The sequence below is a fragment of the Micromonospora sp. NPDC047740 genome, from assembly GCF_043204735.1.
Lineage (GTDB): Bacteria > Actinomycetota > Actinomycetes > Mycobacteriales > Micromonosporaceae > Micromonospora.
The window spans coordinates 57,672-167,196 of sequence record NZ_JBIDCT010000010.1; the positions used below are offsets into that span (position 1 = coordinate 57,672).

Sequence of the window (109,525 nt, forward strand, 5' to 3'; positions counted from 1 at the left end):
CGCGCCGACGAGGTGCTCGACGCCCTCGCCCCCGGTCGGTGAGCCGGCCCGGAGACGTCCCGGCTCGGTTCACGCCGCCGGGTCCGCTGTTCCCTCGGCGGCCGACCACGCCGACCACCGGGTCACCGTGACCGCGACCACCGGCCCGTCCGGCGGCCGGGCCACGTACTGCGGATACTTGTCGCACAACGCCGCGCGGGCGGCGTCCTCCTCCGCCGGGTCCACCACCACCCGGCCGTGCCCGTCCAGGCGTACCCACCACAGCGTCGACCAGTCCTCGGCGTACTCGTCGACGAGCAGGCAGGCCCGCCCGGTCGCCTGGATGTTCTCCAGGCGCCGTAGCCGGCGGTGGCGCTTGGGTTTGCGGTCCACCGCGTGGTAGACCGCGTCGCCGAGCAGGACGAAGCACACCGGCACCAGGTGCGGGCGGCCGTCGGCGCCGACGGTGGCCAGCCGGGCGACCCGGGCCGAGGCGACCCGCTGCCGCAGGTCGTGGGCGGGCACAGCCCGACCATAGCCGAGCCCGGCCCGGGGGAGGGGCCCATCAGCCGTGACCCGGTCAGCTCCTGGTCACCGCGGCGGTCACCTCGACCTCCAGCACCGCGCCGTCCAGGAACAACCGGTTCACCTCCACCGTGGTGCTGGCCGGCTGGGCGCCCGCGAAGTACCGGCTGCGGACCGCCCCGTAGCCGGCCAGGTCGTCGAGGTCGGTCATGAACGTGCGGACATGCATGACGTCGGCGAACGTGGCGCCGTGCGCGGCCAGCAGACCGCCGATCAGCTCGAAGATCCGTTCGCTCTGGGCGCGTACGTCGCCGGGCGCCACCACGGCGCCGGCGTCGTCCACGCCGACCTGACCGGAGAGCACGAGCAGTGCACCACCCGGCAGGTCGAAGCGGGCGACGTGGGCGAAGCGGTCGCCGTACGGCGCGGGCACGGTCGCGGGGTTGTCCAGGATCACGGTCACGATTGCTCCTTGTCGGGGTGGGTGACGGCCACGCGGTGGACGTCGGTGAGGGTGGCGATGTCGGCGTCCGGCCGGGGCGCGGCCGCCAGCACCGATGCGGCGGCCCGCAGGACCGGCGCCGACGCGTCGCCGAGCGCGTCGAGGGCGAGCCGGGCGTCCTTGGCGGCCAGCGCGATGGCGAACGCGGCCTCGGTGGTGGTCACCCGGGCGACCGCGCCGCCGAGCGGTCCACCGGCGAGCGCTTCGCACGCCGTACGGCGGTCCACGCCGACAGCATCGGCGACGGCCAGGGCGTCGGCCACCGACGCGACCGCGGTGACCAGGGCGGTGTTGAGCACCAGCTTCATGGCCGCGCCCCGGCCGGGGCCACCGCACCGGCGGACCGTGCCGAGGGCCGCCAGCACCGGAGCGACGCGGTCGACGGCCGCCTCGGCGCCGCCGGCCAGGACCACGAGCCGGCCGGCCTCTGCGGCTGCGGCGCTGCCGGCGACCGGCGCGTCCACGAGGCGTACGCCGGGCGGCAGCTGTCCGGCCAGCTCACGAAGGGCGTACGGGCCGATCGTGGACATCTCCACGAGGTGGGTCCCGGGACGTAGGGCGCGGGTTGCCGCGTCGGCGCCGAACAGCGACTCCCGCACGGCGGTCGCGTCCGTGAGCATGGTGATCACCACGTCGGCGTCCCGGACGGCCTCGGCCGGGCTGGCGGCGGCCCGCGCGCCGGCCTCGACCAGTGGCCGCGTCCGGCCGGGGGTGCGGTTCCAGACGGTGAGCTGGTGCCCGGCGACGAGCAGCCGGCGACCGAGCGCGCTGCCCATCGTGCCCGCGCCCAGCAGTGCGATGGCTTCCATGATCCGGAACGTTAGGCGGCGGCCGGCCATGCCACCAGCGAATGTTGAACATGCCAGCCATGCTGAGAGAACATGGCGGAATGCAGCCGCATGCGCTTGAGGTCTTCCGTACCGTCGTCGAGCACGGGTCCATCACGGCTGCGGCCCGGACTCTGCGCTACACCCAGTCGGCGGTGTCCCGGCAGATCGCCGCCCTGGAAGCCGAGACCGGAGCCACCCTGTTCGACCGGCTGCCGCGCGGTGTCGCCCTGACCGAGCAGGGCCGCTGCCTGCTCGGTCACGCCGAGGCGGTGCTCGACCGGCTGGCCGCCGCCCGCCGTGACCTCGCCGCGCTGCGCGACCTGACCGCCGGCCGGCTGCGGGTCGGGGCGTTCCCCACGGCCGTCGCCGCGCTCGTGCCGCGCGCCCTGGCGTCGTTTCGGTCCGCCCATCCGGGGGTCGCGCTCTCCCTGGTCGAGGGGCTGACGCCGGGCCTGTTGGCGGGCCTGCTCGCCGGCGACGCCGACGTGGCCGTGCTGAGCGCCCCCGCCGATCAGCCCCTCGACGACGAGCGGTTCGACCTGCACCATCTGGTCGACGAGGTGCTGCTGGTGGCGGTGCCCCGCACGCACCGGCTCGCCCACCGGCGCACCGTGCGGCTGCGCGAGCTCGCCGACGACGCGTTCATCGCCGGTTCGGCGGACGCCGAGAAGACGCTGCTCCGCGCCACCCTGCCGGCCGACTTCCGGCCGCGGATCGACATCGTCGCCGCCGACTGGACCGGCAAGCTGGGCTGCGTCGCGGCCGGACTGGGCGTCGCGCTGATCCCTGCCCTGGCGGTCCGGGCCGCCCCGCCCGACCTGGCACTGCTCCGGCTGCATCCCGACGACGTCTCCGTCCGGCGGGTGTTCGCCGCCACCGTCGCCGGGCGTAGTCGTCCGCCGGCGGTGCGCCGGTTCCTCGACCACCTCGACACAGCGGCGGCCGGGCTGGAGCTGGCTGGCGGCCGGATGCCGGCGGGTCAACCCGATGATCACCAGCCCGCAGGGGGATAACTCAGGCAGAATGCAACCTTCCGGCTTATATTCGCAAAATGCCCGTAACTTCTTCAAGTGTCATATACTCGACCCAGCGGAACCTGCCCCGGAAGCCCGGTGCAGGCACGCGGGCAGAGCCGATCGGCGGCACCGGCACGGGGTGGTACCAGCCGGGCGGTTCTGCGGCGGCAGGTGTGCCGCCCGGCGCGGTACGACCACCGCCGCTGCGGGCCGGAACCCCTCCGGCCCGCAGCGGCGACAGACGGTGATTTTGGGTGATCACCGCGGCCGGCACGGGTCTCGCCCTCCTACGGGCCCGTGCCGGCCACCTCAGCAAGGGGCGGAGGCGGTGGCGACAGCGACGGGGCGCCGAGAATCTCCCTCACCTCGCCCTGCCGGTCCGGTATGTGAGAGGAGAGGGTGATGTGGAAGCCGCCAACCCCGGCGGAGCAGGAGCTGTGGAACGCCGTCGTGGCTGGCGTCCACGCGGTCAACCGGATGGATCGCGAGGCCTTCGCCGCGGCGGCCGACCGGCTGACCCGGCTGCCCGGAACCTGGGTGCGCCGGGCCCTCACGGGCACCGCCGAGCTGCTGGCCGAGGAGTTCGCCCCGGGTGCGGGTGACCTGTGGCCGCTGGTGGCGTTGCAGGCCGACCGCGTCGGCACCTGGTTCCCGGAGGTGGACGGGCAGCTGCTGGCCGCACTCCTGCCCGGTCGCCACCACCCGCTGGATCCGGCCGTGCCGGATGAGCCCCGGCACGTCATGCACCGGCTGCTGGTGGTCGCCTGCCTGTCGGACGCCGCGCAGGTCGGCGTGGGCGCCTTTGTCGACGTGGCGTTGCGCGGTACGGACGGACGGGCGGCGCGGCCACTCTCCCGGCTGGTGCCCCAGCATCGGACCGGACGGTGAGGGCACGGCGCGCGCCACGACCCGCGGTCGATCTCGCGAGTGCCCGCCGGTCCACCCGGCATCGCGCTCCGTCCTGCGTCGGCCGTTGACGGCACCACCTCGATCATGCCTGCAAGCTTACCCGACAAACACGCCTTAAACGGCGAAAACCGGACATAGTTCCGGCGGATGTCGGCCCGCGGCCGTTCCGGTCAGCTGGAGATGGACTCCGGCGGTGGCGCCGGCCTGCCCATGGCCGCGCCGAGCTCGGCGCGGCTGGAGATGCAGAGCTTCCGATACACCCGGGCGAGGTTGGCCTCGACGGTCTTCGGGCTGATGAACAGCGAGTCGGCGATGGCCCGGTTGGTGCGGCCCTGGGCGGCGAGCCGGGCCACCCGTTCCTCCGTGGCGGTGAGCACGGTCGGCGCCGGCGTACGCCGGCCGATCCTGGCCAGCTCCAGCTGGGCCCGCTCGGCGAAAGCGACGGCGCCCAGGGCGGTGAACTCGGCAGCCGCCGCGTCGAGCGCCTCGCGGGCCTCCCGGCGGCGGCGGGCCCGGCGGTGTGCCCGGCCGGCGACCAGCAGGCAGCGGGCCCGGTCCAGCGGCAGCACGTCCACCGGCACGCTCGCCCGCGCCGCGACGAGCGTGGCCAGCGCCTCGGCCGGGTCGGCTCCGGTGGCGCTGTCCACCAGCACCCGGCTGCGGGCAAGGCCGAGGGTGGTCCACGGGCGGCCCAGCCGGGCGTGCCGCTCGGCGAGGCGGACCAGCGCGGCGCGCGCGGTCTCCAGGTCACCGGCACCGACGCACGCCTCGATCCAGTCCGGCTCGAAGCGCTGCGCGAGCGGCTCGGCGATCCCCGAGCCGTCCAACTCGGCGACGAGTGCCCCGTACGCGGCGGCGGCCTCGGCCATCCGGCCGGCGGAGAGCGCCACGAACCCGGCCAGCTGCAGGTGGATCCGCCGGCACCAGGCGTCGTCGAACTCGTCGGCCCGGCGCAGCCCGCCCTCGGCCACCGCGCCGGCCTCGGCGAGCCGGCCCCGGTAGGCGTCCAGCATGCCGGCCAGCCAGGTCTCGCCGACCAGGCCGGTGCCGAGCTGCTCGCCCAGCTCGCGGGCCGCCGCGATGTGCTCCCCGGCCGCGTCGAACCGGCCGGCCAGCAGCTCGGCCTCGCCCAGGTGGGTGAGCATCTCGTGCTGCCACGGTTCGTCGCCGCGCGCCACGGCCCGACCCAGCATGTGGTGCAGCCGCGCCCTGGCCCGCTCATGATCGTCCGTGGCCTTCCACCAGATCGCCGGAATCGACCCGGCGAGCCAGGACGGTTCACCGGCCTCCAGGACCAGCGCCCGGTCGAGCAGTTCGGTCCGGGCCGGACGCCCGGCGCGTACCTCGTGGAAGAACAGCAGCAACAGCGCGGCGGTGAGCAGCGGACGGTGCTCGTCCCGGTCGGACAGGTGCGCGATGGCGGCCTCGGCGTGCCGGCGGGCGGGCTCCGGAGCGTCCTGGAACAGGGTCAGGTGCGTGTGGATGCGTCCGGCCAGGTCGTGATGCCCCTCGGCCGCGGCCAACGCACGCCGGGCGAGGGATACCGCGCCGGTGAGGTCGTCGACGCACCAGGCGACCATGGCGCGCAGCAGCAGGGCCTCCGCGTGCGCCGCGCCGGTCAGCTGTCCGGCGGCGGCGTCCGCCGCCGCACCGGCCGCCGCGTAGTCGCCGCTGTCGATCCGGCACTGCACCGCGTCCAGGCGCCGCCGGTCCCGATCCGCCGCGGCCGTCGGGGGCGTGAGGTCGGCGGCACGGTCGTACCACTCGGCGGCGACGGCGGGAGCGCCCCGGGAGTGTTGGCGTGCGGCCGCGGCGGCCAGTTCGGCGGCGAGCGCCTCGTCCGGCGCCACCGTGCACCGGGCGAGCTGCCGCGCCCGCTCGTCCGGGTCGGACACCGCCTCGGCCAGCACACCGTTGAGCCGGCGCCGGACGCCGGACGGGATGCTCTCGCGCACCGCGGCGGCGTACAGCGGGTGGGCGAAGCTGATCCGCCTCGGCGTCACGCTCAACAGGCCAGCCTCCTCCGCCGCGTCGAACGCGTCCACCGGCACGCCGGCCGCGTGCAGGTCCGGCAGGGTGGGCACGCTCAGCAGCGCGGCCAGGCGCACCGCGTCACGGCTGGGCCGGGGCAGTGCCCGCAGGGCGTCCGCGAGCAGTTGACGCATCGACGACGGCACCGGCAGGTCCTCGCCCGGCCGCGGTGGCCGGGGCAACCGCAGCACCGCCCGGGCCAGCTCGATGGCCAGCAGCGGGTTGCCCCCGGCGTCCCGGGTGATCCGGGCGAGCAAGGGGCGGCTGAGCGTGCCCCCGAGCCGCGCCTGCACGATGCGGTGCAGCGCCGCCGGGCCCAGCGGCGGCACGCCGATCCGGGTGAGCCGGCGGTCGCCGGCCCGGTCGTCGTCGAGCCCGAGCGGGAGGGCGGGCGCCCCGGCCGCGTCGGTACGGCGGGTGAGTAGGGTGGCCGGCCAGCGGGCAAGGCGGCGCAGCGCGAACCGCAGGGCCCGCTCGCTCGGCGGATCGAGCCAGGGCGCGTCGTCGATGGCGAGCAGCACCGGCACCTCGCCACCCGTCGCGGCCTCGAACAACGAACGGGTGGCCGCCCCCACCGCCCGCTCGTCGATCGCCTCGTCGTGGTCGGCGGACAGCAGCACCACCTCGGCGGCGATCCGCTGTGGCGGGGGCAGGGCCGCCACCCGGCCGGCCAGCGGCCGCAGCACGTCGGCCAGGGCCGCGTACGGCAACACGGCCTCGGCCTCGGTCGGCGCGCTGGCCAGCAGGACCCAGCCGGACCGCTCGGCCCGGGCGACGACGGCCCGCCACAGCGCGGTCTTGCCGATGCCACTGGGGCCTTCCAGGAGCGCCGACGCCCCGCCCACCAGCGCTCGCCAGGTCTGCTCGAGGGTCGCGTCACGGCCGACGAGGGAGGCGTCCATGGCGGGATGATGGCACAGCCGTGCCATCCCGCCGAGCGATGTGGTCGCTCACTTCGGCGCGTGTCCGCACACCGCCACGTTCGGGATGACCTCCTCGTTGCGGTAGACGTCGGCGCTCCAGCGCGGTCCGCTCGCCGCCACGACGGGTGGGATCGTCGGCGCTCTACTCGGTGTCAACAGGCTGAGGATCTTGTTGATCACCTTCACCACGGGTTCGAGGATCCGGTAACCGACGCCGAAGACGGCCTTCACTCCGATGCCCACCCCCCGGCACTGCGCGTACGGCGCGCCGAGGGCGGAGCCGAGCGTCGAGCCGTACGACGTGGTCAGCTCGAAGTAGACGCCGGCCGTGAACAGGAAGGCGCTGAGGCCGACGGTGAACCGGACGCCGTGGCGGATGACCAGGCCCATGACCCCGACCGGTACCCCGGTGAGCGAGTTGAGCAGACTCTTGCGGCGCTGGAACTGCTCGGTGACGCGCGGCCCGACGCTGCCGTTGACGTAGCCGAAGCCGAGCTTGCCGGCCAGGGAGTATTCACCCGAGCCCTTGACCGTGCCCGCCTTGGCGCCGAACGCGGTGGCGACCTCGAGGGTCTGGCTGACCGTGAACGAGAGCGGGATCCCGATCACCTGACCGATGGGGAAGGAGATGTCGACCGGGATCGGGAACACCTTCTTGTGGTTCTGCCCGTCCTGGATGCCACCCTCGAAGTCGACCTTGATCCCGAACCCACCGCTGATCTCCAGCTCCGCCCGCGTCACCTTCCCGGCGCCGATGGCGAGGTGGAAGGCGGCGTCCGGTCGCTTGAAGGTGAGCGTGACTGTGCCGACGAGCCGGACCCCTCCGTCGTCGTAGGCGAAATGGGCGCCCACGCCGTCGGAACAGCAGCTGGAGTACACCTGGTAGCCGTGGGTTCTCGTGCCGACCCGGCCACCCCGCTGCGGGGGTGGTTGCACCGGCGGGTCGGACGACCCGAGCAGCGGCGGCCGCCGCACCGGGCGGCTCCGGCCGAAGGTGCTCGGTGGCGTCGGCTGGTCCTCGGCCCACGACGGCTCGCCGGCGGGGTAGGTGACCGGATCGTCGAGGGTGACGCCCTGTTTCTCGAAGGTGCCGTCCCGGATGATCTCGGTGATGTCCACCGGGCCGATGGTCACCAGCAGGTCACCGCCGTCCTCGGCGATGTCCAGCACCCGGCCGACGCCGCGGCCGGTGATGAACATGACCTTGCCGGGTTCGAGCTGCCGGGCGTTCCTCGCGGCCGCGTCGATGCGCCAGGTGAGCCCGTCGGCGGTGACCGAACGCACCGAGCGGCCGCCCCCGCCCACCAGGACGACGTCAGGTTGCAGCGTGACCCCGGAAGCGGGTGCCGGCGCGGCACCGTAGCGCAGGTCCGCGTCGCCCATCGTCGCGTCGGTTCGCACCGCCGGCCGGAGACTGTCACAGCCGGTCAGCGCGATCAGGACCGCGACGGCGGCGGCGAGCAGGGCCCGCCCTCGACGGGGTCGCATCGACCACCTCACATCCGCCCGGCGACGACGCGGGCGAGGCCCTCCAGCGGCTTGCGGTTCTCCGCCGGGTCGTTGAGCCGTACCAGCCGGACCGCCACCCACACGTCGGCCTTCCTGATGAAGAACGCCTCCAGCGTGAGGTGGGCCTCGTCCGCCACCCCGGACAGCGGCCGCACCTCGTGGCCGAGGTCGCGCTCGATGTCGAGGTACTTCTTCGCGCCGTCACCGACGTACACCTCGACCTGTGCGGTCGGGCCGGTGACCGGTGCGGTGTAGGTGCAGCTCTCCCGGACCGCCACCGCGTCGTCCACCGGCGTGCCGGCCAGTTTCTCCGCGTCCGCCTTGGACACCAGGGTGCAGGCGTCGGGCAGCGCGGAGGCCGGGCTGCTCTCCTCGCCCGCCGGGCTGTTCTCCCCGGTTGCCGGCTCCGCCGCGGTCGTCGGGGCCGGCTTGCCGCCCGCGGCGGGCTTGTCGTCCGAGCCGCCACAAGCGGTGGGCAGCACGAGCGCGACCACGGCCACACCGAGCACCGCGAGGTGTCTGCCACGCATCTGGATCCCCCTCACTCCGGCAGCGCGTCGAGCAGTTGACGCAGCTTCTGCTCATAGGTCGCGACGTCCATGCTGAAGCTGCTCATGATCATGGTGTAGCTGCCCTTGGGGCTGACCACGACGGCCTCTCCCGCGATGTCCTTGGCGGCGAGGTACGACCGGTCACCGAGGTCCACCACCTTGTCGTACTGCTCGCCGGCCTGCTCGTGCTGGTAGTCGTAGGTCGTCGCACCGGCGAACTCGGACGCCATGGTGATGGTGAGGCTGGCGACGCCGTTGCCGTCGCCGAACGCGCAGTTGCCCTGGTCCTTCATCGGTTTGCCGAGCAGTTCGGACACCCGGTCGGCGGTGAAGGGGCACGTCGGCACGGAGTCGGCGAGCTTGCCGAGGTCGTCCGATCTCGCGTCGACCCCCGAGCCGGTGCCGTTCGACGCGGAGGAGTCGGCCGAGCTGTCGCAGGCAGCGGGTACGAGCAGGGCGAGCAGCAGCAGCGGCAGCAGCCGCCGCCCTCGGGGGGCACGGGCTCGGGCGCGTGGTGCGGCGGGACGCCCCGCGGGGCGGACCGACGCGAACAGGTGACGGGCCATGCGGTCGACGCTATGGCGCGGGGGCCGCCGGGTAATCGGGTGATTCCCTACGCCGTCACGAATCGGCCCTGGCGCCGGCTGCCCGCACCGGCGCCAGGACCAGCGCATGATCCCGCTGCGGCCGGCGGCCACCGCCGTCGCCCCAGGGAGGCCGGCGAGGCCACCCGACAACGAGCATCAGGTCAGCAGCTTCTTCATCGACACGGCGTGCAGACCCCGCTGGCGCAGCCCGTCGAGGATCGGCCCGATGGCGGCCAGCGTGTCCCGGTGGCCGAAGTGCAGGCTGACGATCGAACCCGGCCGGACCTGGCTCATCGTGGTCCGGACCACCAACGGTGCACCCGGGTCAGTGTGGTCGAGCGAGTCGACGTCGTACGACACGCACGTCGGATAGCCCACCCGGCTGGCCTGGGCGCGGACCATGGCGTTGGCGTGCTGGGTCTGCGACGGGCGGAACCAGACGCCGATCGAGCCGGTGAGCTGCTTGATCCGCTGGGCGCACCGGTTGATCTCAGCGAACGCCTCGCCCGGGGTCAGCCGGCTGATGTCGGCATGGTTCTCGGTATGGTTGCCCAGCTCATGGCCGCCGTCGAGGACTCGCCGCGCCATCGCGGGCTGGTCGGCCAACCACGTACCGACCGCGAAGACGGTGACCCGGGCGTCGGCCCGCTCCAGTTCGGCCAGCAACTGGCGGGCGAGGGCGGGCTCCCCCTGGCCATGGAAGGTCAGCGCCACGTTGGGCCGGTCCCGTGGTCCGCTGCTGATCTCCCCCGGTAGGGCGGGAGGAGCGGAGGCCCCGGCGGCCGACGGGGGCGGGGAGGCGGGCGGCGACGTGGCCGACCGGGCGACCGACGGTCGGCGCGCCGGGTTACAGCCAGCCAGTCCGACAAGTCCGGCGGCCGCAGTGGCGGCGGCGCGCAGCGCGCCGCGGCGATCCGGTGACACTCCGCGATGCTAAGCCGCCGCCGGAGTGATGGAGAGGAAATCGAGGAGGCGGCGTGCGGTCTCCGCGGGCGCTTCCTCGGCGAGGAAATGCCCCGCCGGCATCGGGCCACCGTGCACCTCGTCCGCCCACTGCCGCCAGACCATCAGCGGCTCGTACCGGCCGGCGAGGAACCCGGTGCCGCTCCACAGCGCGAGGACCGGGCAGCTGATCCGCCGCCGGCCGCGGTCGGCCTCGTCGTGCGCGACGTCGAGGGTGATCGACGCCCGGTACTCCTCGCAGACGGCGTGGACGGTGTCGGGATGCCGGAACGCGTCGACGTAGGCGGCGCGGATGTCGGCCGGGAAGGCCTCCGGCTGGTCGGACCACGCGTCGAGCATGTGGTTGACGATGACGTCGGGGGCCTGGGCGATCAGCCGTTCGGGGACCGGTTCCGGGGCGGACAGAAAGGACCAGATCCAGAAGCCGCGGGTGAACTCCCGGTCCACGTTGCGGTAGGTGTCCGCGGTCGGGATGACGTCGAGCACCGCGAGCCGGGTGACCGCCCGCGGACGGTCCAACGCCATCCGGTACGCGCACCGCGCGCCCCGGTCATGGCCGACCACGCTGAACCGGTCGTACCCCAACTGCGCCATGACCTCGACCTGGTCGCGGGCGATCTCCCGCATGCTGTACGGCGCGTGGTCCGGGCCGGTCGGCGGTTTGCCGCTGGCACCGTACCCGCGCAGATCGGTGGCGACCACGGTGAACCGCTCGGCGAGCGCCGGCGCCACGTGCCGCCACATCAGGTGGGTCTCGGGAATGCCGTGCAGGAGCAGGACCGCTTCCCCCTGGCCGCCGCGACGTCCGTGGATCGTCGTACCGCTGCTGGCGAGGTCGAATGCCTCAAAACCGTCGTACATCAGGACCTCCGCGTCGGGCGGCAGGAGCGGTGCGCCGCACGACGGCGGCGCCGGGCGCCTCTGCCCGGCACCGCCGCGAGCGAGCTGATGTCAACCCTTGGCCTGCCGCTTGGCTTCCTGCGGATTGGCGCCCTTGTTGACCTTGTTGAGCGCCTGCCGCAGCTGGCCCTCGGTCATCTTGGAGTTGCCCTCGATGCCGGCGTTGTGGGCCTGCTGGCGCAGGTCGTGAAGCTTCTCGCGATCGGCCATGTCAGCCTCCCGTGTGCTCAAGAGCCTGAAGCGACTCCGGTTGGAGAGATCTGCGTTCCCGCAGCCCCTGGGGTCAAACGGTCGGCCGCGCGGGATCAGACGCCCGAGGGGTACGTCTCGGGCTCGGCGAGGGCGGTGGGCCGCAGGCGCAGCGGCCGGACCGCCTGGGACTCGTCGATCCAGCAGAACGCGTCGTACCGGTCGCCGAGCACGGTGGGGACGTAGTTACCGAAGCTCTCCCGTTCCGGGTGGTAGACGACGCCGATCGCCCGGTGGTCGAGTTCGTCAGTGAGCAGATCCAGCGGCTCGTCGCCGGGGAACACGAACAGGGCCTGCGCCGGCGCGGCGCCGTGCAGGACCTCCTCCAGCGAGTGCCGGCGGCCCGGCGGCACCGGCATCACCTCCATCGGCGCACCCCAGGCGTCGCCCGCGACCACGGTGCCGTGGTGGGTGCCGAAACCGACCAGCACGACCTGGTCGGCCCCGTACCGTCCGCGGGCGAGCTGGCCGATGTTGACCTCGCCCGCGTCGGTCATGTCGGTCGCGCGGGCGTCCCCGACATGGGTGTTGTGCGCCCAGACGACCCCCTTCGCCGCCGGCCCGTAGTGCCGCAGGAGGCGGTCGAGGCTGTCGTCCATGTGCCGGTCGCGGACGTTCCACGACTCGCGGCCACCGCGCGCCATGGTCCGGTAGTAGCGCTCCGCCCCGGCCACGACCTCCGCGTTCTGCCAGGCACCGAAGCGGCCCGCGCCGTCGGCGGCGGCCCGCTCGCGCAGCCCGACGAGCAGGTCGACGACCTCGTTCTCGCAGTTCGTCGGCACCAGGCGGGTGGCCAGCGCGTACTGCTGCGCGTCCTCCTCGTACGGCTGGAAGCAGCCGTACGCCGCCAGCGCCGCCGGTACCTGCTCCGGGTCGTGCTCGCGCAGGTAGACGAGGATCTCGCGCAGCGACTCCCACAACGAGTACACGTCCAGGCCGTGGAATCCGGCGCGGTCGGGCTCGTCCACCCGCTCGTTGCGGGTGCGCAGCCAGCGGGTGAAGTCGACGATCTCCTCGTTGGCCCACATCCACGTCGGCCAGCGCTCGAAGGTGGCCAGCGCGTCCCGGGGGTCCGCCGGTGCGTCGGGCCCGCAGCGGACGCTGCGGTCCACCCGGTCGCAGTCCGGCCAGTCGCCCTCGACGGCGACGAACGAGAAATCCTTCTCCTCGATCAGCCGGCGGGTGATCCACGCGCGCCAGGTGTAGAAGTCGTGCGTGCCGTGGCTCGCCTCGCCCAGCATCACCACGCGGGCGTCGCCCACCCGGTCCAGCAGTGCGTCCAGGTCTCCGGGGTCGGCCAGCGGCGCCGCCAGGCCGACGACCTCGTCGTCGTAGCGTCCCATGGGCGGGCGGTACCCGTTGCGGTAGCAGCCATGCGAGGCCGCCCACCCCGAGTTCGGCGCGCCGCCCGCCGCAAATCCGGCGCGCCGGCCGTGGCTCATGTGGACCCAACAGGACGGAAAGTACAGGCGGTGACCTTCCGCCGAAGTGATTACCAAGACAAGCCGCGGTGCGCCGTCCTTAAGGGCGGTGGTGAGTCGGCTTTCCGATTCCGGGTGGTCGAAGGCCGCGAGGGCTCTTGGCGTCATCTCGGCTGGTCGGGGCGGTTCTGCTGTTCGATGTACTGGCGCAGCACTGACAGCGGCGCGCCGGCGACGGAGCCGGCGAAGTAGGAGCCGGCCCACAGCCGGACGCCGCGCCAGTAGTAGCGGCGGATCTCAGGGAAGTCGCGGCGCAGGTAACGTGAGGACACGCCCTTGAGGGAGTTGACCAGTTTGGACAGTGTCACCTTGGGTGGGAAGTTGACCAGCAGGTGGACGTGGTTGTCGTCGCCGTCGAACTCGACCAGCTCGCACTCGAACTGTTCGCACACGTCCCGCATCACCTGTTCGAGGTAGCGCAGGTGTTCGTCGGTGAAGACGGGCGCCTGATACTTCGTAACGAAAACCAAATGGGCGTGGAGCAGGAAGAGACAGTGTCTGCCGGTGCGAACCGGGTGATCGATGGCCATGAAACCAACTGTAGGATTGGCGGTGTGAAAGCGGACACTGGCCGGCGATACCGGCTATACCCCACCGATGAGCAGGCGCAGCGCCTGACTGCGTGGGGGCACACGTGCCGCTGGCTGTACAACAGCGCCTTGGAACAGCGCCAGTTCGCCTGGCAGCAGCGCAAGGTCACCCTCGGGGTCACCGCCCAGTGCGCCTTCTTGACGGAGGCGCGTAAGGACTTCGACTGGGTGGCGGACCTGCCGGCGCAGTCTGGTCAGCAGGTGTTGCGCCAACTGGATCAGGCGTACCGCAACTGGTGGAACCCGCAGCACTCCGCCGGGGCGCCGACGCATAGACGCCGGTCTGCCCGGCTGTCGATTCCGTTCCCCGGTCAGGCGATCCACGTCCGCCACCTCAACCGCCGCTGGGGCGCCGTCAGCCTCCCGAAGATTGGCGATGTCAAGTTCCGCTGGTCCCGCCCCTTGGGCGGCACGGTCCGCAACGCGGTAGCGTCCTTCGACGGTGTGGCCTGGCACGTCGGGTTCGGCGTCCACGCCGACGTCAAGGCGCCCGAGGCGCACGCCCGGCCCGCCACTGTTGTGGGTGTTGACCGTGGAGTGAAGGTCGCTTTGGCGATGTCTGACGGGCGTATGTGGAACCGCGCCTTCACCTCACCCGATCAGGAGCGCCAGCTGGCCAGGCTGAAGTCGAAGGCCGGCCGGCAGGAGACCATCCGCCGCAAGCGCGGCGCGACAACCTCGAACCGTGCGCGTAAGGTCCGTGCGGAGATCGCCCGGACCGAGGCGAAGATCCGCAACCGGCGCCGCGACTTCGTGATGTGGGCGGCGAACCGGCTCTGCACCCAGCACGCGACCGTCAAGCTGGAACGCCTCAACATCAGGGCCATGACCGCCACCGCGAAGGGCACCGCCACCGAGCCTGGCCTCAACGTGGCCGCGAAGGCCGGACTGAACCGGGCAATCCTCGACAAAGGCTGGGGGCTGTTCCACGTGCCCCTGGCCAACCAGGCACGTACCACCGGCACCCGCATCGTGCGGGTGCCAGCCGCGTTCACCTCCCAGCGGTGCAGCCGCTGCGGGAACACCGACCGGAACAACCGCGAAAGCCAAGCGATGTTCCGGTGCGGGTCCTGCGGACACCAGGCCAACGCTGACGTGAACGCGGCGATCAACATCAGGGACGCCGCCGAGGCGCCGTCCCCACTCACCGGGCGGGCAGTCCGGGACAGGAGCCGAAAGGCGTCCTGTCGACCACCCACCCAGCGTCACAGACAACCGACGCTGGAAACGGGAATCTCCCGCCAGGCGGGAGTGGATGTCAATGTCGCCATTGACCTGCGACGCCGACGGCCCGCGACCTCCCGACGAGCACGACAAGGAGAGACCCGGCATGGCTGACTTCGTCGGTGCGGTAGATCAGGGCACCACCAGCACCCGTTTCATGATCTTCGACCACGGTGGCAACGAGGTCGGCCGCCACCAGCTCGAACACCAGCAGATCCTGCCCCAGGCCGGCTGGGTCGAGCACAATCCGCTGGAGATCTGGGAGCGGGCCCAGACGGTGATCCGGACCGCCATGAACGCGCGCGGTCTGACCGCCGCCGACCTGGCCGCGCTGGGCATCACCAACCAGCGCGAGACCACGGTGGTGTGGAACCGCCGCACCGGCCGGCCCTACTACAACGCCATCGTCTGGCAGGACACCCGCACCGACCGCATCGCCGCGGCGCTGGAACGTGAGGGGAAGGGCGACGTCATCCGGCGCAAGGCGGGGCTGCCGCCGGCGACGTACTTCTCCGGCGGGAAGATCCAGTGGATCCTCGAGAACGTGGACGGGGTCCGTGCGGCCGCCGAGCGGGGCGAGGCCGTGTTCGGCAACACCGACACCTGGCTGCTGTGGAACCTCACCGGCGGGGTCGAGGGCGGCGTGCACGTCACCGATGCCACCAACGCCAGCCGCACGATGCTGATGAACCTGGAGACGCTGGACTGGGACGACGAGCTGCTGTCCTTCTTCGACATTCCCCGCGCCATGCTGCCGGAGATCCGGCCGTCGTCGGACCCGCGCTCGTACGGCAGCACCGGGCCGCACGGACCGTTCAGCGGCCCGGTCCCGCTGACCGGCGACCTCGGCGACCAGCAGGCCGCCACGGTCGGGCAGGTCTGCTTCGCCCCGGGCGAGGCGAAGAACACCTACGGCACCGGCAACTTCATGCTGCTCAACACCGGCCGGGAGATCGTGCGGTCGAAGGCCGGGCTGCTCACCACGGTGTGCTACCAGTTCGGCGACGAGGCACCGGTTTACGCGCTCGAAGGCTCCATCGCGGTCACCGGCTCCGCCGTGCAGTGGCTGCGCGACCAACTCAAGATCATCAGCAGCGCGGCGCAGAGTGAGATCCTGGCCAGCCAGGTGGCGGACAGCGGCGGCGTGTACTTCGTGCCCGCCTTCTCCGGGCTGTTCGCACCGTACTGGCGCTCCGACGCCCGCGGCGCCATCGTCGGCCTGTCCCGCTACAACACCGACGCCCACATCGCCCGGGCCACCCTCGAGTCCATCTGCTACCAGAGCCGGGACGTGGCCGAGGCCATGGCACAGGACTCCGGGGTGCATCTGGAATGCCTCAAGGTCGACGGCGGGGTCACCGTCAACGACCTGTGCATGCAGTTGCAGGCCGACATCCTCGGCGTGCCGGTCAGCCGGCCGGTGGTCGCCGAGACCACCGCGCTCGGCGCCGCGTACGCGGCCGGCCTCGCCGTGCGGTTCTGGAAGAACACCGACGAGCTGCGGGCGAACTGGAACGAGAGCAGGCGCTGGCAGCCGGCCTGGTCACCGGAGCAGCGGGAGAACGGCTACGCCCGGTGGAAGAAGGCCGTCCAGCGCACCCTCGACTGGGTCGAGGTGGACTGACCGCCGTACCTTTACCCTCCACGGGAGGGTCCGCCAGATGCCGGCGGCGCGGCGAGAAGCCGCTTGATCTCCGCGGCGGCCGGGTGGGCCGGCGCGACGGCCAGGAAACGCCGCAGGGTCGTCGCCGCCTCGGCGGCCTGAGTGGTCCGCTGCGCCAGTCCCAGCACGAGCAGGCCGTCGGGGGAGTCGGGCTCGCGGGCCAGGACCTCCCGGGCGGTGCGTTGGGCGCCAGTGCTGTCACCGGCCCGCAGCAGCGCGAACGCGAGCCGCAGCCGGACGCCGTCGTCGGGCCTCTCCCGCAGCGCCTCCTGGTACATCCGCGCCGCGGCGTCGTACCGGTTCTGCGTCTCCAGGTCGTGGGCGAGTTGGAGGGCGACCGCGACCGGGTCGGCGGGGGCCGGCCGCGCGGGCGGGTCGAGCCGGTCGGCGGCGACCGCGACGGACGCCACCAGCGCCACCACCCCCACCGACGCCACCCGCCAGGCTCGCCGCGCGCCCCGGGCGTCCGGCGTCGACGGCGCGGCCGGACGGGCCCGGCCGGTGCGGGGGCGTAGCGTCCGCACTGCCGCGTAGCCGCCGGTCAGCAGGGCCAGCGCGGGTACGCCCCACAGCAGCAGCTTGACCCCGCGGGCCGGCGGGTCGGTCAGCACGTCCGCGCCGTACCGCTGGACGAACCAGCGCCGGATCTCGTCGCGGTCCCGCCCCTGGGCGAGCTGGTCCGCCACCACCTGTCGCATCGCCACGGCGATTGGTGACCGGGAGTCCGCCACCGACTCGCCCTGGCAGGCCGGGCAGCGCAGCCCGGCAGCCACCGCGCGGACCGGATTCTGGCGGCCGTGGTCGCTCGTCGTCCGGGCCAGCCCGATGCCGGCCGCGGCGGCCAGCGCGACGAGCACGAGCGCCACGAGGGCGTCTCTGCGGGAGAGAAGCCCTGGGGCGGGTCGCCACCTCATCCGGCCAGCAGCGGCGCGATCCGCTGCTCCAGCCACTGCCGGGTCACCACGCCTTGCCGCCGGTCGACGAGCCGGCCGTCGCGGTCGACCACGAAGGTCTCCGGTACGCCCCGCACACCCCACTCGACAGCCCGGGTGCCGTCCGGGTCCGGCACCACGGTCAGCCCTTTCGCGCCGGTCTCGTCGAGCAGCGCCCGGACCGCCTCGGCACCGTCGCGGATGTTCAGCCCGACCAGCCGCACGCCGCGTGGCGACCACTCACGCTCGGCGTCGACCAGCAGCGGCAGCTCGTCCCGGCAGGGCCCGCACCAGGAGGCGAAGACGTTGACCAGCACCACCTGGCCCCGGACGTCGGAGAGCGCGAAGCGGCCACCGTCCAGGGTGGGGCCGGACAGCGCCGGGGCGGGTGTGCCCGCCACCGCCAACCCCTCGCCCGGGTTCGGGGCGGCGGGTGCGCGCAGGCCGAGGACGACCAGAGTGCCGACGACAGCGGTGAGTACGAGGACCACCGCCGGCCCGCCGCGCAGCCATCCGGGGCGGCGCAGCGCCGGGCGCCTCACCGTGCCGCTCCGGAACCGACGGCCACCGGGGCGGGCTCCGCCCGGCCGGCGCGGGCGGCCGGCCGCCGTGTGGAGCGGGCGGCGGCGAGCAGCCCGCCGGTGGCGGTCAGCGCCCCGCCGGCCCAGATCAGGCCGACGAGCGGGTTCACCGCGAGTCGTACGGTGGCGCTGCCGCTGTCCTCGCTGACCGCGATCAGCGTGACGTACGTGTCCCGCAGCAGGCCGGTGCCGATCGCCGGCACGGTCACCGCGGTGTCCCGGGCCGGGTGATAGCGCAGCGCCGGGGTGATCGCCGGGCCGGCGCGGCCCGACGCGGTGAGCGCCAGCCGGGCCCGCACCGCCATGCTCCCGCTGCCGCCGGTCCGGTCCACGCCGACCAGGCGGACCGCGACGTCACCCACCCGCAGGGTCTCGCCGACCCGCAGTGTCCGTTCGGCGTCCCGCCCGTACGCCGACGACCCGGCGACGCCCAGCGCGACCAGGGCGAGCCCGGCGTGCGCGACCAGCCCGGCGAGCCGGCCGGGGCGGGGGCCGGACCGGCGCAGCCGGTGGACCAGGTCACCGGCCAGTCCGGTGAGGACGAACGCCGCCGCGCCGAACGCGGTGAGCGCGGCCGGGCCGGGTCGGCTGAGCAGTCCGACCAGAGCCACCGTGCCGAGGCCGACGCCGGCGGGCACGGCGAGCCGCCGCAGCGCCGCCGACCGGTCACGTAGGGCGGGCGGCACGCCCAGCACCAGCAGCACCACCACCGCCAGCGGCACCGCGGTGCGCTGGTAGTAGGCGGGTCCCACGGACGCGCGGGTCCCGCCCAAGGGGGCGGACAGCAGCGGCAGGATCGTGCCGATCAGCACCACTGCGGCGATGGTCACCAGGAGTACCCCGTTGACCAGCACGAGGGTGGGGCGGGAGAGCGCCCGCGGCCGTCCGGTGCGGGCCGGTTCGGGGGCCCGCCGGCCGGTCAGGACGGTCGACACAACCACCGCCAGCAGCACGAAGCCGAGCAGCATCGGACCCAGCGGTGAATCGGTGAAGGCGTGCACGCTGGCCACCGCGCCGGACCGGGTGAGGAAGGTGCCCAGCAGCACCAGCAGGAAGCTCGCGCAGGCGAGTGCGCTGTGCCAGGCGGTCCGGCCGCGTACCAGCGTGGTGTGCAGGAACGCGGTGGCGGTGAGCCAGGGCAGCAGGGAGGCGTTCTCCACCGGGTCCCAGGCCCAGTAACCGCCCCAGCCCAGCACCGCGTACGACCACCAGGCGCCGAGGCCGATGCCGCCGGTGAGCGCGGCCCAGGCCACTAGCGCCCACGGGCGGGCCATCCGCACCCAGTCGCGTCCGTCCCGCCCGGCCAGCGGCGTCGCGAGCGCGAACGCGAAGGGTACGACCAGACCGAGATAACCGGCGTAGAGCAGCGGCGGGTGTACGCCCATGGCCGGGTGCTGCTGCAGCAGTGGGTTCGGTCCGGGGCCGTCGGTCGGCACCGGGCTCACCGGGCGGAACGGGTTCGCGGCGAAGCTGGACAGCGCGAAGAAGAACAGCATGACCACGCTGACGACCACCATCGCGTACCCGTGCAGCCGGGGCGGGTACGCGCGCCGGGCCAGCAGCGCCGCGTACCCGCCGAGGACCAGCAGCCACAGCAGCAGCGAGCCGTCCAGCGCGGACCACAGGCTGGTCAGCGTGTAGTAGAGCGGGACGTGCCGGCCGCCGTTCTCGGCCACGAACCGTACGCTGAAGTCGTGCCGGAGCAGCGCGGTCTCCAGCAGGGCGCAGGCCACGGCGGCGGCGGCCAGGGTGGCGGTGCTGCCGAGCCGGGCGGTGCGTACGGGCGCGTCGAACAGGGCCACCCGCAGCCAGAGCAGGGCGGTCAGGGTCGCGCAGGCCAGCCCGATGGCGAGGCTGGCGGTGCCGAGGTCACCGAGCATTGACCGGAGCCACGGGTGGGGACGACGGCCGGTACTCGTTGCCGTGCCGGACCACCACGTGGTCCGAGCGGAACACACCGTCGGACGACAGCGTGCCCTCGACGACCGCCCCGGTTCCCTCCCGGAACGTCTCGGGCGGCGCGCCGCGTTGCTCGACGGCGATCTCGCGACCCGCCGCCGCGAGCCGGAACGTCACCAGGTCGCCGTCGTGGCGCAGCGATCCGGGCACCACGTCACCGCCGAGGCGGACCCGGTGCCGGGCGAGGTCCGGGTCGTCGAGCAGCTCTGCCGGGGTCCGGTAGTAGGTGACGGTGTCGCGAAGCGCGCTGGTGACCAGCAGACCGCTGGCGGCGAGCAGCACGGCGAGGAGGGCCACCCGGCCCGTCCGGCGACGCATCATCCGACTCTCACCCGGGTGCGTTCGGCGGTGGGGGCGGGCTCGGGCGCCAGGCGGCGCTCCAGTCGGACCACCCGGTGCAGCAGCACGCAGCACGCGGCGAGGGTTGCGGCGGCCACGGCGAGCAGCAGCGCGGTGGCCATCCGGGCGTCGATCGGCGGCCGGTGCGGGGCCAGCATCGTCGCCTGCTGGTGCAGCGAGCGCCACCAGACGACCGAGAAGTGCACCACGGGCACGAGGAGGAACCCGGCCACCCCGGCGACGGCGGCGGGCTTCGCCACCCGGTGGTCGCCGCCGTCGCGTCCCCCGGTCCGCTCGGCCAGCGCCCGCCGTAGGGCGAGGTAGCCGGCGTAGGTGAGCAGCAGCAGGGCCGTGCTGACCAGGCGGGGATCCCAGGCCCACCAGGTGCCCCAGACCAGGTGCCCCCAGACGGATCCGGTGGCGATGGCGGCGGCGGTGAGCACCACGCCGAGCTCGGCCGCCGCCCGGGCGAACCGGTCCCAGCGCAGGTCACCGCCGATCAGGTACGCCCCGCTGGCCACGAGTACGACCGCGAACGCGGCGTACGCCACCCAGGCGGCGGGGACGTGCACGTACATCAGCCGTTGCGCGTCGCCCTGCAGTTCGTCGGGGGGCGCGAGCCACGCGCCGGCCGCCGTGGCCGCCGCGGCGAGCCCGCCGGCGACCCAGCCCATCGTCCGGCGCGCGGCGGCCGCTCTGGCCGTGTCCGCGACGAGGTCCACCGTGGAGGCTTGCATGATCTCCCTGTCCGCGTCCCAGGGGCGCTTGACCGAAGGTGGGGACTGGAGCCCACCATAAGGCGCTCGTAGCCCTATATCCCCCCGTTCGGAATAAAACGGGTGAAGGCGGTCAACCGGGACTAAGGTCCTTGCCGATGAGGACGACAGCGGAGACTGCCCCGCACCCGGCCCGGCGGCAGCGCCGACCCGGGCCGATGCTGCTGCTGGCCGGCCTGCTGCTGCTCGCCGGCTGCTCCGGCGGGTCACCGTCCGCGTTGAATCCGCAGGGGACCGGAGCGGCCCGGGTCAACGGCCTCTGGTGGCTGCTGTTCTGGATCTCCGTGGCGGTGTTCGCCGAGGTCATGGCGCTGCTCGCGTGGGCGCTGGTGTTCCGGCGGGGCGCCGCCCGGGTGCGCCACGGCCAGCCGCTGCGCTTCGTGACGATCGCCGGCGCCGGACTGCCGTTCATCATCCTCGTGGCCGTGTACGGCGTCGGCCTGCGGGACCTCGCCGCGCTCGGCGCCGGACCGGGCCGGGACGCGCTGACCGTGGAGGTCATCGGCCACCAGTGGTGGTGGGAGGTGCGCTACGCGGGCCGATCCGGCGCCACCGCCAACGAGATCCACATCCCGGTGGGGGAGCGGGTCAAGGTACGCCTGCGCACCGACGACGTGCTGCACAGCTTCTGGGTGCCGCAGCTGATGCCGAAGACCGACCTGATCTCCGGCGAGACCCGCGAGACCTGGCTGGAGGCGCGGCAGGCCGGCAGCTACCGCGGCCAGTGCGCCGAGTACTGCGGCACCCAGCACGCCCACATGGCGTTCCTCGTGGTGGCGCAACCCCGCGCCGACTTCGACGCCTTCCTGGACCGGCTCGACGCCCCGGCCCGGGCGCCCCAGACGGATGCCGAACGGCGCGGCCAGCAGACCTTCGTGCAGGGCACCTGCGCCGCCTGCCACTCGATCCGGGGCACCGGCGCGCAGGGGCGGGTCGGGCCCGACCTGTCGAACGTGGGATCGCGGTGGAGCATCGGCGCCGGCGCCGTACCCAACGACGCCGGCCACCTCGGCGGCTGGATCGCCAACTCGCAGACCGTCAAGCCCGGCAACGCCATGCCGCCGCAACCGGTCGACGCCGCCCGACTGCCCGACCTCATCGCCTACCTTCGGTCGCTGGAGTAGGGGCCACCATGTCCACAACCACCAGCACACCACCCGGCATCGGCCGCGACGACCTGACCCGGCTGGCCGAGCACTGGGACGAACCCCGCTCGCTGCGCGCCTGGCTCACCACTGTGGACCACAAGAAGATCGGCCGACGGTACCTGGTCACCGCCGCGTTCTTCTTCGTCCTCGCCGGGCTCAGCGCCCTGCTGATGCGCACCCAGCTCGCCCGGCCCGAGTCCGGCGTGCTGTCGCCGCAGGAGTACAACCAGCTCTTCACCATGCACGGCACGGCGATGATCTTCCTGTTCGCCACGCCGATGCTGTTCGGCTTCGGCAACTTCCTCGTCCCGCTGATGATCGGCTCCCGGGACATGGCGTTCCCCAGGTTGAACGCCTTCGGCTACTGGGCGTTCCTCTTCGCCGGGCTGTTCATGTGGGCGAGCCTGCCGTTCGGGGCGGCGCCGAACAACGGCTGGTTCGCCTACGCGCCGCTCAACCAGGAACAGCACAACCCCGGCCTGCACATGGACGTCTACGCGCTGGGCCTGCTCTTCCTCGGCATCTCCACCACCTCGGGCGCGATCAACTTCATCGTCACCGCGCTCAAGCTGCGCGCGCCGGGGATGTCGCTCAACCGGGTGCCGTTGTTCGTCTGGGCGATCGTGGCCACCGCCTTCATGGTGGTCTTCGCCCTGCCCGCGCTGAACACGGACAACGCGCTGCTCTTCCTCGACCGCCGGTTCGACACCCACTTCTTCGACCCGGGCGGCGGCGGGAACGTGCTGCTCTGGCAGCACCTGTTCTGGATCTTCGGGCACCCCGACGTCTACATCATCGTGATGCCCGGGCTGGGCATCGTCTCCGCCGTGCTCCCCGCGTTCACCCGCCGTGGCGTCGTCGGCTACCCGCTGATCGTGCTGGCGATCGTCGCGATCTCCATCGTCTCGTTCGGGGTCTGGGTGCACCACATGTTCGCCACCGGGCTGCCGCAGTTGTCGTACAGCTTCTTCAGCGCGGCCAGCACCATCATCACCATCCCGTCCGGGATCCAGATCTTCGCCTGGCTGGCCACCATGATGCTCGGCCGGCTGGTGCTGCGGGTCCCGCTGCTGTTCGTCATCGGGTTCATCGTGACCTTCGTGCTCGGCGGCTTCACCGGCGCGATGTTCGCGCTGACCGCCTTCGACCAACAGGTCACCGACTCGTACTTCGTGGTGGCCCACTTCCACTACGTGCTGCTCGGCGGGGCGCTCTTCCCGATACTCGCCGGCATCTACTTCTGGCTCCCCAAGATCACCGGTCGGATGTACCACGAGGGGCTCGGGCGGTGGGCGTTCTGGCTGGTCTTCACCGGCATGCACGTCACGTTCTTCCCCATGCACCTCTACGGCCTGTTCGGCATGCCCCGGCGCGTCTACACCTACCGCAGCGACCTGGGCTGGGATGTGGGGAACCTGATCAGCAGCATCGGGTCGTACGTGCTGGCACTCGGGCTGCTGCTGGTGCTCATCGGCGTGGTGCACGCGATCCGGCGGGGCCGGCCGGCCGGGCCGGACCCGTGGGAGGGCGACAGCCTGGAATGGTCGGCCGCCTCGCCACCCGAGGCGTACAACTTCCCGGTCATTCCCCGCGTGCACAGCCTGCATCCCACCTGGGACGAACGGACCGTGGAGTCGACCACCACGGGCGCGACCAAGGACCGCATCCTCAGCGAGGGCAAGCGCACCCTGTTCACCAGCGAGCTGGACGCGCGCCCCGAGCGCGCGGCGCAGATGCCGGAGCCGTCGTTCAAGCCGCTCGTGCTCGCCGGCGTACTGCTGATCTTCTTCACCGCCCTGCTGCTGGGCGCGTACCCGGTCGCGGTGGCCGCCGTACTGGCGGTGGCGGCGACGATCGCGGCGTGGCTCTGGCCGCCCCGGCGGCCCGACGAGGAAATCGGGATAGCGTCATGACGGACCGGGGCGGGGTGGTGGCCGCGGCCACCGGTGTCGAGGCGCTGACCACGGAGGAGCCGGTCGGCCGGCCGACCGGCTGGTGGGGCATGGTGATGTTCGTGGCCACCGAGGCCACCCTCTTCGCCTGCCTGCTCGGCAGCTACTTCTACCTCCGCTTCCAGCACGGCCCCGTCTGGCCGCCCGACGGCATCGACAAGCCGAAGCTGCTCATCCCGCTGGTGATGACCGGGGTGCTGGTGCCCAGCAGCCTGCCGGTGGTCTGGGCGGAACACGGCATCCGGCGGGGCCAGCGCTGGCGTCTGCGCGCCGGTCTCGCCGCGACCCTGGTGATGGGGCTGTCCTTCATGGCCCTACTGGTCATCGAGTACCAGGACGACCTCCGGCTCTTCACCATGACCACCAACGTCTACGGGTCGCTGTTCTACGTGATCACCGGGTTCCACGGGCTGCACGTGAGCGTCGGGTTGATGATGATCGGGTGGCTGCTCGTCGCCTCCCTGCGCGGCGGCAGCTTCGGGTCCCACCGCCACGAACGGGTCCGCAACGCCGCGATCTACTGGCACTTCGTCGACACGGTGTGGGTCGCCATCCTGTTCACCGTCTACCTTTCCCCGCGCCTGTGATGACCGCGCGACCCGGCCCACACGCCCGCCTGACCGGCGGGCTGCTGCTCTGGTACGGCGTGCTCGGCGGCGCGATCGCCTGGGCGGTGCATCTGATCGCCGCCTGGAGCCTGGACGAACTCGCCTGCGCCGCCAAGTCCGAGCGCATCGCCGGCGTACCGCTCTGGCAGGCCCTCAGCGTCGCCGTGTTCGTCCCGGGCGTGGCCACCCTGGGATCGTTGCTGGTCGCCACCCTGGTGCTGAGGCGTACCGGGCAGGCGCGGGCGGCCGGCGCCCACGACCGGGCCCTCGACCGGTCCCGGATGCTCGCCGTGGTGGGTGTCTGGGCGAACCTGCTGTTCCTGACGATCATCGCGCTCGGCGGCGTCGCCGTGCTGGTGTTCCCGCCATGTCAGGGCTGAGCGGCTACCGGGCCCACGGGCCCGGCCCCGGCGAGGTGACCGACGGCCTGCTGACCATGCTGGTCGTCGCGGGGCTCTGCCTGCTCGCCGCCGGCTACGGCCGGGGCGTGCAGGAGCTGTGGGCGCGCCGTGGCCCCGGCCGGGTCGTGCCGGGCTGGCGGGTGGCTGCGTTCGGCGGTGGGCTGCTGGTGGTGCTGGCGGCCGACCAGGGGCCGGTGCACCGGCTGGCGGAGTCCTCCTTCGCCGGCCACATGGCCCAGCACATGCTGCTCCTGCTGGTGGCCGGCCCGCTGCTCGCGGCGGGCGCGGCCGGGCTGCCGCTGACCGTGGCCGCACCCCGGCCGCTGCGCCGGCTGCTGGCCCGCTGGCGGGCCGCGGGCCCGGTGCGTCGGCTGCGTCGCCCGGCCGGGTACGCCCTGCTGGCCGCCGCGGCGCAGACCCTCGTCCTGTGGTTCTGGCACCTGCCGGGCCCGTACGTCGCCGCGGTGGACCGCCCGGTCCTGCACGCCGCCGAGCACGTGAGCCTGGTGGCGGCGGCCTGGCTGCTGTGGGCGCCGGTGCTCGGCCCGGCGCGCCACCGGGCGCCCGCTCCGGTGTCGCTGCTGCTGCTGGTCGGCACCATGCTGCCCGCGTCCGCCCTCGGCGCGGCCCTCACCTTCGCCCCCGAGCCGGTCTATCCCGCGCGCGTCCTCGGCCCCGACCCGGTCGCCGACCAGCAGCTCGCCGGGCTGTTGATGTGGGCGCCGATGGACGTGGCGGTGCTGGTGGCGACGTTGGCGGTCTTCCTCGCCTGGCTACTGCGGCTGGACCGGGACCGGCCCGACCACCTGGTTGCCGACCGGCCGGGCCGGCACCCGAAGCCGGCGGCGACCGGTGCCGCAACGGAAGGGATGGTGCGATGAGCCGTCGTCTCTGGATGCTGGGCGCCGTGCTGGCGGCGCTGCCGGTCGTCACCGTGGCCGGCTGCGCCTCGGCGCCGCCCCCACCGCCGCCCGAGTCCCGCGTCGGCCGGCCCGACCGGGGTGCGCAGCTCATCGCCCAGTACGGCTGCGGCTCGTGCCACACCATTCCCGGCATCGACCAGGCCGGTGGGCTGGTCGGCCCGCCGCTGACCCGCTTCGGTGCCCGGTCGTACATCGCCGGTGAGCTGCCCAACAACGCCGACAACCTGCAACGGTGGATCACCGACCCGCAGGCCGTCGAACCGGGCACCGCCATGCCGAAGCTGGGCGTCAGCGCGATCGACGCGCAGGACATCGCCGCGTACCTCAACACCCTGGACTGACCGATGCGGCGACCACGAGCGGTGACGCTGCCCACCCCGCACCCCCGCCGGGCCCTCGCGGTCGGGTCCGTCCTGGCGCTGGCCGCGGGACCGGTGGCGCTCGCGCCCGCACCCACCCCGAGCCCGACCGCCACCACCCCCGCCGCCGACCGGGGCACCCAGCTCTACCTGGAGCAGTGCGCGAGCTGCCACGGGCCGCAGGGACAGGGATCGCAGCGGGGCCCGTCCCTGATCGGCGTCGGACCGGCCTCGGTGGACTTCCAGCTCTCCACCGGGCGGATGCCGCTCTCGCAGGAGGTGCCGCAGGCCACCCGCCGCGCACCGGTCTTCTCCGCCGACGACATCTCCGCGCTGGTCGGCCACGTGGCCAGCTTCGGCGGCGGGGGCCCGCAGATTCCCCGGGTCGCGCCCGGCGACGTGGTCTCGGGCCGCGCACTCTTCGCCGCCAACTGCGCGCCCTGCCACGGGGCGGGCGGCTCCGGTGCGGTCCTCACCAACGGCTGGATCGCTCCGCCGCTGTACGAGTCCACGGCCACCCAGGTCGCCGAGGCGGTCCGGGTCGGGCCCGGGCTGATGCCGGCCTTCCCCAGCCAGGTGCTCACCGACCGGCAGGTGAACGACCTGACCAGCTACGTGCAGCGGCTGCGCTCCGAGCGACTGGACCGGGGCGGCAACCCGATCGGCCGGCTGGGACCGCTGGCCGAGGGGCTGGTCGGCTGGGTGGTGGTGCTCGCCCTGCTGGTGGGCGCCGTGCGATGGCTGGGCCGGAGGGCGGGGGAGTGAGCGGCCGGACTCCGTCGAAGAGCGAGCGGGCCGCGAGCCGCCGGATCACCGCCGCGTTCCTGGTGAGCGCCGCCGGGGCGGTCGGCTTCGCGGTCACGTACGGGTTGAACGGCGGTACCCAGTGGGAAGGGGTGTGCCTGGCGGTCGCCTTCGCCGGCCTGGCGGTGGGGCTCGCGGTCTGGTCCCGCCGGTTGGTGCCGGTCGGCGGCTACGTCGAGGAGCACGAGGGCTTCGTTCCGCCCCCCGCCGAGCAGGCAATGACCGCGGCGGTGTTCCGCGCGCCGGAGAGCCCGACGCGTCGGTGGGGGCTGCTCGCGGCGCTCGGCTTCGCGCTGACCGCCCTCGGCGTCGCCGCGCTGTTCCCGCTGCGCTCCCTGCTTCCGTTGGACCGGCAACGCCCGACGCGGTCGCTGAAGGACACCCCGTGGGGGCCGGGTGTCCGGCTGGTCGACGACCAGGGGCGACCGTTGCGGCCGGACGACGTGCCAGCCGACACAATGGTCGCGGTCTTTCCGGAGGGCAGCATCGACGTCGGGGACGCGCCCGCGTTCGCGGTCCGCCTCAACCCGGAGCGCTTCATCCGCCAGCCCGCTGGCGGGCACCTGGGCGGCCTGGTCGTCTGGTCGCTGCTCTGCACCCACGCCGGCTGCCCGGTGCGGCTCTACCTCAAGGGCGCCGGCCGGGTGCTCTGCCCCTGCCACCAGTCCTCGTTCGACCTGCTGGCCGGCGCCCGGCCGATCGCCGGCCCCGCGGCACGGCCCCTGCCGGGGCTGCCGATCGAGGTCGGCCCGGACGGCTTCCTGCGGGCCACCGGCGACTTCACCGCGCCGCCCGGCGCCGGATTCTGGAGCCGACCATGATCATGGGTCCGCTGGCCCGCGCGCTGGACGACCGGCTCCGGCTCTCCCCGATCACCCGCCGGGCGCTGGCGAAGATCTTCCCCGACCACTGGTCGTTCATGCTCGGGGAGATCGCGCTCTACTCGTTCATCGCGCTGATCCTCACCGGCGTCTATCTCACCTTCTTCTTCGACGCCAGCTCCGCCGACCGGGTCTACCAGGGCTCCTACGCCCCGCTGGACGGCGCCACCACCTCCGCCGCGTACGCCTCGACGGTGCGGCTGAGCTGGGACGTCCGGGCCGGACTGCTGATCCGGCAGACCCACCACTGGGCGGCGCTGGCCTTCGTCGCGGCGATCGTGCTGCACCTGTCCCGGATCTTCTTCACCGGGGCGTTCCGGAAGCCGCGCGAACTCAACTGGCTGATCGGCGTGACCATGCTGGCCCTCGCCCTGGCCAACGGCTTCACCGGCTACTCCATGCCCGACGACCTCCTGTCCGGGCTGGGTCTGCGGATCATCACCTCGGTGGTGGAGTCCATCCCCCTGGTGGGGACCTGGCTGGCCGCGCTGGCCCTCGGCGGCGAGTTCCCCTCCGACGAGATGATCCCGCGGATGTTCATCACCCACGTGCTGCTCGTACCGGCGATCCTCGTCGCCCTCGTCTCGCTGCATCTGGGCATCCTGGTGCGGCAGAAGCACAGCCAGTTCCCGGGCCCGGGACGGACCGAGCACAACGTGGTCGGCTCCCGGTTCTGGCCGGGTTACACCCTGCGCACGCTCGCCCTGTTCGCCTGGGTGCTGGCGGTGTTGTTCGCCCTCGGCGGGCTGGTCCAGATCAACCCGGTCTGGCTGTACGGTCCGTTCGCGCCGGCCGAGTCCAGCTCGCCGGCGCAGCCGGACTGGTATGTCGCCTGGGGCGACGGCGCGCTGCGCCTGTTCCCGCCGTGGGAGTTCCGCATCGGCGGGTACCTGGTGCCGGCCCCGTTCTTCCCCGGCGTCGTGCTCGGCGGGCTGAGCTTCGTCGCCCTCTACCTGTGGCCGTTCATCGAACGATGGTGCACCCGCGACCGCCGCCCGCATCAGCTGCTCGACCGGCCCCGGAACCACCCGGTCCGGGTCGGCATCGGCGTGGGCGCACTGACCTTCTACGTGGTCCTCGTGGTGGCCGCGGGCGACGACATCCTCGCCCGGCTGCTCCGGGTGCCGGTCTACGACCTGTTGGCGCTGTTCCGCGTCCTGGTGCTGGTCCTGCCGATCGTGACCGGCGTGCTCGCGTTCCTCATCGCGCGGGCGCTGCACCGGGGCGAGGCCGCCTCCCTCGGGGAACTCACCCGGGCCGACCTGCGCCGGGGGGCCCGCCCCGCGCCGCGGCGCCCGACCGGCGAGGACGAACCCGAGGTCCCCGTCCGCCACCGCCCGGGGGAGCGGATCGAGCTCTGGCCACAGGGTGAGGTGTGGCGGTGGCGCTACCGGAACGAGGCCGGACAGCTGACCCTCACCAACAACCGGGCCGTCACGTCGGAGGAGGAGGCGGTCGAGACCGCCCGGCTGGCCTACCCGGGCGTGGACCGGGTCGTGGTGCCGGGGCCGCCCCCGCCGCCGGCCCGGGCGCTCCGGGTGGCCCTGCGCCGCTGGGGACGCGCGACCGCCGCCGGGTCGCTGCTCGTCGCGGCGCTGCTCGGGCGCAGGCGGGAACGCCGCCGGCGGCGGGGCGGTGACGACGAACCTCCGCCGGCCGAGCAGGCAGACGCCACCTCGGGCGGCGGCGACCCGGCGTGAACCGCGGGCCGGTGGCGGCGGCCGGGTCTGCCGCCGCGGTCGGTCAGTCGCGCCCGCATGCCGCGTCCCGCAGCGCGGTGAGCAGGGCGCGCAGCGCCGGCTGCTCCAGCGAGGTCTCCCGGACCGCCGCGTGGATCCGCCGGACCGGCCGCGGGTTCCGGATCTCCCGGACGGCCACCTCGGGGTGGCGGCTGTCGAGGGCGGTCCGCGGGATCACGCTGACGCCGAGCCCGGCGGCGACGAAACCTTGCGCGGTGGGGTAGTCGTCGCACTCCACCGCGGTCCGCGGATGGAAACCCGCCGCCGCGCAGGCGGCCAGCACCACCTCCCGGCACGGCCCGGCCGGCTCGCTGCTGACCCAGGGCTCCGCGGCGAGATCGGCCAGGTCGACCGCCTCCTTCGCGGCGAGGCGGTGATCGCCGGGCAGGACGGCCAGGTACGGATCGTCGAGCAGGTGGACGAGGTGGACGCCGTCGCGGAGCGGCGCGCCCGTGCGGACGAGGATGGCCAGATCCGCGCGGCCCTGCGCCACCTCCGGCAGCGGGTCAGGGTCGATCAGCTTCAACTCGACGCGTACGTCCGGATGGTGGTGGCGGAACCGCGCCAGCGCGGGCGGGATCAGGGCGGCGCCGGCGGTGGCGAAGTAGCGCACCGTCAGTAGCCCGGTGCGGCCGGCCCGGAGCTCCGCCAGCGCGGTCTCCGCGTCGGCGATGCTCCGGCCGATGATGCCGGCGTGCTCGGTGAGCAGCCGGCCGGCCGCGGTGGGGCGTACGCCCCGGCCGATCCGCTCCAGCAGCCGGACGCCGGTCTGCCGCTCCAGCGCGGCGATCTGCTGGCTGACCGCCGACGGGGTGTAACCGAGATGGGTCGCGGCCGCGGTGACCGAGCCGCTGGTCACGACCGCGCGGAGGACCTGGAGGCGACGCACGTCAAGCATGTAGCAGAGCTTAACGGTCAGGTAGAAACGTTCACTTGTCCTGCTGATCCGGTCGGGGCACCGTGGAGCCGGCACGACGCGACGACACCCCTCGACGGGAGAGCCATGATCAGCGGCGGCGCACGGAACCTGCTCCGGATGGGCGTACTGGCCCTGTTGTGGGGCTCCACCTTCCTGTGGATCACCGTGGCCCTGGACGGGTTCACACCCGCCCAGGTGACCTTCGTCCGGTGCGCCCTGGGCGCCGCGGCACTCCTGCTGGCGTGCCGGCTGGCCGGCCACCGCCTGCCCACGGACCCGTCGATCTGGCGGCACCTGGCCGTGGCGGCCTTCCTCTGCAACGCCCTGCCGTTCGCGCTGTTCAGCCTCGGCCAGCGGACCGTCGACTCGGGAACCGCCGGGGTGCTGAACGCCACCACGCCGCTCTGGTCGCTGCTGCTGGGCCTCGCGATCGGCGCGGAGCGCGACCTGCGTCCGATCCGCCTCGGCGGCCTCCTGCTCGGCTTCGCCGGAGTCGTGACCATCTTCGCTCCGTGGCGCCACGGGGGTCTGGTCAGCTGGAACGCCCTGGCCATCCTCGGCGCGGCCGTCAGCTACGCCGCCGCCTTCGCCTACCTGGGGCGGACCCTGGTCGGCCGAGGCGTACCGACGATCGTGCTGTCCAGCGCCCAACTGCTCGTCGCGACCGGCTGGAGCGCCCTGTTCCTGCCCGTCGGTGGCCTCGACGCGCCGCGGGTGACCGTGGCGTCGGTCGGCGCCCTCGTCGTCCTCGCCCTCGGCTGCACGGCGGTCACCTTCCACCTCACCTACAAGATCATCACCCACGAGGGCGCCACCAACGCCGCCAGCGTCGGCTATCTCCTGCCGGTCGTCTCGGTGACGTTGGGCGCGCTCCTGCTCGACGAGCCGGTCACCATCCGGATGACCGTCGGCATGGTCGTCGTCCTGCTCGGCGTCGGCCTGACCCGGTGGCCGCCACGGGCGCCGGAGGCAGCGCCCGCCGCCGAGGTGGGCCATTCGCCGGCCGGCCGGCCGGTCGCGGACCCGGCGAACGCCGGGCCTGCCGCGGCGGCGGGCACCCGAGCCGGTTGAGCGGATCCTCCGCGCACCCACCGGTGTGCCACCGCCTGCGGCCCGCCCACTCACGCCGGTCGGATGAGGCACATTCCGCCCGGCGCGGGACCGTCCATGGCGGCCAACGCGTCGGGCACCTCGGCGAGGCCGATGGTGTGGGTGACCAGCTCGGCGGGGCGCAGCACGCCCGCGGTGACCAGCCGGAGCAGCTCCGGGTAGGCGTGGGCGGCCATGCCGTGGCTGCCGCGTAGCTCCAGCTCGTACGCGATCACGAGGTCCATCGGCAGAGCGGGACGGCCCTGGGCGGCGGGCAGGAGACCGACCTGCACGTGCCGTCCGCGCCGCCGCAGGCTCTCGATGGAGGCGGCGCAGGTGGCGTGGCTGCCCAGGGCGTCGAGCGACAGGTGGGTCCCACCGCCGGTCGCGTCGCGAACGGCCGCGGCCACCGCGCCGGGGCCGGCGAGGGCACGTCCGTCCAGACAGACGGTGGCACCGCAGCGTCGGGCGAGTTCCAGCGCGCCGGGGGCGATGTCGACGGCCACCACCTGCGCACCGCACGCCGCCGCGATCATCACCGCGGACAGTCCCACGCCGCCGCAGCCGTGCACCGCCACCCACTCGCCCGCGGCGACCCGCCCCTGGCCGACCACCGCCCGGAACGCCGTGGCGAACCGGCAGCCGAGCGCCGCCGCGGCCGGGTAGCCCAGCTCGTCGGGGAGCCGGATCAGGTTGACGTCGGCGTTCCGCACCGCCACGTACTCGGCGAACGAGCCCCAGTGGGTGAAGCCGGGCTGCGTCTGCCGCTCGCACACCTGCTGGTCGCCGGCGAGGCAGGTCGGGCACCGCCCGCACGCGCAGACGAAGGGCACGGTGACCCGGTCGCCGGGTCGCCAGCCGGGTACGCCGGCGCCGACCGCCGTGACGACCCCGGCGTACTCGTGGCCCGGGACGTGCGGCAGGCGGATGTCGGGGTCATGCCCCTGCCACCCGTGCCAGTCGCTGCGGCACAGCCCGGTCGCCTCGACCCGGATCACCGCGCCACCGGGCGGCGGCACCGGATCCGGGACGTCGCGGACCTCGGGTCGGACACCGAACTCGTCGAAGATCACCGCTCGCATGCGCCGCATCCTCACACGCCGTGGACGGGCGGCCAACCGCGGACCGGGGGGCAGCGCCAGGCGGCACCGCGGGAGATGATGGCAGGGTGACGGCCGACGACCACCCGGGCGACATCATCGAGATCGGCGGTCCGGTCCGCGACGACCGCCCCCGGCGCCCCTGGCGGAAGTGGCTGCCGCTGGTGCTCGTCGCCGGCGTCGGGCTGGCCGTCTATGCGCGCACCGGCGCCGACAGCCGGGCGGACCGGCCACCGGCGACCCCGTCGCCGTCCGTGACCAGTGCCGCCGCATCGCCGAGCGGGGCCACCCCCAGGCCGGCCGCCCCAGCGGTCACCGAGCTCGGCCACCCCCTGCTCGGGATCGACGCCGGCTGGCAGCTGTACGGCCGGGGGCCGGAATCGGTGGTCCGCGTCGAGTTCGCCAGCGGCCGGGTGACCACCACCCCCGTGCCGATGCTGCGCAGCACCGGCCCGGTCAACTTCCTGGTCGGCCCCGACCGGGTGGTCGTCCGGCCGTTGGACGCGGTGCCCGGCTACGTGGTGCCGGACGGGGGACCCGCGGCCGAAGCGACCGACGAGTTCAGCCGCAGTGGCGCGGCGCTGCCCGGTCCGGATCCGACCTCGGTGTGGGTGAGTGAGGAGGAGGCCGGGCGGATGCTCCTGGTCCGCTTCGACGGCCGGCGCACCGGGCAGACGCTCGTGCTCCCTCGGAACATGCAGGGCTTCGCCGAGCCGGACGGTGCCGGATACCCGCTGGTCGGCGCGACCGGCGGGGTCTACTCGCTGCGCCCCGACGGGGTCCGCCGGATCACCACCGGCGAGGTGCTCGCCGTCGGCCCGAAACACTGGCTGGCCCGGGAGTGCGACGAGCGCCTGCGCTGCGCCGCGGTCCTGATCGAGCAGCGCACCGGGGCCCGACGCGCGGTGCCGCTGCGGCTGCCGGAGAACGAGGTCAGCCGTGGGCTGATCTCGCCGGACGGGACAAGGGCCGCCATCTGGGTGACCTCGCCGGGCGCATTGCCCCGGGTCCATCTGCTCGACCTGCGCTCCGGCGGGGACGTCCCGGTGGAGCTGGCGGTGGATGCCGGGTTCTTCCCGCAGGGAATGGTCTGGTCGCCGGACAGCCGGTGGCTGTTCGTCGCCGACACGGTCGGCCAGCTGCATGCCGTCGAGGTGGCGAGCGCCCGGCTGCGGGAACTCGGCGTCGGGTTGCCGCAGCTCGACCAGCTTGCGGTGCGGGCCGGATAGCCACCTCCGGCCCGCAGCCCGACGCCTACTGCTGGGAGGCGATCTGGATCAGGTTGCCGCAGGTGTCGTCGAACACGGCGGTGGTCACCGGACCCATGGCGGTCGGCTCCTGGGTGAAGACGACGCCCTTCTCCCGCAGCCGGTCATACTCCTTGTGCACGTCCTCCACGGCGAACGAGGTGTACGGGATGCCGTCGGCGACCAGCGCCGCCTTGAACGGCTTCGCCGCCGGGTGGGCGTCCGGCTCGAGCACCAGCTCGGTGCCGTCCGGCTGGTCGGGCGAGACGACGGTGAGCCAGCTGACCGCGCCCATCGGGATCTCGGTCTTCTTCACGAAGCCCAGCACCTCGGTGTAGAACCGCAGCGCCTTCCGCTGGTCGTCGACGAGCACGCTGGTCAGGTTGATCCTCACGAGGACTCCTTCGTCCGGCGGTTGAGCCACCGCTCGACGATCTGTTCGAGCGGGGCGGGATTGATGGAATGGAACTTGTAACGCCCGTCGCGGCGTGACACCACCAGCCCGGCGGCCTCCAGCAGCTCGAGGTGCTGCGAGATCGCCTGCCGGGAGGAGGTGATCTGGTGCCGCATGGTCAGCCGGGAGCAGATCTCGAACAGCGTCTGGTCGTCGCGTTCGGTCAGCTCGTCGAGGATCTTGCGGCGGGTCGGGTCGGCGATCGCTCTGAACACGTCACCGTCTTTCACCGTGCCGAGTATATGCAAGCAGCCACTTGCCTATCAAGTCGCCGGCCCGGCACGCCCACCGGGCGCACGAGTCAGGAGGGATGGTCCCGGGACGGCTGCGGCCGCCGATCGAGGGGCCTCTGGGGGGCTACCGGTTCATGCGGGAAGTCCCGCCCGCCGCTCCACAGGGCCGGCACGGCGTCGAGGTTGCGGGCCAACGCGTAGCCGATGCTCTCGTAGTTGACCCGCCAACCGCGAAAGTGCGGCCAGGACTCCTCCGCCGAGCGTTCCGTGACGAAGCCGGCCTTCTGTATGTGCGCCACGGCCTCGGCGTACTCCTCGAACGTCAGCTGGAGCGGACCGTCGGGGTCGGGGTCGGAGTCGAACGGGATGCGGACCACCCGGGCGATCTCGCGCAGCGCGGTGAACCCCGACCGCAGCATCAGCCGCGCGGAGGGGACGACCGCCGCGGACGGGGCGAGGGAGATGTGCATGGCGGCGGCGTCCATCACCGCGATCAGGGCGACCACCCAGCCGCGGTACGGGCGCGGCGAGCGGAAGGACAGCAGCACCGGGTAGTTGCTGTGCGTCTCGCCGATGTCGGCGGCCAGCCGCTCCCAGTCCTCGTACAGGCCGCGCAGCTCGTCGACGGTGCCGACGAGGGCCTGCCGGGCCAGCAGCTCGGGTCCCCAGGCGGGCTGCGAGGCGCGGGCCTGGAGCAGGGTGACCTCCTGCTCCCGGCGGTTGAACGCGCCGTACAACGTCGGCAGGTAGGCGATCTGCAGCGCGATGACCACCGGTCCGCTCGCCGCGGCGATGAAGTCCAGCGGGTTGAGCGTGGACCGTTTGCCGGAGGCGAAGCCGAGGGTGAACAGACTGGATCCGGCCTCCCGGAACGAGTCCGGCCACGAGATCCCGGACACCGCGTGCATGAGCAGCCCGTACGCGACCAGCAGCCCGGCCAGCCAGGACCACAGCATCGCGATCAGCACCGCCGGCGCGAGCCAGGCGAGGAACCGGTCGCGCACCTCGTAGCTGTGGAAGGGGGCCGACGCACGGCGCAGCACCCATCGCATCGACCGCCACAGCACCCGCACCAACGCGGACCCCAACCCGCGGGGCACCACCAGACTGCCCAGGATGCTGCTCGCGACGAGGACCAGGACGGCCAGCCCGGCGACCCCCGCGAACCACCGCATCAGGTCCATCCGCGCCCCCGTCCGCCCGCAGGCGCGGCGGCACACCGCCGCCAGACGGCCACCGAGCCCACGTCACACCACCGTTCCCGCCTCCGAGCCAGCCGCATGTGGGGTTCAACGCCCGCGCGCACGGCCCGGCTACCGCGGCGCACCGCAGGAATCCGGCCCGGCACCCGTCACGCCCCCGGCACGAGATGGAGTTGCTGGGCGAGGAAGAGCAGGCTGACGGCGGCCACCAACGCGGCGACCGCCCACCCCGCGACCCGCAGACTCAGGTGGATCGGGGTCGCGCCGATCAGCCTGGGGTTTCCGGCGGCCAGGACGAGCAGGACCAGCCCCAACGGGGTGGCGATGCCGCCGATCAGGCTCGCCAGGAACAGCAGCCGGATCGGACCTATCCCGGTGCTGGCCAGGGCTACGCCGGCCACGGTCTGGGCGACGACCACCGCGTAGAACCGGGGCGCCTGGCGGGGAGTGCGGCTCAGCCCCCGCGGCCAGCCGAAGGCGCTGGCGGTGACGTACCCGCCGCTGGCCATGATCACCGGTACTGCGATGATCGCCGAGGCGAGCAGCCCCAACGAGAACAGGACACCGGCCAGCGGCCCCGCCAGGGGACGCAGCGCCTGGGCGGCCTGCTCGGCGGTCTCGACCTGCTGGTGGTGCGCGCCGAGCGTGGCGCCGCTGGCGACCAGGATGCACCAGAAGATCACCGCGGCCAGACCGCCCCCGACCTGCGCGTCGAACTCGCGGAATTTGAGCTGCTCGCGGGCCCGCGGTTCCTCGACCTGTTCCACCGTCTGCCACACGTACATGTAGCTCGTCAGGGTGGTGCCGAGGATCGCCAGCGCCCCCGCGAGGTGGGCCTCGGTGAAGGGGATGGACGGGATCAGACTGCCCCGGGCCACCGCGAGCCAGTCCGGGTGAGCCAGCACCGCCGCCGCGCCGTACGCGAGCAGGCCCAGCATCACCACCTTGAGGACCCGTTCGACCTCGTCGTACTTGCCGAGCAGCAGCAGGGCGAGGACCCCCGCGGCGAAGGCCGGCGCCAGCCAGCGGGACTCCACCCCGACCAGCAGGCCGATCGCCGCCGCCCCGGCGGCGACGTCGGCGGCTATCGTTACGACGTTGACCCCCAGGATCGAGATCAACAACAGGATGCTCAGCGCCCGGCCGTAGCCGTCGCGGACCGCCCGTTGCAGATCCCGCCCCGACAGCACGCCCACCCGGGTGGCGAGCACCTGCACCACCACCAGCGCCGGCATCATCAGCAGGGTCAGCCAGGCCAGCCCGAACATGGTGGTCGCCCCGACCACGACCAACGCCGCCACCGTGGTCGGATCCGTGTCCGCGGCCCCCGACACCAGGCCCGGGCCCAGCGACCGCAACCTGGACCCGGCGGCGGTCGCCGCCGCCCGGCGCGCCCGGCCACCCCGGCCTCGGACACCCCGGCGATCGCCCATCCGTCAAATCTGGCAGCGCGGCGGCGCGCCCGGGCCGAAGTTCGCGAAAGCCCGGGGTCGGTCCGGTGGACGTGGGGCGGTGCGCAACGGGTAAGCGGGTGCCCGCGAGCAGGCGACGGGACGGCGGGTGCCGGTGGAGCACGCGGTATGCGACCCGGCTGCGGACGCGGTGACCCCGCGGCTCAACGGGCCGCGGAGATCAGGGCCAGACCGGTCTCCGGATCCACCCGTTTCGCCAGCTCCGGTGCCACCTCCGAGATGATGACCTCGAGCGTCGGCCACACCCGGCCGCGCAGCAGGTGCCCACCGACCGTACTGCCGTCGGCCCGTCCCAGCACCGCGTGCACGTGCAGGGCGGGCTCGCCGTCCTTGGCGGCGACGTCGCCGAGCAGCGAGAGCACCTCGACCTGCTCCGCGACCGGGATGCGGCGGTAGTCACCGGCGTTCCGGTCGAACCAGCCGACCTCGGCCTCGGCGAACCCGCCCACCGCGGACACCCGGGCGGCGACCAGCCCGTGCTCCCGCAGCGCCGCGCCGATGGTGGTGACCGCCTCCTCCTCCTTGTCGCAGACCACCACCAGCACCCGTCCGGTCTGGTGGCGTACCTCCCGCAGTCTCATTCGCGATCTCCCTGTGCGGACCAACTCCTGGTCTCCGGCCACCCCGAAGGCGCGTGCGCCGCGGCCCGGCCGGCGGAGCTCTCCCTCGAAGCGTAGGCAGCGGGCAGCTCTGGGGTGCGGCAATCGCCGGCGACTCCGGGCTGCCCGTGTGCGCCGTCGCGGGTGGCAGGAACGGCGCGGTCACGGCGTCCCGCACCCGTGAGTGCGCGGCCCCGACGTGCGGTGACGGCAAGGTGGCCCGGCCGGCGGGTCACCGGCCGGGCCACCGCGGCCCGTCGTCAGTAGCAGACCTTCTGACCCTTGTTGATGCCCGTCGGATCGACGACCTCACCGCCCCGTCGACGAGGCGCTGACCAACGTCGCCAAGCATTCCGGCGTCACCAGCGCGGTGCTCCGTCGACCTCGACGGCGACGCGATCCGGGCCAGCTTCGTCGACCACGGCCGTGGGTTCGATCCCGCATCGTGCGCCCCGAACTTCGGGATGGCCCATTCGATCCACGGTCGCCTGGCAGCGGTGCGGGGCACCAGCGTCGTGCACACCCGGCCCGGGCTGGGCACCCAGGTGGACCTGACGGTGCCGCTCGCCGCCACCCGGGAGACCCGCGGCGTCACAGGTTGAGCGGCCCCGGGTCGGCGGCCAGCGCCCGGAATCGCTCCCGCGGGTCGGGCACCAGTCGCCGGGCGGACAGGTCGATCAGCCCACCCACTCCGGTCAGGGTCGCCACCGGGGTGCCGTCGGGGCGGGTGTAGTCCTGGTCGAGGTGGAAGGTCTTGCCCTCGCCCCAACGGAACCCGCAGGACACGTCGACCTCGTCCCCGCCGCGCAGCTCCCGTAGGTAGCGCAGGGTGACCTCCAGGGCGACCGGTCCCACCCCGCTGGCGATGAGCCGATCCTGGGAGATGCCGGCGGCGCGCAGGCACTCCCACCGGGCGTGCTCGGCGTACTGCAGGTAGACGGCCTGGTTCAGGTGGCCCTGGGTGTCGAGTTCGTAGCCGCGGACGGTGATGCGTACCCGGAACGGATCTCCCATGCCCGCGAGCGTAACCGGGTGCGGTGACACCGGCTGTTACGCATCGAACCTCGTCACCGATATCGGGATGAAGCCCCATCTGAGGAGGTCTCATGTCGATCACCCGACTGTTCACCGCTGCCGCCGTGGCCGCGGCGCTCGTGGCCGTCGCCGCCACACCGGTGCAGGCGGCCACCAACGATCCGTTGTCCGAGAAGCAGTGGGGGCTGCGGCAGATCCGCGCCGAGCAGGCCTGGGCGACCAGCACCGGTGCCGGGGTGGTGATCGCGGTGGTGGACACCGGCGTCGACCTCAGCCACCCGGACCTGAGCGCCAAGCTCGTACCCGGTGCCACCTTCGTCGGCTGCGGCCCCACCTCCTGCGGCAACGGCGACTGGCGGGGCCCCAACGGGGCGGCCGACGCCGGCGACGAGCACGGCACCCACGTGGCGGGCATCGCGGCCGCGGCCACCGGCAACGGTATCGGGGTCGCCGGGGTGGCCCCGGATGCGAAGGTCATGCCGATCAAGGTGTTGGAGGCGGGCAGTGGCAGCTTCGCCGACATCGCCGCGGGCATTCGCTACGCGGCCGACCACGGCGCCAAGGTGATCAACCTCAGCCTCGGGGCGCTGCCGGGTTCGCAGGCCCTCACCCTCACCGGGCTCGAGTCCGACGCCACCGCGGCGATCGCCTACGCGCAGACCAAGGGCGTCGCGGTCATCGCCGCCGCCGGCAACGAGACCGCACCGCTGTGCGACACACCGGCCTGGGAGGACGGCGCCCTCTGCGTGACCGCCACCGACCGCAACGAGGTCAAGGCCTGGTACTCCAACCTGGGCGTGAAGACCGACCTGAAGGCGGTGGCCGCTCCGGGCGGCGCCGGCCTCGTCAACTGCGACGACGACGTGTGGTCCAGTGTGCCCGTGGGTGCCGGCGCCAGCGGCTGCGGGCAGGGCGACTACGACGCGTACGCCGGGACGTCGATGGCGACGCCCGCCGTGTCGGGGGTCGCGGCCCTGCTCTTCGCCCAGGGGCGCAGCCTCGCCAACGTGTACTCGGTACTGATGTCCACCGCCCGCACCCCGGTGCTCGGCTTGCGCGGCGTCTACTCGCCGCTGTACGGCTGGGGCATCGTCGACGCCCAGGCTGCCGTGGCCGCGCCGCGCGCCTGACGCCGGCCGCCGACGAGCCCGCCGCGCACCTGGCGTGGGTGCCGGGCTCGTCGGCTGTCGACGTCTTCGCAGGCTCGGGGCGATGCGGGTGGCTGCCGGCCAACGTCCACCGGACACCGCTCCGTGGTGGCCGGCCCGGCGGTGTACTACGGTTCCGACCCGACCCGGTCACGCCCCGATCGTCCGGCGGGCGGGCCGGCTGACTGGCGCACGGCCTTGCGCCACCGCCCGGCGGCCAGGGCCAGGACGACCAGTACGACGGCGGCGCTGAGGCCCAGGACGACCGGCAGCGAGAACGCCGACAGGATCCCGGTGCGGCCCTGCCGCTCGCTCTTGCCGGCGACCAGCGGATGGTCGTCCTTCTTCTCGTCGGGGGTGACCAGGCGGCCGACGGACGCGTCGGGGGAGAGGGCGAAGCCCCAGTCGAGCAGCGCTGCCGCCTCGCCCAGACTCCCCAGCGGTGCGGTCTCTGCGCCGAGCAGGGTCACCGCGAGTCGCCGGCCGTTGCGTTCGGCCACACCCACGTACGTCTGCCGGGCCAGGTCGGTGAAGCCCGTCTTCCCGCCGAGCGTCCCGGGGTAGTGGTCCAGGAGGGTGTTGTCGTGGGTGATGGCGAAGCCCTCGGTTCCCGCCTCGGCCGGAATCTGCGCCACCCGGGTGGCGATGTACCGGCGGAAGTCCTCGCGGGCGTAGGTGGCCCGCGCGATCAGCGCCAGGTCGTACGCGCTGGTGTACTGACCGGGGCCGTCCAGGCCGGAGGGTGTCGCCGCGTGGGTCTGGTTCGCCTGCAGCCGGTGCGCCTCGTCGTTCATCGCCTGTACGCCGCCCGGCCGGCCGGCGGAGCCGCCGCCCACGCGGGCTAGCACGTTGGCCGCGTCGTTCCCCGACTTGAGGAGCAGCCCCAGCCACAGGCTCTCGACCGAGTAGTGGCCGCCCGGGACCACCCCCATCAGGGAGCTGGCCGGATCGAGATCCTGCAGATCCGCCCGGGTCACCTCCACGATCTGGGTCGGGTCCAGGCGGGGCATCAGCGCGGCGGCCAGCAGCATCTTCTGCACGCTGGCCGGCGTGCGGTGCTCGTGCGGGCCGCAGCCACCCAGCACGGCGCCGGTGTTCAGGTCGGCCACGAGCCACGAGGTGGCGGTCACCGCCGGCGCCATCGGTGCACCCGCGGGAATGGCCAGACCCGTCGTGGCCAGCGAATCTCCACCGACCGCCTGATCGCCGGGACCGACCGGTGGCGGAGCCGGTGCGGCGGGTGGCGGCATCGGCGGCTTCACCGCCGGGCAGGGCACGTACGGTGCGGCTTCGGCCCGCGTCGGTGACCCGACCACCACGGCGGGCGCGGTCAGGAAAACGCTGAACGCGACGGCGGCAATGCGAAAGATGGTCACGTCAATGCACCGTAATCGCCGACAAGGCGGGGCCGGTCGGGTTGCCGAAACTGGTCCCGGGGGCGGCGAGAATCCGGGTATCGGGATGGCCGCCCACGTTCGGGTCGTCTTGTGCACGTTCGTGAAGCTTTCTCCTGAAGGTCCGGTTTCGTGGCAGTCTAAAGCACAGTGGCGCCGGGGGTCGGTGCGCCGAGCCGCCCGGTGAGTGTGTTCCCGATGAACCGGCGCACGGCGACCGAGTCGGACCCGATCCGGAGCTCCGGGAATCGGGTGCGGCTTCCGGACCGAGGTCGCGCAAGCGGAAACGCCGGGCGCAGCGGGTCGGGACGGGATGGGCGAGCAGTAGTTCGCTCTTTCCGTCGGAATGCGTCGCGAACCGAAACTGTCGGCCCATTTCTGCCGGTAGGTAAAACCATGGGAGATGTTTCCGTGAGCCTGATCCGAGCAGTCTGCCGAAATCGCGCATATGCCTTTGCATCCCAGTGAGAATGTGGGCGGAGGGAAAGCCATGAACGGGGGGACAATATGGAGCTGAGGCGGCGATTGAGGCTGCTGTCGGTGACCATCGCGGCCACACCGCTGGTCCTCGTCGGGTGCACCGCCGACCGCCTGCCCGGTAAGCAGGCGCACGCGGCGCCACCGCAACTGACGGTGACGCCCGGCGACCAGTCGCGGGACGTGCCGATCAGCGCCGAGGTGGGGACCGCCGTCAAGGGTGGGAAGATCACCGCGGTGCGGTTGACCGACGACAAGGGCGCGCAGGTGCCGGCCGAGCCGCGGGAGGACGGGTCGAGTTGGGTGCCGATGCGTCCGTTGCAGAATTCGCGGACGTATACGGCGGAGGTGACCGCGACCGGTGACAAGGGGCGGACGACCACGCAGAAGACGACGTTCACGACGATGGCCAAATCGACCAGAACGGCAGTCACCAGTGTCCTGAATTTCACCGCGGACCAGACGTACGGGACGGCCATGCCGGTAGTCGTCACGTTCGACCCGGAAATTCCGAAAGAGGCCAGGGCGGACGTGCAGCGGCGACTGTTCGTGAAGACGGATCCGCCGCAGCCGGGCACCTGGTCGTGGCTGGCCGACGGCAAACAGGTCGAATACCGGGCACCCGACTTCTGGAAGCCGGGCACCAAGATCAGCGTGCGGAGCGCGCTGGAGGGCCTGCCGATCGGCAAGGACGCCATCGGGGACGCGGACCGCTCGGCGAGTTCGAAGATCGGCCGGCAGGTCTCGCTCGACATCGACAACGCCAGCAAGCAGATGTCGGTCTACGAGGACGGCAAACTGCTCCGAAAGGTCCCGGTCAGTCTCGGCAAGCCGAGCACGCCTACCTCGAGCGGCAACATGGTGATCATGGAGAAGTTCGAGTACACGACCTTCAACACCATGGGTGACCCGAACGGCGGCTACATCGTCGACGTCGAGGACGCCCAGCGGCTCACCAACGGCGGCGAGTTCATCCACGCCGCGCCATGGTCCGAGGGGGACCAGGGCAACATCAACGTCTCGCACGGCTGCACCAACGTCTCCAACGCCAATGCCGACTGGCTGATGCGGATCACGCAGGTCGGTGATCTGGTGACGGTGAAGGGCACCGAGGTGACGCTGGATCAGGGCAACGGCTGGACCGCCTGGAACGTCGGCTGGGACGAGTTCGCCAAGGGCAGCGCGCTGCCCGTACCGGCCGGGTTGAAGCCGACGGTCAGTGCCACGCCGCACCCGGGCGTGGTGGCCGGCGGGTCGGCGCCCGCCCCCGCCCGCTCCAACAGCGGTGGCTGATCCGGGCGTACGCCCTTCGCGCGATGGCACCGCGGCCCGCGGCCGGAGCATCCGGCCGCGGGCCGCGGCGCTTGCCGTGGGTCGCCGGGAACCGGGCAATCCTCCGTATTGCTGTAGTAAGTGTGTTTAGCTGCCACAGAAGGGATGCCCTGCGTCGGGGGAGGGGTTGGCATGCACGGACCTGAGCTGCGCGGTCTGCTACACCCGTTCCTCCTGCTCCTGATCCTCGAACGGCCCGGTCACGGGTACGACCTGATCGACCGGCTCCGCGCCATGGGGATGCCCGATGTGGAACCCGGCCACGTCTACCGGGTTCTGCGCGGCCTGGAACGCGACCGGTCGGTGATCTCCGTGTGGGAGACCACCGGGGCCGGACCGGCGCGCCGGTGCTACGAACTCACCGCGAAGGGCCGCCACGATCTCCGGTCCTGGACGCTCCGACTGGCGCAGCTCGACCAGGTCATCGGTGCCTGCCTGCGGCGCGCGGCGGGCGCCTTCGAGGGGACGCGGGCCGGCCGCCCTGAGCGGTACGCCGCCGCCCGCCACTGAACGGAGGAGCATGGAGTCGCCCGTGATACCGGCAGTTGACCGCGCGTTCGCCCGCCGGGTGGAGCCGGGGCAGGCGCTCGCCGATGACGCGGAGCGGATCGCGCGGGCCTGCTACGAGATGGCCGTACGCTTCCACCGCGGCGGAAAGCTGATCGTCTTCGGCAACGGCGGGCCGGCGACCGACGCCCAGCATGTCGTGGTGGAGTTCGTCCACCCGGTCATCGTGGGCAAGCGGGCACTGCCGGCGATCTCGCTGACCAACGACGCCGCCACCCTCACCGGGATCGCCCGTGCCGAGGGCTTCGACGAGGTGTTCGCGGCCCAGCTGCGCCTGCTCGCCGCCCCGCAGGACATCGCGCTCGGCCTGTCCGTCGACGGTCGCTGCGCCAACGTGCGGCGCGGCCTGGTGACGGCCCGCGACCTCGGCCTGCTCACCGTCGGGCTGTTCGGTGGCGACGGCGGCGACCTCGCCCGGGACGCCGTCGCCGACCACGTCGTGGTGGCCCGCTCCGACGATCCGTGCATCGTGAAGGAGGTGCACGTGACGACCTACCACATCCTGTGGGAGCTGGTGCACGTGTTCTTCGAGCAGCCCGGACTGCTGGCACCGGAGGTGGTCCGGTGACCGCGCACCCACCGCCGGCACAAGCCGTGCCGGCATGCCACGGCGACGTGTGCATCACCTGTTCCGACGTGGCCGTCGCCGTCCGGGTACGGGACCTGCTGGCCGACGGCCTGGCCGTGGTCGACACGGACGCCGGACCGGAGGAAGTCAGTGTGGCCCTGGTCGAGGCGGGACCAGGCGACGTGGTGCTCGTACATGCCAAGGAGGCGATCGCCGTGGTGGAGAAGTCCGCCGTGGTGCCTCATGACGGCACGGAGCGCAGCGGAGTGCCGGCATGAGCGCGGGCGTCGAGGGTGCGATCGGATCGCTCTACCCGTTCCTCGACACCCGGCCGACCGACGTGGACGCGGTGCTCGCCGCGGTGGCGAGGTCCACCGCGGAGAAGGCGGCGGAGATCGTCGCCCTCCGCGAATCCCTCGTCGCCGAGCACGGGCAGCGGCTGGTCGACTGCGCCCGCCGGTGCGCCGACGCCTTCCGCGCCGGCGGCACGCTGTTCGCGTTGGGCAACGGCGGCAGCAGCACCGACGCGCAGGACCTCGCACAGTTGTTTCTGCACCCGACGACGGCCGCCCGCCCGTTGCCGGCCATCTCGCTGACCCACGACGTCGCGCTGATCACGGCACTCTCCAACGACGTCGGGTTCGAGGTGGTCTTCGCCCGCCAGGTGGCGGCGTTCGGCCGCGCCGGCGACATCGTGGTGGGGCTGTCCACGAGCGGAGGGTCGACCAACGTCCTGTGGGCGTTCGAGGAGGCGGCCCGGCGCGGCATGCTCACCATTGGCATCGCCGGGTACGACGGCGGCCGGATGGCGGAATCCGAATTCGTCGACCACCTGTTCGTGGTGCCGTCACCCTCGGTGCACCGGGTCCAGGAGGCGCAGACGACGGTCTACCACGTGCTCTGGGAACTCACCCAGCAGGCGTTGGCCGACGACCGCTGACCCGGAACCATGGGACTGACCAGTGCGCGGCGGGTGCATGTCCGCGTCGAGGGCATCGTGCAGGGCGTCGGCTTCCGGCCGTTCGTGCACGCGCTGGCCACCGAGTACGAGCTGGCCGGGTTCGTCGGCAACGACACCGCCGGCGTCTTCGTCGAGGTAGAAGGCGACGGGGACCGGCTGGCCGACTTCGTGGCCGACCTCAGCCGGCGCGCGCCGACCCTCGCCCAGGTCGAACGGCTCACCACCGAGGCGGTCCCGCCTACCGGCCAGCCCGGCTTCACCATCGTCACCAGTGTCACCGGCACCGGCCGGGAAGCCCTGATCTCCCCCGACACCGCCACCTGCCCGGACTGCCTCGCCGAGCTGTCCGATCCGGCGGACCGGCGCCACCGCTACCCGTTCACGAACTGCACCAACTGCGGCCCGCGGTTCACCATCGTCGAGGACGTCCCGTACGACCGCCGCACCACCACGATGGCCGAGTTCCCGCTCTGCGCCGACTGCGCCGTCGAGTACGCGGACCCCGGCAACCGCCGCTTCCACGCCGAGCCGGTGTGCTGCCCCGCTTGCGGTCCAACCCTCCGGCTCGTCGACGCCGACGGCGCCCCGATCTCCGGCGACCCCCTGGACACCGCCGTCCGGTGGCTGGGGGACGGCCGGATCGTCGCCGTCAAGGGCCTCGGCGGCTACCACCTGGCCGCCCGGGCCGACGACGAGCGGGTCGTCTCGACGCTGCGCGCCCGCAAGCACCGCGAGGAGAAACCATTCGCGGTGATGGCCGCCGACCTGCGGGCGGCGCGCGCCCTGGTCGACGTGGCGCCGGCGGCCGTGCCGGTGCTCACCGGCGCCCGCCGTCCCGTGGTGCTGCTGCCCCGCCGCGCCGACGCCCCGGTCGCCGGGTCGGTGGCACCGGGCAACCGTGACCTGGGCGTGCTGCTGCCGTACACGCCGCTGCACCAGCTGCTGCTCGGCCGGCTCGGCCTGCCGATCGTGCTGACCAGCGGCAACGTCTCCGACGAGCCGATCGCGCACCGCGACGACGACGCGCGCCGAAGGCTGGCCCCGATCGCCGACGCCTTCCTCACCCACGACCGGCGGATCCACGTCCGCACCGACGACTCGGTGGTACGCGTGTTCCGGGGCCGCGAGCTGCCGGTGCGGCGGTCCCGTGGTTACGTGCCCGCGCCGATCACCCTGCCCTGGCGGTTCGACCGGCCGGTGCTGGCCTGCGGCGCGGAGCTCAAGAACACCTTCTGCGTGGCCAAGGGGCGGCGCGCGTTCGTGTCGCACCACATCGGCGACCTGGCGAACTACGAGACGTTGCGGGCGTTCACCGACGGGATCGCGCACTTCACCCGGCTCTTCGACGTCCGGCCGGAGGTCGTCGCCCACGACCTGCATCCCGAGTACCTGTCCACCAAGTACGCGCTGCAGCGCGAGGACGTCGAGCTGCTCGGCGTCCAGCACCACCACGCCCACATCGCGTCCTGCCTGGCCGACAACGCCGAACCCGGACCGGTGATCGGCGTCGCCTTCGACGGTCTCGGTTACGGCCCGGACGGCGCCCTCTGGGGCGGGGAGCTGCTCGTCGCGGACCTGACCGGCTTCGACCGGGTCGGCCACCTGGCCACGGTCCCCATGCCCGGCGGCACCGCCGCGGTGCACGAGCCATGGCGGATGGCCGCCGCCCATCTCCACGAGATCTACGGCGACGCCGTGCCCGACCTGGCCGTGCGGCGCCGGCACGAGCGGCACTGGCCCACCGTGGTGGCGTTGGGGCGCACCGGGACGAACTCGCCGCCCACCTCCAGCGCCGGCCGGCTGTTCGACGCCGTCGCGGCGATCCTCGGCCTGCACGACCGGGTCACGTACGAGGGTCAGGCGGCGATCGCCCTGGAGCAGCGGGCCGATCCCGACGAGCGGGGCGGCTACCCGGTCGGGGCGACCGGCCCGGTGCCGCTCCTCGACGCCGGCCGCGACCTGGTCCGGTACGTGGTCGACGACCTGCTCGCCGGGGTGGACCCCGGTAGGATCGCCGCCCGTTTCCACCACGGCCTGGCCGACGCCGTGGTCGGGGCGGCCGGAGCCGTCCGGGAGCGCACCGGTCTGGCCACGGTCGCGCTCTCCGGTGGGGTCTTCCAGAACGTGCTGCTGCTCGACCGCGTGGTGAGCGGGCTGGAGCGCGACGGCTTCGGGGTGCTCGTGCACTCCCGGGTGCCGCCCAACGACGGTGGGATCTCGCTCGGCCAGGCCGCGGTGGCCGCGGCCCGGGCCGTGCCGGCCACCTGACCTCGCGCCGCAGCCACCTGTGCCCGCCGGCTGATGCGACGGCCGCCGTCAGCAGATCCGCGGGAGCGGATCCCCGACCAGCATGTCGACCACCCTGGTGCCGCCGAACGCCGTGTGGAGCAGCACCATCCCGGGCGGGTCGGCGGTGACCCGGCCGATGACCGCCGCGCCGTCGCCGAGCGGGTGGCCGCGCAGCGCCGCCACTGCGGCCTCCGCCTGCGCGCCGTCCACCACGGCCACCAGGCGCCCCTCGCAGGCCACGTAGAGCGGGTCGATGCCGAGCAGTTCGCAGGCGCCGGTCACGGCGGGACGTACCGGCACCGCGGCCTCGTCGACGACGACGGCGACCCGGGCCGCCTGCGCCACCTCGTTGAGGATGGTCGCCACGCCGCCCCGGGTGGCGTCGCGCAGCAGCCGCACCCCGGGCGCCGCGTCGAGCAGCGCGGCCACCAGACCGGGTAGCGCCGCGGTGTCCGAGGTCAGGTCGGCGGCGATGTCCAGCTCGCCGCGGGCGAGCATGATGGTCACACCGTGGTCGCCGATCGGCCCGGAGACGACGACCGCGTCACCGGGGCGGACCTGGGCGGTGCCGAGCGTCACCGGCCGCTCCAGCACACCCACGCCGGCGGTGTTGACGTAACAGCCGTCGGCCTTGCCCCGCTGCACCACCTTCGTGTCGCCGGTGACCACCTGGACCCCGGCGCGCTCCGCCGCGGCAGCCATGGAGGCGACGATCCGCCGCAGGTCGGCGACGGGAAAGCCCTCCTCCAGGATGAACCCGGCCGACAGGTACAGCGGCCGGGCGCCGCTGACCGCGAGGTCGTTCACCGTGCCGTTGACGGCGAGGTCGCCGATGTCGCCGCCGGGGAAGAACAGCGGCGACACCACGTACGAGTCGGTGGTGAAGGCCAGCCGGCCGGTGCCCACGGAGAGCACGGCGGCATCGTCGAGCGCCTCCAGCGTCGGGTTGCGGAACGCCTCCACGAACAGCCCTTCGACCAGGCTGTGCGTCGCCTTCCCACCCGCGCCGTGCGCGAGCGTGAGTCGGCTCTCCCGGATCCTCGGCGCGCGTTGGCGGGCCCGCTCGATCCGCTGGAGCACCTGCTCCTCCGGCGACAGCCGCCCCGACCGGCGACCGGTCGTCGCCTCGGCCTCGGCCACCGCGCGTTCGGCCCAGCCGGCGGTGCGTTCGGCCGTCATACCGCGCTCGCCTCCGTCAGCCGCTGCCGCGCGAAGCGGCCGAAGTTGTAGTAGGCCGCGCACGCGCCCTCGGAGGAGACCATGCACGTGCCGATGGGTGTCTCCGGTGTGCACGCGGTGCCGAACACCTTGCACTCCCACGGCTTGAGCACTCCCTTGAGTACCTCGCCGCACTGGCAGGCTTTCGGGTCCGCGACGCGTACCCCGGGCACCTCGAAGATCCGCTCGGCGTCGTACGCCGCGTACTCGTCCCGCATCCGCAGGGCGGAGTGCGAGATGAAGCCGAGGCCGCGCCACTCGAAGTACGGGCGCAGCCGCATGACCCGGCCGATCGCCTCCAGCGCCCGCAGGTTGCCGTCCCAGGGCACCACCCGGGTGTACTGGTTCTCGACCTCGCAGCGGCCCTCCGCGAGCTGCTTGAGTAGCAGGTAGACCGACTGCAGGAGATCCAGTGGTTCGAACCCGGCGCACACCAGCGGCTTGCCGTAGTCGCGGGCGATGAACTCGTACGGCCGGCAGCCGATGACGGTGGAGACGTGCCCGGGCCCGAGGAAGCCGTCCAGGCGCAGGTCCGGCGAGTCGAGGATCGCCTTGATCGCCGGAAGGATGGTGACGTGGTTGCAGAAGACCGAGAAGTTGTCGACACCCTCGGCGGCCGCCCGCAGCACGGTCATCGCCGTGGACGGGGAGGTGGTCTCGAACCCGATCGCCATGAAGACCACCTTGCGGTCCGGGTTGGTCCGGGCGATCTTCAGGGCGTCCAGCGGCGAGTACACCATCCGGATGTCCGCGCCGGCCGCCTTGGCGTCCAGGAACGAGCCGTTCCCACCGGGGACCCGCATCATGTCGCCGAACGCGGTCATGATGACGCCCGGCTCGTGGGCGATGGCGATGGCGTCGTCCACCCGGCCCATCGGGATGACGCAGACCGGGCAGCCCGGTCCGTGCACGAGCGAGACGTTCTCCGGCAGGTAGTCCTCGATCCCGTGCTTGTAGATGGTGTGCGTGTGCCCGCCGCACACCTCCATGAACTTGTACTGCCGTCCCGGCTCGCACAGTGCGGCGATCTGGGTGGCCAACGCCTGGGCCTTGTCCGCGTCGCGGTACTCGTCGACGAAACGCATCTGGTGATCCCCTAGCTGATGTCGGATTCGGCGAGCGCCTGCAACTCGTCGGTGTAAGCCTGTCCGAGGCCGGTCAGTAGCGCCAACGTGGCGGCCGCCTCGGCCTCGTCGATCTTGGACATGGCGAACCCGACGTGGACGAGCACCCAGTCGCCCACGCCGACCTGGTCCGCCTCGAGCAGGCCGATGTTGACCGCCCGCCGGACGCCCACGACGTCGACGACGGCGAGATCGTCGTGACCGGCCTTGATCTCGACGATCTCGCCCGGGATACCTAGACACATCGGCTCGTTCGGCCCTTCCTGCTCACATCTTCTCGATCTTGATGTAGCGCCGCAGCGCGGGCAGTTCCTTCCAGAACAGCCCCACGACGGCGACGCCGGCCAGCAGCGCCAGCAGCTTCCGCATGACTCACCTCCTTCGGGCCCGGCCCGGATCCGCTCAGCCTGGCGGCAGGTTCGGCATGATCGGCAGGATCGGGCCGTGCTTCTTCGGCCGGATGCCGGTCGAGCGGCGCGCGTCCACCGTCCCGTCGTCGTGATGGCCGGCCTGCCTGCGCCGTCGCGAGTTGCCCTCCTCGACGCCCTTGGTGTGTGCCGGCGCGTCGAGTTCGACGTCGGGATCGCCCACTCGGATCTCGCCCATTACCGCCTCCTCCATCAGTCGTCGCCGGAGTGCCGACCGTGCCGTCGGTCGAGCTCCTCGAAGAACCCGGGGATCGCGCGCCACACCGCGCTTCCCCCGGACATGCCCGTCCAGTGCCGCCGGATGAGCGCGACCAGCCGGTAGCAGTCGTCGACCGGCACCACCCACTGCTGGCCCCCGCCAGCCTGCGTGCCCGTCCAGACCAGGAACGCCTCGACCCGGGGCGCCAGCTCGGCCAGTGCGGGCGATCGTGCCTCGACCGCCCGCCAGGCGTCGGCATCGATCTCCGACTCGGTCGTGCCCAGCGGGCTCGGATAGTGCCCGAGCACCCGGCCGTCGCGCTGCTTCACGAAGAACACCAGACCGACCGGCACCCCCAGCTCGTCGGCGGAGAGGTCGGTCAACCGCCGGCCGTGAGCGGGGACGAGTTGGTACCGGCCCCCGCCGGCCGACTCCCGCTCGAAGAGCAGGGAGCACGGCCGGCAGGCGCACAACAGTTCCCCGTCCTGCTCGTCCCACACGTGCCGGTGCTCGGGCGCGACCGGTCCGGCGCACATCCCGCAGCGCTCGGCCGCCGCGCGCTGCCCCGCGCGGCGGATCGCCCGCTGCAGCGCGCCCGCCGTCATGTCGGGCCACCCAACGCCAGCGGCGCCGCGGCCGGCCCCGCCTCGCCCAGCGCTGCCGCATCGGTCCGGTCTGGCCGTTGCCACAGGTTGGCGATCGGAATCAACGCCGGAGGCGGCGCGGGCGCCACCACGTCGACGGCGGACAGCTCCGGCGCGAACGTCAGGACCTGCTGCCGGACCAGGTCGCGCAGGGCCGCACCACCACACGAACTCGCGGACAGGCTGATCCGGGCCACCTCGTCCTGGACGCCGACCAGCGTGATCTCGGCGCCCTGCGCGCGTAGCTGCGGCCGGAGGTCGTCGACCGCTCGGGCCACCCGCCGGTCCAGCGGATCCGGATGGATGCGGTGCAACAGCAGCAGGTGCCGTAGCAGTTCGTCGCCGGTGAGCCGGTCGAGCGTGCGAGGGCTGTCGGCGGCGAGGTCGGTGACCCGGGCCAGCGCCTCGCCGTACACCTCGGTCAGCAGCTCGACGGCCTCCAGCGCCAGCTCGGCGGTGCGGCCGGGAGTCTGTTCGAGCTGGCCGAGCACGGTGTCCAGGCGGGCCAGCCGCGGCTCGACGACCGTGTCGTCGAGCCGCGGGTGGTCCGGCTGCTCAGCCATGCGACGCGCCGAACATCGGCGAGTGGATCTTCTTGAGGGTCTGCCCGCCGCCGACGTACATGTGCACCCCACACGGCAGGCAGGGATCGAAGCTGCGCACCGCCCGCATGATGTCCACACCCTTGAAGTTTTCCGGGCCGTTCTCCTCGAAGATGGGCGTGTTCTGGATCGCGTCCTCGTACGGCCCCGGGGTGCCGTAGCTGTCGCGGGGACTGCCGTTCCACGGCGTCGGCGGGTACGGGTGGTAGTTGGCGATCTTGCGGTCCCGGATCACGACGTGGTGCGACAGGAGGCCCCGGACGGCCTCGTGGAAGCCGCAGCCGATGGCCTCGTCCGGCACGTCGAACTCGGCGAAGACCCGCATGTCGCCGCCGCGCACCCGCTCCATCGCCCGCTCCAGGAAGTAGAGCGACATGGCTGCGGCGTACGCGATGAAGTAGGCCCGCGAGCGGTCCCGCTCCAGCGCGTTCGACCACTTCGGGATCTTCCACTCCAGCGTCATCTCGGGCAGCCGCGCGCTCTTCGGCAGCGAGATCTGCACGCTGTGCCCGGTCGACTTGACGTACGGGGTGTCGACCATCTTGGCCAGTGCCGTGGTGTACAGCCGGGCGAAGCAGCCGCCGCCGGTGTCCAGCGCGAGATGCTCGCCGCTGTTCTTGTCGAACCAGCGAGGGCTCATCACCCAGCTGTACTTGTCGCTGAAGTCGCGCTTGCCGGGATCCGGGAGGGTGGTCTGGTTCCAGGGGTGGCGGATGTCGACCGGGTTGCCGAGCGGGTCGTACTTGACGAACGGTTCCTCCTGGCCGGCCCAGTCCTTGTAGTAGGAGCTGCCGAGCAGGATCCGGATGCCGAGGTTGATGTCGACCAGGTCGGTGGTGAGCAGCTTGCCGTCGACGACGATGCCGGGCGTGACGTGCATCGCCCGCCCCCAGTTCGTCATGGTCTCGTACTTGTAGTCGACGACGTCGGGGTTCTGGAACGAGCCCCAGCAGCCGAGCAGGACCCGGCGGCGGCCGACCTCCTCGTAGCCGGGCAGCGCCTCGTACCAGAAGTCGAAGATGTCGTCGTTCATGGCGACGGCCTTCTTGACGAAGTCAAGGATGCTGATCAGCCGGGTCAGGTAGTCGGTGAACAGCGTCGGCTGCGGCATGGTGCCGACGCCGCCGGGATAGACCGTCGACGGGTGGACGTGTCGGCCCTCCATGAGGCAGAACATCTCCCGGGTCGTGCGGCTGACCTTCAGCGCCTCCTTGTAGACCTCGCCCTCGAACGGGTTGTAGGCCCGCATGATGTCGGCGATCGTCCGGTAGCCGTGGATGTCCCGGCCCGGCGCCGCGGTGGCCTCCGCGCGGGCGAGCACGCTGGGGTTGGTCTGCTTGACCATCGCCTCACAGAAGTCGACGAAGACGAGATTGTCCTGGAAGAGGGTGTGGTCGAACATGTACTCGGCGGCCTCGCCGAGGTTGATGATCCACTCGGCCAGCGGCGGGGTCTTGATGCCGTACGCCATGTTCTGCGCGTACACCGAGCAGGTCGTGTGGTTGTCGCCGCAGATGCCGCAGATCCGGCTGGTGATGAAGCCGGCGTCGCGTGGGTCCTTGCCCTTCATGAACACCGAGTAGCCGCGGAACAGCGACGACGTGGTGTGGCACTCGGCGACCACCCGGTTCGCGAAGTCGATCTTCGTGTAGACGCCGAGGTTGCCGATGATCCGGGTGATCGGATCCCACGCCATCTCCACCAGTTCGCCGGGTTTCTTGCCGGCGGCCGGCTTCGGTTTTGTCGCGGTCACGGTCGGTTCCTCTCCTCTGCTGCCTGTCGACGGGGGTCCGCCGGACCGTACGGACGCCACCGCGGGTTGTAGCCGCTGGTGAGTTCCGGGCCGTTGTGGTGCCACTTCGGTTCCCGGTTGGCGGTGGCGTTGGTGAGGCCGCGCAGGCGGCGGATCACCGCGCCGTACGGCTTGATGAGCAGGGTGGACAGGCTGCCTCCGGGCGGCATGTCCATGAACGGCATGAACTTGTCGGGGAAGCCCGGCATGGTGCAGCCGATGCAGATGCCGCCGACGTTGGGACAGCCGCCTACCCCACCCATCCAGCCGCGCTTCGGGACGTTGCAGTTGATGACCGGCCCCCAGCAGCCGACCTTCACCTGGCACTTGGGCGAGTTGTAGTCCTTGGCGAAGTCCGCCTGCTCGTAGTAGGCGGCCCGGTCGCAGCCCTCGTGCACGGTCTTGCCGAACAGCCACTGCGGTCGCAGCATGTGGTCCAGCGGCGGGGGCGGCGCCGAGCCGGCCGCGTGGTAGAGCACCCAGGTCAGGGTCTCCATGAAGTTCTCCGGCTGGATCGGGCAGCCGGGCACGTTGACGATCGGGAGGCCGCCCTGGGATCGGAAGTCCCACCCGAGATAGTCGGCCAGGCCCATGCATCCGGTCGGGTTGCCCGCCATGGCGTGGATGCCGCCGTACGTCGCGCACGTGCCGGCCGCGACGACCGCCCACGCCTTCGGCGCCAGCTGGTCGATCCACCAGTTCAAGGTCAGCGGCTCGCCGGTCTGCTCGTCGTTGCCGAACGACGTCCAGTACCCGTCGCCGTTGATGTTCTCGTTCGGGATCGAGCCCTCGATGACCAGGATGAACGGCTCGGTCATCTCCCCCCGGGCCGCTTTCCGGTACGGCGCCAGGAACTCCTCGCCGCCGGCCGCCGGTGACAACACCTTGTTGTGCAGGTTGACCTTCGGCAGACCGGGAATGAGCCCGAGGGCGATGTCCTCGATCGCCGGCTGACCGGAGGCCGTCATCGACACGGAATCGCCGTCACAGCTCATGCCCTCGGAGATCCAGAGAATGGTGACCTCGTCGAACCCGCTCTCCTTCGGGATCACCGCGGTGCCGCCCCTGCTCTGACTCATGTGCGTGGCCTCCCTTGCATCCGATCCCGTAACCGGTCGTAGATGGCCGCCACCGGCGCCGCGAGAGTGAGCGCCGGCGGCTTGTCCGGCGCGTGCGGGTGCGGGCGCGTCGGGGCTCGCTGCTTGCCCTGGTCGATCTCCTGGCCCAGCTCGCGCAGGGCCTGCTCGTCGGCCTGGGCGCACAGCTGCGGCATGAGCTCGTTCTCGTCGTCCTGCACGTGCCGGGCGACGGCGGACGCCAGCCGCTGCATCAGCTCGTCCTGCGCGTTGTCGCCGGCCCGGCAGCGGTCGAGTTCGAGGAGCAGCTCCTTGATCGGCCGGTGCCCGGCGAGGTGCCGGTCGACCTGTCCGTCGGCCAGCACCTGCGCGGCGAACGGGTAGAAGAGCACCTCCTCGAGCGCGGCGTGCTTCGACAGCTCGCGAACCAGGATCTCCACGACGCCGCGCCGCTGCGCGTCGGACTCCGCTGCCTGATAGTCCCGGAACAGCTGCTCCACCACGCGGTGGTCGTGCCGGAGCACGTCGTTGGCGTCCATCAGAACGCACCCACTTCGACGTTCTCCACCGTGATCGACTCCAGCACCACGTCGTCGCTGCCGGTCACGGCGATGTCGACGCCCCCGCACCGGGGGCAGGCCACCATCGCGAGATGGTCGTCGACCGGCCCACTGCGACCGCACTCGTGGCACGCCACGGTCATCGGTTCGAGCACCAGGTCGACGGCAGTGTCCGCGGCGACCGTGCCGGCGGCGGCCAGCTGGATGCCCTGCGTGACGACCTTGGGGTCGACCGGGTGCCCACCGATCCGCACCCGCAGGCCGGTGACCCGACGGCCGGCGGCCCGGCGTACCGCCGCGTCCACGATCGCCTGGGACAGACCCGTCTCATGCATGCGTGCTCACCCCCCGTTCGCTACCTTCCGCGGGCGTGCCTCGTGCCGCACCCTCGCCGCGGGCGAGCCGCGCGACTTCCTCCCGGACGATCCCGACCACCGTCCGGACCGCCTCATCGACCGCGGCGGCCACCGGGGCCGACAACTCCATGCGCTCGTCGAGGGCGGCCGGCTGGCAACCCACCACGAGGACGCGATCGACGCTCCCACCCAGGCCGCGCAGCAGCCGCAGCACCGACTCGGGATCCATGCCGTGCGCATCGGCGGCCGGCGCGTCCAGCACGTCGGCCGGCCGCAGCGTCCAGCCCGGGTCGTCCAGGTCCACCCGGAGTACGGCCAACGTCCCGGGCGGCTCGTCCAACGGCAACGCGTCCACCAGCACCAGCACGTCGTGGCGGCCGTCCAGCAGATCGTAGGCCAGATGCATCCCCCGGATCCCGTAATCGGACACATCCACCCCCGCTGGGAGGACCTCGTCCCGCAGGCGCCGGACGACCTCCACCCCGAACGCGTCGTCGCCGAGGAAGATGTTGCCGATCCCGGCAACCAGGATCCGCCCGTGCTCGGGGCCGCTCATGGCGCCGTCACGTCGCCCGCCAACGGTTCGACCTCCTCGGGCCGGAAGTGGCGCAGCCGCCCGTACCACTGGTGCAGCTCCGCGCCCGGGTCGTCGTCCACCGTCACGGCGAGGAACCGTGACCCGTCCACGTCGAGCAGCACCTGCTCCACCCGGGCGGTGCGGCCGTCCAGGAACATGTCGTGCGCGTCCGTGCCGCGCCGGCGGGGCCGTAACCGGACCCGGCTGCCCTGGGTCAGCAGGGTGCCCGCGACCAGCACGGTGTCGGTCTCCGGCGCGATCCCCGCGTCGGCGCCCGGCTCCCACCACGGCCGGTCCGCCTCGGCACCGGCATCGCCGTCCCGGCGTACGGGTGCCAGGGCGCGGATGGCGCCGTGCAACCGTTCGAGCACCTCGGGCGGCATGGCGTCGACCCGGTCGAGGATGGCGGCCGCCCGGGGATCGGTGGCCCGCGCCTCCTGCTTCTCCGCATCGGAGAGGGTGAGCGTACGCAGCGAGAGGATCTCGTCGATCTCGGTCGCGTCGTGCAGATCGCCCGGGCTCTCCGGCGCGATCTGCGGGTGGTCGTAGAGGATGATGGGTGACGAGAGCACCATGTCGACGGTGCCGGGCTCGCCGGCGAGCACCGGGAACGTGTGCTCGTTGCGGCACTCCCGCGCCGCGCGCGTCGCCCACTCCGGCGGGTCGAGCAGGGACAGGAACCGTCCCCGGCTGACCGTGGCCAGCGTGTGCGCCGCCAGCAGGCAGCAGCGCAACGCGTCGTCCCGGGCACTGTCCGGCGGGGTGCTCCCGTCCGTGTTCTCGACGCGGATCGCGAGCCGCAGCAACGGGAAGGGCGCCTCGGCCGGGGCGGCGGAGACGGTGACCGACGCGGACAACGGGCAGCGCCGGCGTACCACCCGACCGATCGGCTCACCCCGGTCGTCGACCAGCGGCTCGACGTCCTCCCCGCCCGGCACCCGAAGGTTGAGGCGGCGGCCCCGCTGCAGGTCGCCGACCGACGCCTCGACGTCGTACTCCCGGGGCACCGCCTCGTCGAAGCTGAGCTCCGTGCAGTCACCGACCTCGATCCGGTCGACGGGCTGGTACCCGCCGTCGGCCGTCCGGCGCTCGGCCACCTTGCGTTGCAGGTGCAGGAACCGCAACCGGACGCGGACCATCGCCGTGTCCGGCGCCTCCATGAGGCACTCGGTCTGCTGCCATGGCGACTCGGCGGAGCCCGCCACGCCACGGTCGACCAGGCCGTGCGCCGCGCCCCACGCCGGGGGCACCAGCACACCGAACTGCCAGCGGACCCGGTTCTTGCCCGATGACCGCCGGTAGGGGTAGAGCAGGTAGCCCTCGTAGAGGATCGCGTCCGCGACCGCCTCGACGGTGGCGAGGCGCGGGCTGGGGCGGTCGGTCCGCACCGTGCTCGACCCCCTTCGGGCAGGCAGCGACCGCTCCGGCGAGCGGTCACCCCCGGTGTATCCCGTCCCGCCGGGCGGCCGTAAGTGCGCGCCGCCGCTAGGTGACGACAGCGCTCACCGGATCGGGTGGGCCGACGCCGACCCGGCGCCGTGGCCGATCCGGAATATTCGATGTCGATCCGTCGCCGCCCCCCGTTAGGGTCGTCCACATGATCGAGGTGCGCGACCTGGCCAAGCATTTCCGGGTGCACCGGCGACCACCCGGCCTGCGCGCCTCGCTCCGCTCGCTCGTCCGGCGCGAGCACGTCACCGTCCGCGCCGTCGAGCAGGTCAGCTTCACGATCCCGGCGGGCGCGGTCGTCGGCTTCCTCGGCCCCAACGGCGCCGGCAAGACCACCACCCTGAAGTGCCTGACCGGCCTGCTGCACCCCACCGCCGGGGCCGTACGGGTGCTCGGGCACACCCCGCACCGCCGGGAGCCCGCGTTCCTGCGCCGGATCTCGCTGGTCATGGGCCAGCGCAACGCCCTGTTCTGGGACCTGCCCGCCGCCGACGCGTTCGAGGTCAACCGCGCGATCTACGGCCTCGCCGAGGCCCCCTACCGGTCGGCGCTCGACGAACTGGTCACCCTGCTGGACCTCGAACCGCTGCTGACCAAGCAGGTCCGGGTGCTCAGCCTTGGCGAGCGGATGCGCTGCGAACTGGCCGGCGCCCTGCTGCACCGGCCCGACGTGCTCTTCCTCGACGAGCCGACGCTCGGCCTGGACGTCAACGGCCAGGCGGCGGTGCGCACCTTCCTGCGCGACTACAACGCCCGCTACGGCGCGACGGTCCTGCTCACCAGCCACTACATGGGTGACGTCACGGCGCTGGCCCGCCGGGTGCTGGTCATCGACCACGGCACCCTGCGCTTCGACGGCGACCTCGCCGCGCTGGTCGAGGCCCACTCGCCGCACCGGCTGGTCCGGGTCACCCTGCGCGAGGCGGTACCGGCACAGACCTGGGTCGGCCTCGGCGAGGTGTCCGAGGTGGACGGTGCCGTGGTCACCCTGGCGGTGCCGCGCGCCGAGACCGCCGCGGTCGCGGCCCGGCTGCTCACCACCCTGCCGGTCGAGGACGTCGCGATCGAGGACCCGCCGGTGGAGGACATCATCCGGGCGGTCTTCGCGCATGCGTGACGTCCTCACCGCGTACCCGCCGCTGGTGCGCAGCGCGACGCTGGTGGCGGCGACCTACCGGGGTCGCGTCGCGCTCTCGCTGCTCACCGGTTTCTTCCCGCTGCTGCTGATGGGGGTGTGGCTCACCGTCGTCGCCGAGGGCGGCCCGCCGAAGGGCTGGACCACCGGCGACTTCCTGTCCTACTACGCGGCGGCGACCCTGCTGTGGAACCTCTCCGGCGACCACGTCGTCTGGCAGTGGGACGCGGACATGCGCAGCGGTGACCTCTCCGTGCGACTGCTGCGCCCGGTGCACCCCTTCCACCAGTACGCCACCAACGACCTCGGCCACCGCCTGGTCTTCCTGACCGTGCTGGTGCCGGCGCTGGTGCTCGCCGCGCTGCTGGTGCCGGGCCTGGACTACCCGGTCGGTCCCGTCCGGCTCGCCGCCGTCGCCGCCGCGCTCGTGCTCGCGTACGCGGTCAGCCTGCTCATGGCGTCGACGTTCGCGTTGATCGGGTTCTGGAGCACCCAGACGTCCAACGCGTGGCTGCTGTGGTGGGGGCTCGGCTCGTTCGCCTCCGGTTGGGTCGCGCCGCTGGCGCTGATGCCGGACTGGCTGCGCAGCGTCGCGGTGGTGCTGCCGTTCCGCACCGCGATGGGTTTCCCGGTGGAGCTGCTGATGGGCCGCCTCGACGCGCGGGAGGCCGCGTACGGCTTCGCCGTCGGGCTCGGCTGGCTCGCCGCCTTCGCCGTGCTGTACCGGACCATCTGGCGGCACGGCGTCCGCCGCTACCAGGCGGTGGCCGGGTGAACGGCTGGAACCGGCACGCCCGGGTCCTCGCGATCTGCTGGCGGGCGGCGGTGGCCGGCGAGGTGGAGTACCGGCTCAACTTCTTCTCGAACGTGGCGCTCAGCGCCTTCTGGATGGTGTGGGCGGCGGCCGGCGCGTCGGTCTACTTCCGCTTCACCGGGACGGTGGCCGGTTGGACGCAGGCCGAGGTGCTCGTCGTGATCGGCCTGTTCTTCACCCTCAACGGCCTGCGCCAGGCGCTGTTGCAGCCCAATCTGGAGCGGATGACCGACTACGTCCGCCTGGGCACCCTCGACTTCCTGCTCACCAAGCCGTTCGACGCGCAACTGCTGGTGAGCCTGCGGCAGGTGCGGGTCAACCACCTGCTGGATCCGGTGCTGGGCCTGGCCCTGACCACCGTCGGGGTGGTCCTGTCCGGCCGCGGCGTGTCGGTGGTCGCGCTGGCCGCGTTCGGGCTGCTGCTGGGCTGTGCGGTGCTGCTGCTGTACGCCCTGACCGTGCTGCTCATGGCGCTCGCCGTGGTGCTGGTGGCCGCCGAGGAACTCGGCCGGGTCTCGTACGCCTTCGTCGAACTGTCCCGCTTTCCGGTGGAGCTGTACCGCAACCCCGTGCAGGCGGTCCTCACCGTGGTGCCGGTGGCGTTCCTCACCACGTACCCCGCGGCGGCCCTGCTGGGCCGGCTCGACCCGTACCTGCTGCTGATCGCGCCGGCGGTGGCGGTCGGCGCGGTCGTCGTGGCCACCCTCGCCTGGCGCCGCTCGCTGCACTCCTACTCCGGCGCCAGCGCCTAGGGTGACCCGCCCGGCGACACGTCCCGCGAGAGCCCGCTCACATGCCGGAGGAACCCTGGCCGCGCCGCCACACCTCGCCCTGGACACCGTGGCGCTCCGCCGCGTACCGCTCCTGGGTCGACCTGGCGTCCCGGGCCGCCTCCGCATCCTCCCGCGACGAGAGGCGCTTCCGGTCGCGCCAGCCGACGAAGACGAACAGCCCGATGAGACCCACCGCGACCACGACGAGAGAAACCACCAGCACCTTCATGTCGTCGACGCTACGGCGGGCCCGCAAGCGCGCTCCGTGGCCGGCGCGGCCGGCGGAGATGACCGGCAGGCCGGCCCGGGTACGATCACGACGCAACCGCGTGACCAGGAGATCGGTCGGAATGAACGGGCTGCCCGCTGCCGTACTGGTGTCGATCCTCGTCCTGCTCGTGGTGCTCGCCAGCGACGTGTGGGTCTACGCGGACGCGAAGGAGCGGCTGCGACGCGGAAACCCGGTCTCCGTGTCGCTGGGGCCCTCCCGGCTGGAAAGCCCGGAGGCGTGGTTCGTGGGTTGCCTGCTCATCTGGGTGGTGTTCTTCCCGCTCTACCTGACGGCCACGGGCCGGAATCCCTTCGCCCGCCGTCGCTGACCACCGGCTGACCCTCGCCTGCCGCCATAGATGCCGATTTGTGCCAGCCATGTGAATTCACAATTGACCGGTACCGTGCTTTTCGGGCTCGGCGCTGCCGGCGGCCGGGCCGGCAAGGATCAGCCTCAGTCCACGAAGGAGCCAGCAATGACCGCCACCTCCGTGTCCTCGAGAACCACTCGGCTGCGCGCCGGCGCCCTCGCCGTCGGCGGGTCCCTCGTCGCCGCCGCACTGGTCTGGGCCGTCGCCCAGCTCATCGACGTCGAGTTGCACATCGATCCCCGCAACGGTCAACCGCCCGGCGTCCTCGGCCTGCCGATCATCACGGTCTTCACACTCGTGGCGGCGTTGCTCGGTTGGGCCACCCGTTCGGTGCTGGACCGGTTGACCCGCCATGCGGCCGCTGTCTGGACAGCGCTCGCCGTCGTCGTGTTCCTGGCGTCGTTCCTGCCGCTGTTCGCCGTCGGGGCGAGCGGCGCGACCAAGGTCGTCCTCGGGCTGATGCACGTCGCGGTCGCCGCGGTGCTGATTCCGATCTTCAGCCGCCGGACGTCCTGAAACCACCGACCCGGCGGGTCTTCACCGGGCGCCCGGTCGCGCCCGGGTAGGGGCCCACGCCGGCTCAGGGCTTGCGGGCCACCGCCGCGTACATGGAGGCCTGGGCGACCGCGGTGCGCAGCTCCGCCGGATCGTCCGGCTGCCACTCGGTGACCGGGGTGATGCCCGGCGGTACGAGTTCGAGGCCGGCGAAGAACGAGGCGAACTGGTCCCGGCTCCGGAACGCCATGTCGATCATGCTGGTCGTGGTGACCGGTGCCGCGGTGGCGGCGACGTCCCGCGGCACCAGGTCGGTGGTGGCGTGCGAGACCACCAGATAGCTGCCCGAGGGCAGCGCGTCGACCAGCCGCCGGGTGATCGCGTACGGGTCGTCGGCGTCGGTGAGGAAGTGCAGGACGGCCACCAGCATCAGCGCCAGCGGCCGGTCGAAGTCGAGGGTGGCGCGCACGTCGGGGTGGCCCAGGATCCGCTCCGGGTCGCGCAGGTCGGCGTCCACGTACGCGGTGGCGCCCTCGGGCGCGCTGGTCAGCAGGGCGCGCGCGTGCGTGAGCACGATTGGGTCGTTGTCCACGTAGACCACCCGCGACTCCGGGGCGGCGCCCTGGGCGATCTCGTGCAGGTTCGGGCTGGTCGGGATCCCCGTGCCGATGTCGAGAAACTGCCGGATGCCGGCGGTGTTGGCCAGGTAGCGGGTGGCCCGCTGCATGAACCGCCGGTTCTCGATGACCGTGGTCCGGATCGCCGGGTAGGCGGCCGCGACGGCGTCACCGGACTGCCGGTCCGCCGCGAAGTTGTCCTTGCCGCCCAGCCAGTAGTCGTAGCGGCGGGCGGGATGAGGCACCGACGGGTCGATCCGGGTCGACGCTGCGGACTCCTCCGAAGCGGGGTGGCCTCCCGACCTGACGTCCGCCATGGCGACCTCCTGCGCTCCTCGGGCATGCATGGGCGATCGTAGCGGCCGGACACGCGCCTCGAGGGCCCCGATGCGGCCGCGCACCGACCCGAACGGCTTCGCCGTGCCGCCCGGGGCAGCCTCCCACCGCGCGTACGCTGGCCGGTGTGGATCAGGAAGACCGCATCGCGCTGTTCCTCGACTACGAGAACCTGGCGCTGGGCGTACGCGACCATCACCGCGGCCGGATGTTCGACTTCCGGCCCATCGCCGACGCCCTCGCCGAACGGGGCCGGGTGGTGGTGCGCCGGGCGTACGCCGACTGGTCGTACTTCGACGAGGACCGCCGGATGCTCACCCGCTCCCACGTCGAACTCATCGAGATACCCCAGCGGATGGGCGCCTCGCGGAAGAACGCCGCCGACATCAAGATGGCCGTCGACGCGGTGGAGCTCGCCTTCGAACGCGACTACATCTCCACGTTCGTGATCTGCACCGGGGACAGCGACTTCACACCGCTCGTGCACAAGCTGCGCGAGCTCAACAAGCGGGTCATCGGGGTCGGGGTGGAGAAGTCCACGTCGGCGCTGCTACCACCCGCGTGCGACGAGTTCCTCTACTACGAGCGCCTCGAAGGGGTCGACCTTCCCCCGCCCGCCGAGCGGCGTGGCCGACCCGGGCGGACGCCCGGCCCGGAGGCGCGGCCGCCGGTGGAGCCGCAGCCCGAGCCGCAGCCCGAGCCGCAGCCGGCGGAGGAACCCGTGCGCGACGTCGACCGGCTCGCGGTCCTCGTGGCCCAGACCGTGGCGGGGCTCCAGGGCAGCTCCAGCGGCGAGGTGACCGCCTCCGGGCTGAAGCGGACCCTGCTGCGTAAGGATCCGACGTTCAGCGAGTCCGACTACGGCTTCCGCACCTTCGGCGAACTCCTGCGTTACCTGGCCGAGCACAACGTGATCGAGCTGTCCGAGGGGCCCGCCAAGGGCGATCCCGAGGTGGCGCTGCCCGAGCGTGGCGACCGCGAGGCGGCGTTCGCGCTGCTGCGCTCGGTCGTCGCGGACCTGGCCGGCGCCGACGGGGCGGTGGCCCTGTCCGGCCTGAAGAACCAGCTCCGCCGGGCCCGGCCGGACTTCAGCGAGAAGAAGCTCGGCTACCGCAGCTTCCTGCAGTTCGGCAAGGCGGCGGCCACCAGCGGGGTCGTCGAGCTGCGGTGGAGCCCGGAGGCGGACGACTACCTGCTCACCCCGCCGAGTTCCTGACCTCGCGACCCGGGCGCTCGCTGAGCGACATGACGCCGTGCCGGTCGCTCAGTCGCCGGTCGGTGGGCACAGCAGCGAGTCCACCACCGGCAGCCGGAGGGGATCCAGGCAGACCCGCACCACCGGCGGGTCGGCGGACGGCGCCGCGCTGCTCGGGGCGGGCGCCGGGGCGGCGCTCGACGGCGGCGCCGTGGCCGGGGGCCCGGCCGGTGGTGCGGCCGGTGGTGCGGTGGTGGCCGGCGCCGGTCGCGCGGCCGGCGGGGTTCCGCTGACCGGGGTGGCGGGCGGCTTCGACCGGGGCCCCACGGTGGCCTGCGGGGCGGGACGGCTCGCCGCTGGCGCCGCGTCGGTCGCCAGTGCCACGGACACGGCCGCCGGCGAGGGCACCGGACGACCCCCGGGCGCCCCCTGCCGGGCGGACGGACTCGGGAAGATGTCACCGATGCCCTCGGGTTGGTCGCCGGTGCCGGCGCTCACACCCGGCGCCGCCCGGTACGGCAGGTCGGTCGTCCCCGGGGTCGCCGTGCCGTTGGTCAGCGCTGCGAACGCCACCGCGACGACGACAGCGGCGGCGGCCGCCATCCGCTCCGGCGGCAGCAGGGCCGTGGGCGCGTTCTGGGGCGCCACCGGTGGCGGGGGCAGCGGGCGCGCGGCGCGGTGGGCGGCCAGCAGGGCGTCGATCTGCGGGGCCACGGCGGCCCGCTGCCCGGTGGCGGCGGCGAAGGCGAGGGTGAGGTAGAAGCGGAAGTTCACCGCTGCGGCGGTGGGCACCTGCAGGCCGGCCGGCCGGCGCCCGTCCACGGCGTGCAGGAGGGTGACCGGGGCCTCCGGATGGTGGCCGGGGCCCAGCAGGTCGCGGTACGTCCACTCGCGCCGGCCGGTACGCCCGCCGAAGGCGACCCGGCGGTCGGTCACGACCGCCATCCCGGCGTCCACCACGCGCAACCCCTTCGGCAGCACGGGGCCGGACGGCTGCCCGGCGGTCGCCCCGACCGGGGTTGCCCCGACCGCCAGGGCGGGCGCCGGCAGTCCGGCGATGTGCCGCGCCTCCGCCTCGACCAGCTCCGCGTTCGGCAGCACGCGGTAGAGGACCTCGTCGTCGTCGAGTTCCACCGGCAGGCCGGTACGGGGCTGGGTGCATCCGAGGAAGCCGGCGGCCTCGATGCCCAGCCGCACCAACTGCTCCTCGCGTCGGCGCCAGGCCTCGACCTCGGCGTCGTACGCGCGCCGCCGCCGGTCGTTCTCGCGTTGCGCCCACGCCACCTGCCGGCGGGACTGTTTCGCGGCGGACCTGGGGGCGATGACTGACCGTTGCGCCGTCACACCTCGTACAACGGCTTCCGCAGGTGACGGACACGAGGCGGGGAGTAACCGGTCCCATTCTTCCAGGAAGGGGCTGATTTGGACGAGTGCGGCGTGCTGCGCGTCGGGCCGGTCGCGGTCACGATCGGCCCGTGAGTGGGGCCGGGGGCCGGGCCGTGACCAAGAAGCGGCGCCGTCCCGGGAACTTCTCGCCGCCGCGGAGCGACCAATACAGGGCGCGCGACCCGGCCGGGTCCGTGACCGGTCGGCCGTGCGGTCGGAGGAGGATGGCAGGTATGAACCGAGTGAGGCCAGCTCCCGTACCGTCGATCAGGATGACGGCGGACCGGCCGGCCGGCCACGGATGAGCGCCGACGCCGACGACGCGCAGGTCACCCGGTGGGCGCACCAGGCCGGCCGGGGTGACCAGCAGGCCGCCGCCGCGTTCGTCCGGGCCCTGCAGGTCCCGGTGTGGCGGTTCCTCGCGCACCTGGCCGGCCCGGCCGAGGCCGACGACCTGACCCAGGAGACGTTCCTGCGCGCGCTGCGCAGCCTGCCCGGTTTCGCCGGCCGGTCCTCGGCCCGGACCTGGCTGTTCACCATCGCCCGCCGGGTCGCCGTGGACCACGTACGGGCCGCTGCGACCCGCCCGCGGGTGTCCGCGCTGACCGACTGGGAGCGGGCCGCCGAGGCGGCCGAGGCGGTCACCTCCGGCGGCGACGACGCCGTGACCCTGCGGCGGCTCATCGCCGCCCTGACGCCCGAGCGGCGGGAGGCGTTCGTCGCCACCCAGCTGGTCGGCCTGTCCTACGCCGAGGCCGCCCAGGTGTGCGGCTGCCCGGTCGGCACCATCCGGTCCCGGGTCGCCCGGGCCCGCGAGGACCTGGTCGCCGCCTGGCGGGGTGACGCCCAGGGCAGCCGCGTGGTCTGAGCGGCCGAGGTCTGCCGGCCGGGCTCGCGCCACCGCCGGGCCCAGGCGCGGCGTCGTCGCGCCCCGGTCCACCGGCACGTGGGCCGTCCGCCGCGGCCGGTCAGGCGGCGCGGCGGTTGTCGCGGGCCTGCGCCGAGTACGGCGGCAGCAGCCGCAGCGGCGCCACCTCCGGCTGTTCCTCCAGCCGCAGCGACCACCGCGAGCCCGACGACCGGCCCTGCCGCGGCGGCGTGCCGCCCGAGCGCCACCGGGACCGGGACAGCAGCATCATGACCACCCAGCCGACGAGCAGGAACCCGTGGCTGATCAGCCGCTGCACCGCCACCTGCCCGGTGATCAGATCGTTCACCGACAGCAGCACCAGCGTGGCGACGAAGGCGCTGAGCATCGGCAGCAGCCCGGCCGGCGCGGACCGGCGCAGCGCCACATAGAGGAATCCGGCGCCCACCGCCACGTTCCACGCCGCCGACTCGTGCCACAGGTGCTGGCCGGAGACGTGCACGTGGCCGACGACGGCGTCCTGGCCGACCTGCGCCATCCCGAGCACCAGCTGCACCGCCCCCAGCAGCCCGAGCAGGCCCCGCAGCCCGAGCGTCACGCGCTCCCGCCAGCCGGACCGGGCCGGCGCCGGGGGAGCGGCCGCGAGCACCGCGTCGACCAGGTCGGGGACCTGCGGCACCACGTGGGTACGCGCGCGCCGGGTCACCGCCACCGCCGCCTCGAACCACCCCCGGCAGCCGGCACAGGACTCCAGGTGCCCCTCGGCCGCTGCGGTCTCGGCCGCCGACGCCTCACCGTCCAGCTGCGCCGACAGGATCTCCCGCCACTGCTCACACGCCATGTACAGATAGTCGTCGGCGGTGCCCACCTGGTTCCCGACCCCCCGGCGACCGCGTTGACCCGCCCGCCGACGGCCAGCAGCCCGACGGCTCGGGCCCCGTCGGCCGGTCCGGGCCGGGCTCACTCGTCGATCATGTGCCATCGTTGTCCTCCTGGTGCGCTGCCCCGACCCGGGGCGGGACGGAGGAGGGGCGGACGCGATGGGGGAGGAGCGGGCCGGACCGCTGCGTGGCGTGCTTGTCGCGGACTTCTCGCGGATCCTCGCCGGGCCGTACGCGACCATGCTCCTCGCCGACCTCGGCGCCGACGTGGTCAAGGTCGAGGGACCCGGCGGTGACGACACCCGGACCTGGATGCCGCCGGTCCGCGAGGGCGTCTCCACCTACTACCTCGGCGTCAACCGCAACAAGCGCGCCATCACCCTCGACCTTACCGACGCCGAGGACCTGGTGCTCGCCCGGCGACTGGCCCACCGCGCCGACGTCATGATCCAGAACTTCCGGCCCGGCGCGCTGTGCCGCTTCGGCCTCGACTACGACAGCGTCGCGGCCGCCAACGACCGGATCGTCTACGCCTCGATCAGCGGCTTCGGCGCGGGAGCCGGCGCCGACCTGCCCGGGTACGACCTGATGGTGCAGGCGGCGTCCGGGCTGATGAGCCTCACCGGAGAGCCGGACGGTCCGCCCTGCAAGGCCGGGGTGGCGGTGTTCGACGTGATCGCCGGCCTGCACGCGGCCGTCGGGATCCTCGCCGCCCTGCACCACCGGGAGCAGGCCGGGACCGGGCAGCACGTCGAGGTGAACCTGCTCTCCTCCGCGCTGTCCGGCCTGGTCAACCACGCCAGCGCCCAGGTCGCCGCCGGCGTCGTGCCGTCCCGGATGGGAAACGCCCACCCGAGCATCTTCCCGTACGAGCCGCTGCCGACCGCCGACGGCGAACTCGTCGTGATCGCCGGCAACGACGGCCAGTTCCGGACCCTGTGCCAGGTCCTCGGCCTGCCCGACCTGCCCGACGACCCCCGCTTCCGGCGCAACCAGGACCGCACCGCCCACCGTGCCGTGCTGCGCCCCCTGCTGGTCGCGCGGCTGCTCCAGCGGAGCAGCGACGAGTGGTTCCGGGACCTACGCGCGGCGGGCGTGCCGTGCACGCCGATCAACACGGTCGACGGCGGCGTCGCGCTGGCGCGGCAACTCGGGCTCGACCCGGTGGTCACCGTCGACGGCGTACCCGGCGTCCGCCATCCGATCGGCTTCTCCGCGACCCCGCCGCGCTACCACCTCCCGCCGCCCGGGCCGGGCGAGCACGACGCCGAGATCCGCGCCTGGCTGGCCGGGTGACCGGTCGGCCACGCCGTACTACCCCGGTGCCGGCCCGCCGGGCCGCCAGTCTCGTGGACTTCCCAGGCGATTCACAGCCGGGTGGGGTGACGCTGCGTTCATCGGGCGCCTACATTTGGTCCGGTTTGGCCCCCGTCCGGAGGAGGCACTCGTGCCGCACGCCGCCGCGCGTTCCGACAACCGCACACCCGTGGAGCCGGTCCCGCCCGCGGGTCCGGCCCGTCGGCGTTGGCCGCGCTGGGCCCGCTGGTGCGTGGCGGTCGGCGCGACCCTGATGACGCTCAGCGGCGTGGCGCTGGGCGGCAGCCTGTTCCTCCTGCACACCGCGACCAGCAAGATCACCCAGCAGAACCTGCTCGGCGCCGCCGCGGCACCGCGCCAGCACCAGAACATCACCGGAGCGAAGAACATCCTGCTCGTGGGCGTCGACGCCCGCCCGAACCAGGATCCCAGCCAGCTCACCCGCGCCGACTCGATCATCCTGATGCACATCCCGGCCGATCACAGCCAGGCATACATGGTCTCGCTGCCGCGCGACTCACTGGTGACCATCCCGGCCTATGACAACGGCGCGACGTCGTACGCCGGCGGGCAGAACAAGATCAACGCGGCCTTCGCGTTCGGCGGTCGGGGACTCACCGGCGCGCCCGCGCTGTCGCACGGCTTCGAGCTGCTCGCGCTGACCGTGCGTGACGTCACCGGCATCACCCCGGACGCCGGCGCCATCATCGATTTCCAGGGGTTCAAGGACATCGTCCAGACGCTCGGCCAGGTCTGCATGTACGTCGACGAGACCACCACCTCGATCCACCTGGGGAAGGACGACGCGACCGGGAAGACGGCGGCGCCGTACAAGATCAATCCGGACGGCACGGTCAACCACCGCATCCCCGGGGTCACCCCGAACGTCTACACCAAGGGAAACCACTGCCTGAACCCGTCCCAGGCGCTCGACTTCGTCCGGCAGCGGGACCTGCTGGCCAACCACGACTTCGACTACGGCCGGCAGCGCCACCAGCAGCAGTTCGTCAAGGCGGTGCTGCAGCAGGTCATCACCAAGGGCCTGAACTCACCGACCAAGCTGCCCGGCCTGCTGTCGGCGGTCGGCAAGGCCATGACCGTCGACGACGGTGGCATCCCGCTGGAGGACTGGGCCTTCGCCATGCGGAGTGTCCGCCCCGACGCGATCACCACGATCAAGACCAACAACGGCACCTTCAACAGCCGTACCGTCCCGGGGGTCGGCAGCGCCGAGATCCTCAGCCCGACCAGCATGCAACTGCTGCACGCGTTCCGGGACGACACCGTTGCGGCGTTCGTCCAGGCCCACCCGACCTGGGTGGCCGACTCCGGGCAGCCGGCGTCCGCCCACTGAGCGTCTCCGGGTGGCGGCGCCGGACCGGCCTTACCCCGCGGCGGGGCCGGCGGCCAGCACGGACGCCAAGGGCGCACGCAGCCGCTCGGCGGGATACGGGGTGGCCCGGCCCGTGCCGAACAGATCCCAGTAGAAGTCGTTCACGATCGCGGCGACCGGGGCGTACCGGGTGATGATCGCGCCGCGGCGGCCGGCGCGTCAGCCGGCGCACCGCCGGACGTACTCGTCGCGTTCGGCCGGCCCGCCGCGCGTCGGCGGCAATCGTCGCAAATGGCGGGCGTTGACATGTGACCATTCGGTCACCTATTCTGATTCCCGTGAACGACGAGGACCTGGTGTTCAAGGCACTCGCCGATCCGACCCGACGAGCCCTGCTCGACTCCCTCTTCGTGCGCGACGGCCAGACGCTGACGCAGTTGGAGTCCGAGCTGGAGATGACCCGCTTCGGGGTCATGAAGCATCTGCGCCTGCTGGAGGACGCCGGCCTCGTGGTCACCAGGCGGCAGGGCCGGGAGAAGCTGCACTTCCTCAACCCGGTGCCGATCCGGCTGATCCACGACCGGTGGATCGACAAGTACACGGAAGGCCACACCAGGGCGCTGCTGGACCTCAAGGCCGAGCTCGAACGCGACGAACCGGAGGACAGGACATGACCACCACGACGACGACCGGGACCACCAAGGTCTACCGGGTGTACATCAAGGCCACGCCGCAGGCCGTCTGGGACGCCATCACCAAGCCCGAGTGGACCCGGCGGTACGGCTACCAGGGCATCGCCGACTACGACCTGCGGCCCGGCGGCCGCTACCGTGCCTTCGCCATCAAGGAGCACCAGCAGGCCGGCATGCCCGAGGTGCCGGTCGAGGGTGAGGTGATCGAGGTGGACCCGCCGGTCCGGCTGGTGCAGACCTGGCGGCCCACCTGGCTCGACGAGCCGGCCACCCGGTTGACGTACGAGATCGCCGAGCGGCACGACGGGGTCACGTGCCTCACCGTGATCCACGAACTCGCCGGCGCGCCGCAGACCATGGCGCAGGTCAACGGCGACGTCGAGGGTGCCGGCGGTGGCTGGGCGGAGGTCCTCAGCGACCTGAAGTCCCTGCTGGAGACCGGCGCCCCGCTCTACGCCTGAGCCAGGACGAGGGGAGTGGAGCAGGCCCATGCGTGCGATGACCCGCGTGACGAGACGACTGACCTTGACCGCCGCCCTGGTGGCCGCGGTGGGCGTGGCCGCGCCCCCGGCGGTCGCCACCGCGGCGGCCACCACGGAACCCGGCCGGCGCACCATCACCGGCACCATCGACGGCGCCGACTTCCGGATCGAACTGCCGCACCGCTGGAACGGCACCCTGCTGCTGTACAGCCACGGGTACCTTCCGGAGGGCTTCCCGTCCTTCGGCATCGGCCTGACCAATCGGCCGCCGGACCGGTCCGAGACCGAGGCCTGGCTGCTCGACCACGGCTACGCCATGGCCGCCTCCCAGTTCGCGGACGGCGGCTTCGGCTACGCGGTGGAGCGCGGGTTGCGCGACCAGATCGCGTTGCTGGACTGGTTCGAGGACCACGTCGGGGTGCCCCGGCGCACGATCGCCACCGGGCAGTCGATGGGCGGGGGGATCGCCGTCCAGCTCGCCGAGCGCCACCCGCGGCGGTTCGCCGGCGTGGCGACGATGTGCGGCGCGTACGACACCCAGGCCCTCTTCAACACCGGGCTGGACGTGCTCTTCGCGGTCCGTACCCTGCTCGCGCCCGGCCAGGACATCGACCTGGTACGCCCCAACGACCCGGCGGCCGACGCGCAGGCCCTCACCGACGCCATCCAGCAGGCGCTCGGCACCGAGCAGGGCCGGGCCAGGATCGCGCTGGCCGCCGCGCTGAACAACGTCACCGGCTGGTACTCGGCGCACGAGCCACGCCCCACCGACCCCGTCGAGCGGACCCGCAACCAGGCCGAGTGGCTGCAGTACGCGTACAGCCTCGGCTTCGGCCCGCCGGGACGGCTGGACCTCGAGCGCCGGGCCGGGGGCAACCCGTCCTCGAACGTCGGGGTGGACTACCGCCAGCAACTCGTCCGGTCGGCACAGCACCCTCAGGTGCGGCATGCCTACCGGGCGGCGGGGCTCGACCTGCGGGCCGACCTGGACCGGCTCGCCGGCGCCCCGCGGATCGCCGCCGACCCGGCCGCGGTCGACTACCTGCTCCGCGTCGGCATCCCGTCCGGGCGGACCCCGGTGCCGGTGGTCACCATGCACACGACGGGCGACGGTGGCGCGCCGCCCCACCAGGAACGCTGGTACGCCGACCAGGTCCGGCGCGCCGGCGACCCCGGCAAGCTGCGGCAGCTCTACGTCGACCGGGGTGGGCACTGCTCGTTCAGCGCAGCCGAGGAGATCACCATGCTGCGCACCCTCTTCACCCGGATCGAGACCGGCCGCTGGCCGGACACCGGCCCGCGGACGACGAACGAGACGGCGAGGGCTCTCGGTGAGCAATACCAGCTGGTGCTGGACCTCGGACGGACCTTCACCGACGCATCCATGCCACCGGCGTTCACCACGTTCGTCCCGCCCCGCGCCATGCGGCCGACGCGGTAGCCGCGGAAGCCCACTGGGGACTCCGCCGGTGGAATCAGTCGGCAATCCCGTATGCCGGGCGGCGAGCAGCCGCCCGGCGTGGCCGGGTACCGAGAACCCCTCGGTCTGGCTTCATGTCTTGTTCTGCGAGTATCGGGAGCCGCCGTGCTCGCCAGATCCCCGCGGATGAGGCAACAGGGCGAGATGGTGTCGGACGGCGGCCGTGACCCGGTGCCGGTCACCGGTGGCGAGGAGGTCGAGCAGAGCGCCGCGGAGCACCGCCAGGGCCAGGGTGCGGCGGACGGCGCCCGCCTCGCTGTTCCGCTCGGGCGGTGGTTGGCAGGCGGCCAGGACGGCGAGCCAGTCGTGCACGGTCGCGCGGGCGAACCCGGCCCACGCGCCGTCGGGCTCGACGAGGGAGCGGGCGTACGCCTCGACCCAGAGCCGCAGCAGCCGCCGATGCTCCTCGGCAGCGAGCCACGCCCAGACCTGCTCGACCGCCGGGACCAGCCCGATGGGCGCGCCATGGCTGGCCTGTCCGAGGCGGTCCAGGATCGCGAGCTCGTCGGTGCGGGCCCGCGCGAGCAGCGCCCGCACCAGGCCGTCCTTGTTGCCGAAGAGGAACATCAGCACCCGGGGGCTTGAGCCGATGGCCGCGGCGAGCGGACGCAGTGACAGGTCGGCCAGGCCGTGCTCGAGCACGTACCGGTAGGCGGCCTCCAACAGCTCGATCTGCCGGGGGGACGGCGTTGTCGGGTCCTGCGACATGGGGGTAGCGTACCCGCTACTGAAACAGTTGTGTCAGTGGCGGGAGCCGTTGGCCAGGGAGCCGGGAGGGTGGCCCATGTCGCAGCAGGACCGTCAGCCGCGAGTCGTGGTGCGCCGGGCGGACCGCCCCGGCGACCTGGGCTGGGTGGTGATGGCCCACGGCGAGGTGTACGACCAGCAGTTCGGCTGGGACACCGACTTCGAGGCGCTGGTGGCCAGGATCGTCGCCGACTACGCCACGGACCACGACCCGAGCCGGGAGGCGGCCTGGATCGCCGAGGTCGACGGCGCACGCGTGGGATGTGTCTTCTGTGTCGCCGACGGCGAGCCCGGGGTGGCCAAGCTGCGGATCCTGCTGGTCACCCAGGCCGCGCGTGGCCTCGGCGTCGGCACCCGCCTGGTCGAGACGTGCGTCGCCTTCGCTCGCGCGGCCGGCTACCGGCAGGTCACGTTGTGGACCAACGACGTGCTGGTGTCCGCACGCAGAATCTATGCGGCCGTCGGCTTCGTCCTCACCGGTGAGGAGCGGCACCACAGCTTCGGCCACGACCTCGTCGGCCAGAACTGGACGCTCGACCTGCGGCAGCGGCCAGCCGTCAGCGCCGCGGGTGCGGGTGACCGGCCATGAGCACGCATCTGCCGCCGCGGCTCGTGGCGAGGTGACCTGCCGCTCTCGGCACCAACTGGGCTCCCGGACGAGGGCCGCAAAGTACCGAAACCCTTTCCGTCTGGCATTCATATCTGTGTTCTGGGAACATCGGGACAAGCCGGACGACACCGAGCCGCGCTAGCCGACAGTTCGAGCTGAAGACCGACGGTCCTGTCTGGACGACGCGGTCGCGGAGCGACACCTCACTGCACAGACCGAGGCCGACACGCGCCTGACCACGCAGATCATCGAGCGGACCGCAGCCGACGGTCCGGCGCGTCGGCCACCCGGTGCTGAAGGTTCCCGTTCCCGGTCGGACAGTCGCGGGAACAGCTCGGTCGGTCGCCCCAGCGCGAGAAGAGGGAGAGCCATGATCGGTCAACTCGCCGGCAAGAATGTCATCGTCACCGGAGGCGCCCGCGGCATCGGTCGGGGCATCACCCTCGGACTGGCCGCCGCCGGGGCGAACGTGGTCGCCTGCTACCGGACCGAGGGTGAGCACGTCGAGGCGCTCGCCCACCAACTCAAGGAGACGCCGGGCAGCCACCGGCTGATCCGGGCCGACGTGACCGACGTCGAGGACGTCGAGCGGCTCGTCGACGAGGCCGGGAGCGGCCACCGTACGCTGCACGGTCTGGTGCACAACGCGGGGGTGATCAGCCCGGTGCGGTTCGCCGAGCTGACGCCCCAGGAGTGGCACCGGGTGGTGGACACCACGCTCACCGCGGCGTACCTCCTCGTCAACAAGGCACTGCCGCTGATGACCGCGGGCACGTCGGTGGTGGCCATCGGGTCCCGGGCGGCCACGGTCGGAATCCCGCTGCGGGCGCACTACACCGCGGCGAAGGCCGGCCTCGTCGGGCTGATGCGTTCGCTGGCCAAGGAACTGAGCCCGCAGGGCATCCGGGTCAACGTGGTGGCTCCGGGCACCATCGAGACCGAGGAAGCGGCACGGGACTCCTCGGCGGAGCGGCAGGCGTACGTCGAACGCCACCGCCAGATCATCGCGTTGCGGCGCTACGGGCGGCCGGAGGAGGTCGCCGACGCGGTCGCCTTCCTGCTGAGCGACCAGTCCTCCTACATCACCGGGGAGACGCTGCACGTCGACGGTGGCATCTGACCCGCCCGGCGGGGCGCTGACCGCCCGGCGGGTGCTCGATGCCCTGTTCGACGGCGTGGGCCGCGAGGCCGTTTCCGGCGTCGCGGCCCACGGTCTACCGTCCTGTCCCGGTCAGTCCCTCAGCTCCGCGTGGGACGACATGAACACGGACTACTGCGCGGTCGGCAACGCGCGCAGGACGGTCAGGGTCATGCTGCTGTCCTTGTAGGACACCCGGAACAGGTGACCGCCGGCGTTCAGGACCCGGTTCTCGGGCAGCGCGTGGAAGCTGCCGCTGATCGAGCTGCCGCTCATGATCGTCAGCACGGTGCCCGGGGTGAGCGGGCCGCGCACGTCCAGGTCCAGGTTTCCGGCCAGCGCCAGAGCGCCCGTGGCCCGAACGCTGGTGTAGTCGTGGTCGCCGGAGATGGTGACGGCGACGCGACCCTCGTTGCCGATCGTCACGTTCCCGCCGATGTTCAGGACGTTGCCCGGGGCGACGGCGGCATCGGTGATCTGCGCCGCCTCGTCGGCCGCGAGACCGGGCCGCAGCACGCCGCCGGTGACGGTGACGCCCGCCGCCACGCTGCCGCTGCCGCCGAGCGTCCCGCCGCGCACGTCGATCGAGCTCGCGTGCGAGCCGACGACCGAGAGCTTGCCGCCGAGGACCGTGCTGGTCCCGTGCCAGGTCTCGTTGCCGGTGAGGAACAGGGTGCCCTCGCCACGCTTGGTGAGGCTGCCCTCGTAGGCGCGGGCGTTGCGGGCCTGCTCGCGGCGGGTCCCGATGGCGTAGTCCGACTTGTCGGCGTCGCTCGCGTCGGCGGGCAGACCCTGCGTCCAGCCCTTGGCGACCTTGGTCGCCGCCCAGGCGGCCGCCTCGGCGGCGTCCTCCTGCTGGCGCGCCCGGATCGCGACGTCGGAGATGTCGTTCGACCACACGTCACTCTGTCCCTGCGTGTCGACGACGAACGGCCCCAGGAACTGGCCCGGTCCCTTCATGGCCTCCCGCAGGCTGACCGTGTGCCAGCCGTTGCGGCTGTCCGGAACCTGCACGATCTGGCCCCGGGTGGGGTTCGGCACGGCGACGCCGGAGGCGTCACTGATCGTGTTGTTCTGCCGGCCGGTGGTGAACATCGTGTACAGCGCCTGCTCGTTGGTCAGGTACGGGAAGCGCTGCATGATCAGCGACAGCGCGGCCGCCGAGTGCGGCCCGGCCATCGACGTTCCCGACGAACTCCCGTAGCGGGCTTCCGGCACCCCGTTGACGACCGACACGGTGGTGCTGTTGATCCCGTTGCTCGGCGCCGTCACGCAGGACCACTTCGCGACGCCGCACTGGTTGAACGTCTGCTGACCCGGCACCAGGACGGACCCGTCCGGGTTGAACGTGCGCCCCACCGTGGGGTTGATCCCCGAGGTGGTGTACCAGCTGCCCTCCAGTTCGGGCAGGAAGTACGGCGCGGCGCCGCGCGGCGACGGGTTCACGTAGCCGCTGTTGCCTGCGGTGAACTGGATGACCGTGCCGGTGCGCGCGGCGTCGATGGCGCCGTTCAGCCAGCGGACGCTGCTGCCGTTCGCGTCGACCACGCCGTCCGGGGTGGACCAGAGGCGCCACGCCGTGTTCAGACCGAAGCCCGCGGGGCTGCCGGGCGGCGTGTCGTACGTGTTGTAGTTCTCCGTGTTGGGCTGGCTGCCCCAGCTGCTGGTGATGATCCTGACGGGCTTGCCGTTCGCCGTCTCGGCGGCGTTCACGGCCCGGTAGACGTTGGCGAGGTAGGCGTCGTCCGGCTTCTGGGCGGCGGTCGCGGTCGCCGGCAGGAGACCGTAGAGCACGCCGTCCGTCTTGTGGGTGTTGCCCATGTACACGTTGCTGTTGAACGCGACCCCGTGCATGTTGGCGGCAGGTCCGCCCGGTTGCGTCTCGCCGACACCGTCGCGGCTCGCCCCGATGGTCCCGGTGACGTGCGTGCCGTGGCTGTCGTTGTACGCCTGGTTGTAGAACCCCGACGTCGGACCGGTCTCGCCACCCTGGGCTTCCACCGAGAAGTAGCGGTCCCCGACGGCGTAGTTCGTCTCCAGGCTGCCGTGCTCCCGGACGTGCCCGGCGAAGACGCCCGAGTCGATGACGCCGATGTTCATCCCGGCGCCGGAGTAACCGGCGGCGTAGGCGAACTCCGCTCCCATCGACACCAGGCCGGCGTCCCGGTTGAACTCAGCGGTGCGCCAGCTCGCCGGGTCGCCGAGCCGGCCGGGATCTCCTTCGTAGGTCTTGATCGGCGGCGCGGACACGTCCGCCCGCGCCGGCTGAGCGACGACGCCGAGCACCACTATCGGTGTCAGCGCCGCGATCAGCCCCGTTTTCATACGTTTCGCGGTCGACACTTCAGCCCCTCTCCAAGATCGTTTCGGCGGGATCGTATCCCTCCGCCCATATCGGAGCAAGGCGTTGGCGGCTACATTTCCGTCTACCTCTGCGGTAATCGCCGGAGGCCGAACCACCCCTGACCGGCCGGCCCGCACCCGGGCATCGGGCGTGCTCGCCAAACCGGATCGAGGCGAGGCCCAGCAGGCAAAACCTCGTAGGACACCCGATTCGACCGGCGAGCTGCGAGTGGACACCGAAAATGCTGTGGTTCGGTCCGTTATCGCCCGTCAGCGAAATGCCGCAGCCCGGACACACGCAGATTGCGCATCGCCTCGCGTCATCGCAGTAGGCAACCGATTCGGCAATGAACAGCGCCAACCGGTCCCATTCGCCGACGACGGCCGACGATTCAGCGGCGCCGCGCCCACCACCGGCGCAGCACGTAACCGACGGCGCTGGCCAGGAACAGGGCGGCCGTGACGAGCAGCCAGCGGGCCAGGAACGGCCGCTGGTCCTGCCCGGACGCGGCCAGGTAGGTTGGCCGGCCCAACCGCAGGATGCCGGGCAGGTAGACGAGGAACAGCAGGCCCGAGGCGAGGGCCGGCACCCGGACGTGGTTCAGCAATGCGGGACCCGACGCCGGCACGCCGTGGGTGCCGAGCGCGCGCTGCAGCACGCGGTCCGCCAGCCCGTAGATCGGGAACAGCACGAAGTCGTGTGCGATCGCCGCGCCGACGAACCAGACCAGCATCCGGCCGGCGGTCGGTTCCGCGGCGAGCCGCAGCGCCACCCAACCGGCGACCGCGAAGGCGCCGACGAGCAGCAGCAGGTGCCCGGCCGGCGCCCCGTACGCCGCCCGGAACCGGGCCGCCAGGTCACCCACCGGTACGGCTCCGGAACTCGATCTCCGCCACCCACTTTGTGCAGTGCACGCCGGGCAGGGCCGGGACGATGACCCGCGCCGGGTAGCCGTGGTCGAGGGAGAGATCGACGCCGTTGACCTGCAGGGCGAGCACGGAGTCCGCGTCGAGGACCTGGTTGGCCTGCAGGGTCGCCTGCTTGAACAGCCCCGCCTTCTCCAGGGACCGCACGTGCGCGGCGGCGATCCCGTCCGCGCCGACGAGGACGGCCAGGTCGCGCAGCCGTACCCCGGTCCAGGTCTGCACGGTCGACCAGCCCTCCACGCAGGCGATCGGCAGCGTGACCGTGTGCTGGGCCATGGCCAGCAGGCCGGCGCGGTCCACCGCGACGGTACGCCCGCCGGCGCGCAGGGTGAGCCGCCAGCCCGGCCCGGTGTCGGCGGCCCGGACGCCGGCGGCGGCCGCGGTCCGGTTCACCGGGAAGCCGGTCCGGCCCGCCCCGGGCTGCCGCCCCCGGGGCAGCAACAACGCGGTCCGCCGCCACGGGCCGTCGAGGTGCTGCCCCACGGTGAGGGCGGCGAGCAGCAGCGACAGCCCACCGACCAGGGCGAGCGCGCCGCGCCGGCTCATCGTGGGCGGCCCGGGCCGGGCGGCCACCAGTTCGTCCGGGTCCGGCGGCTCGGGCCGGGTCGCCGCGCGGTAGGTGATCAGCTCCTCGGGCAGCGAACGGGACCGCAGCGCGGTGCGCATCCGCCGCAGCTTGAGCGCCACGTGCGCGACCAGCGCGGCGACGAACACCCAGGCGCCGAAGTAGTGGGCGGTGTAGAAGTCGAAGCCGAACAGGTACGCGTACTGGATGTCGAGCAGGCCGGTGACGATCTCGAAGAGGATCCCGCCGACCAGCAGGAGCAGGGACAGCCGCTCCAGCACCTGCGCCACCGACCGGGCCGGCGGCCAGTCGAACAGCTTCGGCAGCACCGACCAGAGCTTGGCCAGCACGATCGGGATCAACGTGATCCCGAGCCCCACGTGCAGGCCCTGGGTGAGCCGGAACAGCCAGGACGGGCGGGTCGGCCAGTCGAACGGCGGCAGCCGCAGCCACCCGACGTCACGCGGGAACGCCTGGCCGAACTGCGGGGAGTAGGCGAGGTAGTCCAGCAGCCCGGTGAGGAACACCAGCGGTAGACCGACGAGCAGGACCACCCCGTACATGGCGGTGAGCCACGGGCCGCGCAGCGGGCTGCGCCACCGCCGGTTCACGGTCGCCGCGCCGGGCGGGGGATGCTCGGCCAGGAACGCCCACCACCGCCGGGGGAAACCGTAGGCCGGCCGGCCGGGTGGCACGCGCCCCGACCCGGCCGGGGGACCCCCGGCCGGGGGAGAGCTCTCCGCGCCCACCGGTCCTCCTCGCGACTGCCGACGCCGGGACGCCCGGCGGCGGCCGGCCGACCCGATCCCTCTCCGGCAGGCTACGGGCGGCCTCGGCGGCCGGACCCGGTTTGCCGAATTACGGAACGCTTACCGGCCCGCGGGCCGCGATGTTGCCAGGTCCTTACGGCTTGGCCGACCGGACCCGCCGCGACCGCCTACCGACCTACCCTGACCGGCATGCGGGTACTCGTCACCGGCGCGGCCGGTTTCATCGGGTCGCAGGTCGCCGACCTGCTCGCCGCCGACGGGCACGAGGTGGTGGCGCTGGACGCGCTGCTGCCTCAGGCACACGGCGGCGAACTGCCCGAGTGGTCCCGGCGGCACGCCCCGATCGTCGGCGACGTCCGCGACCCCGACCTGCTCGACCGGCTGCTGCCCGGCGTCGACGCGGTGTGCCATCAGGCCGCGATGGTCGGGCACGGCCTCGACCCGTCGGACGCCCCCGGGTACGCCAGCCACAACGACTACGCCACCGCCGTGCTGCTGGCCGCGATGCACCGGGCCGGGGTGCGCCGGCTGGTGCTCGCCAGCTCCATGGTCGTCTACGGCGAGGGCCGTTACGAGTGCGCCCGGCACGGCACCGTGCGACCCGCCCCGCGCCGCCCCGCCGACCTAGCCGCCGGCCGCTACGACCCGACCTGCCCGCAGTGCGGCGGCATCCTCAGCCCCGCCCTGGTGCCCGAGGACGCCCCGCTGGAGCCGCACAGCACGTACGCCGCCACCAAGCTGGCCCAGGAGCACCTGGCCGCCGCCTGGGCGCGGCAGACCGGGGGCGGGGTGTGGGCCCTGCGCTACCACAACGTCTACGGGCCCCGGATGCCCCGCGACACCCCGTACGCCGGGGTGGCCTCGATCTTCCGCTCCGAGCTGTCGGCCGGCCGGCCGCCGCGGGTGCTGGAGGACGGCCGGCAGCGGCGGGACTTCGTCCACGTCACCGACGTGGCGCGGGCCAACCTGCTGGCCCTCACCACGCCGCCGCCGCAGCCGCTGGTGCCGGTCAACGTCTGTTCCGGCGAGCCGCGGACGGTCGGTGACCTGGCCGCGGCCCTGGCCGCCGCGATGGCCGGGCCGGCGCCGCTGGTCGTCGGTGGCGCCCGCGCCGCCGACGTGCGGCACGTCGTCGCCGATCCGCGTCGGGCGGCCGACCTGCTCGGCTACACCGCGCGGGTCGGCTTCGCCGACGGGGTCACCGCCTTCGCCACCGACCCGCTGCGCGAGCCGGCGGCCGTGCACGCCTGACCCGCCGCGCTGCCCGTCGTGGCGGCAGCGCGGGCGACGCCGGGCCCCGCGGCAGGTCAGGAGACCGTCCACAGCAGGTGGTTGACCGCGAGCGCGGTCGCCGCCTGCCCGGCCAGCCACCAGCGGCGGGTCGCCGGCGGCAGGTGCGCGGTGGCGACCAGCAGCCATACCGCGAACGGCAGCCAGATCCGCTCCACCTCGGCCTTGCTCAACCCGGACAGGTCAGCCGCGAGCACCACCGCCGCCGCAGCCACCGGCAGCAGCACCGTCGGCCCGGCGGCGGCCACCGGCCCGACGAGCCGGGCACCCGGGCCGCGCCGCCGCACCGTCGCGACTCCGGCCGGCACCGCCCGGCGCAGCGCCGGCCCGAGCGCCGGGCCGGCGGACAGCACCAGCGCCGCCAGGTTCGCCCAGACCCAGTAGCCGTAGGGGCGGTCGGCCGCCCAGCCCTGGTAGTAGCGCTCCACCACCCGCTGGTAGCCGTCCCACCACCAGAATCCCGCCGCCGTGAACGCCACCACCACCCCGGCGACTCCCGCGACCGCGGACAGCAGCGCGGCGATCCGGTCCGCCGGACGCAGTGCCAGCACCACCAGCGCCAGCAAGCCGACCAGCACGAAGCCGTACGACAGGTACAGCGCGTAACCCAGCACCAGCCCACCGACGGCCGGGGCCAGCCGGCCGCGTACCGCCAGCAGCGCCAGACCTGCCGCGACCACGCCGGCGAACAGCCCGTCCGCCGACGCCCCCACCCACACGGCCCCGGGCAGCAGCACCAGGAACGGCAGGACCGCGCGGGCCGCGGCGTCGGCGCCGAGCGAGCGCAGCGCCACGGGCACCGAGACGGTGACGCTCGCGCCCACCAGCACGCAGGCCAGTGCGGCAACGGTGCCCCCGCCGAGCCCGATCCGGTCCAGCCCCACGAAGACCAGTAGCGCGCCGGGTGGGTGCCCGGCGGTGTGGGTCGACCAGGAGTCGGGCCGGAAGTCCAGGATCCGTCCCGTGAACCCGGCCAGCGTGGCGGGGACGTCCCGGATCCCGGGCACCTCGTGCAGGTACTCCGCCTGCGGCGTGAGCCGTTCGGTCAACCCGGCCGACCAGCCGTCGACCAGGGCCAGCGACAGCGTCCACGCCACCGAGGCCAGGTAGGCGAGGCCGAGCAGCGGGCCCCAGCGCGCCGCACCGGCCCACCGCACCCCGACGCCGACCACCCCGGCCGCGACCAGCACCGCCGCCGGGGTGCCCCAGCCGAGGTGCGGCCGCCAGGTCGCGTACAGCGGGGCGGCGTCCGCGTGCAGGCCCACGCCGCGGGCGTTGAGGACCGCGCCGACCGCGGCGGCCAGCACGACCAGCGCCGCCTCGACGCCCAGCACCGTCAGGTCGGCGCGTCGCCAGCGGGTCGGCGCCCGCCCGGGCGCGACGGGTCGCCTCGTGGTCGTTCTCATGCCGACCGGACGGTACGGCCTTCCCGGGACGGGTGACCGGCGAACCGTCGGATCGTCACCGTCCGGTAAGAATCGCTTCGCCGGTAACAGATCCGTAAGGTCCGATCTGCCTGCCGCGGCCCAGGTGGCGGCCTAGCGTCGTCGGTATGTCCACACCGATCGACGTGGTCCTGCCGTGCCTCGACGAGGCCGCCGCCCTGCCCGGCGTGCTCACCGCGCTGCCGCCCGGCTACCGGGCGATCGTGGTGGACAACGGCTCCCGGGACGGCTCGGCGGAGGTCGCCGCCCGGCACGGGGCCCGGGTGGTGCCCGAGCCCCGCCGAGGCTACGGCGCCGCCGTGCACACCGGGCTGGTGGCCGCCGAGGCGGACCTGGTCTGCGTGCTCGACGCCGACGGATCCTTCGACCCCGCCGAACTTCCCGCCCTGGTCGCCCCGGTGGCCGGCGGCGCCGCCGACCTGACCGTGGGCCGGCGGCGGCCCGTCTCCGCCGGAGCCTGGCCGTGGCACGCCCGCGCCGGCACGGCGCTCATCGCGGCGTTGCTGCGGCACCGGGGTGTACCGCTGCGCGACCTCAGCCCGATCCGGGTGGCCCGCCGCGAGGCGCTGCTCGCCCTGGGCGTCACCGACCGGGCCTTCGGTTACCCCCTCGAACTGCTGATCCGGGCAGCCGCCGCTGGCTGGCGGATCCAGGAGCTGGACGTCAGCTACGGCCCACGGGCCGCCGGCACCCGCTCCAAGGTCTCCGGCTCGGTACGCGGCACGCTGCGCGCCACCCGCGACTTCGCCGGAGTCCTGCGCAGCGTGGGCGGACCCCGGTGACGGTGCTGCTGGTGATGGCCAAGGCGCCCGTGCCGGGGGCCGTGAAGACCCGGCTCTGCCCACCGGCCACCCCCGGTCAGGCCGCCCGGATCGCCGCCGCCGCGCTCCGGGACACCCTCGACGCCGTCCGGGCCGTGCCCGGGGTGGCGCCGGTCCTGGCCGTACGCGGACGCCTCGCCGACGGCGAGGACGGCGCCGGCCTGACCGCGGCGCTCATCGGCTGGACGGTGCTGCCGCAGCGAGGTCGGGACCTGGCCGACCGGATCGCCAACGCCCACGCCGACGTGGCAGCGGCCTGGCCCGGACGGCCGGTGCTGCAGATTGGCATGGACACCCCGCAGGTGACCGCCGGGCATTTGCTCGGGGCGTTCCAGCGGCTGGACCTGGCCGACGCGGTGCTCGGGCGGGCGGTGGACGGCGGATGGTGGGCGCTGGGGTTGCGCGATCCGCGCCAGGCCGACGCGCTGCGGGCGGTGCCGATGTCCACCCCGGAGACCGGCGAGTGCACCTGGTCCGCCCTCGACCGGCGCGGGCTGCGCACGCTGACCCTGCCGGTGCTGCGCGACGTCGACACCTGGCCCGACGCGCTCGCGGTGGCCGCCGAGGCGCCGGAGACCCGGTTCGCGTACCAGGTATCGGCGCTGCACCCCACGCTGGTGCCCGGCGGGTACCGGTGACACTGCACGCCCTCGGCACGGACGGCCGGTGGGTGGCCGCGGCGGGCGGGGGTGAGGACGTCTTCGCCGCCGCCCTCGAAGCGCAGCCCGGCGCGCACTGGCTCGTGCAGGACGACGGTCGGCGCAACGCGCTGCCGGTCCGGCGCTGGCACGGTCCGCCGGAGCCGGCGACCGCCGCGGTGGTCGCCCGGTGCGCGGGCCCGACCCTGGACATCGGCTGCGGCCCGGGCCGGCTCACCCTCGCCCTGGCCCGCGCCGGGCACGTCGCCGTCGGGGTCGACGTCTCCGCGCACGCGGTACGGCTCACCCGGGCGCGCGGTGCCGTCGCCCTCCACCGGGACGTGTTCGGGCCGCTGCCCGGCGAGGGACGCTGGGCACACGTCCTGCTCATCGACGGCAACATCGGCATCGGCGGCGACCCGAGCCTCCTGCTCGGCCGGTGCCGGGAGCTGATCCGGACCGGCGGCTCAGTCGTCGTCGAGCTGGAACCCCCCGGGCCCGGCCTGTGGCGTGGGCAGGCCAGACTGGCCTCCCGCTCACCGCAGGGGAAGGTGTGCCGGAGCGGGGCGTTCCGCTGGGCCCGGCTGGACACGGTGGCGGTGCACGACACGGCGCACGCCGCCGGGCTGGCCGTCCGGGACACGTTCGCGGTGGGCCGACGCTGGTTCGGGGAACTGGTCCGTCCGTTGTGACCGGTCAGGCCGATCGCGTGCGGATCTCGTCGTTCGGAGCCACGGCCGCCCGCGCTGACCTACGCTGCCGGTGAGGTGGAACGGGGGACGGATGGCGCAGCCACGGGTGGCGATGATCGGGCTCGGCGGGATGGGCGCGCCCATGGCCGGGAACGTGCTGCGGGCCGGTCTGCCGACGGTCGTCTGGAACCGCCACCCCGAGCCGGCCCGCCGGCTGGGCGACCAGGGCGCGGAGGTGGCCGCCAGCCCCGCCGACGCGGCCGGTGGGGCGGACGTCGTGGTGACCATGGTGACCGACGCCGACGCCATCGGTTCCATCGCCTTCGACCAGGGGATGCTAGCCGCGATGGCCGAGGGCGCGGTCTGGGCCCAGATGAGCACCATCGGCGTCACCGACACCGAACGGTTCGCTCGGCAGGTCACGGCGGAGCGTCCCGACGTCGTGCTGCTGGATGCCCCGGTGGCCGGCAGCCGCGGCCCGGCCGAGCAGGGGAAGCTGGTCGTCTTCGCCTCCGGGCCGGCGGAGGTCCGCGACCGGGTCGCCCCGGTCTTCGACGCGGTCGGGCAGCAGACCGTCTGGGTCGGGCCGGTCGGCGCCGGTTCCCGGCTGAAGTTGGTGAACAACCTGCTGCTGGCCTTCGTCGCCGAGGGGCTCGCCGCGTCGGTCGCGCTCGGTGACGCCCTCGCCCTGGACCGCGAGACCGTGCTGGGCGCCCTGCGTGGCAGCCCGCTGCTGTCGCCCTGGGCCGGCGAGAAGCTGGACCGGATCGGCCGGGACGACTACACGACCCAGTACCCCCTCACCCTGGCGCTCAAGGACGTGAACCTGGTGTTGCGGGAGGTCGAGGAGGGCCGGTTCCTCGCCGCCGAGTGCCTGGCCGCGGAGTGGCAGCGCGTCGTGGGCCAGGGGCTCGGTGCGGCGGACCTGACCGTGGTCACCCGGGCGCTGTCCCAGCCCACCGGGCGGGCCTGACCCGGGACCGGCCCGCTCTCCTACGGCGAGGCGAGCACGCGCAGGCCGAGCCGGGCGCAGAGCAGCACGGCCAGCACCCCGCCGAGCCAGTACGTGGCCAGTGGTGTCGGTGTTCCGTCGGCCCCGCCCGCCCCCGCCGGGGCCCCGTCGGTGACCGGGCCCGGGTCAGCGACCCTGGAGGGCCTTGACGTTGTCGCCGAAGGTCCAGCCCTTCGACCCGTCCCAGTTGATCGACCAGGTCATCAACCCCTTGAGGCCGCCCTGGTAGGTGTTCCACGCCTGCCCCACCAGCGACGGGGTCATGTACCCGCCACCGGCGCCGGACTGCGCCGGCAGGCCGGGGACCTGCCGGTCGTACGGGACGCGGATGGTGGTGCCCTGCACGACCAGTCCGGTGTTGAGGCAGTTGGTCTGCGCGACGAAGCCCTGCACGGTGCCGGCGGAGTACGAGTCGCCGGAGCAGCCGTACATGCTGCCGTTGTAGTACTGCATGTTCAGCCACCAGAGCCGGCCGTTGTCGACGTAGCGCTTGATGATCGGCAGGTACGCGCCCCAGATCGATCCGTAGGTCACGCTGCCGCCGGTGACGTACGCGGTCTCCGGGGCCATGGTGAGGCCGAACCCGGCGGGCATCTGGGCGAGCACCCCGTCGATGATCCGCACCAGGTTGGCCTGCGAGGTCGACAGCTGGTTGATGTTCCCGCTGCCGGTCAAGCCGGTCTCGATGTCGATGTCGATGCCGTCGAAGTTGTACCGCTTGAGGATCGGCACGACGGTGGCGACGAACCGGTCGGCGACCGCGGTCGAGCCGAGGTCGATGCCGGCGGTCGCGCCGCCGATGGACAGCAGGACGGTCAGGCCGGCGGCCTTGGCCTGGCACATCTCGGCGGGGGTGGGCACCTTGACCCCGGCGTCCATGCCGTTCTCCCACAGCACGGTGCCGTCGGCGCGGATCACCGGGAAGGCGGCGGTGACCACGTTGTAGCCGTGCGTCCGGATGCGCGAGTCGGTGATCGGTATCCAGCCGAGCCCGGGGTGCACGCCGTTGGCCGCGCCGTCCCAGCTCTCCCAGTAGCCCTGGAGCACCTTGCCGGCCGGCCGGGACTTCAGCGCGCAGGTGTCGCCGCCCGGCGGCGGGCTCGACGGGGTGGGCGACGGCGTCGACGTGGGGGTCGGGGTGGGTTTCGGCGTGGGGGAGGGGGACGACGTGGTCGGCGTGGGGGACGGGGCGCCGTCGCAGGCGCCGAGGTCGGACCAGAGCGCCGGGGTGGCCGGCGGGGTCCAGCCGGCGCCGGGCGGCGGGGTGTGCGTCTGCAGCGCCTGGTAGAGCCGGCCGGTGTAGGTGGCCCGGCTGCCGGCGGTCCAGGTGACGCCCTCGGCCCAGGCCGGTACGCCGGAGCAGGTCGCCAGCGCGGTCTGGCCGGCGGTCGCGGCGAGGCCGGTGGTGGCCGTCAGGGCGCCCGTGGCGGCGAGCAGTACGGCGCCGCCGAGCAGGGCGGTCAGCCCGCGTCGAAGTCGCATGACATACCTCCTCATCGATGCCTCGGAGGCTATCAGTTAACTTTGTTAAATGTAAATGCGCAGTACGCTGTCGGCGCTTGGTTCATGGCGTGAACGGTGCCGCCCGACGACGGCACCGGGGAGAGGACGGCGGCGGACGTGGACGCCAGACGCACCACCGTGCGCGACATGCGCCGTGCCAACCGGTCGCTGCTGCTCACCCGGATCTGGCTGGACGGCCCGCTCAGCCGCCACGAGCTCGGCCAGACCACCGCGCTGAGCCTGGCCAGCGTGAGCAACCTGGTCGGCGAGATGATCGCCGAGGGGCTCGTCGAGGAGGCCGGGTCGGTCGAGTCCGACGGCGGCCGTCCCCGGGTGCTGCTGCGCGTCGCCCCCGGCTACGGCTACCTGGTCGGCGCCGACGTCGGTGAGACCCGGGTGCAGGTCGAGCTCTTCGACCTGGCGATGACCGCCCTGGCCAAGGCCGAGTACCCGATCGCCGCGGCCGAGCCCGATCCGCAGGACGTGGCCACCCACCTGCTGCACGGCCTGGACGCGGTGATCGAGCAGGCCGGCGTCGACCCGGCCGCCGTGCTCGGCCTCGGCGTCGCCGTCTCCGGGACCGTCGAGCGCACCGCCGACGCCGTCGTGCATGCCCAGACGCTCGGCTGGGACGGCGTGCCGCTCGGCGCGATGCTGCGAGCCGGCACCGACGTCCCGGTCCACCTCGACAACGGCGCGAAGACCCTCGGCCAGGCCGAGATGTGGTTCGGTGCCGGCCGCGGCGTCCGGCACGCCGTCATCGCCCTGGTCGGCTCCGGGGTGGGGGCCTGCGTGGTCGCCGACGGGGTCGGCTACCGCGGCGCGCACAGCAGCGCCGGCGAGTGGGGCCACACCACCATCGTGTACGGCGGGCGCCGCTGCCGCTGCGGCAACCTCGGCTGCCTGGAGGCGTACGTCGGGGCGGAGGGCGTACTCGACCGGTTCCGGCAGGCCAACCGGGGCCGCCCAGCCGCCGGCGGCGACGAGGAGAGCGCCTTCGGCGAGTTGCTCCGGTCCACCGGCCGGACGGCGGCGAAGGTGCTCGACGAGACCGTCGGCTACCTCGGAGCCGGGGTGGCCACCCTGGTCAACCTCTTCAACCCGGAGCGGGTGGTGCTCGGCGGCTGGGCCGGCCTGGCCCTCGGCGAGCGCTACCTGCCGCAGATCCGCGCGGCCACCGCGCGGCACGCGCTTCGCCAGCCGTACGCCCAGGCCTCGATCGAGCTGTGCCGGCTCGGACCGGACGCGGTCGCGATGGGCGCGGCCACCCTGCCGATGGCCCGGCTGCTGCGCGACGGCGGCGTGCCACGCGAGCCGGCCGCCCGGGTGACCCCGGCGCGCCCGGCGCCGCGCCCGCGGACCCGGACCCGCTGAGCCCGCCGGGCCGGCGACGACGCCCGGCGGCCAGCCCGGGCGCGCCGGACGGCCGCCCGGGAGGATCCCGCGCGGCCGCCCCGGCCGTGGATCAGCGCTGCCCGCGCACCCGCCGCACCGTGTCGCGGTACCAGTGCGCGCTGCGCTTCGGCGTACGCCGCTGGGTGTCGTAGTCCACCCGGACGATGCCGAACCGCTTGTCGTAGCCGTACGCCCACTCGAAGTTGTCCAGCAGCGACCAGGCGAAGTAGCCCCGCACGTCGGCCCCGGCCTGCCGCGCCCGGGCCACCGCCCGCAGGTGCTCGGCCAGGTACGCCACCCGGTCGTCGTCGGCCACGAACCCGTCGGCGTCCGGCCGGTCGTCGAACGCCGCCCCGTTCTCGGTGACCACCAGCGGCACGCCCGGGTAGTCCCGGCTCAGCCGCACCAGCAGGTCGGTGAATGACGCCGGCACGATCTCCCAGTCCATCGCGGTACGCGGCAGGTCCCGCCGGACCACCCGCCGCACCGGCCGGCCCTCGTCGTCCCGCTCCCGGCCCCGCTCGTCCACCCCGGAGAAGAGCTGCCCGAAGTAGAAGTTGACGCCGAGCACGTCGATCGGGGACGAGATGACCGCCAGGTCGCCGTCCTCGATCGGGAGCCGGACGCCCTCGGCGGCCAGGTCCGCCACCACGTCCGCCGGGTAGCGCCCGTGGAACAGCGGGTCCAGGTAGAGCCGGTTGCCCAGCCCGTCGGAGGCCCGGGCCGCGTCCCGGTCGGCCGGGTTGTTGGTGGCCGGGTCGGCGGTGGCCAGGTTGACCGTGATGCCCAGCTCGATCGGGCCGGTCGCGGCCGCCCGCAGGCGCCGCACCGCCAGCCCGTGGCCGAGCAGCAGGTGGTGGGCGGCGGCGATCCCGTCGCCCAGGTCCCGCCGGCCCGGGGCGTGCTGGCCGTACGCGTAGCCGAGCATCGCCGAGCACCACGGCTCGTTCAGCGTCGTCCAGGTCTTCACCCGGTCGCCGAGCTCGGCGAAGACCAGCTCGGCGTAGTCGGCGAACCGGTACGCGGTGTCCCGGTGCGGCCAGCCGCCCGCGTCCTCCAGCTCCTGCGGCAGGTCCCAGTGGTAGAGGGTCACCCACGGGTCGATGCCCCGGCCGAGCAGCTCGTCGACCAGCCGGTCGTAGAAGGCCAGCCCGTCCGGGTTGGCCGGCCCGCGCCCGCCCGGCTGCACCCGCGGCCAGGCCACCGAGAAGCGGTACGTGTCCAGCTCCAGGTCGGCGATGAGCCCGACGTCCTGTGGCATCCGGTGGTAGTGGTCGCAGGCCACGTCGCCGGTGTCGCCGCCCGCCACCGCCCCGGGAACGCGGCAGAAGGTGTCCCAGATGGACGGCGTGCGTCCGTCCTCGGCCACCGCCCCCTCGATCTGGTACGACGAGGTCGCCACCCCCCACCGGAAGGTCGGCGGGAGGGTGTCGATCGGGTCGGCCTGCCCGGGCGACGGTTCCAGCTCGGCGCGTCTGACGCCGCGCCGCGACCTGGAGCCGTCGGTGGTCGCCGGGCGGGTGAGGTCGGTGTCCATGGTTCTCCTCGCGGTCACGGGTGTTCGGTCGGGCGGTGGCGGTCAGCGGGGGACCGGCTCGGCGGCGGGATGCAGCCAGCAGGCGACGGCGCGCCCGGGGCGGTCGTCGTCGGGCGGGCAAAGCGGCGGCAACTCCTTGTCGCACGGGCCGAACGCTTTCGGACAGCGCGGGTGGAACGCGCATCCGCTCGGCATGGCGCGCAGGTCCGGCGGGGAGCCCGGGATGCCGGTCAGCTCGCGCCGGGGGCCGCGCAGCGCCGGGAAGGAGTGCAGCAACCCGTCGGTGTACGGGTGCAGGGCCCGCCGGTACAGCTCGGCCGCGGGGGCCTCCTCGACGATCCGGCCGCCGTACATGATGGCGATCCGGTCGGAGAACTCGACCAGCAGCGACAGATCGTGGGTGATGAACAGCACCGCGAAGCCCAGCCGTTGCCGCAGCTCGGCGAGCTGGCCGAGGATCTGCCGCTGCATCACCACGTCGAGCGCGGTGGTCGGTTCGTCCATGATGACGACCTGCGGTTCCAGCGCCAGCGCCATGGCGATCATGACCCGTTGCCGCATCCCGCCGGAGAGCTGGTGCGGGTAGCTGTCCAGCCGGTCGGCGGAGATGCCGACCAGGCGCAGCAGCTCCCGCGCCCGGGCCAGCCGGCCCGCCGCCGTGCTTCTCGGCTCGTGCGCCTTGATCACGTCGAGCAGTTGGGTGGAGACCCGGTGCACCGGGTTGAGCGAGTTCATCGCGCCCTGGAACACGATGGACGTCTCCGCCCAGCGGAACTGCCGCAGCTTCGCCGGGGTCAGGGTCAGCACATCGACCGGGGGGCCTTCGAGCGGGTGGTAGATCACCTGCCCGCCGCTGACCACGCCGGGTGGCGGCAGCAGCCGGGTCAGCCCGTACGCCAGGGTGGACTTGCCGCTGCCGCTCTCCCCGGCCAGCCCCAGCACCTCACCCCGGTGCAGGGTCAGGTCGACGTCGCGGACGGCGTGTACCGCCTCGTCGCCGAGCCCGTAGTCGACGCGGAGCTTGCGGACCTCCAGGACCGGTTCGCTCATCGGTGCCCTCTTTCGTTCGCGGCGGCGGGCCGCCGGCGCGGGGCCGGGACGGCTGCGGTCGGCGCCAGGACGGGGGTGAAGCCCACCCGCATCCGCGCCGTGCGCCCGTCGGCGGTACGGATCCGGGCCCGGCCGCCGCTGCGCAGCCGAGGGCTGACGAACTCGTCGATGCCGAAGTTGATCAGCGCGAGGGCGGTGCCGAGCAGCGCGATGGCCAGCCCGGCCGGCACGAACCACCACCAGGCGCCCTGGGCGAGGGCCTGCTGGCCCTGCGCCCAGAACAGGATCGTGCCCCAGTTCCACGAGGAGACCGACGAGATGCCGATGAACGCGAGCGTGATCTCCGACATCACCGCGAAGATCACCGTGCCGACGAAGCCGGACGCGATGATCGCGGTGAGGTTGGGCAGGATCTCGAACAGGATGATGCGCCAGGTCCGTTCGCCGGTGGCCCGCGCCGCCTCGACATAGTCGCGGCGGCGCAGCGACAGCGTCTGGGCGCGCAGCACCCGGGCGCCCCACGCCCACGAGGTGCAACCGATGATGAGCGCGACCAACGTGTCGCTGGCCTGGTCGACGATCGACGTCACGATGATGATCAGCGGCAACGCCGGGATCACCAGGAACACGTTGGACAGCGCCGAGCCCGCCTCGTCGGCCAACCCGCCGAGGTAGCCGGACGTCACGCCGATGACGATGGACAGCATCGTCGCCAGGACGCCGGCGAACAGACCGACGAGGACGACGCTGCGGGTGCCGACCAGGATCTGGCTGAAGATGTCCTGCCCGAGATGCGTGGTGCCGAACCAGTGCCTGGCCGACGGCGCCTGCAGGATGTCGCCGCTGCGACCGTCCGGGTCGTACGGGGCCACCCACGGCCCGATGATCGCGAAGAGGCCGTAGCCGGCCAGGACGACCACGCCGGTCGCGGTCTTGGCGTTGGTCAGGAAGCGGAACCGGCGCCGCCTCGTCCGGCCCGGCGCGGCCGACGGCTGGGCCATCGCGCCCTGGCCGGGGATGACCTGCTCGATACTCGACGGTGAGATCGTCATCGTTCAGCCACTCTTTCGGGTCCGCGGGTCGAGAAGCAGGTACGCGACGTCGGCGATGAGGTTCGCCACCAGCACGGAGATCGTGATGATCAGGAAGATCCCCTGCATCAGTGGGTAGTCCTTGTAGCCGACGGCCTGGAAGAGTTGGAAGCCGAGACCCGGGTACGAGAACACGATCTCCACGAGCAGGGTGCCGCCGACGATGAACCCGAGTGACAGCGCGAAGCCCGAGACGTTGGGCAGCAGCGCGTTGCGGGCGGCGTAGCTCAGGGCCACCCGGCGTTCCGACAGGCCCTTCGCGTGGGCGACCGTGATGTAGTCCTCGGACGACACGGTGACCATCATGTTGCGCATGCTGAGCAGCCACCCGCTCATCGAGGAGACCAGGATGGTGGCGGCCGGCAGGATGCTGTGCTGGATCGCGCTCGGGATGAAGTACTGGTCGAACGCCGGCACGAGACCCGGCTCGTAGCCGCCGGACGACGGGAAGAAGCTGCCTGGCCCGGCGAACAGGGCGATCGCCACGAGACCCAGCCAGAAGTACGGGATCGAGGAGAGGAACGTCGTGGCCGGCAGCAGGGCGTCGATCCACGATCCGCGCCGCCAGCCGGCGCCGACGCCGAGCGCCGTGCCGAGGAGGAAGCTGACGATCGTGGTGATGCCGACCAGCCCGACCGTCCACGGCAGGCTGTCGCCGATGACCGCCGACACCGGCGTCGGGAAGAACGTGAACGACAGGCCGAGGTCGCCGTGGAGGAGTTGTCTCCAGTAGTCGACGTACTGCTCAGCGAGGCTCTGGTTCTTGTCCAGTCCGAACAGCACGCGAAGCGACTGGATGGCGTCCGCGCTGATCCGGCCCTGGTTACGCGAGATGAGGGCCTGGACCGGGTCGCCCGGGATCATGCGCGGGATGAAGAAGTTCAGCGTGATCGCCGCCCACGCCGTGAACAGGTAGAAGGCGATGCGCTGGAGCAGGAACCTCATCGAGTCTCCCCCGAAGTGGCGGCGCCGTCCCGGCGGGCCGGCGCCGGGGGCGGCGGGACGGAACCGGCGTCTTCGGCGGCGACGGTGGCCGGATCGTAGAGCCAGCACGCCGCCCAGTGGCCGGGCCGGTCGGCGATCTCCAGCCGGGGCGGCAGGTCGACCGAGCAGCGCGGCATGGCGTGCGGGCAGCGCGGGTGGAACCGGCAGCCGGCCGGCGGCCGGATGAGGCTCGGCGGCTCCCCGCTGCTTCGGTCCTGCGCGGTGGCGGCTGCGGCGCCGGTGATGCTGTCGGGGTCGGGTGCCGACTCGATGAGCAGGCGGGTGTACGGGTGGGCCGGGCGCTGCGTGACCGTCTCGCTGTCGCCGCCCTCGACCATGCGGCCGGCGTACATCACGATCGTCTCGTCGGCGAAGTACCGGGCGGACGCGATGTCGTGCGTGATGTACAGGATGGCGAGGTTGAGCCGCTCCTTGAGGTCCCGCAGCAGGTTGAGCACGCCGAGGCGGATCGAGACGTCGAGCATGGAGACCGGCTCGTCGGCGAGCAGCACCTCCGGGTCGGCGCCGAGCGCCCGGGCGATCGCGACGCGCTGCCGCTGACCGCCGGAGAGCTCGTGCGGGAACGCGTCCAGGTAGCGCTCGGGCGGCGTGAGGCTGACCCGGGTGAGCAGATCGGCGAGCGCCCGGTCTAGGTCCTCGGCGGTGCGGCCGGCGTTGCCGTGGATGCGCAGCGACCGGGTCAGGTGATAGCGGATCGTGTGCACCGGGTTGAGCGACGCGAACGGGTCCTGCAGGATCAGCTGGACGCGTCGTACGTACGACCGGAACGCCCGGCCGCCGTGGACCCGGGTCGATACGCCGTGCAGCCGGATGTCGCCGGCGGTGCGGCGGTAGAGCTGGGCCAGCAGCCGGGCCACCGTGGACTTGCCGGATCCGGACTCACCGACCAGCGCGGTCACCTGGCCACGGCGTAGCGCGAACGATACGTCGTCGACGGCGTGGACGGCTGCCGGCGCCCGGGAGACGAGGTCGCGCAGCCGTCTGCGGACGGGGAAATGCTTGGTCAGGCCGACGGCCTCCAGCACCACTTCGTTGACCGGCGCCGCCGTGCTTTCGCTCAACGTCATGCCGAGTTTCCTGTCTTCGGGGTGTCTGTCACCGATGGGTGCGCGGTGACCGGTTGCGAACGTGGGAGTGGGCCTCCCCGGTCGGCCGTGGCCGACCGGGGAGGCGGTGCTGGTGGGTCAGCTGCCGGCGGGCTTGAGGTGCAGCACCACGTCCAGCGCGTTGGGCTGGGTGGGCTGCAGCGCGCCGTACGGGTTGGCGTCGTCCGGCCAGCCGGTCCAGTTCTTCGTGCTGTACGCGCCACCGATGTTGTCCGCGCCGACCGGGATCATCGGCATCTGCTCGACGAAGATCCTCTGCAGGGTGTTCATCGCGGCGGTACGGGCGGCCTCGTCCGTCGCATTGGCGTAGGACCGCAGGGCATCGGTCGCCTGCTGGTTGTTGAAGCGGCCGAAGTTGCCGGCGGGGGAGGCGGTGCCGATCGGCTTCAGCTGCGAGCCGTCCATGATGGTCCGGTAGATGTCGTAAGGCGTGGCGCCGCCCTCGGTCCACCGGAAGGTCGCGTCGAAGTTGCCCTGCTCGACGTTGCGGAACCAGGCGTCCTGGTTGGCCTTGTCGACCGTGGCCGAAATGCCGATCTTGGACAGGTTGTCCCGCACGATCTCGAGGCTGGTCTGGTAGTCGGACCAACCGGCCGGGTCGGTCAGGGTCAGCTTGACGGGCTTGCCGGTCTTGTCCTTGAGGGTGTTGCCGTCGAGCTGGTAGCCGGCGCCGGTGAGCAGCGCCTTGGCGCCCTCGACGTCGACCTTGTGCTCCTGGCCCTTGAACTCGGCAGCGATGAACGTGTCACCGGCGGGGCTGGGCAGACCGGTCACGCTCTTCACGAGCGGGTGGAAGTAGCCCGCCTCGGCGGTGTTGAAGATGTCCTCGCGGTCGATGACCATGTTCATCGCCCGGCGCAGCACCGGGTCGTCGAACGGCTTCTTGGTGGTGTTGACGTACAGGCCGTGGATGCCCAGGACCGGCGGCGCCCACACCTTGTGGTGGGCCGGGTCCTTGTCGACGAAGACGGCCTGGTAGTTGGGGATGAAGACGAAGCTCCACTCCGACTCGCCGTTGGCGAGGGCGGTGGTCTGCGCGCTGTTGTCGGTGTACGACGTGAAGCGCAGCTCCTTGACCTTCGGCAGGTCCTGCCAGTAGCCGCCGTCCCGCACGGTCAGGGTCGTGGTGGCCGGGGTGAAGGACTTCAGCGTGTACGGGCCGCTGCCGACGGGCTGCTTGTTGGGGTCGGTCGTCGGGTCGCTGATCTTCTCCCAGATGTGCTTGGGGACGATCGGCACCCGGAACAGGACCTTCTGCTGGTTGACGAACTGCGGGCTGGCGATCTTGATGGTGACCTCGTTGCCGCTCGCCGTCGCGTCCGTGTACGGCACGCCCTGGTCGTTCAGCGCCGGGTACTTCTTGACCAGGTTGTAGGTGAACGCCACGTCCTCGGCGGTGAGCTTCTGGCCGTCCGACCAGGTGGCGTTGTCCCTGATGGTGACCTTGACCGAGGTGTAGTCCGGCGACCACTCGGCCTTGGTGGCCAGCCACGGCTTCATCGGGTCGCTCGGCTTGACCGGGTTCCACATCATCAGTGGCTCGTAGATCTGCCAGCGGTAGCCCAGCGAGGCGGCGGCCGAGGTGGTGAGGAACGGGTTGTGGTTCTCGGCCTGCGGGCCGTTCGGCATGCCGGCGTTCAGCACGGTGGCCGCCTGGCCCTTGTTCTTGTTCGCGTTCGGACTGTCGCCGCAGGCGGCGAGCGTTGCCAACGCCGTCACGCTCGCCAGGGCGAGAGCGAGGCTGCGTCTGACGCGCATGTGTTCCTCCCGGTCGTGGTGGGTTCGGTGGGTTCGTCGGCGGAGCGGGGTGTGCGTCACCGCGGCGGGACGTGCGGGACGTCCCGCCGGGGTCAGCGGATCTGCTGCTGGAACGGCTCCGGCACGGGCCGGCGCGGCCCGACGGCTCGGCGGTCGGCCGGCGCGGGCGCTCCGGTCGAGCCGCGGACGATCAGGGTGGTGGGAATGACGCGGGGGGTGTCGGGCAGCGGCACACCCTCGAAGTACGACAGGAGCATCCGGGCCGCGGCCTCTCCCATCTCGCGCATCGGTTGGTGCACCGTGGTCAGTGGTGGTTCGGTGTGCGCCGCGTACGGGACGTCGTCGAAACCGACGACCGCGACATCCTCCGGGACCCGGCGGCCCGCCTCGCGGATCGCCTGCAGGGCGCCGCCGGCCGACAGGTCGTTGTGGGCGAAGACGGCGTCGAAGTCGATGCCGGCCTCGGTGAGCCCCCGGACGGCGCGGCTGCCGCAGTCGAAGGTGAAGTCGCCCTCGACCACGAGCCGCGGATCCAGCGGCAGGTCGGCGGCCTCGTACGCCGCGACGAATCCGGCCAGCCGCTCCTGGGTGCAGCCGAACTCCTCGCACCCCTTGATCACCAGCGGCCGGCGCCGACCCAGTTCGAGCAGGTGGCGCGCGGCTGACTCGCCACCTCTGCGGTTGGTCGTGGCCACGGACGGGAACGGCCGCTGATGACCGCGGTCGTCGATGAGGACCACCGGCAGGCCACCACCGTGCAGCTCGGCAATGTAGTCGAGGCTGCCCTCGGGCTCGATGACCAGCAGCCCGTCGAACGACTTCGCCGAGACCTGCGAGGCGAACTGCCGCAGCGACTCCTCGCCGCGGTTGCAGGTGAAGAGCAACAGCCCGTAACCGGCGCTCTCCACCATGTCGACGGCGCCCTGCAGCACCTCGCCCATCCATGGCCAGGTCAGGGCCGGTACCAGCATCCCGACCACCCCGGTCCGGCCGCGGGCGAGACCGACCGCGCGGGCGCTCGGCACGTACCCCAGTTCGCTGATGACGGCCCTGATCCGGTCAGCAGTGTGGACGTGCACCTCGCCCTTGCCGTTGAGCACCCGGGAGACGGTCGTCTTGCTCACCCCCGCCCGGGCCGCGACGTCGGCGATGGTGATCGGCACGTTACGCTCCCGGGTCGAAGAGGTGAGGCCGGTATTCCGGAACCGGTTGCGGAACCGGTTGCATCGCAGTGAATCGAAGTGGCGCCGGTCACGTCAATCACGGCCAGGTAACGAAACATGGCTAAGTTCAAAAGATTAAAAAAGTGGCTCACGCGCCGGCATGGGGTACCGCAAGGGTCAGCCCCGTTGAGCAGCTTCGATATCCTCCGGCCGTCCGATCGGCGCGCTCGGCCTACGGCGTGCCCCGGCGCCGGAGGTGGCCCTCGGACACGCAGTACACGTCGCCGGAGTTGGCCTCGTGCGGCAGCGCCCACAGGTACGCCGCCACCTCCGCCGCCGGCAGCCAGTCCGGCAGGGCGAGGCCCATCTCGTCGCCGAGCGCGACGCTGAACCGGGTGAACCCGAGCCCGGTGAGCCGATCGAGGCAGCGCGGGGCCAGTTCCCGGGCGATCGTGGTGAACTCGAACGACAGTGCCGGCAGCGGCTGGTTCAAACCGGTCAGTACGGCGTCTTCGAACCCCTCCACGTCGATCTTCACGAAGGCCGGTACGCCGTGCGCGGCGATGAGCCGGTCGAGTGTGGTGGTGGCGACCTCGATCTCGGCGTCCCAGGTCTCGTGCGCCCAGCCCCCGGCGCCGGCCGCCGCTCGGACGAACTGGGGGGAGGCCGTGGAGATGGTCGGATTGGCGGAGTTGACGTGCAGCCGGACCCGGTCCTCGTGCGCCCCGCAGGCGGCCTCGACCACGATGACCCGGTCGTCGTCGCCGTAGAGCGCGCGCAGCGCCCGGACGCAGAGCGGCTGGGGCTCGACGGCCACCACCCGGGCGCCGAGGCGGCGGAAGCTGCCGAGCCGGTCGCCGACGTGCGCCCCGACGTCGAACACCAGGTCGCCGGGGCGGACGAATCGCGCGTAGAAGGCGTCCATCGCCGCGTCCCGGGCCGGGTCGCCGTAGTACGCCTCCAGCGACCGGCGCAGCCCCGACATGGTGGGATCCGCCTTGAGTGCCTCGATCACCCCGATATGACCGCCCACTGCTCCGACCGTAGCCATGCCGCCGGAAACCCGAAGGCCATTCGGGCAACCCGGCGGCCTGCCAACAAGCCCAGCCTCCTAGGATGCCCCAGGGGTAGTGACCAAGATGCCGCAAGTGGCGGCATCCCGGGCACGGGGATACCGCCACTTGCGCGATCTGGACTGGGTCGAGCGTGATCAGGGGGTGTCGACGACCTCCTGGCCGAGCGGCCAGAGCGCCGCCGGCACGAGCTTGAAGTTCGCCACCCCGAACGGGATGCCGATGACGGTGACGCAGAGGCCGACGCCGGCGACGATGTGGGAGAGCGCGAGCCACCAGCCGGCCAGCAGCACCCACAGCACGTTCGCGAGGCCGGAGGCGATCCCGGCGCCCGGCTTGGGGACGACGGTGCGGCCGAACGGCCACAGCGCGTACGAGGCGAGGCGCAGCGACGCCACCCCGAACGGGATGGTGATCACCAACGCGAAGCAGATCAGGGCGGCCACCCCGTAGCCCAGGGCCAGGACGAGGCCGCCACCGAAGACGAGCCACAACAGGTTCAGTACGAAGCGCAGCACGCGTCCATGGTGACCGGGGCGCGCAAGATCCAACCAGTTCGCCCCGGTGTCCCACCAAGGGCGGCTGGCACACCGGGGCGACGGGTCAGGTCTGGTTGCCCGGTATGTTCTTGTAGTCCTGCGGGCTGACCCCCTGCGGGCGCGGGTCCTTCTGCCGCTGGCCGCCGCCCTGGTTGGCGTTGGCCGACCCGCCGAGCGCCTGGATCATCTCGTTCTTGTTCATCTGGTCGATGTTGTCGAGTCCGGCGCGCTCCGCCTGTTTGCGCAGTTCACCGGTCTTCATCTGGGCGGGATCGCGTCCCATCATTCCTCCTTCGGTCCGGTCCTCGGTCGCTTACCCATAGGTCGGCGGCAGCAACGTGGGTGGGCGCGGTCGCCGCGGGGTGCCGGTCGATCAGCTGGCCGTCGGGGCCGGCCGGCGGCGGGCCGCCGGCAGCACCAGCGGGGTGCCGGTCTCCGGGTCCTCGATGACCCGGCAGGGCAGGCCGAACACCTCCTCGACCAGTTCGGCGGTGACGATCCGGCGGGGGTCGCCGGCCGCGACCACCCGCCCGTCGCGCAGCGCCACCAGGTGGGTGGCGTACCGGGCCGCCTGGTGCAGGTCGTGCAGCACGGCCACCACGGTGCGGCCCTGCTCCTCGTGCAGCCGGGCGCACAGGTCCAGCACCTCGACCTGGTGTGCGATGTCCAGATAGGTCGTCGGCTCGTCGAGCAGCAGCAGGGGTGTCTGCTGGGCCAGCGCCATGGCGATCCAGACGCGCTGGCGCTGCCCGCCGGAGAGCTCGTCGACCGGGCGGTCGGCAAGGGCGGTGACCCCGGTGGCGGTCATCGCCTCGGCGACCACCCGCTCGTCCTCGCGGGACCACTGCCGCAGCAGGCCCTGGTGCGGGTAACGGCCGCGGGCGACCAGCTCGGCGACGGTGATGCCGTCCGGGGCGACGGCCGACTGGGGGAGCAGGCCGAGCGTACGGGCGACCTGCCTGGCCGGGCGGCGGTGGATGTCGGCGCCGTCGAGCAGCACCGTGCCCCGGGTGGGCCGCAGCAGCCGGGCGAGCGCGCGCAGCAGGGTCGACTTGCCGCAGGCGTTCGGGCCGATGATCACGGTGAAGGAACGGTCGGGTACGGCCAGCGTGAGGTCCTCGGCGACGGTGCGCCGGTCGTAGCCGAGGGTCAACGTCTCGCCGACCAGTCGGGAGGTGCCGGGGCGCATGGTGCGGGTCTCCTTCTCGTCCGGTCCGGTCACCGCCGGCTCCCGCGTTCGCCGGCGAGCAGCCAGGTCAGGTAGCCGCCGCCGAGCACGCCGGTGACCACACCGACGGGCAGTTGGTGGCCGCCGACCGCGTGCTGTGCCACCTGGTCGGCGGCGGCCAGCAGGGCGGCGCCGAGGGCGGCCGAGGGCAGCAGGTTGGGTCCCGGGGCGCGGGTCAGCCGGCGGGCCAGGTGGGGGGCGGTCAGGGCGAGGAACGACACCGGTCCGGCGGCCGCCGCGGCCAGGGAGACCAGCAGGACGGCCGTGCCGAGCGCGGCCAGGCGTACCCGGCGCACCGGGACGCCGAGCGCGGCGGCGGTGTCGTCGCCCAGCTCGATCAGTCGCAGCGCCGGGGCGCGGGCGAGCAGCACGGCGGGGAGCAGTGCCGCCAGCGCGGCGAGCACCGGCAGGGCGTTGGCCCAGCCGCGCCCGTCCAGGCTGCCGGTGAGCCAGAGCGCGGCGCGGGCGGCGTCCATCAGCGGGGCGCGGGTGAGTAGCCACCCGTTGACGCCGGTGAGGATCGCGGTGACTCCGATGCCCACCAGGACGAGCCGGTGGCCGGTCAGGCCGCGCGGGCCGGCCAGCGCGGCCAGCAGCGCGCCGATGGCAAGTCCGCCGGCGGCGGCTGCCGCGCCGAGGGCGATGCTGCTGCCGCCGAGCACGACCACGACCAGCGCGCCGGTGGCCGCGCCCTGGGTGACGCCGAGGATGTCGGGGCTGCCGAGCGGGTTGCGGGTCAGCGACTGGAACACCGCGCCGGCCAGGCCGAGGGCGGCCCCGACGGCGAGTGCCGTGGCGAGCCGGGGCAGGCGCAGCTCGGTGACCACGAACCGGTCGGCGGGGTTGCCGCCGCCGGCGAGGACCCGGAGCACGTCGGCGGGGTCGATGGGGTAGTCGCCCGCGCCGACGGCCAGCACGGCGAGGGCCGCCGCGAGCAGCGTGCCGGCGCCGCCGACGACGAGGGCGCGGGTGTGCAGGCGCAGCGACAGCCCGCCGGGGAGGCGCAGCACGATCATGGGCGGGCTATCCGTCCGCGCCGGACCAGGTGCAGGAAGAGCGGGCCGCCGAGCACGGCGGTGACCAGGCCGACCTGGAGTTCGCCCGGTCGGCCGAGCACGCGTCCGGCGATGTCCGCGGTGAGCAGCAGCACCGGGGCGAACACGGCGCAGTACGGCAGCAGCCGGCGCGGGTCGGGGCCGGTGAGGGCGCGGACCAGGTGCGGCGCGAGCAGCCCGACGAAGACGAGCGGACCGCAGGCGGCGGTCGCCGCCCCGCACAGCAGCGTGACGGCCGCGACGACGGCGGCCCGGACCAGGCCGGGGCGGGCGCCGAGGGCGCGGGCGGAATCGTCGCCGAGGGCGAGCGCGCCGAGTGGCCGGGCCGCGAGCAGGGCGAGCAGCAGCCCGGCCAGGACGAAGGGCAGCAGGTGGGGGACGGTGTCGGTGCGCGCGCCCGCGAGGGAGCCGACGGTCCAGAACCGCAGCCGTTCCAGGGACGTGGTGTCGAGCAGCATGATCGCGCTGACGTACGAGTAGAGGGCGGCGTTGAGTGCCGCGCCGGCCAGGGCCAGCCGGGTGGGGGTGGCGTGCCGGCCGCCGGCCACGGCGTGCACGCCGACAGTGACCAGGGCGGCGCCGAGCAGCGCGTACCAGACCTGCTGGTCCAGGGCGGTGATGCCGAGGGCGAGGGTGGCGGTGGCCACGGCGGCGGAGGCGCCGGCGTTGATGCCGAGCAGGCCGGGGTCGGCGAGCGGGTTGCGGGTCAGTGCCTGCATGGCGGCGCCGGCGACGCCGAGCGCGGCACCGGCGGTGAGGCCGAGCAGCGTACGTGGCAGCCGCATCCGGTGCACGACGGCGTAGTCGGGGGAGGCGGGGTCGGTCAGGCCGTGCCACACGTCGGCGAGGGGCAGGGGTTTCGCGCCGACGGCGAGGCTGAGCACGGCGACGGTGCCGAGCAGCAGCAGCCCGACGGCCAGGCCGGTGGCGGGTGCGCCGCGACGTCGCTGCGACGCGGGCGGGGCGGCGCTTCGTGGTGAGGTGATGACGGACAGTGTGGACTCCGGTCGGTGGAACGGGCTTGACAGCAAGTTAGGTTAGGTTAACCTAACCCCGCTGTCCATGGTCATTTTCCGACCCGTACCGAAAGACAACGCCATGCCCGAAACCCTGTCCGGCCGCCGGTTCTCCCGTCGTAGCCTGCTCGCCGCCGGTGGCGCCGCCGGCCTCACCGCCCTCCTCGCCGGCTGCGGTGGCGACGGCGACACCGCCGCCACCGCGCCGAGCGGCGGCCCCTGGTCCTTCACCGACGACCGTCCGCAGCAGGTCGACGCCGTCCGCCGGCCCTCGCGGATCGTCGCCTTCACCGGGGTGGCCGCCGCCCTGGTCGATTTCGGACTCGGCGCGCAGATCGTCGGCGTGTTCGGCGAGACCCGACGCGCCGACGGCACCCGCGACCCGCAGGCCGGCGACCTCGACGTGGACCGCGTCGAGATCCTCGGCAACGCCTGGGGCGAGTTCAACCTGGAGAAGTACGCGGCGCTGCGCCCCGACCTGCTCGTCACCCACATGTACGACCCTGGCGCGCTCTGGTACGTCCCGGACGAGAGCAAGGCCAAGATCCTCCCGCTCGCGCCGAGCGTCGCGGTGACCACCGCCCGGGTCCCGATGACCCGACCCATCGAGCGGTACGCCCAGCTCGCCGAGTCCCTCGGCGCCGACCTGTCCGAGGTCACCACGGCGAAGGCCCGGTTCGCCGCCGCCGCCGACGCCGTCCGCCAGGCCGTCAAGGCCAACCCCGGCCTCCGGGTGATGGCCGCCTCCGGCAGCCCCGACCTGTTCTACGTCTCCAACCCGAAGGTCAGCACCGACCTGATGTACTTCGCCGAACTCGGCGTCGACCTCGTGCTGCCCACCAAGCTCGAACAGGGGGACTACTTCGAGGCGCTGAGCTGGGAGAACGCCGGCAAGTTCCCGGCCGATCTGATCCTGCTCGACAACCGCTCCACCGCGCTGCAGGCCAAGGACCTCACCGTCAAGCCCACCTGGACCCAACTGCCCGCGGTCCGCGCCGGCCAGGTCACCCCGTGGGACGCGGTGCCCCGCTTCTCGTACGCGGGGGCGGCCCCGCTGCTGGAGAACCTGGCCCGCGCCATCCGCGACGCCCGGAAGGTCACCACGTGACCACCGCCGCCGTCGCCCTGCGGTACCGCTTCTACGCCGCCCGGGTCCTCACCACCCGCCTGGTCGGCGCCTGCCTGGTCCGGGTCACCCTCGGCGGTGACGACCTCGCCGGCTTCCCCGGCGGCGGTCGGGATCAGAGCGTCTCCCTCTTCCTGCCCCACCCCGGCCAGGCCGCCCCGGTCGTCCCGGTCGAGGCGGGGGAGGACTGGTACGCCGCCTGGCGGGCCCTCGACCCGCAGGTCCGGGGGGTGATGCGCGCGTACACCATCCGCGCCCAACGCCCGGAGCTGGCCGAGGTGGACATCGACGTCGTCCGCCACGGCGACACCGGCCCGGCCACCCGGTGGGCCGGGCGGGCCCGTCCCGGCGATCGGGTGCTGCTGCTCGGCCCGGCCGTGCCCGACGAGCGCGGCGTCCGCTTTCGGCCACCCGCCGGCACCGACGCGGTGCTGCTGGTGGCCGACGAGACCGCGCTGCCCGCCGTCGCCGGCATCCTCGACTGGCTTCCCGCCGGCACCCCGGCCCGCGCCTTCGTCGAGGTCCCGGGCGCCGCCGACATCCAACCGCTGCCCAGCGCCGCCCGCGCCGAGGTGACCTGGCTGGTCCGCGGCGGCACCGCCCCCGGCACCACCCTGCTGGCCGATGCCCTGCGCGCCGCGCGGCTGCCGGGCACCACCCCGTACGCCTGGATCGCCGGTGAGGCCGGCATGGTCCGGGCCGTGCGCCGGCACCTGGTCGGCGAGCGCCGCCTGGACCGCGCCCGGGTCACCTTCGCCGGCTACTGGCGCCGCGGCGCGTCGGAGGAGGACCTCCGCGCCGAGACCGCCACCGCCTGACCGCTCCCGTCCTCGCCACCGATCGCGCGGGTTGCTCCCGGCCGGGCCGGCTGACCCGCGGGCCTCGTCGGTGCGGAGTGGCTCCCACCGCGGCCCAAACGACCGTTAAGCTCACAGGGTGGGGATCGACGAACTGTATCCGGCCGCGCGGCTGGCCGCCGCCCAGCGCGCCACCGCTGCGGCGGGCCTGGACGCGCTGCTGCTCACGCCCGGCTCCGACCTGCGTTACCTGACCGGCTACGACGCGCACGAGGGGGAGCGGCTGACCTGTCTGGTGCTCCCGGCCGCGGGCGAGCCCACCCTGATCGTGCCGGTCCTGGAGCGCCCGGCCGCCGAGGCGTCCCCCGCCCCGGCCACCGGCGTGCGGATCGTCGACCACGCCGACGGCACCGACCCGTACCCCCTGCTCCGGGCGGCGCTGCCCGGCCCGGTGGCGACGGTGGGGCTGGCCGACCGGATGTGGGCCGAGCAGGTGCTCGCGCTGCGCGCCGCGCTGCCCGACGCCGCCCAGCGCCTCGCGTCCGAGGTGCTGCGCGAGTTGCGGATCCGCAAGTCGCCCGCCGAGGTGGCGGCCCTCGCCGAGGCGGGCGCCGCGATCGACGCGGTGCACCGGCGGATGGGGGAGTGGCTGCGCCCCGGCCGGACCGAGGCCGAGGTGGCCGCCGACATCGCCGCGGCGATCCGCGCGGCCGGCCACGTCACCGTGGACTTCGTCATCGTCGCCGCCGGGCCGAACGGCGCCAGCCCGCACCACGGCACGTCCGACCGGCCGATCCGGGCCGGGGAGCCCGTCGTGGTCGACATCGGCGGCACCATGCCGTCGGGCTACCGCTCCGACTGCACCCGCACGTACGTCGCCGGCGGTCCCGCCCCGGCCGAGTTCACCGACTACTACGCGGTGCTGCACGCGGCCCAGCGGGCGGCGGTGGCGGCGGTGCGGCCGGGGGTGACCGCCGAGGCGGTCGACGCGGCGGCCCGGGACGTGATCAGCACCGCCGGCTACGGCGACGCCTTCCTGCACCGCACCGGTCACGGCATCGGCCTGGACACCCACGAGGAACCGTACGTCGTGGCCGGCAACCCGCGACCGCTGGAGGCCGGCATGGCGTTCTCGGTCGAACCCGGTATCTACCTCGCCGGGCGGCACGGCGCCCGGATCGAGGACATCGTCGTCTGCACGACGGACGGCGGGCAACGGCTCAACACCACCCCCACGGAGCTCATCGCGCTATGACTGTCGACCGGATCCTCCCCACCGACGAGGCCCACGACCTGCTGGACCTCGCCACCGAACTCGCCGATCGGGAGCTCACCCCGAAGGCCGCCGGCTTCGAGGAGCGCGCCGAGTTCCCCCGCGAGGTGCTGCGCACCCTGGGCCGGGCCGGGCTGCTCGGCCTGCCGTACGCCGAGGAGCACGGCGGCGCCGCCCAGCCGTACGAGGTCTACCTGCAGGTGCTGGAGATCCTGGCCAGCCGCTGGCTCGCGGTCGCCGAGGCGGTCAGCGTGCACACCCTGTCCTGCTACCCGCTCGCCCAGTTCGGCACCGACGAGCAGCGCAAGCTACTGCCCGACATGATCGGCGGGGAGCTGCTCGGGGCCTACTGCCTGTCGGAGCCGCAGGGCGGCTCGGACGCGGCGGCCCTGACCACCAAGGCGGTCCGCGACGGCGACGACTATGTGGTCTCCGGCACCAAGGCGTGGATCACCCACGCCCGGGTCGCCGACTTCTACAACATCTTCTGCCGCACCGGCGGTCCCGGCCCGAAGGGCATCTCCTGCCTGCTGGCCGACCGGAACACCCCGGGGATCCACCCGCAGGCCGCCGAGCGGACCATGGGACTGTACGCCTCCCCGGTCGCCCAGATCGCGTTCGACGAGGCCCGGGTGCCGGCGGAGCGGCTGGTCGGCGGCGAGGGGCGGGGCTTCACCATCGCCATGTCCGCGCTGGACTCCGGCCGGCTCGGCATCGCCGCCTGCGCGGTCGGTCTGGCCCAGGCCGCCCTGGACTACGCGGTCGGCTACGCGCAGGAGCGACAGCAGTTCGGCCGTTCGATCATCGAGTTCCAGGGACTGGGCTTCATCCTCGCCGACGCCGCCACCCGGATCTCGGCGGCCCGCGCGCTCACGCTGGCCGCGGCGCGGCTGCGCGACGCCGGTCGGCCGTACTCGATCGAGGCGGCGAAGGCGAAGCTGTTCGCGACCGACGTGGCGATGCGGGTGACCACCGACGCGGTGCAGGTGCTGGGCGGCGCCGGCTACGTCGCCGACCATCCGGTCGAGCGGTACATGCGGGAGGCGAAGGTGCTCCAGATCGTCGAGGGCACCAACCAGATCCAGCGGCTGGTCATCTCCCGGTCCCTCGCGAAGGGCTGACGGGCGCGGAGGGCGACCATCCGGCCCACCGAGCGTGACGCCCGGCGGGCCGGATGCGGCAGGGGAGCGTTCTCTCCGGTAGGTTGCACCGCGTGGAGGAGATCGACCGGGCCATCGTCGCCGCGCTGACCGGGGACGGTCGGCTGTCGTACACCGACCTCGCCGAGAAAGTGGGGCTGTCGGTGTCCGCTGTGCACCAGCGGGTCCGCCGGCTGGAGCAGCGCGGCGTCATCAAGGGGTACGCCGCGCGGGTCTCGTTCGAGGCGTTGGACCTGCCGTTGACCGCGTTCGTGGCGATCCGGCCGTTCGACCCGTCGCAGCCCGACGACGCGCCGGAGCGGCTGGCCCACCTGCCCGAGATCGACTCGTGTTACTCGGTGGCGGGGGAGGACTTCTACCTGCTGTTGGTGCGGGTGGCCGGGCCGGCGGACCTGGAGCGGGTGCTGCAGGAGATCCGTACCGCGGCCAACGTCACCACGCGCACCACCGTGGTCCTCTCCACGCCCTACGAGAACCGCCCGCCGAAGATCAATGCCGAGCTGCCTGGTCGGGGTCGTTCCCGGGCGGCGGCGGAGCCGGCTGGTTCCAACGCAGGATGACCTGCCGTCCGTGCTCGTGACCGAGCACGGAGACGGTGGCGGTGTCCAGCCGGAGCAGCCCACCGGCGGACGGGGGCAGGCCGATCCAGCGGGCGCCGATCACCCGCAGGCTGTGCGCGTGGCCGACCAGGGCGACGCTGCCCCGGTCGAGCAGGGGAGCGATCCCGGCCAGCACCCGGTCCGCGCGTTCGCCGACCTGGGCCGGCGACTCGCCGCCGGGAGCGCCGTCGGTCCAGAGGTTCCACTGCGGGCTCTCCTCGTGGATGTCCGCGGTGGTGCGTCCCTCGTACTCGCCGTAGTTCCATTCGGCCAGGTCGGGGTCGGTGGCGTCGGCGTCGAGGCCGGCGAGGTGCGCGGTGCGGGTGGCGCGCTGCCGGGGACTGGACAGGACGCGGGCGAAGCGGCGGCCGGCGACCATCACGCCGAGCGCGCGGGCCTGCCGCTCACCGTCAGGGGTCAGCTCCAGATCGGTGTACGAGGTGTGCCGGTGGCTGGCGCTCCAGGTGGTCTCTCCGTGCCGGATCAGCAGGATCTCTCCCATTCGTCCAGTTAACCAGCCACCGTGGCTTCGTGTTCACCTAGTGTCCTAGGACGCCCTGCGGGTGGTGCCCATCGCCACGTTCAACGACGGCGTTTCAGCTCAACGACCACGGGGACGCGGTCAGGGAGCGGGCCGAACGGCCCGGACACCGTTGCCAGCGAAGGGGAGTGCCATGAGCTTCACCGACAAGGCCAAGAACAAGGCCCAGGAGATGAGCGGCCTCGCCAAGGAGCGGATCGGCGACGCCACCGACAACGAGCGGTTGCGGGCGCAGGGCGCCAGCGAGCAGCGCACGGCGCGGGACCGGCAGAAGGAGGCCGGCCGCAACGTGAAGAACTTCGAGAAGTGACCCGCACGGCGGCGGGCTCCCGGTCTCCGGGGGCCCGCCGCCGCGTGCCGGTGCGGGCCAGGTCGTCGTGCTGACCCGTCCCGTCGTCCTGGGCTCGCATCGGGTACCCGGGTACGGGCTGGTCCTGGGCGGGATGCGCTGCCCTGGCCCGGGTTGTCCGGTTCCGTTCGCGGTGCCTCGTCCGGAGCCGGCGGAGGTTTTCCGGGCGGAGGGACGGGGACGCGGGTAGAGAGGGGCGAAGGCCCCCGGTCTGTGGGAACGACGCAGGAGGCGACATGAGCACCGAGAAGGCCAAGGACAGGGTCGAGCGGGTGGCCGGTGCGGCCCGGGCTCGGATGGGTGACATGACCCGGCAGGAGCGGTCGCGGGCGGAGCAGGTGGGGCGGCAGGAGGAGGCCCGCGGTGGACGGCCCGGCGAGCGTGTCCAGGAGAGCGAGCAGGACGTGAGTGGTCGCTCCTTCACGAGTTGACCCCGGCCTGGTGGTGCCCCTGGCGTGTACGTCGTGCCGGGGGCACCGGTGTGTGGTGGGCGGGCGGCCGGCCAACCGGGTGGCCGGGTTACCGTCGCGGCGTGACGGTTGCGCGTTCCCTGGTGCTGTTCGTGTTGGCTGCCCTGGCCGAGATCGGTGGGGCGTGGCTGGTGTGGCAGGGCTGGCGGGAGCATCGGGGGCTGTGGTGGGTGGCGGGCGGGGTGCTGGCGCTGGGCGTGTACGGGTTCGTGGCGACGTTCCAGCCGGACCCGCATTTCGGTCGGATCCTGGCCGCGTACGGGGGTGTGTTCGTGGCGGGGTCGCTGGCGTGGGGTGTGCTGGTGGACGGGTTCCGCCCGGACCGGTGGGACGTGGTGGGCGCGGCGATCTGCCTGCTCGGGGTGGCGGTGATCATGTACGCGCCGCGGGGCGGCTGATCCAGCCGGCGGGAACGGAGTCGCCCGGCAACCCGTGGTGCGGGTGCCGGGCGACGGGTGGTGCGTAGGTCAGTCGTTGCGGTGGGCTGCCCACCAGGCCTGGCCGGTTTCGGGCAGGGTGTCGATCGGGTCGTAGTAGGCGTAGCGCTTGTTGAGCGCTTCGAGGTCGGCGGACTCGATCGAGGTGCGGTAGTTCTTGGTCCAGTAGGAGATGCCGCGGTCGCGGTCGTACTCGGTGAGCATGTGGACCCAGCGCTTGCCGACGAAGGGGACGTCGCAGACGATGCGCGGGGTGGCGTAGCCGGGCAGGTAGCCCATGATGTCGTGCTGGAGTTGCTGGGCGTGCCAGACGGGGACCCGCCAGTGCTCGGCGTTGGGGATCATGTCGCACATGTAGAAGTAGTACGGCAGGATGCCGGCCTCGCCCTGCAGGGCGAAGCAGAGGTCGAGCAGGTCGGGAGTGGTGGCGTTGACGCCGCGCATGAGCACGCCCTGGTTGCGGACGTCGCGGACGCCGACGTCGAGGGCGGTCTGGGCGGCCTTGGCGACCAACGGGGTGAGCGACTGGGCGTGGTTGACGTGGGTGTGGATGGCGAGGTTGACGCCGCGGCGGGCGGCGGTGCGGCCGACTCGCTCCAGGCCTTCGACGACGTCGGGCTGCAGCCAGTGCTGGGGGAGGCCCATGAGGGCCTTGGTGGCGAGCCGGATGTCGCGGATGGTTTCGATCTCGAGCAGCCGCATCAGGTATGACTCGAGGTTCTTCCACGGCACGTTGGCTACGTCGCCGCCGGAGACGACGACGTCGCGGACGCCGGGGTGGGCCTTGAGGTAGGCGATGTGGGCGTCGTAGCGGTCGACGGGCTTGAGGGTGAGTTTGAGTTTGTCGACGGCGGGGGTGGAGTTGC

Annotated in this window: 115 protein-coding genes (2 of these 115 only partly in view); 51 read left to right on the top strand and 64 right to left on the bottom strand. The window is 73.0% G+C overall.

Annotated features, from left to right (window positions below):
* Positions 1-42, top strand: partial view of a TIGR03619 family F420-dependent LLM class oxidoreductase gene (locus tag ACGF4F_RS19655; protein ID WP_357439135.1) — the final stretch only. Its footprint begins 870 nt before the window's first position; only the last 42 of its 912 coding nucleotides appear in the window; its start codon lies beyond the left edge, outside the window; the stop codon is at positions 40-42.
* A gap of 27 nt (positions 43-69) precedes the next feature.
* Here ACGF4F_RS19655 and ACGF4F_RS19660 read toward each other — a convergent pair whose 3' ends face one another.
* The 3 genes from ACGF4F_RS19660 to ACGF4F_RS19670 are packed head-to-tail and all read right to left on the bottom strand — an operon-like array spanning position 70 to position 1,815.
* A complete protein-coding gene (locus tag ACGF4F_RS19660) occupies positions 70-504 on the bottom strand; it encodes a TIGR03668 family PPOX class F420-dependent oxidoreductase (protein WP_357439133.1) in 435 nt (144 codons plus the stop codon).
* A 55-nt stretch (positions 505-559) separates the two neighbouring features.
* Positions 560-967 (bottom strand): RidA family protein, encoded by a 408-nt coding sequence (locus ACGF4F_RS19665; protein ID WP_357439131.1) that lies wholly within the window; start codon positions 965-967, stop codon positions 560-562.
* Positions 964-1,815 carry an NAD(P)-binding domain-containing protein gene (locus tag ACGF4F_RS19670; RefSeq protein ID WP_357439129.1) on the bottom strand — a complete coding sequence of 284 codons (852 nt, stop codon included), beginning with the start codon at positions 1,813-1,815 and terminating at the stop codon, positions 964-966. Before ACGF4F_RS19670 ends, ACGF4F_RS19665 begins: the two co-directional genes overlap by 4 nt.
* Before the next feature lie 80 nt (positions 1,816-1,895).
* On the opposite strand from ACGF4F_RS19670, the gene ACGF4F_RS19675 reads away from it, so the two are divergent.
* Entirely contained in the window at positions 1,896-2,849 is a 954-nt protein-coding gene (locus ACGF4F_RS19675; protein ID WP_357439127.1) for a LysR family transcriptional regulator, read from the top strand.
* Positions 2,850-3,254: 405 nt separating this feature from the next.
* On the top strand, positions 3,255-3,740 hold the full coding sequence (locus ACGF4F_RS19680) for a hypothetical protein (RefSeq protein WP_357439124.1): 486 nt from the start codon (positions 3,255-3,257) through the stop codon (positions 3,738-3,740).
* A gap of 191 nt (positions 3,741-3,931) precedes the next feature.
* Here ACGF4F_RS19680 and ACGF4F_RS19685 read toward each other — a convergent pair whose 3' ends face one another.
* The 9 genes from ACGF4F_RS19685 to tnpA all read right to left on the bottom strand — a co-directional run bounded on the left by ACGF4F_RS19685 (position 3,932) and on the right by tnpA (position 13,485).
* Entirely contained in the window at positions 3,932-6,694 is a 2,763-nt protein-coding gene (locus tag ACGF4F_RS19685; protein ID WP_357439122.1) for an AAA family ATPase, read from the bottom strand.
* Positions 6,695-6,742: 48 nt separating this feature from the next.
* Positions 6,743-8,203 (bottom strand): hypothetical protein, encoded by a 1,461-nt coding sequence (locus tag ACGF4F_RS19690; RefSeq protein ID WP_357439120.1) that lies wholly within the window; start codon positions 8,201-8,203, stop codon positions 6,743-6,745.
* 8 nt (positions 8,204-8,211) lie between these two features.
* Positions 8,212-8,754 carry a hypothetical protein gene (locus ACGF4F_RS19695; protein ID WP_357439118.1) on the bottom strand — a complete coding sequence of 181 codons (543 nt, stop codon included), beginning with the start codon at positions 8,752-8,754 and terminating at the stop codon, positions 8,212-8,214.
* Between the two features lie 11 nt (positions 8,755-8,765).
* The gene (locus tag ACGF4F_RS19700; RefSeq protein ID WP_357439115.1) at positions 8,766-9,341 is read right to left on the bottom strand and encodes a hypothetical protein; all 576 of its coding nucleotides are present in this window, start codon (positions 9,339-9,341) and stop codon (positions 8,766-8,768) included.
* A gap of 177 nt (positions 9,342-9,518) precedes the next feature.
* Positions 9,519-10,286, bottom strand: coding sequence for a polysaccharide deacetylase family protein (locus ACGF4F_RS19705; RefSeq protein WP_357439112.1), 768 nt, complete (start codon positions 10,284-10,286; stop codon positions 9,519-9,521).
* Positions 10,287-10,295: 9 nt separating this feature from the next.
* Entirely contained in the window at positions 10,296-11,186 is an 891-nt protein-coding gene (locus tag ACGF4F_RS19710) for an alpha/beta hydrolase (RefSeq protein ID WP_357439110.1), read from the bottom strand.
* A gap of 90 nt (positions 11,187-11,276) precedes the next feature.
* Positions 11,277-11,435: a hypothetical protein gene (locus ACGF4F_RS19715; protein WP_357439108.1), complete on the bottom strand. Its 159-nt coding sequence runs from the start codon at positions 11,433-11,435 to the stop codon at positions 11,277-11,279.
* A gap of 95 nt (positions 11,436-11,530) precedes the next feature.
* Positions 11,531-12,817 carry an erythromycin esterase family protein gene (locus tag ACGF4F_RS19720; RefSeq protein WP_357439106.1) on the bottom strand — a complete coding sequence of 429 codons (1,287 nt, stop codon included), beginning with the start codon at positions 12,815-12,817 and terminating at the stop codon, positions 11,531-11,533.
* A 242-nt stretch (positions 12,818-13,059) separates the two neighbouring features.
* Positions 13,060-13,485 carry an IS200/IS605 family transposase gene (gene tnpA / locus ACGF4F_RS19725; RefSeq protein ID WP_357439103.1) on the bottom strand — a complete coding sequence of 142 codons (426 nt, stop codon included), beginning with the start codon at positions 13,483-13,485 and terminating at the stop codon, positions 13,060-13,062.
* A gap of 24 nt (positions 13,486-13,509) precedes the next feature.
* On the opposite strand from tnpA, the gene ACGF4F_RS19730 reads away from it, so the two are divergent.
* Together ACGF4F_RS19730 and glpK are read left to right on the top strand one after the other, a co-directional pair.
* A complete protein-coding gene (locus ACGF4F_RS19730) occupies positions 13,510-14,883 on the top strand; it encodes a transposase (RefSeq protein ID WP_357439101.1) in 1,374 nt (457 codons plus the stop codon).
* Positions 14,876-16,393 carry a glycerol kinase GlpK gene (glpK, locus tag ACGF4F_RS19735; RefSeq protein ID WP_357439098.1) on the top strand — a complete coding sequence of 506 codons (1,518 nt, stop codon included), beginning with the start codon at positions 14,876-14,878 and terminating at the stop codon, positions 16,391-16,393. Before ACGF4F_RS19730 ends, glpK begins: the two co-directional genes overlap by 8 nt.
* Before the next feature lie 11 nt (positions 16,394-16,404).
* On the opposite strand, the gene ACGF4F_RS19740 is transcribed toward glpK, so the two are convergent.
* From ACGF4F_RS19740 to ccsA, 5 genes are read right to left on the bottom strand one after another with little or no spacing between them, the layout of a single operon-like run.
* Positions 16,405-17,298 (bottom strand): cytochrome c-type biogenesis protein CcmH, encoded by an 894-nt coding sequence (locus ACGF4F_RS19740; RefSeq protein ID WP_357439096.1) that lies wholly within the window; start codon positions 17,296-17,298, stop codon positions 16,405-16,407.
* A 44-nt stretch (positions 17,299-17,342) separates the two neighbouring features.
* Positions 17,343-17,906 carry a redoxin domain-containing protein gene (locus tag ACGF4F_RS19745; RefSeq protein WP_357439093.1) on the bottom strand — a complete coding sequence of 188 codons (564 nt, stop codon included), beginning with the start codon at positions 17,904-17,906 and terminating at the stop codon, positions 17,343-17,345.
* On the bottom strand, positions 17,903-19,825 hold the full coding sequence (locus ACGF4F_RS19750) for a heme lyase CcmF/NrfE family subunit (protein ID WP_393079031.1): 1,923 nt from the start codon (positions 19,823-19,825) through the stop codon (positions 17,903-17,905). Before ACGF4F_RS19750 ends, ACGF4F_RS19745 begins: the two co-directional genes overlap by 4 nt.
* The gene (locus ACGF4F_RS19755) at positions 19,815-20,222 is read right to left on the bottom strand and encodes a cytochrome c maturation protein CcmE (RefSeq protein ID WP_357439087.1); all 408 of its coding nucleotides are present in this window, start codon (positions 20,220-20,222) and stop codon (positions 19,815-19,817) included. The genes ACGF4F_RS19750 and ACGF4F_RS19755 overlap by 11 nt, the downstream gene beginning before the upstream one ends.
* Positions 20,222-20,980 carry a cytochrome c biogenesis protein CcsA gene (gene ccsA / locus ACGF4F_RS19760; RefSeq protein ID WP_357439084.1) on the bottom strand — a complete coding sequence of 253 codons (759 nt, stop codon included), beginning with the start codon at positions 20,978-20,980 and terminating at the stop codon, positions 20,222-20,224. Before ccsA ends, ACGF4F_RS19755 begins: the two co-directional genes overlap by 1 nt.
* A gap of 137 nt (positions 20,981-21,117) precedes the next feature.
* Here ccsA and coxB point away from each other — a divergent pair, with 137 nt between their 5' ends.
* The 9 genes from coxB to ACGF4F_RS19805 are packed head-to-tail and all read left to right on the top strand — an operon-like array spanning position 21,118 to position 29,795.
* Positions 21,118-22,143, top strand: a complete 1,026-nt coding sequence (gene coxB / locus ACGF4F_RS19765; protein WP_357439082.1) for a cytochrome c oxidase subunit II — start codon at positions 21,118-21,120, stop codon at positions 22,141-22,143.
* A gap of 8 nt (positions 22,144-22,151) precedes the next feature.
* Positions 22,152-24,080: a cytochrome c oxidase subunit I gene (gene ctaD / locus ACGF4F_RS19770; protein WP_357439080.1), complete on the top strand. Its 1,929-nt coding sequence runs from the start codon at positions 22,152-22,154 to the stop codon at positions 24,078-24,080.
* Positions 24,077-24,706 carry a heme-copper oxidase subunit III gene (locus ACGF4F_RS19775; RefSeq protein ID WP_357439077.1) on the top strand — a complete coding sequence of 210 codons (630 nt, stop codon included), beginning with the start codon at positions 24,077-24,079 and terminating at the stop codon, positions 24,704-24,706. Before ctaD ends, ACGF4F_RS19775 begins: the two co-directional genes overlap by 4 nt.
* Positions 24,706-25,107 (top strand): hypothetical protein, encoded by a 402-nt coding sequence (locus ACGF4F_RS19780; RefSeq protein ID WP_357439074.1) that lies wholly within the window; start codon positions 24,706-24,708, stop codon positions 25,105-25,107. The genes ACGF4F_RS19775 and ACGF4F_RS19780 overlap by 1 nt, the downstream gene beginning before the upstream one ends.
* Positions 25,095-26,009 (top strand): cytochrome c oxidase assembly protein, encoded by a 915-nt coding sequence (locus ACGF4F_RS19785; protein ID WP_357439071.1) that lies wholly within the window; start codon positions 25,095-25,097, stop codon positions 26,007-26,009. The genes ACGF4F_RS19780 and ACGF4F_RS19785 overlap by 13 nt, the downstream gene beginning before the upstream one ends.
* Entirely contained in the window at positions 26,006-26,392 is a 387-nt protein-coding gene (locus ACGF4F_RS19790; RefSeq protein WP_393079037.1) for a c-type cytochrome, read from the top strand. Before ACGF4F_RS19785 ends, ACGF4F_RS19790 begins: the two co-directional genes overlap by 4 nt.
* 3 nt (positions 26,393-26,395) lie before the next feature.
* Positions 26,396-27,175, top strand: coding sequence for a c-type cytochrome (locus ACGF4F_RS19795; protein WP_357439065.1), 780 nt, complete (start codon positions 26,396-26,398; stop codon positions 27,173-27,175).
* Complete coding sequence (locus tag ACGF4F_RS19800) at positions 27,172-28,035, top strand: Rieske 2Fe-2S domain-containing protein (protein ID WP_357439063.1); 864 nt, start codon at positions 27,172-27,174, stop codon at positions 28,033-28,035. Before ACGF4F_RS19795 ends, ACGF4F_RS19800 begins: the two co-directional genes overlap by 4 nt.
* The gene (locus tag ACGF4F_RS19805; RefSeq protein ID WP_357439060.1) at positions 28,032-29,795 is read left to right on the top strand and encodes a cytochrome bc complex cytochrome b subunit; all 1,764 of its coding nucleotides are present in this window, start codon (positions 28,032-28,034) and stop codon (positions 29,793-29,795) included. Before ACGF4F_RS19800 ends, ACGF4F_RS19805 begins: the two co-directional genes overlap by 4 nt.
* Positions 29,796-29,838: 43 nt before the next feature.
* Here the strand turns inward: ACGF4F_RS19805 and ACGF4F_RS19810 are convergent, their stop codons facing one another.
* Positions 29,839-30,732 carry a LysR family transcriptional regulator gene (locus ACGF4F_RS19810; protein WP_393079041.1) on the bottom strand — a complete coding sequence of 298 codons (894 nt, stop codon included), beginning with the start codon at positions 30,730-30,732 and terminating at the stop codon, positions 29,839-29,841.
* Positions 30,733-30,837: 105 nt separating this feature from the next.
* Here ACGF4F_RS19810 and ACGF4F_RS19815 point away from each other — a divergent pair, with 105 nt between their 5' ends.
* Complete coding sequence (locus ACGF4F_RS19815) at positions 30,838-31,824, top strand: DMT family transporter (RefSeq protein WP_357439055.1); 987 nt, start codon at positions 30,838-30,840, stop codon at positions 31,822-31,824.
* Between the two features lie 50 nt (positions 31,825-31,874).
* Here the strand turns inward: ACGF4F_RS19815 and ACGF4F_RS19820 are convergent, their stop codons facing one another.
* Entirely contained in the window at positions 31,875-32,924 is a 1,050-nt protein-coding gene (locus ACGF4F_RS19820) for a zinc-dependent alcohol dehydrogenase family protein (RefSeq protein WP_393079044.1), read from the bottom strand.
* An 86-nt stretch (positions 32,925-33,010) separates the two neighbouring features.
* On the opposite strand from ACGF4F_RS19820, the gene ACGF4F_RS19825 reads away from it, so the two are divergent.
* On the top strand, positions 33,011-34,171 hold the full coding sequence (locus ACGF4F_RS19825; protein ID WP_357439050.1) for a hypothetical protein: 1,161 nt from the start codon (positions 33,011-33,013) through the stop codon (positions 34,169-34,171).
* Positions 34,172-34,196: 25 nt separating this feature from the next.
* Here ACGF4F_RS19825 and ACGF4F_RS19830 read toward each other — a convergent pair whose 3' ends face one another.
* From ACGF4F_RS19830 to ACGF4F_RS19855, 6 genes are all read right to left on the bottom strand, one after another.
* Complete coding sequence (locus ACGF4F_RS19830) at positions 34,197-34,583, bottom strand: VOC family protein (RefSeq protein WP_357439048.1); 387 nt, start codon at positions 34,581-34,583, stop codon at positions 34,197-34,199.
* A complete protein-coding gene (locus ACGF4F_RS19835; RefSeq protein WP_073835181.1) occupies positions 34,580-34,873 on the bottom strand; it encodes a helix-turn-helix transcriptional regulator in 294 nt (97 codons plus the stop codon). Before ACGF4F_RS19835 ends, ACGF4F_RS19830 begins: the two co-directional genes overlap by 4 nt.
* Positions 34,874-34,944: 71 nt before the next feature.
* A complete protein-coding gene (locus tag ACGF4F_RS19840) occupies positions 34,945-36,060 on the bottom strand; it encodes a hypothetical protein (RefSeq protein WP_357439046.1) in 1,116 nt (371 codons plus the stop codon).
* A gap of 167 nt (positions 36,061-36,227) precedes the next feature.
* Complete coding sequence (locus ACGF4F_RS19845) at positions 36,228-37,511, bottom strand: divalent metal cation transporter (RefSeq protein WP_357439044.1); 1,284 nt, start codon at positions 37,509-37,511, stop codon at positions 36,228-36,230.
* Between the two features lie 182 nt (positions 37,512-37,693).
* The gene (locus tag ACGF4F_RS19850; protein WP_357439041.1) at positions 37,694-38,131 is read right to left on the bottom strand and encodes a PPC domain-containing DNA-binding protein; all 438 of its coding nucleotides are present in this window, start codon (positions 38,129-38,131) and stop codon (positions 37,694-37,696) included.
* A gap of 609 nt (positions 38,132-38,740) precedes the next feature.
* Positions 38,741-39,163 carry an acyl-CoA thioesterase gene (locus tag ACGF4F_RS19855; RefSeq protein ID WP_357439038.1) on the bottom strand — a complete coding sequence of 141 codons (423 nt, stop codon included), beginning with the start codon at positions 39,161-39,163 and terminating at the stop codon, positions 38,741-38,743.
* Positions 39,164-39,255: 92 nt separating this feature from the next.
* Here ACGF4F_RS19855 and ACGF4F_RS19860 point away from each other — a divergent pair, with 92 nt between their 5' ends.
* Positions 39,256-40,314: a S8 family serine peptidase gene (locus tag ACGF4F_RS19860; protein WP_357439035.1), complete on the top strand. Its 1,059-nt coding sequence runs from the start codon at positions 39,256-39,258 to the stop codon at positions 40,312-40,314.
* Between the two features lie 146 nt (positions 40,315-40,460).
* Here the strand turns inward: ACGF4F_RS19860 and ACGF4F_RS19865 are convergent, their stop codons facing one another.
* Positions 40,461-41,708, bottom strand: a complete 1,248-nt coding sequence (locus ACGF4F_RS19865; RefSeq protein ID WP_357439033.1) for a D-alanyl-D-alanine carboxypeptidase — start codon at positions 41,706-41,708, stop codon at positions 40,461-40,463.
* A 525-nt stretch (positions 41,709-42,233) separates the two neighbouring features.
* Between ACGF4F_RS19865 and ACGF4F_RS19870 the strand changes: the two genes are divergently transcribed.
* From ACGF4F_RS19870 to hypF, 6 genes are all read left to right on the top strand, one after another.
* On the top strand, positions 42,234-43,496 hold the full coding sequence (locus tag ACGF4F_RS19870; protein WP_357439031.1) for an Ig-like domain-containing protein: 1,263 nt from the start codon (positions 42,234-42,236) through the stop codon (positions 43,494-43,496).
* Between the two features lie 171 nt (positions 43,497-43,667).
* Positions 43,668-44,045, top strand: a complete 378-nt coding sequence (locus ACGF4F_RS19875; protein ID WP_357439029.1) for a helix-turn-helix transcriptional regulator — start codon at positions 43,668-43,670, stop codon at positions 44,043-44,045.
* A gap of 10 nt (positions 44,046-44,055) precedes the next feature.
* On the top strand, positions 44,056-44,670 hold the full coding sequence (locus tag ACGF4F_RS19880) for an SIS domain-containing protein (RefSeq protein WP_357439027.1): 615 nt from the start codon (positions 44,056-44,058) through the stop codon (positions 44,668-44,670).
* Positions 44,667-44,948, top strand: a complete 282-nt coding sequence (locus ACGF4F_RS19885) for a HypC/HybG/HupF family hydrogenase formation chaperone (RefSeq protein WP_357439025.1) — start codon at positions 44,667-44,669, stop codon at positions 44,946-44,948. The genes ACGF4F_RS19880 and ACGF4F_RS19885 overlap by 4 nt, the downstream gene beginning before the upstream one ends.
* Positions 44,945-45,610 (top strand): SIS domain-containing protein, encoded by a 666-nt coding sequence (locus ACGF4F_RS19890; RefSeq protein ID WP_357439022.1) that lies wholly within the window; start codon positions 44,945-44,947, stop codon positions 45,608-45,610. Before ACGF4F_RS19885 ends, ACGF4F_RS19890 begins: the two co-directional genes overlap by 4 nt.
* Before the next feature lie 9 nt (positions 45,611-45,619).
* Entirely contained in the window at positions 45,620-47,899 is a 2,280-nt protein-coding gene (hypF, locus tag ACGF4F_RS19895) for a carbamoyltransferase HypF (RefSeq protein WP_357439020.1), read from the top strand.
* A gap of 48 nt (positions 47,900-47,947) precedes the next feature.
* On the opposite strand, the gene hypE is transcribed toward hypF, so the two are convergent.
* From hypE to ACGF4F_RS19960, 13 genes are read right to left on the bottom strand one after another with little or no spacing between them, the layout of a single operon-like run.
* A complete protein-coding gene (gene hypE / locus ACGF4F_RS19900; protein WP_357439018.1) occupies positions 47,948-49,099 on the bottom strand; it encodes a hydrogenase expression/formation protein HypE in 1,152 nt (383 codons plus the stop codon).
* Positions 49,096-50,223 carry a hydrogenase formation protein HypD gene (gene hypD, locus ACGF4F_RS19905; RefSeq protein ID WP_357439015.1) on the bottom strand — a complete coding sequence of 376 codons (1,128 nt, stop codon included), beginning with the start codon at positions 50,221-50,223 and terminating at the stop codon, positions 49,096-49,098. The genes hypE and hypD overlap by 4 nt, the downstream gene beginning before the upstream one ends.
* 11 nt (positions 50,224-50,234) lie before the next feature.
* Entirely contained in the window at positions 50,235-50,507 is a 273-nt protein-coding gene (locus ACGF4F_RS19910) for a HypC/HybG/HupF family hydrogenase formation chaperone (protein ID WP_073835171.1), read from the bottom strand.
* 22 nt (positions 50,508-50,529) lie between these two features.
* Positions 50,530-50,631, bottom strand: a complete 102-nt coding sequence (locus ACGF4F_RS19915) for a DUF6893 family small protein (protein ID WP_387279547.1) — start codon at positions 50,629-50,631, stop codon at positions 50,530-50,532.
* Positions 50,632-50,664: 33 nt separating this feature from the next.
* Positions 50,665-50,868 (bottom strand): hypothetical protein, encoded by a 204-nt coding sequence (locus ACGF4F_RS19920; RefSeq protein ID WP_357439011.1) that lies wholly within the window; start codon positions 50,866-50,868, stop codon positions 50,665-50,667.
* Positions 50,869-50,882: 14 nt separating this feature from the next.
* The gene (locus ACGF4F_RS19925) at positions 50,883-51,494 is read right to left on the bottom strand and encodes a DUF5947 family protein (protein WP_357439008.1); all 612 of its coding nucleotides are present in this window, start codon (positions 51,492-51,494) and stop codon (positions 50,883-50,885) included.
* Positions 51,491-52,096 (bottom strand): hypothetical protein, encoded by a 606-nt coding sequence (locus tag ACGF4F_RS19930; protein WP_357439006.1) that lies wholly within the window; start codon positions 52,094-52,096, stop codon positions 51,491-51,493. Before ACGF4F_RS19930 ends, ACGF4F_RS19925 begins: the two co-directional genes overlap by 4 nt.
* Positions 52,089-53,888 (bottom strand): nickel-dependent hydrogenase large subunit, encoded by a 1,800-nt coding sequence (locus ACGF4F_RS19935; protein ID WP_357439003.1) that lies wholly within the window; start codon positions 53,886-53,888, stop codon positions 52,089-52,091. The genes ACGF4F_RS19930 and ACGF4F_RS19935 overlap by 8 nt, the downstream gene beginning before the upstream one ends.
* Positions 53,885-55,006 carry a hydrogenase expression protein HypE gene (locus ACGF4F_RS19940; protein ID WP_357439000.1) on the bottom strand — a complete coding sequence of 374 codons (1,122 nt, stop codon included), beginning with the start codon at positions 55,004-55,006 and terminating at the stop codon, positions 53,885-53,887. Before ACGF4F_RS19940 ends, ACGF4F_RS19935 begins: the two co-directional genes overlap by 4 nt.
* Positions 55,003-55,542 carry a hemerythrin domain-containing protein gene (locus ACGF4F_RS19945; RefSeq protein ID WP_357438998.1) on the bottom strand — a complete coding sequence of 180 codons (540 nt, stop codon included), beginning with the start codon at positions 55,540-55,542 and terminating at the stop codon, positions 55,003-55,005. Before ACGF4F_RS19945 ends, ACGF4F_RS19940 begins: the two co-directional genes overlap by 4 nt.
* Entirely contained in the window at positions 55,542-55,898 is a 357-nt protein-coding gene (locus tag ACGF4F_RS19950) for a hydrogenase/urease maturation nickel metallochaperone HypA (protein ID WP_393079058.1), read from the bottom strand. Before ACGF4F_RS19950 ends, ACGF4F_RS19945 begins: the two co-directional genes overlap by 1 nt.
* Positions 55,891-56,475: a hydrogenase maturation protease gene (locus ACGF4F_RS19955; RefSeq protein WP_357438993.1), complete on the bottom strand. Its 585-nt coding sequence runs from the start codon at positions 56,473-56,475 to the stop codon at positions 55,891-55,893. Before ACGF4F_RS19955 ends, ACGF4F_RS19950 begins: the two co-directional genes overlap by 8 nt.
* Positions 56,472-57,884 carry a hypothetical protein gene (locus ACGF4F_RS19960; protein WP_357438991.1) on the bottom strand — a complete coding sequence of 471 codons (1,413 nt, stop codon included), beginning with the start codon at positions 57,882-57,884 and terminating at the stop codon, positions 56,472-56,474. The genes ACGF4F_RS19955 and ACGF4F_RS19960 overlap by 4 nt, the downstream gene beginning before the upstream one ends.
* Positions 57,885-58,093: 209 nt before the next feature.
* On the opposite strand from ACGF4F_RS19960, the gene ACGF4F_RS19965 reads away from it, so the two are divergent.
* The 3 genes from ACGF4F_RS19965 to ACGF4F_RS19975 are packed head-to-tail and all read left to right on the top strand — an operon-like array spanning position 58,094 to position 60,646.
* Complete coding sequence (locus ACGF4F_RS19965) at positions 58,094-59,062, top strand: ATP-binding cassette domain-containing protein (RefSeq protein WP_357438989.1); 969 nt, start codon at positions 58,094-58,096, stop codon at positions 59,060-59,062.
* Entirely contained in the window at positions 59,055-59,855 is an 801-nt protein-coding gene (locus ACGF4F_RS19970; RefSeq protein WP_357438986.1) for an ABC-2 family transporter protein, read from the top strand. Before ACGF4F_RS19965 ends, ACGF4F_RS19970 begins: the two co-directional genes overlap by 8 nt.
* Positions 59,852-60,646 (top strand): ABC-2 family transporter protein, encoded by a 795-nt coding sequence (locus tag ACGF4F_RS19975; RefSeq protein WP_357438983.1) that lies wholly within the window; start codon positions 59,852-59,854, stop codon positions 60,644-60,646. Before ACGF4F_RS19970 ends, ACGF4F_RS19975 begins: the two co-directional genes overlap by 4 nt.
* Before the next feature lie 37 nt (positions 60,647-60,683).
* On the opposite strand, the gene ACGF4F_RS19980 is transcribed toward ACGF4F_RS19975, so the two are convergent.
* Positions 60,684-60,896, bottom strand: a complete 213-nt coding sequence (locus ACGF4F_RS19980; protein WP_357438981.1) for a hypothetical protein — start codon at positions 60,894-60,896, stop codon at positions 60,684-60,686.
* Between the two features lie 100 nt (positions 60,897-60,996).
* On the opposite strand from ACGF4F_RS19980, the gene ACGF4F_RS19985 reads away from it, so the two are divergent.
* Complete coding sequence (locus ACGF4F_RS19985; protein ID WP_357438979.1) at positions 60,997-61,266, top strand: hypothetical protein; 270 nt, start codon at positions 60,997-60,999, stop codon at positions 61,264-61,266.
* 147 nt (positions 61,267-61,413) lie between these two features.
* Complete coding sequence (locus ACGF4F_RS19990) at positions 61,414-61,824, top strand: DUF6069 family protein (RefSeq protein WP_357438977.1); 411 nt, start codon at positions 61,414-61,416, stop codon at positions 61,822-61,824.
* Between the two features lie 64 nt (positions 61,825-61,888).
* Here ACGF4F_RS19990 and ACGF4F_RS19995 read toward each other — a convergent pair whose 3' ends face one another.
* Entirely contained in the window at positions 61,889-62,737 is an 849-nt protein-coding gene (locus ACGF4F_RS19995; protein ID WP_357438974.1) for an SAM-dependent methyltransferase, read from the bottom strand.
* A 146-nt stretch (positions 62,738-62,883) separates the two neighbouring features.
* On the opposite strand from ACGF4F_RS19995, the gene ACGF4F_RS20000 reads away from it, so the two are divergent.
* Entirely contained in the window at positions 62,884-63,972 is a 1,089-nt protein-coding gene (locus ACGF4F_RS20000) for a PIN domain-containing protein (RefSeq protein ID WP_357438971.1), read from the top strand.
* 48 nt (positions 63,973-64,020) lie between these two features.
* Here the strand turns inward: ACGF4F_RS20000 and ACGF4F_RS20005 are convergent, their stop codons facing one another.
* Positions 64,021-65,235 carry a hypothetical protein gene (locus tag ACGF4F_RS20005; RefSeq protein WP_357438969.1) on the bottom strand — a complete coding sequence of 405 codons (1,215 nt, stop codon included), beginning with the start codon at positions 65,233-65,235 and terminating at the stop codon, positions 64,021-64,023.
* 403 nt (positions 65,236-65,638) lie between these two features.
* Between ACGF4F_RS20005 and ACGF4F_RS20010 the strand changes: the two genes are divergently transcribed.
* Positions 65,639-66,205 carry a sigma-70 family RNA polymerase sigma factor gene (locus ACGF4F_RS20010; protein WP_393079065.1) on the top strand — a complete coding sequence of 189 codons (567 nt, stop codon included), beginning with the start codon at positions 65,639-65,641 and terminating at the stop codon, positions 66,203-66,205.
* A 100-nt stretch (positions 66,206-66,305) separates the two neighbouring features.
* Here ACGF4F_RS20010 and ACGF4F_RS20015 read toward each other — a convergent pair whose 3' ends face one another.
* The gene (locus ACGF4F_RS20015; RefSeq protein WP_357439280.1) at positions 66,306-67,046 is read right to left on the bottom strand and encodes a zf-HC2 domain-containing protein; all 741 of its coding nucleotides are present in this window, start codon (positions 67,044-67,046) and stop codon (positions 66,306-66,308) included.
* Between the two features lie 199 nt (positions 67,047-67,245).
* Here ACGF4F_RS20015 and ACGF4F_RS20020 point away from each other — a divergent pair, with 199 nt between their 5' ends.
* From ACGF4F_RS20020 to ACGF4F_RS20040, 5 genes are all read left to right on the top strand, one after another.
* Entirely contained in the window at positions 67,246-68,382 is a 1,137-nt protein-coding gene (locus ACGF4F_RS20020; RefSeq protein WP_357438965.1) for a CoA transferase, read from the top strand.
* 151 nt (positions 68,383-68,533) lie between these two features.
* The gene (locus ACGF4F_RS20025) at positions 68,534-69,757 is read left to right on the top strand and encodes an LCP family protein (protein WP_357438962.1); all 1,224 of its coding nucleotides are present in this window, start codon (positions 68,534-68,536) and stop codon (positions 69,755-69,757) included.
* A 317-nt stretch (positions 69,758-70,074) separates the two neighbouring features.
* Positions 70,075-70,410 (top strand): helix-turn-helix transcriptional regulator, encoded by a 336-nt coding sequence (locus ACGF4F_RS20030; RefSeq protein ID WP_073835152.1) that lies wholly within the window; start codon positions 70,075-70,077, stop codon positions 70,408-70,410.
* Entirely contained in the window at positions 70,407-70,889 is a 483-nt protein-coding gene (locus ACGF4F_RS20035) for an SRPBCC family protein (protein WP_357438959.1), read from the top strand. Before ACGF4F_RS20030 ends, ACGF4F_RS20035 begins: the two co-directional genes overlap by 4 nt.
* 46 nt (positions 70,890-70,935) lie before the next feature.
* Positions 70,936-72,351, top strand: a complete 1,416-nt coding sequence (locus tag ACGF4F_RS20040) for an alpha/beta hydrolase family protein (protein ID WP_393079070.1) — start codon at positions 70,936-70,938, stop codon at positions 72,349-72,351.
* Positions 72,352-72,462: 111 nt separating this feature from the next.
* Here ACGF4F_RS20040 and ACGF4F_RS20045 read toward each other — a convergent pair whose 3' ends face one another.
* On the bottom strand, positions 72,463-73,098 hold the full coding sequence (locus ACGF4F_RS20045; RefSeq protein WP_357438954.1) for a TetR/AcrR family transcriptional regulator: 636 nt from the start codon (positions 73,096-73,098) through the stop codon (positions 72,463-72,465).
* Between the two features lie 76 nt (positions 73,099-73,174).
* Between ACGF4F_RS20045 and ACGF4F_RS20050 the strand changes: the two genes are divergently transcribed.
* Together ACGF4F_RS20050 and ACGF4F_RS20055 are read left to right on the top strand one after the other, a co-directional pair.
* The gene (locus tag ACGF4F_RS20050) at positions 73,175-73,726 is read left to right on the top strand and encodes a GNAT family N-acetyltransferase (protein WP_357438951.1); all 552 of its coding nucleotides are present in this window, start codon (positions 73,175-73,177) and stop codon (positions 73,724-73,726) included.
* Between the two features lie 391 nt (positions 73,727-74,117).
* Entirely contained in the window at positions 74,118-74,867 is a 750-nt protein-coding gene (locus ACGF4F_RS20055) for an SDR family NAD(P)-dependent oxidoreductase (protein WP_357438949.1), read from the top strand.
* 150 nt (positions 74,868-75,017) lie between these two features.
* Here ACGF4F_RS20055 and ACGF4F_RS20060 read toward each other — a convergent pair whose 3' ends face one another.
* The 3 genes from ACGF4F_RS20060 to ACGF4F_RS20070 all read right to left on the bottom strand — a co-directional run bounded on the left by ACGF4F_RS20060 (position 75,018) and on the right by ACGF4F_RS20070 (position 79,415).
* Positions 75,018-77,210, bottom strand: a complete 2,193-nt coding sequence (locus tag ACGF4F_RS20060; protein WP_357438947.1) for a S8 family serine peptidase — start codon at positions 77,208-77,210, stop codon at positions 75,018-75,020.
* A 410-nt stretch (positions 77,211-77,620) separates the two neighbouring features.
* Complete coding sequence (locus ACGF4F_RS20065; protein ID WP_357438945.1) at positions 77,621-78,094, bottom strand: hypothetical protein; 474 nt, start codon at positions 78,092-78,094, stop codon at positions 77,621-77,623.
* Positions 78,087-79,415 carry a molybdopterin-dependent oxidoreductase gene (locus tag ACGF4F_RS20070; protein WP_393079329.1) on the bottom strand — a complete coding sequence of 443 codons (1,329 nt, stop codon included), beginning with the start codon at positions 79,413-79,415 and terminating at the stop codon, positions 78,087-78,089. The genes ACGF4F_RS20065 and ACGF4F_RS20070 overlap by 8 nt, the downstream gene beginning before the upstream one ends.
* 264 nt (positions 79,416-79,679) lie before the next feature.
* Here ACGF4F_RS20070 and ACGF4F_RS20075 point away from each other — a divergent pair, with 264 nt between their 5' ends.
* Positions 79,680-80,741, top strand: coding sequence for an NAD-dependent epimerase/dehydratase family protein (locus tag ACGF4F_RS20075; protein ID WP_357438943.1), 1,062 nt, complete (start codon positions 79,680-79,682; stop codon positions 80,739-80,741).
* Positions 80,742-80,797: 56 nt separating this feature from the next.
* On the opposite strand, the gene ACGF4F_RS20080 is transcribed toward ACGF4F_RS20075, so the two are convergent.
* On the bottom strand, positions 80,798-82,186 hold the full coding sequence (locus ACGF4F_RS20080) for a hypothetical protein (RefSeq protein WP_357438941.1): 1,389 nt from the start codon (positions 82,184-82,186) through the stop codon (positions 80,798-80,800).
* A gap of 146 nt (positions 82,187-82,332) precedes the next feature.
* Here ACGF4F_RS20080 and ACGF4F_RS20085 point away from each other — a divergent pair, with 146 nt between their 5' ends.
* The 4 genes from ACGF4F_RS20085 to ACGF4F_RS20100 all read left to right on the top strand — a co-directional run bounded on the left by ACGF4F_RS20085 (position 82,333) and on the right by ACGF4F_RS20100 (position 85,349).
* Positions 82,333-83,007 (top strand): glycosyltransferase family 2 protein, encoded by a 675-nt coding sequence (locus tag ACGF4F_RS20085; protein WP_357438938.1) that lies wholly within the window; start codon positions 82,333-82,335, stop codon positions 83,005-83,007.
* Entirely contained in the window at positions 83,004-83,684 is a 681-nt protein-coding gene (locus ACGF4F_RS20090) for a DUF2064 domain-containing protein (RefSeq protein ID WP_357438936.1), read from the top strand. Before ACGF4F_RS20085 ends, ACGF4F_RS20090 begins: the two co-directional genes overlap by 4 nt.
* Complete coding sequence (locus tag ACGF4F_RS20095) at positions 83,681-84,376, top strand: class I SAM-dependent methyltransferase (protein ID WP_393079078.1); 696 nt, start codon at positions 83,681-83,683, stop codon at positions 84,374-84,376. Before ACGF4F_RS20090 ends, ACGF4F_RS20095 begins: the two co-directional genes overlap by 4 nt.
* A 91-nt stretch (positions 84,377-84,467) precedes the next feature.
* Positions 84,468-85,349 (top strand): NAD(P)-dependent oxidoreductase, encoded by an 882-nt coding sequence (locus ACGF4F_RS20100; protein ID WP_357438934.1) that lies wholly within the window; start codon positions 84,468-84,470, stop codon positions 85,347-85,349.
* Positions 85,350-85,514: 165 nt separating this feature from the next.
* Here ACGF4F_RS20100 and ACGF4F_RS20105 read toward each other — a convergent pair whose 3' ends face one another.
* Positions 85,515-86,870 (bottom strand): glycosyl hydrolase family 18 protein, encoded by a 1,356-nt coding sequence (locus ACGF4F_RS20105; RefSeq protein ID WP_357438931.1) that lies wholly within the window; start codon positions 86,868-86,870, stop codon positions 85,515-85,517.
* Positions 86,871-86,966: 96 nt separating this feature from the next.
* Here ACGF4F_RS20105 and ACGF4F_RS20110 point away from each other — a divergent pair, with 96 nt between their 5' ends.
* Positions 86,967-88,265: an ROK family transcriptional regulator gene (locus ACGF4F_RS20110; protein ID WP_357438928.1), complete on the top strand. Its 1,299-nt coding sequence runs from the start codon at positions 86,967-86,969 to the stop codon at positions 88,263-88,265.
* A gap of 91 nt (positions 88,266-88,356) precedes the next feature.
* On the opposite strand, the gene ACGF4F_RS20115 is transcribed toward ACGF4F_RS20110, so the two are convergent.
* From ACGF4F_RS20115 to ACGF4F_RS20175, 13 genes are all read right to left on the bottom strand, one after another.
* Entirely contained in the window at positions 88,357-89,823 is a 1,467-nt protein-coding gene (locus ACGF4F_RS20115) for a GH1 family beta-glucosidase (protein ID WP_357438925.1), read from the bottom strand.
* A 42-nt stretch (positions 89,824-89,865) separates the two neighbouring features.
* A complete protein-coding gene (locus ACGF4F_RS20120; protein ID WP_357438922.1) occupies positions 89,866-90,873 on the bottom strand; it encodes an ABC transporter ATP-binding protein in 1,008 nt (335 codons plus the stop codon).
* Positions 90,870-91,925, bottom strand: a complete 1,056-nt coding sequence (locus ACGF4F_RS20125; RefSeq protein WP_357438919.1) for an ABC transporter permease — start codon at positions 91,923-91,925, stop codon at positions 90,870-90,872. Before ACGF4F_RS20125 ends, ACGF4F_RS20120 begins: the two co-directional genes overlap by 4 nt.
* A 3-nt stretch (positions 91,926-91,928) precedes the next feature.
* Entirely contained in the window at positions 91,929-92,909 is a 981-nt protein-coding gene (locus ACGF4F_RS20130) for an ABC transporter permease (RefSeq protein ID WP_357438916.1), read from the bottom strand.
* The gene (locus tag ACGF4F_RS20135; protein WP_393079085.1) at positions 92,906-94,036 is read right to left on the bottom strand and encodes an ABC transporter ATP-binding protein; all 1,131 of its coding nucleotides are present in this window, start codon (positions 94,034-94,036) and stop codon (positions 92,906-92,908) included. Before ACGF4F_RS20135 ends, ACGF4F_RS20130 begins: the two co-directional genes overlap by 4 nt.
* A gap of 117 nt (positions 94,037-94,153) precedes the next feature.
* Complete coding sequence (locus tag ACGF4F_RS20140; RefSeq protein WP_357438911.1) at positions 94,154-95,833, bottom strand: ABC transporter substrate-binding protein; 1,680 nt, start codon at positions 95,831-95,833, stop codon at positions 94,154-94,156.
* A 92-nt stretch (positions 95,834-95,925) separates the two neighbouring features.
* Positions 95,926-96,996 (bottom strand): LacI family DNA-binding transcriptional regulator, encoded by a 1,071-nt coding sequence (locus ACGF4F_RS20145; protein ID WP_357438908.1) that lies wholly within the window; start codon positions 96,994-96,996, stop codon positions 95,926-95,928.
* 232 nt (positions 96,997-97,228) lie between these two features.
* Positions 97,229-97,981 carry an FkbM family methyltransferase gene (locus ACGF4F_RS20150; protein ID WP_357439272.1) on the bottom strand — a complete coding sequence of 251 codons (753 nt, stop codon included), beginning with the start codon at positions 97,979-97,981 and terminating at the stop codon, positions 97,229-97,231.
* Between the two features lie 225 nt (positions 97,982-98,206).
* On the bottom strand, positions 98,207-98,587 hold the full coding sequence (locus ACGF4F_RS20155) for a YccF domain-containing protein (protein ID WP_357438905.1): 381 nt from the start codon (positions 98,585-98,587) through the stop codon (positions 98,207-98,209).
* Between the two features lie 85 nt (positions 98,588-98,672).
* Positions 98,673-98,891, bottom strand: a complete 219-nt coding sequence (locus ACGF4F_RS20160; RefSeq protein ID WP_357438902.1) for a hypothetical protein — start codon at positions 98,889-98,891, stop codon at positions 98,673-98,675.
* Positions 98,892-98,981: 90 nt separating this feature from the next.
* Positions 98,982-99,797 carry an ABC transporter ATP-binding protein gene (locus tag ACGF4F_RS20165; protein WP_393079332.1) on the bottom strand — a complete coding sequence of 272 codons (816 nt, stop codon included), beginning with the start codon at positions 99,795-99,797 and terminating at the stop codon, positions 98,982-98,984.
* A gap of 29 nt (positions 99,798-99,826) precedes the next feature.
* On the bottom strand, positions 99,827-100,852 hold the full coding sequence (locus ACGF4F_RS20170; protein ID WP_357438899.1) for an iron chelate uptake ABC transporter family permease subunit: 1,026 nt from the start codon (positions 100,850-100,852) through the stop codon (positions 99,827-99,829).
* Positions 100,849-101,922 carry a FecCD family ABC transporter permease gene (locus ACGF4F_RS20175; RefSeq protein ID WP_393079090.1) on the bottom strand — a complete coding sequence of 358 codons (1,074 nt, stop codon included), beginning with the start codon at positions 101,920-101,922 and terminating at the stop codon, positions 100,849-100,851. The genes ACGF4F_RS20170 and ACGF4F_RS20175 overlap by 4 nt, the downstream gene beginning before the upstream one ends.
* Before the next feature lie 67 nt (positions 101,923-101,989).
* Between ACGF4F_RS20175 and ACGF4F_RS20180 the strand changes: the two genes are divergently transcribed.
* From ACGF4F_RS20180 to ACGF4F_RS20200, 5 genes are all read left to right on the top strand, one after another.
* Positions 101,990-103,015, top strand: coding sequence for an ABC transporter substrate-binding protein (locus ACGF4F_RS20180; RefSeq protein WP_357438896.1), 1,026 nt, complete (start codon positions 101,990-101,992; stop codon positions 103,013-103,015).
* The gene (locus ACGF4F_RS20185; RefSeq protein ID WP_357438894.1) at positions 103,012-103,851 is read left to right on the top strand and encodes a siderophore-interacting protein; all 840 of its coding nucleotides are present in this window, start codon (positions 103,012-103,014) and stop codon (positions 103,849-103,851) included. The genes ACGF4F_RS20180 and ACGF4F_RS20185 overlap by 4 nt, the downstream gene beginning before the upstream one ends.
* 118 nt (positions 103,852-103,969) lie before the next feature.
* Positions 103,970-105,085, top strand: a complete 1,116-nt coding sequence (locus ACGF4F_RS20190; RefSeq protein ID WP_393079094.1) for a M24 family metallopeptidase — start codon at positions 103,970-103,972, stop codon at positions 105,083-105,085.
* The gene (locus ACGF4F_RS20195) at positions 105,082-106,224 is read left to right on the top strand and encodes an acyl-CoA dehydrogenase family protein (RefSeq protein WP_393079097.1); all 1,143 of its coding nucleotides are present in this window, start codon (positions 105,082-105,084) and stop codon (positions 106,222-106,224) included. The genes ACGF4F_RS20190 and ACGF4F_RS20195 overlap by 4 nt, the downstream gene beginning before the upstream one ends.
* Before the next feature lie 92 nt (positions 106,225-106,316).
* Entirely contained in the window at positions 106,317-106,823 is a 507-nt protein-coding gene (locus ACGF4F_RS20200) for an Lrp/AsnC family transcriptional regulator (RefSeq protein ID WP_357438888.1), read from the top strand.
* Here the strand turns inward: ACGF4F_RS20200 and ACGF4F_RS20205 are convergent.
* On the bottom strand, positions 106,753-107,364 hold the full coding sequence (locus tag ACGF4F_RS20205; protein WP_357438886.1) for a histidine phosphatase family protein: 612 nt from the start codon (positions 107,362-107,364) through the stop codon (positions 106,753-106,755). The two genes, ACGF4F_RS20200 and ACGF4F_RS20205, sit on opposite strands and share 71 nt — an antisense overlap.
* Before the next feature lie 172 nt (positions 107,365-107,536).
* On the opposite strand from ACGF4F_RS20205, the gene ACGF4F_RS20210 reads away from it, so the two are divergent.
* The 3 genes from ACGF4F_RS20210 (at position 107,537) to ACGF4F_RS20220 (ending at position 108,620) form a co-directional block, all read left to right on the top strand.
* On the top strand, positions 107,537-107,713 hold the full coding sequence (locus ACGF4F_RS20210) for a CsbD family protein (RefSeq protein ID WP_357438883.1): 177 nt from the start codon (positions 107,537-107,539) through the stop codon (positions 107,711-107,713).
* A gap of 275 nt (positions 107,714-107,988) precedes the next feature.
* Positions 107,989-108,183 (top strand): hypothetical protein, encoded by a 195-nt coding sequence (locus ACGF4F_RS20215; RefSeq protein ID WP_073835118.1) that lies wholly within the window; start codon positions 107,989-107,991, stop codon positions 108,181-108,183.
* 101 nt (positions 108,184-108,284) lie between these two features.
* A complete protein-coding gene (locus ACGF4F_RS20220) occupies positions 108,285-108,620 on the top strand; it encodes a YnfA family protein (protein ID WP_073835117.1) in 336 nt (111 codons plus the stop codon).
* A 69-nt stretch (positions 108,621-108,689) separates the two neighbouring features.
* Here ACGF4F_RS20220 and ACGF4F_RS20225 read toward each other — a convergent pair whose 3' ends face one another.
* Positions 108,690-109,525: the 3' portion of a lysine 2,3-aminomutase gene (locus ACGF4F_RS20225; RefSeq protein WP_357438879.1), read on the bottom strand. Its footprint extends 571 nt past the window's final position; 836 of the gene's 1,407 nt are visible here — the last part of the coding sequence; its start codon lies off the right edge, out of view — the gene reads right to left on this strand; it ends in the stop codon at positions 108,690-108,692.

Coding starts and splice junctions, on each gene's coding strand:
- ACGF4F_RS19670 (WP_357439129.1), bottom strand. CDS start 1,815: ATGGAAGCCATCGCACTGCTGGGCGCGGGCACGATGGGCAGCGCGCTC.
- ACGF4F_RS19675 (WP_357439127.1), top strand. CDS start 1,896: ATGCAGCCGCATGCGCTTGAGGTCTTCCGTACCGTCGTCGAGCACGGG.
- ACGF4F_RS19680 (WP_357439124.1), top strand. CDS start 3,255: ATGTGGAAGCCGCCAACCCCGGCGGAGCAGGAGCTGTGGAACGCCGTC.
- ACGF4F_RS19685 (WP_357439122.1), bottom strand. CDS start 6,694: ATGGACGCCTCCCTCGTCGGCCGTGACGCGACCCTCGAGCAGACCTGG.
- ACGF4F_RS19690 (WP_357439120.1), bottom strand. CDS start 8,203: ATGCGACCCCGTCGAGGGCGGGCCCTGCTCGCCGCCGCCGTCGCGGTC.
- ACGF4F_RS19695 (WP_357439118.1), bottom strand. CDS start 8,754: ATGCGTGGCAGACACCTCGCGGTGCTCGGTGTGGCCGTGGTCGCGCTC.
- ACGF4F_RS19700 (WP_357439115.1), bottom strand. CDS start 9,341: ATGGCCCGTCACCTGTTCGCGTCGGTCCGCCCCGCGGGGCGTCCCGCC.
- ACGF4F_RS19710 (WP_357439110.1), bottom strand. CDS start 11,186: ATGTACGACGGTTTTGAGGCATTCGACCTCGCCAGCAGCGGTACGACG.
- ACGF4F_RS19715 (WP_357439108.1), bottom strand. CDS start 11,435: ATGGCCGATCGCGAGAAGCTTCACGACCTGCGCCAGCAGGCCCACAAC.
- ACGF4F_RS19720 (WP_357439106.1), bottom strand. CDS start 12,817: ATGGGACGCTACGACGACGAGGTCGTCGGCCTGGCGGCGCCGCTGGCC.
- tnpA (WP_357439103.1), bottom strand. CDS start 13,485: ATGGCCATCGATCACCCGGTTCGCACCGGCAGACACTGTCTCTTCCTG.
- glpK (WP_357439098.1), top strand. CDS start 14,876: ATGGCTGACTTCGTCGGTGCGGTAGATCAGGGCACCACCAGCACCCGT.
- ACGF4F_RS19750 (WP_393079031.1), bottom strand. CDS start 19,825: ATGCTCGGTGACCTCGGCACCGCCAGCCTCGCCATCGGGCTGGCCTGC.
- ACGF4F_RS19755 (WP_357439087.1), bottom strand. CDS start 20,222: ATGCGTCGCCGGACGGGCCGGGTGGCCCTCCTCGCCGTGCTGCTCGCC.
- ccsA (WP_357439084.1), bottom strand. CDS start 20,980: ATGCAAGCCTCCACGGTGGACCTCGTCGCGGACACGGCCAGAGCGGCC.
- coxB (WP_357439082.1), top strand. CDS start 21,118: ATGAGGACGACAGCGGAGACTGCCCCGCACCCGGCCCGGCGGCAGCGC.
- ctaD (WP_357439080.1), top strand. CDS start 22,152: ATGTCCACAACCACCAGCACACCACCCGGCATCGGCCGCGACGACCTG.
- ACGF4F_RS19775 (WP_357439077.1), top strand. CDS start 24,077: ATGACGGACCGGGGCGGGGTGGTGGCCGCGGCCACCGGTGTCGAGGCG.
- ACGF4F_RS19780 (WP_357439074.1), top strand. CDS start 24,706: ATGACCGCGCGACCCGGCCCACACGCCCGCCTGACCGGCGGGCTGCTG.
- ACGF4F_RS19785 (WP_357439071.1), top strand. CDS start 25,095: ATGTCAGGGCTGAGCGGCTACCGGGCCCACGGGCCCGGCCCCGGCGAG.
- ACGF4F_RS19790 (WP_393079037.1), top strand. CDS start 26,006: ATGAGCCGTCGTCTCTGGATGCTGGGCGCCGTGCTGGCGGCGCTGCCG.
- ACGF4F_RS19795 (WP_357439065.1), top strand. CDS start 26,396: ATGCGGCGACCACGAGCGGTGACGCTGCCCACCCCGCACCCCCGCCGG.
- ACGF4F_RS19805 (WP_357439060.1), top strand. CDS start 28,032: ATGATCATGGGTCCGCTGGCCCGCGCGCTGGACGACCGGCTCCGGCTC.
- ACGF4F_RS19810 (WP_393079041.1), bottom strand. CDS start 30,732: ATGCTTGACGTGCGTCGCCTCCAGGTCCTCCGCGCGGTCGTGACCAGC.
- ACGF4F_RS19815 (WP_357439055.1), top strand. CDS start 30,838: ATGATCAGCGGCGGCGCACGGAACCTGCTCCGGATGGGCGTACTGGCC.
- ACGF4F_RS19820 (WP_393079044.1), bottom strand. CDS start 32,924: ATGCGAGCGGTGATCTTCGACGAGTTCGGTGTCCGACCCGAGGTCCGC.
- ACGF4F_RS19840 (WP_357439046.1), bottom strand. CDS start 36,060: ATGGACCTGATGCGGTGGTTCGCGGGGGTCGCCGGGCTGGCCGTCCTG.
- ACGF4F_RS19845 (WP_357439044.1), bottom strand. CDS start 37,511: ATGGGCGATCGCCGGGGTGTCCGAGGCCGGGGTGGCCGGGCGCGCCGG.
- ACGF4F_RS19850 (WP_357439041.1), bottom strand. CDS start 38,131: ATGAGACTGCGGGAGGTACGCCACCAGACCGGACGGGTGCTGGTGGTG.
- ACGF4F_RS19855 (WP_357439038.1), bottom strand. CDS start 39,163: ATGGGAGATCCGTTCCGGGTACGCATCACCGTCCGCGGCTACGAACTC.
- ACGF4F_RS19860 (WP_357439035.1), top strand. CDS start 39,256: ATGTCGATCACCCGACTGTTCACCGCTGCCGCCGTGGCCGCGGCGCTC.
- ACGF4F_RS19870 (WP_357439031.1), top strand. CDS start 42,234: ATGGAGCTGAGGCGGCGATTGAGGCTGCTGTCGGTGACCATCGCGGCC.
- ACGF4F_RS19875 (WP_357439029.1), top strand. CDS start 43,668: ATGCACGGACCTGAGCTGCGCGGTCTGCTACACCCGTTCCTCCTGCTC.
- ACGF4F_RS19880 (WP_357439027.1), top strand. CDS start 44,056: ATGGAGTCGCCCGTGATACCGGCAGTTGACCGCGCGTTCGCCCGCCGG.
- ACGF4F_RS19890 (WP_357439022.1), top strand. CDS start 44,945: ATGAGCGCGGGCGTCGAGGGTGCGATCGGATCGCTCTACCCGTTCCTC.
- hypF (WP_357439020.1), top strand. CDS start 45,620: ATGGGACTGACCAGTGCGCGGCGGGTGCATGTCCGCGTCGAGGGCATC.
- hypE (WP_357439018.1), bottom strand. CDS start 49,099: ATGACGGCCGAACGCACCGCCGGCTGGGCCGAACGCGCGGTGGCCGAG.
- hypD (WP_357439015.1), bottom strand. CDS start 50,223: ATGCGTTTCGTCGACGAGTACCGCGACGCGGACAAGGCCCAGGCGTTG.
- ACGF4F_RS19910 (WP_073835171.1), bottom strand. CDS start 50,507: ATGTGTCTAGGTATCCCGGGCGAGATCGTCGAGATCAAGGCCGGTCAC.
- ACGF4F_RS19915 (WP_387279547.1), bottom strand. CDS start 50,631: ATGCGGAAGCTGCTGGCGCTGCTGGCCGGCGTCGCCGTCGTGGGGCTG.
- ACGF4F_RS19920 (WP_357439011.1), bottom strand. CDS start 50,868: ATGGGCGAGATCCGAGTGGGCGATCCCGACGTCGAACTCGACGCGCCG.
- ACGF4F_RS19925 (WP_357439008.1), bottom strand. CDS start 51,494: ATGACGGCGGGCGCGCTGCAGCGGGCGATCCGCCGCGCGGGGCAGCGC.
- ACGF4F_RS19930 (WP_357439006.1), bottom strand. CDS start 52,096: ATGGCTGAGCAGCCGGACCACCCGCGGCTCGACGACACGGTCGTCGAG.
- ACGF4F_RS19940 (WP_357439000.1), bottom strand. CDS start 55,006: ATGAGTCAGAGCAGGGGCGGCACCGCGGTGATCCCGAAGGAGAGCGGG.
- ACGF4F_RS19945 (WP_357438998.1), bottom strand. CDS start 55,542: ATGGACGCCAACGACGTGCTCCGGCACGACCACCGCGTGGTGGAGCAG.
- ACGF4F_RS19950 (WP_393079058.1), bottom strand. CDS start 55,898: ATGCATGAGACGGGTCTGTCCCAGGCGATCGTGGACGCGGCGGTACGC.
- ACGF4F_RS19955 (WP_357438993.1), bottom strand. CDS start 56,475: ATGAGCGGCCCCGAGCACGGGCGGATCCTGGTTGCCGGGATCGGCAAC.
- ACGF4F_RS19965 (WP_357438989.1), top strand. CDS start 58,094: ATGATCGAGGTGCGCGACCTGGCCAAGCATTTCCGGGTGCACCGGCGA.
- ACGF4F_RS19970 (WP_357438986.1), top strand. CDS start 59,055: ATGCGTGACGTCCTCACCGCGTACCCGCCGCTGGTGCGCAGCGCGACG.
- ACGF4F_RS19980 (WP_357438981.1), bottom strand. CDS start 60,896: ATGAAGGTGCTGGTGGTTTCTCTCGTCGTGGTCGCGGTGGGTCTCATC.
- ACGF4F_RS19990 (WP_357438977.1), top strand. CDS start 61,414: ATGACCGCCACCTCCGTGTCCTCGAGAACCACTCGGCTGCGCGCCGGC.
- ACGF4F_RS19995 (WP_357438974.1), bottom strand. CDS start 62,737: ATGGCGGACGTCAGGTCGGGAGGCCACCCCGCTTCGGAGGAGTCCGCA.
- ACGF4F_RS20010 (WP_393079065.1), top strand. CDS start 65,639: ATGAGCGCCGACGCCGACGACGCGCAGGTCACCCGGTGGGCGCACCAG.
- ACGF4F_RS20015 (WP_357439280.1), bottom strand. CDS start 67,046: ATGGCGTGTGAGCAGTGGCGGGAGATCCTGTCGGCGCAGCTGGACGGT.
- ACGF4F_RS20020 (WP_357438965.1), top strand. CDS start 67,246: ATGGGGGAGGAGCGGGCCGGACCGCTGCGTGGCGTGCTTGTCGCGGAC.
- ACGF4F_RS20035 (WP_357438959.1), top strand. CDS start 70,407: ATGACCACCACGACGACGACCGGGACCACCAAGGTCTACCGGGTGTAC.
- ACGF4F_RS20045 (WP_357438954.1), bottom strand. CDS start 73,098: ATGTCGCAGGACCCGACAACGCCGTCCCCCCGGCAGATCGAGCTGTTG.
- ACGF4F_RS20050 (WP_357438951.1), top strand. CDS start 73,175: ATGTCGCAGCAGGACCGTCAGCCGCGAGTCGTGGTGCGCCGGGCGGAC.
- ACGF4F_RS20055 (WP_357438949.1), top strand. CDS start 74,118: ATGATCGGTCAACTCGCCGGCAAGAATGTCATCGTCACCGGAGGCGCC.
- ACGF4F_RS20060 (WP_357438947.1), bottom strand. CDS start 77,210: ATGAAAACGGGGCTGATCGCGGCGCTGACACCGATAGTGGTGCTCGGC.
- ACGF4F_RS20075 (WP_357438943.1), top strand. CDS start 79,680: ATGCGGGTACTCGTCACCGGCGCGGCCGGTTTCATCGGGTCGCAGGTC.
- ACGF4F_RS20080 (WP_357438941.1), bottom strand. CDS start 82,186: ATGAGAACGACCACGAGGCGACCCGTCGCGCCCGGGCGGGCGCCGACC.
- ACGF4F_RS20085 (WP_357438938.1), top strand. CDS start 82,333: ATGTCCACACCGATCGACGTGGTCCTGCCGTGCCTCGACGAGGCCGCC.
- ACGF4F_RS20100 (WP_357438934.1), top strand. CDS start 84,468: ATGGCGCAGCCACGGGTGGCGATGATCGGGCTCGGCGGGATGGGCGCG.
- ACGF4F_RS20105 (WP_357438931.1), bottom strand. CDS start 86,870: ATGCGACTTCGACGCGGGCTGACCGCCCTGCTCGGCGGCGCCGTACTG.
- ACGF4F_RS20115 (WP_357438925.1), bottom strand. CDS start 89,823: ATGGACACCGACCTCACCCGCCCGGCGACCACCGACGGCTCCAGGTCG.
- ACGF4F_RS20120 (WP_357438922.1), bottom strand. CDS start 90,873: ATGAGCGAACCGGTCCTGGAGGTCCGCAAGCTCCGCGTCGACTACGGG.
- ACGF4F_RS20125 (WP_357438919.1), bottom strand. CDS start 91,925: ATGACGATCTCACCGTCGAGTATCGAGCAGGTCATCCCCGGCCAGGGC.
- ACGF4F_RS20130 (WP_357438916.1), bottom strand. CDS start 92,909: ATGAGGTTCCTGCTCCAGCGCATCGCCTTCTACCTGTTCACGGCGTGG.
- ACGF4F_RS20135 (WP_393079085.1), bottom strand. CDS start 94,036: ATGACGTTGAGCGAAAGCACGGCGGCGCCGGTCAACGAAGTGGTGCTG.
- ACGF4F_RS20140 (WP_357438911.1), bottom strand. CDS start 95,833: ATGCGCGTCAGACGCAGCCTCGCTCTCGCCCTGGCGAGCGTGACGGCG.
- ACGF4F_RS20150 (WP_357439272.1), bottom strand. CDS start 97,981: ATGTCGGGGCTGCGCCGGTCGCTGGAGGCGTACTACGGCGACCCGGCC.
- ACGF4F_RS20160 (WP_357438902.1), bottom strand. CDS start 98,891: ATGGGACGCGATCCCGCCCAGATGAAGACCGGTGAACTGCGCAAACAG.
- ACGF4F_RS20165 (WP_393079332.1), bottom strand. CDS start 99,797: ATGCGCCCCGGCACCTCCCGACTGGTCGGCGAGACGTTGACCCTCGGC.
- ACGF4F_RS20170 (WP_357438899.1), bottom strand. CDS start 100,852: ATGATCGTGCTGCGCCTCCCCGGCGGGCTGTCGCTGCGCCTGCACACC.
- ACGF4F_RS20180 (WP_357438896.1), top strand. CDS start 101,990: ATGCCCGAAACCCTGTCCGGCCGCCGGTTCTCCCGTCGTAGCCTGCTC.
- ACGF4F_RS20195 (WP_393079097.1), top strand. CDS start 105,082: ATGACTGTCGACCGGATCCTCCCCACCGACGAGGCCCACGACCTGCTG.
- ACGF4F_RS20205 (WP_357438886.1), bottom strand. CDS start 107,364: ATGGGAGAGATCCTGCTGATCCGGCACGGAGAGACCACCTGGAGCGCC.
- ACGF4F_RS20210 (WP_357438883.1), top strand. CDS start 107,537: ATGAGCTTCACCGACAAGGCCAAGAACAAGGCCCAGGAGATGAGCGGC.
- ACGF4F_RS20215 (WP_073835118.1), top strand. CDS start 107,989: ATGAGCACCGAGAAGGCCAAGGACAGGGTCGAGCGGGTGGCCGGTGCG.